The sequence below is a fragment of the Exiguobacterium acetylicum DSM 20416 genome (assembly GCF_000702605.1).
In the GTDB taxonomy this organism is placed as follows: domain Bacteria; phylum Bacillota; class Bacilli; order Exiguobacteriales; family Exiguobacteriaceae; genus Exiguobacterium_A; species Exiguobacterium_A acetylicum.
This window is the reverse complement of record NZ_JNIR01000001.1, coordinates 1,306,745-1,422,087: the sequence shown is the minus strand read 5'-3', so window position 1 is coordinate 1,422,087 and position 115,343 is coordinate 1,306,745. Positions and strand designations below refer to the sequence as shown.

Annotated in this window: 117 protein-coding genes, 2 tRNA genes and 2 pseudogenes (2 of these 121 running past the window's edge); 78 read left to right on the top strand and 43 right to left on the bottom strand. The window is 45.5% G+C overall.

Going from position 1 to position 115,343, the window contains the following annotated elements; genetic code table 11:
* The 4 genes from P401_RS0107785 to P401_RS0107770 form a co-directional block, all read left to right on the top strand.
* A protein-coding gene (locus P401_RS0107785) for a ribonuclease H-like domain-containing protein (protein ID WP_029341985.1) crosses the window boundary here: on the top strand, positions 1 to 534 show its 3' end. Its footprint begins 672 nt before the window's first position; the window shows 534 of its 1,206 coding nt (coding positions 673–1,206); its start codon lies off the left edge, out of view; the stop codon is at positions 532 to 534.
* Entirely contained in the window at positions 531 to 1,091 is a 561-nt protein-coding gene (locus P401_RS0107780; RefSeq protein WP_029341984.1) for an SLOG family protein, read from the top strand. Before P401_RS0107785 ends, P401_RS0107780 begins: the two co-directional genes overlap by 4 nt.
* Positions 1,092 to 1,096: 5 nt before the next feature.
* Positions 1,097 to 1,411: a cell division regulator GpsB gene (gene gpsB / locus P401_RS0107775; protein ID WP_023468607.1), complete on the top strand. Its 315-nt coding sequence runs from the start codon at positions 1,097 to 1,099 to the stop codon at positions 1,409 to 1,411.
* Positions 1,412 to 1,540: 129 nt separating this feature from the next.
* A complete protein-coding gene (locus P401_RS0107770; RefSeq protein WP_029341983.1) occupies positions 1,541 to 2,095 on the top strand; it encodes a nuclease-related domain-containing protein in 555 nt (184 codons plus the stop codon).
* Between the two features lie 44 nt (positions 2,096 to 2,139).
* Here the strand turns inward: P401_RS0107770 and P401_RS0107765 are convergent, their stop codons facing one another.
* Both P401_RS0107765 and P401_RS0107760 read right to left on the bottom strand, forming a co-directional pair.
* The gene (locus tag P401_RS0107765; RefSeq protein ID WP_029341982.1) at positions 2,140 to 2,457 is read right to left on the bottom strand and encodes a hypothetical protein; all 318 of its coding nucleotides are present in this window, start codon (positions 2,455 to 2,457) and stop codon (positions 2,140 to 2,142) included.
* 33 nt (positions 2,458 to 2,490) lie between these two features.
* Positions 2,491 to 4,065, bottom strand: coding sequence for an FAD-dependent monooxygenase (locus P401_RS0107760; protein ID WP_029341981.1), 1,575 nt, complete (start codon positions 4,063 to 4,065; stop codon positions 2,491 to 2,493).
* Between the two features lie 88 nt (positions 4,066 to 4,153).
* On the opposite strand from P401_RS0107760, the gene yvfG reads away from it, so the two are divergent.
* The 11 genes from yvfG (at position 4,154) to P401_RS0107700 (ending at position 14,180) form a co-directional block, all read left to right on the top strand.
* The gene (gene yvfG / locus P401_RS0107755) at positions 4,154 to 4,375 is read left to right on the top strand and encodes a protein YvfG (RefSeq protein WP_029341980.1); all 222 of its coding nucleotides are present in this window, start codon (positions 4,154 to 4,156) and stop codon (positions 4,373 to 4,375) included.
* Positions 4,372 to 4,983: an NUDIX hydrolase gene (locus P401_RS0107750; protein WP_029341979.1), complete on the top strand. Its 612-nt coding sequence runs from the start codon at positions 4,372 to 4,374 to the stop codon at positions 4,981 to 4,983. Before yvfG ends, P401_RS0107750 begins: the two co-directional genes overlap by 4 nt.
* Before the next feature lie 60 nt (positions 4,984 to 5,043).
* The gene (locus P401_RS0107745) at positions 5,044 to 5,253 is read left to right on the top strand and encodes a hypothetical protein (RefSeq protein WP_029341978.1); all 210 of its coding nucleotides are present in this window, start codon (positions 5,044 to 5,046) and stop codon (positions 5,251 to 5,253) included.
* Positions 5,254 to 5,914: 661 nt separating this feature from the next.
* Complete coding sequence (locus P401_RS18300) at positions 5,915 to 6,550, top strand: 3D domain-containing protein (protein ID WP_029341976.1); 636 nt, start codon at positions 5,915 to 5,917, stop codon at positions 6,548 to 6,550.
* Between the two features lie 184 nt (positions 6,551 to 6,734).
* A complete protein-coding gene (locus tag P401_RS0107730; protein WP_029341975.1) occupies positions 6,735 to 7,466 on the top strand; it encodes an ABC transporter ATP-binding protein in 732 nt (243 codons plus the stop codon).
* On the top strand, positions 7,463 to 8,980 hold the full coding sequence (locus tag P401_RS0107725) for an ABC transporter permease/substrate-binding protein (RefSeq protein ID WP_029341974.1): 1,518 nt from the start codon (positions 7,463 to 7,465) through the stop codon (positions 8,978 to 8,980). The genes P401_RS0107730 and P401_RS0107725 overlap by 4 nt, the downstream gene beginning before the upstream one ends.
* Positions 8,977 to 9,849, top strand: coding sequence for a diacylglycerol/lipid kinase family protein (locus P401_RS0107720; protein ID WP_029341973.1), 873 nt, complete (start codon positions 8,977 to 8,979; stop codon positions 9,847 to 9,849). The genes P401_RS0107725 and P401_RS0107720 overlap by 4 nt, the downstream gene beginning before the upstream one ends.
* Before the next feature lie 176 nt (positions 9,850 to 10,025).
* Positions 10,026 to 11,369 (top strand): sodium-dependent transporter, encoded by a 1,344-nt coding sequence (locus P401_RS0107715; protein WP_029341972.1) that lies wholly within the window; start codon positions 10,026 to 10,028, stop codon positions 11,367 to 11,369.
* Between the two features lie 256 nt (positions 11,370 to 11,625).
* Positions 11,626 to 12,369, top strand: a complete 744-nt coding sequence (locus tag P401_RS0107710) for a 5-bromo-4-chloroindolyl phosphate hydrolysis family protein (protein ID WP_029341971.1) — start codon at positions 11,626 to 11,628, stop codon at positions 12,367 to 12,369.
* Positions 12,356 to 13,564 carry a toxic anion resistance protein gene (locus P401_RS0107705; protein ID WP_029341970.1) on the top strand — a complete coding sequence of 403 codons (1,209 nt, stop codon included), beginning with the start codon at positions 12,356 to 12,358 and terminating at the stop codon, positions 13,562 to 13,564. Before P401_RS0107710 ends, P401_RS0107705 begins: the two co-directional genes overlap by 14 nt.
* A gap of 49 nt (positions 13,565 to 13,613) precedes the next feature.
* Positions 13,614 to 14,180 carry a deoxycytidylate deaminase gene (locus tag P401_RS0107700; protein ID WP_029341969.1) on the top strand — a complete coding sequence of 189 codons (567 nt, stop codon included), beginning with the start codon at positions 13,614 to 13,616 and terminating at the stop codon, positions 14,178 to 14,180.
* 268 nt (positions 14,181 to 14,448) lie between these two features.
* On the opposite strand, the gene P401_RS0107695 is transcribed toward P401_RS0107700, so the two are convergent.
* Positions 14,449 to 14,934 (bottom strand): hypothetical protein, encoded by a 486-nt coding sequence (locus P401_RS0107695; RefSeq protein WP_029341968.1) that lies wholly within the window; start codon positions 14,932 to 14,934, stop codon positions 14,449 to 14,451.
* Between the two features lie 140 nt (positions 14,935 to 15,074).
* Here P401_RS0107695 and P401_RS0107690 point away from each other — a divergent pair, with 140 nt between their 5' ends.
* From P401_RS0107690 to P401_RS0107680, 3 genes are read left to right on the top strand one after another with little or no spacing between them, the layout of a single operon-like run.
* Complete coding sequence (locus P401_RS0107690; protein ID WP_051656283.1) at positions 15,075 to 16,265, top strand: HD domain-containing protein; 1,191 nt, start codon at positions 15,075 to 15,077, stop codon at positions 16,263 to 16,265.
* Positions 16,266 to 16,276: 11 nt separating this feature from the next.
* A complete protein-coding gene (locus tag P401_RS0107685; RefSeq protein ID WP_029341966.1) occupies positions 16,277 to 17,236 on the top strand; it encodes a CobW family GTP-binding protein in 960 nt (319 codons plus the stop codon).
* Entirely contained in the window at positions 17,229 to 17,630 is a 402-nt protein-coding gene (locus P401_RS0107680; protein WP_029341965.1) for a reverse transcriptase-like protein, read from the top strand. Before P401_RS0107685 ends, P401_RS0107680 begins: the two co-directional genes overlap by 8 nt.
* A gap of 22 nt (positions 17,631 to 17,652) precedes the next feature.
* On the opposite strand, the gene P401_RS0107675 is transcribed toward P401_RS0107680, so the two are convergent.
* A complete protein-coding gene (locus tag P401_RS0107675) occupies positions 17,653 to 18,957 on the bottom strand; it encodes a hemolysin family protein (protein ID WP_029341964.1) in 1,305 nt (434 codons plus the stop codon).
* Between the two features lie 116 nt (positions 18,958 to 19,073).
* Here P401_RS0107675 and fumC point away from each other — a divergent pair, with 116 nt between their 5' ends.
* On the top strand, positions 19,074 to 20,468 hold the full coding sequence (gene fumC, locus P401_RS0107670; protein WP_029341963.1) for a class II fumarate hydratase: 1,395 nt from the start codon (positions 19,074 to 19,076) through the stop codon (positions 20,466 to 20,468).
* 81 nt (positions 20,469 to 20,549) lie between these two features.
* Positions 20,550 to 22,067, top strand: a complete 1,518-nt coding sequence (locus P401_RS0107665) for a GGDEF domain-containing response regulator (RefSeq protein WP_029341962.1) — start codon at positions 20,550 to 20,552, stop codon at positions 22,065 to 22,067.
* A gap of 50 nt (positions 22,068 to 22,117) precedes the next feature.
* Here P401_RS0107665 and P401_RS0107660 read toward each other — a convergent pair whose 3' ends face one another.
* Genes P401_RS0107660 through P401_RS0107650 form a run of 3 tightly spaced genes read right to left on the bottom strand, consistent with a single transcriptional unit; the run spans position 22,118 to position 24,051 of the window.
* On the bottom strand, positions 22,118 to 22,594 hold the full coding sequence (locus P401_RS0107660) for a dihydrofolate reductase (RefSeq protein WP_029341961.1): 477 nt from the start codon (positions 22,592 to 22,594) through the stop codon (positions 22,118 to 22,120).
* Complete coding sequence (locus P401_RS0107655) at positions 22,591 to 23,385, bottom strand: thymidylate synthase (RefSeq protein ID WP_029341960.1); 795 nt, start codon at positions 23,383 to 23,385, stop codon at positions 22,591 to 22,593. The genes P401_RS0107660 and P401_RS0107655 overlap by 4 nt, the downstream gene beginning before the upstream one ends.
* Before the next feature lie 48 nt (positions 23,386 to 23,433).
* The gene (locus P401_RS0107650; protein WP_029341959.1) at positions 23,434 to 24,051 is read right to left on the bottom strand and encodes a hypothetical protein; all 618 of its coding nucleotides are present in this window, start codon (positions 24,049 to 24,051) and stop codon (positions 23,434 to 23,436) included.
* 225 nt (positions 24,052 to 24,276) lie between these two features.
* On the opposite strand from P401_RS0107650, the gene P401_RS0107645 reads away from it, so the two are divergent.
* Positions 24,277 to 25,947 carry a glycoside hydrolase family 13 protein gene (locus P401_RS0107645; protein WP_029341958.1) on the top strand — a complete coding sequence of 557 codons (1,671 nt, stop codon included), beginning with the start codon at positions 24,277 to 24,279 and terminating at the stop codon, positions 25,945 to 25,947.
* 263 nt (positions 25,948 to 26,210) lie between these two features.
* Here the strand turns inward: P401_RS0107645 and P401_RS0107640 are convergent, their stop codons facing one another.
* The 3 genes from P401_RS0107640 to P401_RS0107630 all read right to left on the bottom strand — a co-directional run bounded on the left by P401_RS0107640 (position 26,211) and on the right by P401_RS0107630 (position 27,933).
* On the bottom strand, positions 26,211 to 26,567 hold the full coding sequence (locus P401_RS0107640; RefSeq protein ID WP_029341957.1) for a PilZ domain-containing protein: 357 nt from the start codon (positions 26,565 to 26,567) through the stop codon (positions 26,211 to 26,213).
* A 59-nt stretch (positions 26,568 to 26,626) separates the two neighbouring features.
* Complete coding sequence (locus tag P401_RS0107635; protein WP_029341956.1) at positions 26,627 to 27,325, bottom strand: queuosine precursor transporter; 699 nt, start codon at positions 27,323 to 27,325, stop codon at positions 26,627 to 26,629.
* Between the two features lie 125 nt (positions 27,326 to 27,450).
* A complete protein-coding gene (locus P401_RS0107630; protein WP_029341955.1) occupies positions 27,451 to 27,933 on the bottom strand; it encodes a GNAT family N-acetyltransferase in 483 nt (160 codons plus the stop codon).
* A gap of 204 nt (positions 27,934 to 28,137) precedes the next feature.
* Between P401_RS0107630 and P401_RS0107625 the strand changes: the two genes are divergently transcribed.
* Positions 28,138 to 28,452 carry a hypothetical protein gene (locus tag P401_RS0107625; protein WP_023468579.1) on the top strand — a complete coding sequence of 105 codons (315 nt, stop codon included), beginning with the start codon at positions 28,138 to 28,140 and terminating at the stop codon, positions 28,450 to 28,452.
* Positions 28,453 to 28,493: 41 nt separating this feature from the next.
* A complete protein-coding gene (locus P401_RS0107620; protein ID WP_231925629.1) occupies positions 28,494 to 29,285 on the top strand; it encodes a class I SAM-dependent methyltransferase in 792 nt (263 codons plus the stop codon).
* Between the two features lie 55 nt (positions 29,286 to 29,340).
* Here the strand turns inward: P401_RS0107620 and putP are convergent, their stop codons facing one another.
* Entirely contained in the window at positions 29,341 to 30,813 is a 1,473-nt protein-coding gene (gene putP / locus P401_RS0107615; protein WP_029341953.1) for a sodium/proline symporter PutP, read from the bottom strand.
* Positions 30,814 to 31,075: 262 nt separating this feature from the next.
* On the bottom strand, positions 31,076 to 32,251 hold the full coding sequence (locus P401_RS0107610) for a MalY/PatB family protein (RefSeq protein ID WP_029341952.1): 1,176 nt from the start codon (positions 32,249 to 32,251) through the stop codon (positions 31,076 to 31,078).
* Between the two features lie 438 nt (positions 32,252 to 32,689).
* Between P401_RS0107610 and P401_RS0107600 the strand changes: the two genes are divergently transcribed.
* From P401_RS0107600 to P401_RS17650, 8 genes and pseudogenes are all read left to right on the top strand, one after another.
* Positions 32,690 to 32,760 (top strand) — tRNA-Thr (locus P401_RS0107600).
* Between the two features lie 89 nt (positions 32,761 to 32,849).
* The gene (locus tag P401_RS0107595; RefSeq protein WP_029341950.1) at positions 32,850 to 33,737 is read left to right on the top strand and encodes a helix-turn-helix domain-containing protein; all 888 of its coding nucleotides are present in this window, start codon (positions 32,850 to 32,852) and stop codon (positions 33,735 to 33,737) included.
* A gap of 94 nt (positions 33,738 to 33,831) precedes the next feature.
* Positions 33,832 to 33,930: pseudogene (locus P401_RS19155) on the top strand (helix-turn-helix domain-containing protein); the annotation flags it as partial.
* Positions 33,910 to 34,647, top strand: coding sequence for a hypothetical protein (locus P401_RS0107590; protein WP_331456331.1), 738 nt, complete (start codon positions 33,910 to 33,912; stop codon positions 34,645 to 34,647). The pseudogene P401_RS19155 and the gene P401_RS0107590, both read left to right, overlap by 21 nt.
* 47 nt (positions 34,648 to 34,694) lie before the next feature.
* Positions 34,695 to 35,576: a helix-turn-helix domain-containing protein gene (locus P401_RS0107585; protein WP_029341948.1), complete on the top strand. Its 882-nt coding sequence runs from the start codon at positions 34,695 to 34,697 to the stop codon at positions 35,574 to 35,576.
* 83 nt (positions 35,577 to 35,659) lie between these two features.
* The gene (locus tag P401_RS0107580) at positions 35,660 to 36,541 is read left to right on the top strand and encodes a helix-turn-helix domain-containing protein (protein ID WP_029341947.1); all 882 of its coding nucleotides are present in this window, start codon (positions 35,660 to 35,662) and stop codon (positions 36,539 to 36,541) included.
* A 145-nt stretch (positions 36,542 to 36,686) separates the two neighbouring features.
* Entirely contained in the window at positions 36,687 to 37,445 is a 759-nt protein-coding gene (locus P401_RS0107575; RefSeq protein WP_029341946.1) for a hypothetical protein, read from the top strand.
* Between the two features lie 28 nt (positions 37,446 to 37,473).
* Entirely contained in the window at positions 37,474 to 38,349 is an 876-nt protein-coding gene (locus P401_RS17650; protein ID WP_034786016.1) for a helix-turn-helix domain-containing protein, read from the top strand.
* Here P401_RS17650 and P401_RS17645 read toward each other — a convergent pair.
* Entirely contained in the window at positions 38,346 to 38,909 is a 564-nt protein-coding gene (locus P401_RS17645; protein ID WP_051656281.1) for an FMN-dependent NADH-azoreductase, read from the bottom strand. The two genes, P401_RS17650 and P401_RS17645, sit on opposite strands and share 4 nt — an antisense overlap.
* Before the next feature lie 210 nt (positions 38,910 to 39,119).
* Here P401_RS17645 and P401_RS0107560 point away from each other — a divergent pair, with 210 nt between their 5' ends.
* On the top strand, positions 39,120 to 40,961 hold the full coding sequence (locus P401_RS0107560) for a putative bifunctional diguanylate cyclase/phosphodiesterase (RefSeq protein ID WP_412767681.1): 1,842 nt from the start codon (positions 39,120 to 39,122) through the stop codon (positions 40,959 to 40,961).
* An 80-nt stretch (positions 40,962 to 41,041) separates the two neighbouring features.
* Here P401_RS0107560 and P401_RS0107555 read toward each other — a convergent pair whose 3' ends face one another.
* Together P401_RS0107555 and P401_RS0107550 are read right to left on the bottom strand one after the other, a co-directional pair.
* Positions 41,042 to 41,719: an amino acid ABC transporter permease gene (locus P401_RS0107555; RefSeq protein WP_029341944.1), complete on the bottom strand. Its 678-nt coding sequence runs from the start codon at positions 41,717 to 41,719 to the stop codon at positions 41,042 to 41,044.
* A 2-nt stretch (positions 41,720 to 41,721) separates the two neighbouring features.
* Positions 41,722 to 42,564: a transporter substrate-binding domain-containing protein gene (locus P401_RS0107550; RefSeq protein WP_029341943.1), complete on the bottom strand. Its 843-nt coding sequence runs from the start codon at positions 42,562 to 42,564 to the stop codon at positions 41,722 to 41,724.
* A gap of 295 nt (positions 42,565 to 42,859) precedes the next feature.
* Between P401_RS0107550 and gltB the strand changes: the two genes are divergently transcribed.
* The 23 genes from gltB (at position 42,860) to P401_RS0107430 (ending at position 70,670) form a co-directional block, all read left to right on the top strand.
* Complete coding sequence (gene gltB / locus P401_RS0107545; protein WP_029341942.1) at positions 42,860 to 47,332, top strand: glutamate synthase large subunit; 4,473 nt, start codon at positions 42,860 to 42,862, stop codon at positions 47,330 to 47,332.
* Complete coding sequence (locus tag P401_RS0107540) at positions 47,329 to 48,795, top strand: glutamate synthase subunit beta (protein ID WP_029341941.1); 1,467 nt, start codon at positions 47,329 to 47,331, stop codon at positions 48,793 to 48,795. Before gltB ends, P401_RS0107540 begins: the two co-directional genes overlap by 4 nt.
* 158 nt (positions 48,796 to 48,953) lie before the next feature.
* Positions 48,954 to 49,247, top strand: a complete 294-nt coding sequence (locus P401_RS0107535) for a PTS sugar transporter subunit IIB (protein ID WP_029341940.1) — start codon at positions 48,954 to 48,956, stop codon at positions 49,245 to 49,247.
* Positions 49,240 to 51,252, top strand: a complete 2,013-nt coding sequence (locus tag P401_RS0107530; RefSeq protein WP_029341939.1) for a BglG family transcription antiterminator — start codon at positions 49,240 to 49,242, stop codon at positions 51,250 to 51,252. The genes P401_RS0107535 and P401_RS0107530 overlap by 8 nt, the downstream gene beginning before the upstream one ends.
* A gap of 192 nt (positions 51,253 to 51,444) precedes the next feature.
* Positions 51,445 to 52,875: a PTS mannitol transporter subunit IICB gene (locus P401_RS0107525; RefSeq protein ID WP_029341938.1), complete on the top strand. Its 1,431-nt coding sequence runs from the start codon at positions 51,445 to 51,447 to the stop codon at positions 52,873 to 52,875.
* A gap of 34 nt (positions 52,876 to 52,909) precedes the next feature.
* The gene (locus P401_RS0107520) at positions 52,910 to 53,347 is read left to right on the top strand and encodes a PTS sugar transporter subunit IIA (RefSeq protein WP_236627092.1); all 438 of its coding nucleotides are present in this window, start codon (positions 52,910 to 52,912) and stop codon (positions 53,345 to 53,347) included.
* 2 nt (positions 53,348 to 53,349) lie between these two features.
* Positions 53,350 to 54,492, top strand: coding sequence for a mannitol-1-phosphate 5-dehydrogenase (locus tag P401_RS0107515; protein ID WP_029341936.1), 1,143 nt, complete (start codon positions 53,350 to 53,352; stop codon positions 54,490 to 54,492).
* 243 nt (positions 54,493 to 54,735) lie between these two features.
* The gene (locus P401_RS0107510; RefSeq protein ID WP_029341935.1) at positions 54,736 to 55,533 is read left to right on the top strand and encodes a hypothetical protein; all 798 of its coding nucleotides are present in this window, start codon (positions 54,736 to 54,738) and stop codon (positions 55,531 to 55,533) included.
* A 68-nt stretch (positions 55,534 to 55,601) separates the two neighbouring features.
* Positions 55,602 to 56,126 (top strand): TraR/DksA C4-type zinc finger protein, encoded by a 525-nt coding sequence (locus tag P401_RS0107505; protein WP_029341934.1) that lies wholly within the window; start codon positions 55,602 to 55,604, stop codon positions 56,124 to 56,126.
* Positions 56,127 to 56,319: 193 nt separating this feature from the next.
* Positions 56,320 to 57,840, top strand: coding sequence for an aldehyde dehydrogenase (gene adh, locus P401_RS0107500; protein WP_029341933.1), 1,521 nt, complete (start codon positions 56,320 to 56,322; stop codon positions 57,838 to 57,840).
* Between the two features lie 22 nt (positions 57,841 to 57,862).
* On the top strand, positions 57,863 to 58,225 hold the full coding sequence (locus P401_RS0107495; RefSeq protein WP_029341932.1) for a DUF779 domain-containing protein: 363 nt from the start codon (positions 57,863 to 57,865) through the stop codon (positions 58,223 to 58,225).
* Between the two features lie 187 nt (positions 58,226 to 58,412).
* On the top strand, positions 58,413 to 59,423 hold the full coding sequence (locus P401_RS0107490) for a S66 family peptidase (RefSeq protein ID WP_029341931.1): 1,011 nt from the start codon (positions 58,413 to 58,415) through the stop codon (positions 59,421 to 59,423).
* Positions 59,424 to 59,438: 15 nt separating this feature from the next.
* On the top strand, positions 59,439 to 59,780 hold the full coding sequence (locus P401_RS0107485; RefSeq protein WP_023468553.1) for a hypothetical protein: 342 nt from the start codon (positions 59,439 to 59,441) through the stop codon (positions 59,778 to 59,780).
* Between the two features lie 21 nt (positions 59,781 to 59,801).
* On the top strand, positions 59,802 to 60,734 hold the full coding sequence (locus P401_RS0107480) for an alpha/beta hydrolase (protein WP_029341930.1): 933 nt from the start codon (positions 59,802 to 59,804) through the stop codon (positions 60,732 to 60,734).
* Positions 60,735 to 60,776: 42 nt separating this feature from the next.
* A tRNA-Leu gene (locus P401_RS0107475) sits at positions 60,777 to 60,860 on the top strand.
* A 202-nt stretch (positions 60,861 to 61,062) separates the two neighbouring features.
* Positions 61,063 to 61,830 carry a transporter substrate-binding domain-containing protein gene (locus tag P401_RS0107470; protein WP_023468551.1) on the top strand — a complete coding sequence of 256 codons (768 nt, stop codon included), beginning with the start codon at positions 61,063 to 61,065 and terminating at the stop codon, positions 61,828 to 61,830.
* A 31-nt stretch (positions 61,831 to 61,861) separates the two neighbouring features.
* The gene (locus P401_RS0107465) at positions 61,862 to 62,506 is read left to right on the top strand and encodes an amino acid ABC transporter permease (RefSeq protein WP_023468550.1); all 645 of its coding nucleotides are present in this window, start codon (positions 61,862 to 61,864) and stop codon (positions 62,504 to 62,506) included.
* Positions 62,503 to 63,231 carry an amino acid ABC transporter ATP-binding protein gene (locus P401_RS0107460; protein ID WP_023468549.1) on the top strand — a complete coding sequence of 243 codons (729 nt, stop codon included), beginning with the start codon at positions 62,503 to 62,505 and terminating at the stop codon, positions 63,229 to 63,231. Before P401_RS0107465 ends, P401_RS0107460 begins: the two co-directional genes overlap by 4 nt.
* Positions 63,232 to 63,543: 312 nt before the next feature.
* Positions 63,544 to 66,384, top strand: coding sequence for a 2-oxoglutarate dehydrogenase E1 component (locus P401_RS0107455; protein ID WP_029341929.1), 2,841 nt, complete (start codon positions 63,544 to 63,546; stop codon positions 66,382 to 66,384).
* 35 nt (positions 66,385 to 66,419) lie between these two features.
* Positions 66,420 to 67,682, top strand: a complete 1,263-nt coding sequence (odhB, locus tag P401_RS0107450; RefSeq protein WP_029341928.1) for a 2-oxoglutarate dehydrogenase complex dihydrolipoyllysine-residue succinyltransferase — start codon at positions 66,420 to 66,422, stop codon at positions 67,680 to 67,682.
* Between the two features lie 151 nt (positions 67,683 to 67,833).
* Positions 67,834 to 68,730, top strand: a complete 897-nt coding sequence (locus P401_RS0107445; RefSeq protein WP_029341927.1) for a glycerophosphodiester phosphodiesterase — start codon at positions 67,834 to 67,836, stop codon at positions 68,728 to 68,730.
* Between the two features lie 217 nt (positions 68,731 to 68,947).
* Positions 68,948 to 69,391 (top strand): Rrf2 family transcriptional regulator, encoded by a 444-nt coding sequence (locus tag P401_RS0107440; RefSeq protein WP_029341926.1) that lies wholly within the window; start codon positions 68,948 to 68,950, stop codon positions 69,389 to 69,391.
* A 116-nt stretch (positions 69,392 to 69,507) separates the two neighbouring features.
* A protein-coding gene (locus P401_RS0107430; protein WP_152548187.1) for an IS3 family transposase occupies positions 69,508 to 70,670 on the top strand; the annotation gives its coding sequence in 2 pieces (ribosomal slippage) (positions 69,508 to 69,784 and positions 69,784 to 70,670; 1,164 coding nt in all).
* Positions 70,671 to 70,738: 68 nt separating this feature from the next.
* Here P401_RS0107430 and mnhG read toward each other — a convergent pair.
* The 7 genes from mnhG to P401_RS0107395 are packed head-to-tail and all read right to left on the bottom strand — an operon-like array spanning position 70,739 to position 76,526.
* Complete coding sequence (gene mnhG, locus P401_RS0107425) at positions 70,739 to 71,113, bottom strand: monovalent cation/H(+) antiporter subunit G (protein WP_023468544.1); 375 nt, start codon at positions 71,111 to 71,113, stop codon at positions 70,739 to 70,741.
* Positions 71,097 to 71,333 carry a Na(+)/H(+) antiporter subunit F1 gene (locus P401_RS0107420; protein WP_369792030.1) on the bottom strand — a complete coding sequence of 79 codons (237 nt, stop codon included), beginning with the start codon at positions 71,331 to 71,333 and terminating at the stop codon, positions 71,097 to 71,099. The genes mnhG and P401_RS0107420 overlap by 17 nt, the downstream gene beginning before the upstream one ends.
* Before the next feature lie 47 nt (positions 71,334 to 71,380).
* Complete coding sequence (locus P401_RS0107415) at positions 71,381 to 71,857, bottom strand: Na+/H+ antiporter subunit E (protein ID WP_023468542.1); 477 nt, start codon at positions 71,855 to 71,857, stop codon at positions 71,381 to 71,383.
* Between the two features lie 3 nt (positions 71,858 to 71,860).
* Positions 71,861 to 73,348, bottom strand: a complete 1,488-nt coding sequence (locus P401_RS0107410; protein ID WP_029341923.1) for a Na+/H+ antiporter subunit D — start codon at positions 73,346 to 73,348, stop codon at positions 71,861 to 71,863.
* Entirely contained in the window at positions 73,341 to 73,682 is a 342-nt protein-coding gene (locus P401_RS0107405) for a Na(+)/H(+) antiporter subunit C (RefSeq protein WP_029341922.1), read from the bottom strand. The genes P401_RS0107410 and P401_RS0107405 overlap by 8 nt, the downstream gene beginning before the upstream one ends.
* 1 nt (position 73,683) lies before the next feature.
* The gene (locus tag P401_RS0107400) at positions 73,684 to 74,124 is read right to left on the bottom strand and encodes a Na(+)/H(+) antiporter subunit B (protein ID WP_029341921.1); all 441 of its coding nucleotides are present in this window, start codon (positions 74,122 to 74,124) and stop codon (positions 73,684 to 73,686) included.
* Positions 74,121 to 76,526 (bottom strand): Na+/H+ antiporter subunit A, encoded by a 2,406-nt coding sequence (locus P401_RS0107395; protein ID WP_029341920.1) that lies wholly within the window; start codon positions 76,524 to 76,526, stop codon positions 74,121 to 74,123. The genes P401_RS0107400 and P401_RS0107395 overlap by 4 nt, the downstream gene beginning before the upstream one ends.
* Before the next feature lie 357 nt (positions 76,527 to 76,883).
* On the opposite strand from P401_RS0107395, the gene P401_RS0107390 reads away from it, so the two are divergent.
* Entirely contained in the window at positions 76,884 to 77,135 is a 252-nt protein-coding gene (locus P401_RS0107390) for a hypothetical protein (RefSeq protein ID WP_029341919.1), read from the top strand.
* Positions 77,136 to 77,175: 40 nt separating this feature from the next.
* Here the strand turns inward: P401_RS0107390 and P401_RS0107385 are convergent, their stop codons facing one another.
* Positions 77,176 to 77,469 (bottom strand): hypothetical protein, encoded by a 294-nt coding sequence (locus tag P401_RS0107385; protein WP_023468536.1) that lies wholly within the window; start codon positions 77,467 to 77,469, stop codon positions 77,176 to 77,178.
* Positions 77,470 to 77,713: 244 nt separating this feature from the next.
* A complete protein-coding gene (locus tag P401_RS0107380) occupies positions 77,714 to 78,427 on the bottom strand; it encodes a YebC/PmpR family DNA-binding transcriptional regulator (protein ID WP_023468535.1) in 714 nt (237 codons plus the stop codon).
* Positions 78,428 to 78,621: 194 nt separating this feature from the next.
* On the opposite strand from P401_RS0107380, the gene P401_RS0107375 reads away from it, so the two are divergent.
* Entirely contained in the window at positions 78,622 to 80,394 is a 1,773-nt protein-coding gene (locus P401_RS0107375) for a glycoside hydrolase family 13 protein (RefSeq protein ID WP_029341918.1), read from the top strand.
* Positions 80,395 to 80,445: 51 nt separating this feature from the next.
* Here the strand turns inward: P401_RS0107375 and P401_RS0107370 are convergent, their stop codons facing one another.
* From P401_RS0107370 to P401_RS0107345, 6 genes are all read right to left on the bottom strand, one after another.
* Positions 80,446 to 81,648: a DUF1015 domain-containing protein gene (locus P401_RS0107370; protein WP_029341917.1), complete on the bottom strand. Its 1,203-nt coding sequence runs from the start codon at positions 81,646 to 81,648 to the stop codon at positions 80,446 to 80,448.
* 14 nt (positions 81,649 to 81,662) lie between these two features.
* Positions 81,663 to 82,820 (bottom strand): phosphoglycerate dehydrogenase, encoded by a 1,158-nt coding sequence (locus P401_RS0107365; protein WP_029341916.1) that lies wholly within the window; start codon positions 82,818 to 82,820, stop codon positions 81,663 to 81,665.
* Complete coding sequence (serC, locus tag P401_RS0107360) at positions 82,821 to 83,885, bottom strand: 3-phosphoserine/phosphohydroxythreonine transaminase (protein ID WP_029341915.1); 1,065 nt, start codon at positions 83,883 to 83,885, stop codon at positions 82,821 to 82,823.
* Between the two features lie 124 nt (positions 83,886 to 84,009).
* Positions 84,010 to 84,375 (bottom strand): nuclear transport factor 2 family protein, encoded by a 366-nt coding sequence (locus P401_RS0107355; protein ID WP_023468530.1) that lies wholly within the window; start codon positions 84,373 to 84,375, stop codon positions 84,010 to 84,012.
* An 84-nt stretch (positions 84,376 to 84,459) separates the two neighbouring features.
* Positions 84,460 to 84,660 carry a cold-shock protein gene (locus tag P401_RS0107350; protein WP_023468529.1) on the bottom strand — a complete coding sequence of 67 codons (201 nt, stop codon included), beginning with the start codon at positions 84,658 to 84,660 and terminating at the stop codon, positions 84,460 to 84,462.
* Between the two features lie 243 nt (positions 84,661 to 84,903).
* Positions 84,904 to 85,164, bottom strand: coding sequence for a hypothetical protein (locus P401_RS0107345; RefSeq protein WP_029341914.1), 261 nt, complete (start codon positions 85,162 to 85,164; stop codon positions 84,904 to 84,906).
* A gap of 143 nt (positions 85,165 to 85,307) precedes the next feature.
* Here P401_RS0107345 and P401_RS0107340 point away from each other — a divergent pair, with 143 nt between their 5' ends.
* The 7 genes and pseudogenes from P401_RS0107340 to P401_RS19145 all read left to right on the top strand — a co-directional run bounded on the left by P401_RS0107340 (position 85,308) and on the right by P401_RS19145 (position 91,287).
* The gene (locus P401_RS0107340; RefSeq protein WP_029341913.1) at positions 85,308 to 85,865 is read left to right on the top strand and encodes a GNAT family N-acetyltransferase; all 558 of its coding nucleotides are present in this window, start codon (positions 85,308 to 85,310) and stop codon (positions 85,863 to 85,865) included.
* A complete protein-coding gene (locus tag P401_RS0107335) occupies positions 85,852 to 86,358 on the top strand; it encodes an NUDIX domain-containing protein (protein WP_051656280.1) in 507 nt (168 codons plus the stop codon). Before P401_RS0107340 ends, P401_RS0107335 begins: the two co-directional genes overlap by 14 nt.
* Positions 86,359 to 86,518: 160 nt before the next feature.
* Positions 86,519 to 87,502, top strand: a complete 984-nt coding sequence (gene guaC, locus P401_RS0107330) for a GMP reductase (RefSeq protein WP_029341911.1) — start codon at positions 86,519 to 86,521, stop codon at positions 87,500 to 87,502.
* Positions 87,503 to 87,625: 123 nt separating this feature from the next.
* Positions 87,626 to 88,906 (top strand): ergothioneine biosynthesis protein EgtB, encoded by a 1,281-nt coding sequence (gene egtB / locus P401_RS0107325; protein WP_029341910.1) that lies wholly within the window; start codon positions 87,626 to 87,628, stop codon positions 88,904 to 88,906.
* Positions 88,906 to 89,862: an L-histidine N(alpha)-methyltransferase gene (egtD, locus tag P401_RS0107320; protein WP_029341909.1), complete on the top strand. Its 957-nt coding sequence runs from the start codon at positions 88,906 to 88,908 to the stop codon at positions 89,860 to 89,862. Before egtB ends, egtD begins: the two co-directional genes overlap by 1 nt.
* 87 nt (positions 89,863 to 89,949) lie before the next feature.
* A complete protein-coding gene (locus P401_RS19150) occupies positions 89,950 to 90,459 on the top strand; it encodes a helix-turn-helix domain-containing protein (protein ID WP_029341908.1) in 510 nt (169 codons plus the stop codon).
* A pseudogene (locus P401_RS19145) lies at positions 90,402 to 91,287 on the top strand (IS3 family transposase). The gene P401_RS19150 and the pseudogene P401_RS19145 overlap by 58 nt, the downstream one beginning before the upstream one ends.
* 90 nt (positions 91,288 to 91,377) lie before the next feature.
* Here the strand turns inward: P401_RS19145 and P401_RS0107305 are convergent.
* Together P401_RS0107305 and P401_RS0107300 are read right to left on the bottom strand one after the other, a co-directional pair.
* On the bottom strand, positions 91,378 to 91,707 hold the full coding sequence (locus tag P401_RS0107305) for a hypothetical protein (protein WP_160171461.1): 330 nt from the start codon (positions 91,705 to 91,707) through the stop codon (positions 91,378 to 91,380).
* A gap of 36 nt (positions 91,708 to 91,743) precedes the next feature.
* Positions 91,744 to 92,862, bottom strand: coding sequence for an NAD(P)/FAD-dependent oxidoreductase (locus P401_RS0107300; protein ID WP_029341906.1), 1,119 nt, complete (start codon positions 92,860 to 92,862; stop codon positions 91,744 to 91,746).
* A gap of 284 nt (positions 92,863 to 93,146) precedes the next feature.
* On the opposite strand from P401_RS0107300, the gene P401_RS0107295 reads away from it, so the two are divergent.
* From P401_RS0107295 to P401_RS0107285, 3 genes are all read left to right on the top strand, one after another.
* Positions 93,147 to 93,695: a hypothetical protein gene (locus P401_RS0107295; protein WP_023468520.1), complete on the top strand. Its 549-nt coding sequence runs from the start codon at positions 93,147 to 93,149 to the stop codon at positions 93,693 to 93,695.
* A gap of 486 nt (positions 93,696 to 94,181) precedes the next feature.
* On the top strand, positions 94,182 to 95,132 hold the full coding sequence (corA, locus tag P401_RS0107290; protein ID WP_029341905.1) for a magnesium/cobalt transporter CorA: 951 nt from the start codon (positions 94,182 to 94,184) through the stop codon (positions 95,130 to 95,132).
* Positions 95,133 to 95,144: 12 nt separating this feature from the next.
* On the top strand, positions 95,145 to 96,053 hold the full coding sequence (locus tag P401_RS0107285; protein WP_029341904.1) for a LysR family transcriptional regulator: 909 nt from the start codon (positions 95,145 to 95,147) through the stop codon (positions 96,051 to 96,053).
* Positions 96,054 to 96,335: 282 nt separating this feature from the next.
* Here P401_RS0107285 and P401_RS0107280 read toward each other — a convergent pair whose 3' ends face one another.
* Positions 96,336 to 99,923 (bottom strand): dynamin family protein, encoded by a 3,588-nt coding sequence (locus P401_RS0107280; RefSeq protein WP_029341903.1) that lies wholly within the window; start codon positions 99,921 to 99,923, stop codon positions 96,336 to 96,338.
* A 120-nt stretch (positions 99,924 to 100,043) separates the two neighbouring features.
* A complete protein-coding gene (locus P401_RS0107275; protein WP_034786012.1) occupies positions 100,044 to 101,468 on the bottom strand; it encodes an NAD(P)H-binding protein in 1,425 nt (474 codons plus the stop codon).
* A 156-nt stretch (positions 101,469 to 101,624) separates the two neighbouring features.
* On the opposite strand from P401_RS0107275, the gene P401_RS0107270 reads away from it, so the two are divergent.
* Complete coding sequence (locus P401_RS0107270; protein WP_029341901.1) at positions 101,625 to 102,014, top strand: hypothetical protein; 390 nt, start codon at positions 101,625 to 101,627, stop codon at positions 102,012 to 102,014.
* Positions 102,015 to 102,259: 245 nt separating this feature from the next.
* Positions 102,260 to 103,609, top strand: a complete 1,350-nt coding sequence (locus tag P401_RS0107265; protein WP_029341900.1) for a phenylacetate--CoA ligase family protein — start codon at positions 102,260 to 102,262, stop codon at positions 103,607 to 103,609.
* A 59-nt stretch (positions 103,610 to 103,668) separates the two neighbouring features.
* Here the strand turns inward: P401_RS0107265 and P401_RS0107260 are convergent, their stop codons facing one another.
* On the bottom strand, positions 103,669 to 104,523 hold the full coding sequence (locus tag P401_RS0107260) for an AraC family transcriptional regulator (RefSeq protein ID WP_029341899.1): 855 nt from the start codon (positions 104,521 to 104,523) through the stop codon (positions 103,669 to 103,671).
* Between the two features lie 172 nt (positions 104,524 to 104,695).
* Here P401_RS0107260 and P401_RS18850 point away from each other — a divergent pair, with 172 nt between their 5' ends.
* Complete coding sequence (locus tag P401_RS18850; protein ID WP_236627091.1) at positions 104,696 to 105,397, top strand: phenylacetate--CoA ligase family protein; 702 nt, start codon at positions 104,696 to 104,698, stop codon at positions 105,395 to 105,397.
* 12 nt (positions 105,398 to 105,409) lie between these two features.
* Positions 105,410 to 106,048, top strand: a complete 639-nt coding sequence (locus tag P401_RS18845) for a phenylacetate--CoA ligase family protein (protein WP_236627090.1) — start codon at positions 105,410 to 105,412, stop codon at positions 106,046 to 106,048.
* 131 nt (positions 106,049 to 106,179) lie between these two features.
* Here P401_RS18845 and P401_RS0107250 read toward each other — a convergent pair whose 3' ends face one another.
* On the bottom strand, positions 106,180 to 106,530 hold the full coding sequence (locus P401_RS0107250) for a hypothetical protein (RefSeq protein ID WP_029341898.1): 351 nt from the start codon (positions 106,528 to 106,530) through the stop codon (positions 106,180 to 106,182).
* Between the two features lie 109 nt (positions 106,531 to 106,639).
* Between P401_RS0107250 and P401_RS0107245 the strand changes: the two genes are divergently transcribed.
* The gene (locus tag P401_RS0107245) at positions 106,640 to 107,371 is read left to right on the top strand and encodes a DUF5694 domain-containing protein (protein WP_029341897.1); all 732 of its coding nucleotides are present in this window, start codon (positions 106,640 to 106,642) and stop codon (positions 107,369 to 107,371) included.
* Positions 107,372 to 107,968 carry a glyoxalase/bleomycin resistance/dioxygenase family protein gene (locus P401_RS0107240; protein ID WP_029341896.1) on the top strand — a complete coding sequence of 199 codons (597 nt, stop codon included), beginning with the start codon at positions 107,372 to 107,374 and terminating at the stop codon, positions 107,966 to 107,968. It abuts the gene before it with no gap.
* Here P401_RS0107240 and P401_RS0107235 read toward each other — a convergent pair.
* On the bottom strand, positions 107,950 to 108,873 hold the full coding sequence (locus P401_RS0107235; RefSeq protein WP_152548186.1) for a zinc-dependent alcohol dehydrogenase: 924 nt from the start codon (positions 108,871 to 108,873) through the stop codon (positions 107,950 to 107,952). The genes P401_RS0107240 and P401_RS0107235 overlap by 19 nt on opposite strands.
* A 125-nt stretch (positions 108,874 to 108,998) precedes the next feature.
* On the opposite strand from P401_RS0107235, the gene P401_RS18580 reads away from it, so the two are divergent.
* The 4 genes from P401_RS18580 to P401_RS0107215 are packed head-to-tail and all read left to right on the top strand — an operon-like array spanning position 108,999 to position 110,737.
* Positions 108,999 to 109,166 (top strand): hypothetical protein, encoded by a 168-nt coding sequence (locus tag P401_RS18580; RefSeq protein ID WP_156323149.1) that lies wholly within the window; start codon positions 108,999 to 109,001, stop codon positions 109,164 to 109,166.
* A 12-nt stretch (positions 109,167 to 109,178) separates the two neighbouring features.
* Positions 109,179 to 109,592 carry an RDD family protein gene (locus tag P401_RS0107225; RefSeq protein ID WP_029341894.1) on the top strand — a complete coding sequence of 138 codons (414 nt, stop codon included), beginning with the start codon at positions 109,179 to 109,181 and terminating at the stop codon, positions 109,590 to 109,592.
* Complete coding sequence (locus P401_RS0107220; protein WP_051656278.1) at positions 109,582 to 110,307, top strand: alpha/beta fold hydrolase; 726 nt, start codon at positions 109,582 to 109,584, stop codon at positions 110,305 to 110,307. The genes P401_RS0107225 and P401_RS0107220 overlap by 11 nt, the downstream gene beginning before the upstream one ends.
* Positions 110,279 to 110,737: an NUDIX hydrolase gene (locus P401_RS0107215; RefSeq protein ID WP_029341892.1), complete on the top strand. Its 459-nt coding sequence runs from the start codon at positions 110,279 to 110,281 to the stop codon at positions 110,735 to 110,737. The genes P401_RS0107220 and P401_RS0107215 overlap by 29 nt, the downstream gene beginning before the upstream one ends.
* Before the next feature lie 53 nt (positions 110,738 to 110,790).
* Here P401_RS0107215 and P401_RS0107210 read toward each other — a convergent pair whose 3' ends face one another.
* Positions 110,791 to 111,534 (bottom strand): SDR family oxidoreductase, encoded by a 744-nt coding sequence (locus P401_RS0107210; protein ID WP_029341891.1) that lies wholly within the window; start codon positions 111,532 to 111,534, stop codon positions 110,791 to 110,793.
* 202 nt (positions 111,535 to 111,736) lie between these two features.
* On the opposite strand from P401_RS0107210, the gene P401_RS0107205 reads away from it, so the two are divergent.
* Complete coding sequence (locus P401_RS0107205) at positions 111,737 to 112,126, top strand: thiol-disulfide oxidoreductase DCC family protein (protein WP_029341890.1); 390 nt, start codon at positions 111,737 to 111,739, stop codon at positions 112,124 to 112,126.
* 42 nt (positions 112,127 to 112,168) lie between these two features.
* On the opposite strand, the gene P401_RS0107200 is transcribed toward P401_RS0107205, so the two are convergent.
* The 5 genes from P401_RS0107200 to P401_RS0107180 form a co-directional block, all read right to left on the bottom strand.
* Positions 112,169 to 113,284, bottom strand: a complete 1,116-nt coding sequence (locus tag P401_RS0107200; protein WP_029341889.1) for a hypothetical protein — start codon at positions 113,282 to 113,284, stop codon at positions 112,169 to 112,171.
* Between the two features lie 74 nt (positions 113,285 to 113,358).
* Positions 113,359 to 113,652 (bottom strand): spore coat protein, encoded by a 294-nt coding sequence (locus tag P401_RS0107195; protein ID WP_029341888.1) that lies wholly within the window; start codon positions 113,650 to 113,652, stop codon positions 113,359 to 113,361.
* Entirely contained in the window at positions 113,645 to 113,863 is a 219-nt protein-coding gene (locus tag P401_RS0107190) for a hypothetical protein (protein ID WP_029341887.1), read from the bottom strand. The genes P401_RS0107195 and P401_RS0107190 overlap by 8 nt, the downstream gene beginning before the upstream one ends.
* A gap of 5 nt (positions 113,864 to 113,868) precedes the next feature.
* Complete coding sequence (locus P401_RS0107185) at positions 113,869 to 114,750, bottom strand: manganese catalase (protein ID WP_029341886.1); 882 nt, start codon at positions 114,748 to 114,750, stop codon at positions 113,869 to 113,871.
* Positions 114,751 to 114,834: 84 nt separating this feature from the next.
* On the bottom strand, positions 114,835 to 115,343 hold the 3' end of the coding sequence (locus tag P401_RS0107180) for a M14 family metallopeptidase (RefSeq protein WP_029341885.1). Its footprint extends 631 nt past the window's final position; 509 of the gene's 1,140 nt are visible here — the last part of the coding sequence; its start codon lies off the right edge, out of view; it ends in the stop codon at positions 114,835 to 114,837.

Sequence of the window (115,343 nt, the reverse complement as noted above, 5' to 3'; positions counted from 1 at the left end):
GATTTACCTGGATTTTTGGCACCCATGCATTACTTCCAGTACGTCGAACACCAGCATCCGGATATCATGACAGGGGTCTTGCAACATCATCTGGATGATTGTTTGACGCTTGTCGGACTCTATGATGCATGCAACCGACTCGTCACACATCGAGCGGAGGCACCTTCTCCGATTCAAGAAAACATCGCGATTTGGCTGGCAGATCTCGGAATTCATGAAGGATCACACGCTCATTTTCAACAAGTCAAAGAACTATCCGCAGAAGGATGGTTGCGCCAAGGTTATTTGCATAAAAAAATGAAGAACTATGAACTAGCTCGAGATTGTTTCTTGAAGAGCAACAGTTATTTAGGGTATGTCGAACTTGCGAAGTGGGCAGAGCACATTGCAAAAGATCCAGTGCTTGCTTATGATTATACGGAACGAGCACGACAACACGTCGAGCGACATCATTGGTTGATTACTAAAAAAGAACGAATCTTGGCAGAGCTAGATCATCGAGGACGTCGGTTAAAAAGGAAGTGTGACGCGTGAAAGTTATCGCCATCACAGGTTACAAACCCAATGAACTAGGTATCTTTGATCAAAAACATCCTGGTATCCGGGTCTTAAAGGCAGCATATCGAGAGCGGATGATTCGCTTGATTGAGGATCGAGGTACAGAGTGGTTTATCACGAATGCCTCACCGGGTTGCGAAATCTGGGCATGCGAGGTCGTGCTTGAATTAAAGGAAGAGTATCCACATATTCGTCTCGGTATTCTTTTGCCGTTCTTGGAACAGGAAGCACGCTGGAAAGAGCCAGTTCAAGCGCAGTACCTCTCCATTCTTGAACAAGCGGACTTCGTCGAAGCAATCAGTCAGAAACCGTATACGGATCCATCGCAGTTACGCAATAAAACCGAGTTCATGATTCAAAAAAGCCAAGGATTATTGTCGGTTTTTGATGAAGAACATGGAGGATCGGCGAAATTTTTAGTAGAGCGTGCTAGAATAGAAATGGAACAATCCGATTATCAGTTGTTTTTAATTACACAAGATGATTTATCTTGGCTCGAACAAGAATTACAATACAATGATCAGTGGGAGTGAAGAGGATGTATAAGCCATTGTTGACAGCGGACGATATTTACAAAAAGGAATTCAAAACCGGCCTCCGTGGCTATGTCATCGAGGATGTCGATGGATACTTGGATCAAATCATTAAAGATTATGAAGGATTCGAACGTGAGATCGAACGTCTGAAGAAAGAGAACGAGGCGTTAAAACAAGCACCAGCACAACCGGTAAAACGTGAAGAACGCCGCGTCGAACAAGCGGAGCCACAAGTATCAAGTTCATCGAACTATGACATGTTACGTCGTATTTCGAATCTAGAGAAGGCCGTTTTCGGACGTCCGCACCAAGATTGACGCATCAAAAAAGACATTTCTGTCAAATCAGAAGTGTCTTTTTTATTTCCTTCTTTTTGAAAGAATCGTCATCTGAACGAAAACGGTGTTAAGATAACTAATAATACATACTACAAAGGATGATGAACCATGTTACAAGTCATGACTGCTTCTGTTCCTGAACCACCGCGCCGTCGTTTTTTTGCAAATAAACAAGTGAGTACGACGACGAGTGAAACGGATGCACTCTGTAATGAAATCCGTCATGTTTGTCGTTTTGATTGGATGTTGTTTGATCGGATTCGTCTTTCTGACACGATTGTCATTCCTTTTGCACTGATTGGTCCAAAAGGATTGTTCCTCGTGTTACAAAACGATGCGGTCGTAGAATGGATGACGGAGGAATCTTGTCATATCATGGATTCTGAGCATGGAAGAAAAGTGTTTGAACCTCATCCAATCAATCAGTCGAAAAAAATCGTTCAAGCGGTTCGAAAAACGCTAAAAGAACAAGGGATCATCATTCCGATTCATGGCATCACACTTTTTCCGAATGCACCACAGATGCGAACAGAACGAATTAAATTCCCGACGGGGCATAGCTTCAAGGATGTGCGGGCGTTCATCGTCTCAAAAAAATCCTCCCCTGTTCTAGAGCAAGAACGAAAACAAGTTGCATTTTATCTTGCACAGCAGCAGGAATGAACAAAGGCAGTGAAGCGCTCGCTTCACTGCCTTTTCGTTTGAATTCATCGTCTTGGTCGAGAAGCAAGAATGTCTTCAGCTTGATCCAAGTCTTCTTTCAAGACATACACCGCTACGCGATCATCCAAGTCTTTACTGAAACGCCGGAATAAAAACGAAGTCTTGACGCCGCGTTCGACTCGAATGTCTAAGTCAGCTGCTTCAAGTCGAGCAGCATCCTTTAATAAATCTTCTCCTTTTTCACCAAATGCTTCCCCGATCAGTGACCATCGAAGATTTTCCTTAGTTCGTCTGCTGACGATGACGAGAAATGCAATGACTAAAAGAATGATTAAAACCGTTCGAACTAGCTGTATATCCATCTTTACCTTCACCTCACCTACTATCATACCGAGTTAACGCGCATAAAGTAAACGTTCAACATACCGGGCGAATGATTTACTTTTCAAACCTTGTTGGCGATACGCGATATAACCGTCAGGGCGAATCAAATATAATCCGGATTGCTTGATGCCAAAGCGTCGTGCAAGTTCACCGCCTTGATCGACGACACCATCCTCTTTAAGGGATTGATGGATCGGTACCGTCTCAAATAGATCGGGATAGGTATAGGCGAGTTCCTTGAATGGCTCAAGAAGATCATCGGTTGCGTTTTTTGGTAAGAACAGCAGCAATAAGAAATTCCGATCGGCACGACGTAACAATAGTTCGTTCTTTTTCGTCCGCGGGTGGACGACTTCACTGTAAGGCATCGGTTCACCTGGTTTTGGTGTCAATGGACTAAAGTGTCCTTGTGTGACGAAGGTCGAACTCGCTGGGTAGTGGCTGTTGAGCTGAGCAATCCGGTTTGTCACGAAATGATGTAAGGGTGCGATTTTGAGACTATTCCGAATTACTTTTTCCTGCAAGGGTAATAAAAAGGGAATGTTGATTTGCAAGAGTTCCGTCGCAAGGTTTGTTGATCGTAAGATACCTTGTGCCGCTTCTCGACGTTCGACGCTGTAAGAATCAAGTAACGGAAAACTCGCCTTGAACTGATGGACACACCATAGTTTCCAAGCGAGGTTCATCGCATCAGCAATTCCGGTGTTCATTCCTTGACCACCGACGGGTGAATTGATGTGTGCGGCATCCCCAATCAAATAAATCCGATGGTGACCAAATTTCTCGATAATCCGGTTATGGACACGGAACATCGAATACCAATGGACTTTTTTTAGCTCAAACGGTACTTTGGCTCGATTTTGTAAAAAATCATCAATCGCTTTATGGTCGGTCGGAACAGGTCCGCTCGTTAGATTACCAGTAATACGGAACAAGTTCGACTGGAGAGGAAACGACTCGATGACGCCATGATCAGAGAAGAAGATATGAACCTCTTCTGAAGAGAGCGGCCAGTCGACCTCGATGTCAGCCAGCGCCCACGATTCTTTAAACGACTTCCCGCTGAATGGAAGCCCGAGCTCACGACGAACGAAACTGTTCGCACCATCTGCTCCGATGATGAAGGAAGCATCGACCGTCTCTGTTTCCCCTTTATGTTGTAAGGAAGCAGTAACAAAAGTCGGGAATTGAGCAAACCCCGTCAATTCCGTCTCTCGTTCCACTGCATGACCGTAAGTGGCGAGTTGCGCTTCAAGAATCCGTTCTGTCTCACTTTGAGGTAACAGCGTGACGAACGGAAAGGGTGTATTCAAATCAGTAAAATCAAGTTTTGCCTGCCATGCACCATTGACATAGAGGTTTCCTTGATTGATTTTAATCGCATTCTCCATCAAGTCTTCTGCGACACCAAGCCTTGCGAACAACTCTAGAGAACGCGCTTGAATCCCGATTGCTTTTGAGACGACGGATGGTCCGCTTGCACGTTCGACGATGCGAAAGGATAATCCATAGCGCGAGAGTGCGAGTGCGAGTGTTAAACCGGTTGGTCCGGCACCGATAATGAGGACATCTAATTTTTTATTCACGGATAACCCCCCTTAATTTACATCTTAGCCAAAACTCGGTACCATTAAACTATTGATGACACGCTGGACGTGTGAAAGGATGAAACTTGTGAACGAACAACTTTTTACGACAGAACGATTGATTGCGAATTTTAAGGAATATATCCGGCAGAATGAAGCGCATTTAACAAAAAGACATGCGTTAAACGCCTATTACAAGACGGTAGCAGGATCGATTTTATCGGACCGGATTGCTAAGAATGCGGATCTCATCGTCCGTATGCGCCATCTGGAAGAGGCGTACCATCACGTTGCACAAGAAGGGCGATGAAACAGGTGAACTTAGCCGATATCCGAAAGCAATACGTAGATTCTGAAGAACGTTTACCTCGTCATGCGGCAGCCGTACTCGTTCCGTTAGTCGAGCAGAATGGCGAAGTGTACCTGTTATTTCAAGTGAGAGCCAAAACACTACGTTCGCAACCAGGTGAAATCGCTTTTCCGGGTGGTCGGATCGATGCGGGTGAATTACCGAAAGCAGCAGCTGTTCGCGAAACGGTCGAAGAATTAAATGTCAATGCTTCTGAGATCGAAGTGATTGGAACACTTGAACCACTCGTGACACCGAACCGGTCGATCATTTACCCGTATCTTGGCATTCTCCATGCGACGGACTTTAATCCTTCACCAGCAGAAGTCGATCATGTGTTTCTCGTGTCATTAACGGAATTGATGACTTCGAAGCCGATTAAAGGAGATATGGAGTGGCGGATTCGCCCTGGCAAGGAAGTGCCGACCGAACGAATGGCGAATCGAGAAGCATATCTGGATCGTACGTATACGGTCACGGAGCATTTTTATGAGCACGGGGATTATCTGATTTGGGGATTAACCGCTAAAATCTTGCGCCAGTTCTTAGCTCAATTGACGCGTGACTAGCTTTTTCGGTCGTTATTTTATATGATTAACTGTAATTGAACGTGTCAGGAGATGAGTCAAATGGAAGAAACAGAAGAGTTATTCGATTATATCGTTGGCGATATGGTGAAAACAAAAGAAGGTTGGGTTGCGGAAGTAACGGCTGTATTGACAAATACGGTCGTCGGTGATGTATCCCACACGAAAAACTTTGAGTCACTCGGCTTAGAGTTTGAAAAACAAGTCTTATTAAAGTCAGAGATCGAATTGTTAGAACGTAAAACAAAATAATACATGAAAGCACACCAAATAATTGGTTTGCTCAGACTTAAGACAAAGCGTAATTTTTCTCTTAACGAGAAAGATTGCGTTTTTTTGTTCATCTCGAATCGTTTTCCTGGGACAAGCATCGCGCCGCTTCACTTCGTTGCAGGGTCGCTCCTGCTTGTTTTTCCCTAGGAAGCGATTTCGATTGAACAAAACGCTTCTCGCCTCTTTCTTTCGGTATAAAAAAGTAGAAACGAAGAAGGAGGAAGACTTTCAATGATAGGTAAGAGAGATCACCATCATATTGGAACAACTGGTTCCGCAGGACCATCTTGTTTGCAAACTCAGCACACCACATAATTGGTGTGTTTTTTATGTTCATTCAGCGATCTGAATAATAATAAAATCCTATATTCTTATATTCTTTGAAGAATTGGATAAAATAACTGAAAACATCGAAAAGATACATTTATTACAAAAGAGTAACAAGAACTAATTCGTAACAGAACGGTTACAAAATATAAAAACGTTGATACACAACAATTGAGAGCGTTTTTTGTAAGCGTGTAACCATTTCGTTACTTTTTGACAGATATATTTCAATTCATAGTGTTCGCTTTTCAAACTATTTGTCACCGTGATACGTTGTGCGGGTCGTAAAACGGCGAGAAAGGTTGGCATCAACATGAAACGAACATCATTCCTTTTATCCCTATGTTTAGCGGGATTCATATTTATTCTTTTGCCGCATCATGAAGCGTCGGCAGCACAAATCGGGATCGGTACGGAGAAAACAATCGTACAAAATCCATTAGAGATGAAACGTCAAGCTGCTCAAGAGAAGCGTGAACAAGCAGAGGCGAAAAAGCAAGCGCGTCTAAAAGCCTTGGCTAAGCAAAAAGCAGAAGCAGAGCAAAAAGCAAAAGCAGCGCAAGAAGCCAAAAAGGAAGCACAACAGGTAAAGAAACAAAGTCGAACACAAGCAAACGCTGACCGTTCCACAAAGCGTACGGAAACATTTGAGACGACAGCGTATACGACGAATCCAGAAAACAATGGAAGCCGCTTGTATAATGGTCGTGCCTTAACGGCATCAGGTTATGACGTCACAAACACGATTACATACGAAGGACGTCGCATTGTTGCTGTCGATCCATCGGTCGTACCGCTTGGAACTAAGGTACATGTAGAAGGTTTCGGCGATGCGATTGCGCTCGATACAGGTGGTGCGATTCGCGGAAAAATCATGGATCTTCTTGTCGGTTCAAAACAAGAAGCCTTAGAATGGGGTCGCCGTCAAGTCACGGTGACGTTCGAATAAGAGAAGTATACGATTAGGCGGTGGATAGTTTCCATCGTCTTTTTTGTTTTGATAAAGAATTAAAAACTTGCCTGTTCGATAATGGATTCAGAAAACAGGGAAAAGAGTGGATGGAATAGGTTTTGGAATGTCCAAGAAAGGGAAATTTTACAAAGATAATAAACCGGGAAACGAGGGATGGTTCGTGATTGAATTCAAGGATGTCGGCAAAACGTATGCAGACGGAACAAAGGCAGTGCAACATGTGAATTTTACAGTTGAACAAGGCGAGATTTTTTGTTTGATTGGTCCTTCAGGATGCGGTAAAACTACAACGATGAAAATGGTCAATCGATTGATTGATCATACGGAAGGGCAAATTTGGATTGATGGTGAACCGATCATGTCGATCAATGAACATGAACTGCGTCGGCGAATTGGCTATGTCTTACAACAGATTGCCCTTTTTCCACACATGACGATTGAGGAAAATGTTAGCGTCGTACCTGAGTTATTAAAGTGGGATAAAGAGAAAGTAGTACAACGAGTCGATGAATTATTTCGGTTAACTGGGTTGAACACCTCACTTAAGAAAAAATATCCAAGCGAACTCTCTGGGGGACAACAACAACGGGTCGGGGTTATGCGGGCACTCGCAGCAGAACAAGACGTCATCTTGATGGATGAACCATTTTCTGCTCTTGATCCCATTTCACGTGAACAATTACAAAATGATTTGTTGCATCTAAACGAAGAGCTTGGTAAAACAATTTTGTTCGTCACGCACGATATGAACGAAGCGTTGAAACTAGGCAGTCGCATCTGTCTGATGAACGCTGGAGAGATCGCTTTCATCGGTACGAAGGAAGAGGTACTAGCAAGTAACGACCCGTTCGTTCAAGAATTCATGCGTCAAGTCAGGGGGAATATCGAATGAACGGATTGCTTGAGACGTATCAGGACCGAAAAAGCGAACTGCTTCAAGCGTTGATCGAACATATCCAATTATCTGTCATCTCCTTGCTCATTGCATGTGTTATCGCTATTCCGCTTGGGATTTACTTATCACGTAACAAACGTCTGAGTGAGTGGTCGATTGGTGTGACCTCAGTCATCCAAACGATTCCATCACTCGCATTACTTGGTTTGATGATACCGCTTGTCGGGATTGGTACAGTACCGTCGATCATTGCACTTGTCTTGTATTCTTTATTACCAATCGTTCGAAACACTTATACAGGGCTTGCCGAAGTCGATCCCTCGATTAAGGAAGCGGCACGCGCATGTGGGATGACTCCGATGCAAAGCCTTTGGAAAGTCGAACTCCCGCTAGCCTTACCTGTCATGATGGCAGGGATTCGGACCGCGATGGTACTGATCATTGGTACAGCAACGATTGCGGCCTTGATTGGTGCTGGAGGATTAGGCTCCATCATTCTCCTTGGAATCGACCGTAACGATAACTATCTACTGTTGCTTGGTGCGATTCCAGCAGCACTACTCGCCCTTCTATTTGATGGCTTATTACGTCAAACGGAAGTCGCGACTCGTAAACGACAAACAGCCCGTCTCGTAACAGCAGTCGTATTGATGGTCGCAATTGTCGCCGCACCTTTTGCCTTTGGTCGCAGTGAACGACCGGATCTCGTCGTTGCTGGAAAATTAGGTGTAGAACCTGAAATCCTGATGAATATGTATAAAATCGTCATTGAAGATGAAACAGATTTGACAGTTCAAGTTAAACCAAACTTTGGTAAGACGACATTCGTCTACAAGGCACTCGAGTCAGGTGATATCGACGCGTATCCTGAATTTACGGGAACGGTACTTGCTAGTTTGACGAATGAAAAACCGAAGTCAAACGATGCAAAAGAAGTGTATGAACAAGCGAAAGCCGGTCTTGAAAAACAAGAATTAGCCTTGCTACCACCTATGAACTATAACAACACTTATGCTGTAGCCGTTCCGAAGAAATTAGCTGAACGATATGATCTGAAGACGATTTCTGACTTGAAACAGGTCGCGAATCAGTTAACAGCCGGCTTCACGTTAGAATTCAAGGATCGCCAAGATGGGTATAAAGGCATTCAAGAAAAATATGACGTCAATTTCAAAGAAGTCGTTACGATGGAACCGAAGTTGCGCTATAAAGCAATCGAATCAGGTGAAATCGATGTCATTGATGCTTACTCAACGGATCCAGAAATCGCGAAATACGACATGGTGGTCCTAAAAGACGACCAGCAATTATTCCCGCCGTACGAAGGGGCTCCTCTTCTGCGTCAAGAGACGATTGAAGAATATCCAGAAGTAAAACAGGCACTCGAACAATTATCAGGTAAAATTTCTGATGAAGAGATGTCCAAAATGAATGAAGCGGTCGCATATGGTGGGAAAACAGCGAATGAAGTCGCTCGTGATTATCTGAAGAAAGAAGGCATCATTCAATGAAGCTATTACTGATCAGTAATCCAACAGCGGGCACGAATGGTATGGGATTACTTGGAGAAGTCATCGAACCGTTAAGTACATTGTTCGATGAAATCGTCATTAAAAATACGAAACAAGCCGGCGATGCGATGCATTTTGCGGAAGAATCATCTTCGTTTGATGCCGTCGTCGTCATTGGTGGAGATGGAACGGTCTTTGAAACAATCAACGGCGTCGCAAAACTAGACGAGCGACCAATTCTTGGGATCATTCCTGGAGGTACTTGTAATGATTTCGCACGAACACTCGGGTTGCCGATGGCGCCGCGCCTTGCCGCGGAAGCGATTGCGATGCAACATGTCGTTCAAGTTGATCTCGGACAAGTCGAAGATAGCTATTTCTTGAATTTCCTTGGCGTTGGTCTTGTCGCAGAAGCATCAATTGGAATCGATACGGAAGAAAAAGCACGTCTTGGTAAGATGGGTTATTATCTATCGACGATTCGTTCGAGTCTAGAAGCAAAACCATTTGAATATGAATTAATCTTAGACGAAGGTCGTCATATGACAGGCGAAGCGGTACTAATCCTTGCGGCAAATGGAGAATCGCTCGGTGGAATCGAAACAAACTTGTCAGATGGAGCATATAACGATGGGAAACTTGATTTAGTCATCGTCGATGAAGTAAACTTGACGACTATTCGTGATGTGATCCTTCAAAAAATCGGTCTTGCCAATGATCCTTCCTTTACGCATATCCTGACAAGCGGTTTTCAGTTGAAAACGAAAGATGCAAAAGTCATTGATACAGATGGTGAAAAAGCGATTCATACACCAGTGACAGTCAAAGTATTACCAGAGTTTCTCCGAATGTATGGAGGCACTCTATAATAAAATTGGAAGGAAGAGAAGGTCGTAAAAGTATACGATCTTCTCTTTTTTGATGCTTATTCAACACGCGTATGCGGTTATGCTTTGACGCTTTAAAGAAAATATTTGATAAAGGATGACTTTCACGGATTCTTTCTGTACAATGAAAAAGTATTTTGAAAAGGAGGTGGAGCACCATGAAAGGAAACGCATGGGCTTCAAAAGTTGGATTTATTTTAGCAGCAGCGGGATCCGCCATTGGTCTGGGGGCCATTTGGAAATTTCCGTACACGACTGGAACGAACGGAGGAGGCGCGTTTTTACTCTTATTCCTCGTGTTTACCTTACTGCTGGGACTGCCTGTCTTGATTGCCGAATTTTTAATCGGTCGAACGAGCGGGAAAACAGCACTTCGAGCATTCTCGGAGCTTGGCCATAAGAAGTTCACGTTCATTGGTGTCCTTGGTGTCATCGCATGTTTCTTGTTGCTCTCTTTCTACAGCGTCATTGGTGGATGGGTATTGATTTATACCATTCTAGGGTTTACTGGTCGTTTAACGACGATGGACAGTGGTGCGCTTGGTGAACTGTTCGGCACGATTTCTGCCTCACCGCTCTATGTCATTTCAGGACAATTGATTTTCCTCGCATTGACGTGTTGGATCGTCTTACGTGGAGTTCAATCTGGTATTGAAAAAATGAGTAAAATCATGATGCCTTTATTATTTGTTTGTTTCATTGTTCTTGTTGTCCGTTCTTTGACACTCGATGGTGCAATGGAAGGTGTTAAATTCTTCATACAGCCTGATTTCTCGGTCCTGAATCGAACATCAGTGCTCAGTGCACTCGGTCAAGCGTTCTTCTCACTATCGCTCGGTGTATCAGCGATGCTGACATACGCTTCCTATATGAAGGAACGTGGAGAGATTAATCGTTCTGCAGCTTGGATCGTTACAATGAATGTCGCTGTCTCGTTACTCGCAGGATTTGCGATTTTCCCAGCAGTATTTGCTTCAGGTCTTGATCCAGCAGAAGGACCAGCGTTACTCTTTATCGTCTTACCAACAGTCTTCAGCCAAATTCAGTTTGGTTCAGTCTTCTTGACGTTGTTTTTCCTTTTATTCGCTTTCGCATCGATCACGTCATCGATCGCGATGCTTGAAGTCGTTGTTGCTTCCTTAACGGATCGTAAAGAAAACGCGACGATGCGTGATAAAAAACGGACGACATGGCTTGCGACACTAGCGATTGCAATCGTCGGGATTCCGTCCGCGCTTTCGTTCGGAATCTTAGGTGATGCACAGCTCATGGGAAAAACGTTCTTTGATAGCGTTGATTTCCTAGTCTCGAATATTTTAATGCCAATCGGTGCATTATTAATTTCGATTTTTGCTGGCTTTAAGTTAGACCGTGCACTTGTCGAACAAGAATTGGTGACTAGCCCAATGATGAAAAAAATGGTTCCAATCTGGCGACTGAGTGTATGTTACCTAAGTCCAATCGCGATTCTCATTATTCTTGTCTGGCCGTTGTTCGGATAATAAATGAAGTATTCTCCATAAGGTAGTCGACTAAAATTGTCGACTACCTTATTTGTCATGAAAGGATATCAAACAGAAAAGCCTGAACAGTTCATTCTTCAGCCTGATGTCATTCGTTAAAAAGTATGGTGAAATATGAATACATGAGGCGTAACATTTCGCAAAAACGGGAAACTTTTTGTTAGACCATACGTAATGTTAAAATAAAGACACGTAAACCTGATAGAAGAATCAGCACGAAGGAAGAGGGGATGACATGAAGTCTTCATGGTGGATATTTGGTTCCATCGGTATGATGTTCGTATTTCTACAATTAGCCGATACGTTCAACTTCTCGGGAATCTTCATCGCTCTTGGTTTGTGGTTCATTTGGAGCGGTTACCGGACAAAACCAGGTCGACGATATCGGACAGAACGGAAGTCGACTGAAATCAAGCGGAAAAATGTGAAAAAGAAATTACTTCTTGACGATGAAGAGGAATTCGTCGGAAGTGTCATTTTAAAACCAGAACGGGCGACACGCCGTTTTGAAGAGACGGATGATTTGGAGCTTCAAGTATTGCAGCGGACAATCGAAGAAGGATTTGCGAAAATCCAGACGTACGATCAAATCGTTCCGTCCATTCGAGATAGCGAAATTAGAAGCGAGATGCGAATCGTCTCTCGTGAAGCGCATGTATTGTTCGAGGAATTATATGAAAGTCCACGCGACGTCAAAAAAGTTCGGGACTTCTTTACATTCTACTTGGATTCCTTATTGTCGATTTCAGAAAAATATGCCGATTTGGAACGCCGTGGTGCCCAAGTTCAATTGGATACGAAAAATCAATTGATTTCGAACTTAAAGATGATCGGTCAAAAGCTGAAACAGCAACAAACCTTGTTGCTTGAAGGAGACACCGTTGATTTAGAACGGGAACTTTTGACGATTGAAAAGGTACTGGCGCAAGAGACTGAACAACGAAAACAGGAGGAGAGTTACCGACATGACCCATTCTGATAAAGATACATGGCAACAATGGCCTGATGAGCAAGAGCAACCGACGATTTCTGATCCATCGGTCGATCTGAATGTAGCAGAGACACCACCTAAAATGCCGGCACGTCCGGTCGAAGAGATGATTCCTTCAGATGTTCCGTCAGAACAACGACAAAAGATCGAACGTCTACTACAGGTGATTGATCTTCAGAAAACAGATGCTGTCATGCAGTTTGGCGCGCCTGTTCAACGTGAGTTATCCCAATTCTCTGATCAAGTCTTAAGTGAAGTGAAAATGAAGGATGGCGGCGAAGCGGGAAAATTGTTGAGTGATTTAATGCAACGTGTCCGCCAAATGGATCCAGACACGCTCCAAGAAAAAAAGAGTTTCTGGTCGAACGTACCGGTCATTGGTCGGGCGAAGAAAAAAGCGGAAACGTACTTCTTGCAATACGAGAAAATGAGTGCGTATTTGGAAGAAGTCGTACACAATCTTGATCGATCGAAATTTGGTTTAATGAAGGATATTACGCTACTTGATCAAATGTATCAAAAGAACAAGCGTTATTTCGAAGAATTGAACGTCTATATTGCAGCCGGCGAAACGAAAATTGCTCACGTTCGTCAACATGAAATCGAACCGTTACGAACAGAAGTCGAGGTATCGCGGGATCAAACGAAGTTACAGGAATTAAATGACTTGATTCAATTGACGGATCGTTTTGAAAAGAAAATCCATGATTTAAAATTATCTCGAACGATTAGCTTGCAGATGGCACCGCAAATTCGTGTCATTCAACAAAACAACCAAATTCTAGCGGAAAAAATTGAATCAGCCGTCGTCAATACGATTCCACTTTGGAAGAACCAAGTTGTCCTATCTTTGAGTCTGTCGCGTCAAAAGGCAGCGCTTGAAATGCAGAAGGATGTCACCAATACGACGAACCAGTTACTTGAGCAAAATTCGAAGCTGTTGAAGGAATCGTCAATTGAAATTGCGGAAGAAAACGAAAAAGGTATCGTATCTGTTGAATCGTTAAAGGTTGCACATCAAAACTTGATTGAGACACTCGATGAAACATTACGCATCCAACAAGAAGGAAAACAAAAGCGTCGTGATGCGGAGCATGAGTTAGAACGAATGGAAAACGAACTGAAACAAAAAGTCATCGAAGTCGCTTCAAAAAGCAGAGAATTACCGAATCGACCATACTAAGGAACACGATTTTTCGTGTTCCTTTCCTTCATGAAAGGAAGGATTAGGAATGAAAAGTGAAGAGAAACAGCTGCAATGGGATACGACATGGTTATTATTCGCACGGATGATGGCAGATCGTCATTCTAAATGTGCCTCGAAATCTGTTGCCTGTGTCATCGTCAAAGATGAAAAGCCGATTTCGATCGGAATAAACGGAACACCTAGTCAGCATGTGAATTGCAACGAAATTTACTTAAAGCAAGAGGGTATTCTCTATACATCACGACCTGACCACCCGGTGGTTGAAGAATCGATTGAACGAAACGGGATTCTTTTTTATCGGTGCGAAAATCAAGAAGAACACCATGAATGGTCGAAACAACACGAGATTCATGCTGAAATCAACGCGCTCGGTAAGCTGGCAGCCGATTCGACGAGTGCGCGTCATGCGACCGCTTATGTCACCCATAGTCCGTGTCATGCATGTAGTTTGGCGCTGATTGCCTCTAAAATCGATCGGGTCGTCTATTCGACAGGTTATGAATACGGGGACGGGTTGAACCTGATGAGGCAGAGTGGGATCGAAGTCATTCACTTGCCACTCGCAAACGAATATTTTCTTGAAAAAATTTAACGGAAAAGGGTTGTAAACGCTTCCATTGCATTGTATGATGAAATCAAGCATTGCCATGGTAATTATTCACTCTTCCATTCGGACTGATTTTCAATCGAAAATCGGTCCACTTTTTTTAGAAAAGAATTGACAAGAATTGAATAGTTTGTCATGATGACTATAGAATATGACGAAGCGGAACGCCGCATTTTCATACAAAACCAATCAAGGAGCTGGAATGCCAGGTCGTTGAATGAAAAAATCCTGACTCACATGAGTCAGGATTTTTTTATGGATGGACAAGTGTCGCTTCCTTGAAGCGTTTAGCACGGATTGCGCATTTCGTGGCGACCGCACCTGAAAGAATCGTCATGAATCGCTGACAAAGGATGTCTGGTTGCGATTGATGTAAAAACAGTTGATGCAATAGTCGATTAAAGGCAGCGTCTAGCGAGGACAAGTGTCGTTTGATTGCAGTGGGAGACATATCTTGAATTTCTTCTGCTTGGTAGCCCGCATCACTTTGGAAGGCAGAGAGAATGAGAAGCTCTGTTTGCGCATCAGCCAACGTTAGCCCTTGTTCTTGGACATGCTGACAAGCCTCACGCAATTCATGAATCAACAATTGTTCCAAAGCATACGACGTATGCATTTGATATGGATCGTACAACTGAACAGCTTGCCGAATTTGATCGCGTGTCACGATTTCGGATACCGTCCATTGATCGAGTGTGCCAACAGCTTCACTGTATAGTTGAGTAAGTGGTCGAATCATCGTTTCTCCTCCTTAAGCATAAAATGGACTTCCAATTTCATCATAATTCATTTAGAAAACGCTTACAATATCTGCTTAATAGTAGTCGTGATGAAATCGTGTCTGCTATGATATGAATGAAGAAAAAGGAGTGAGATGACGTGATTCAATTATTTAAGGCACTTCCAGAAGTGACGATGCCTCCTTATGAAAATGTTGATTTTTCCATTAATCAGTCGAATCAACCGATTGGATTTTCGATTGATACATGTGCTCCCGGTGAACGAGTGGAAGAGGTCCTACTTGTTGCCTCTGGTGAAATCCGTACTGGTCAAACCGGACGAGAATGGTTACAATTCACGTTCAATTCGCCCGCTGGATCTTGTAAGGGAAAACAATGGATCAATCAAGGAACGGCAGAAGAAGCACTTCGTCCCTATCTCGAAACACGAATCGTTCGGGTCGAGGCAAAGGTAGAGGAATATCCGCCGCAATCCGGAAACAAATCATTGACCGTTCAGCGTGTCACTCCGATTCATGATGCCTCACCGACGCAGTTCTTGCCACAGTTACCTGCAGGTGAATCGCTTGAAACATACCGTGATCAGTTGCTTGGATTAGTCGGTCAGCTTGATTCTCCTCATCAAGAAATCGCGCTCTCGATTTTGCGACAGTACTGGGCAGATTTTTCGACACGACCGGCTGCTCTTTTTCATCACCATGCCTATATCGGTGGGTTGCTGAAACACACTGCTTGTATGATGACGATTGGTCGAGGAATTTGTGATAGTGAACAACCATACTTGACGCTACTCAAATGTATTCAAGAAGCAGAAGCCGATCATAAAAATGAACTATTCCAAGCAGCTGAACGAGAGATACGTCAATTTTCTTGGGATGATAGTTTTGATGCTCTCTATCAAGCGGCAAAAGGGATTGCACTGTTAGATCAACGTCCAAATCCGAACGAATTGTTACTCGGCATTTTATTGCATGACATCGGAAAGCTATGGGAGTATACACATGCAGGGGCTTCGGCAGATCGTTTTTCAAGACTGCTGCACGTAACAGAGGAAGAGGAAGAACTGGCGGGCATTGCGCTTGATCTGGACGGCGTGTTGATGGGGCATATGCCATATGGATGTTTTGTTCTCGAACAAACACTTCGAGAAGAAGATATCCGATTACCGCGTGCTGTTTATCACCGTCTCATGCATATGGTATTATCACACCATGGTAAACGCGAGTGGGGATCAAGTGTTACGCCGCAAACGACAGATGCTTGGTATCTCCATGCGATCGATCTACTCGATGCACGAAAAGAAAAATGGCGTCAGCAACAAGGACGCTAAGGAGTGAAATCATGCAAGACAAAATACGTACGACTGTCATTACTGGTTTTTTAGGTGCCGGTAAAACTACGCTACTCAATCATCTCGTTTCTCAACCGACAGAAAAGTTTGCGTTGCTCGTCAATGAAGTAGGTTCTGTTCATATTGATGAAGCATTGATTGAACGAAGTGACGAAGAGATGATCGAATTGACGAATGGCTGCATTTGTTGTTCGATTCGCGGTGATTTACGGGATGCGTTGCTACGGATCGCAAAACGCCGTCGAGATGGGGAGCTATCGTTTGATCGATTATTGATTGAGACGACAGGCGTCGCTGATCCAGGACCGATTCTACAGACATTCTATTTTGAGCCGGCTGTTGAACAGTCCTATCAGATTTCCAGTGTCGTCACAGTCATCGATGCATATCATTTAGAACGTCAACTGACGTTCCAAGAAAATGTGAAACAAATCGGTTTTGCTGATGTCCTTATCTTAAATAAGATGGATTTAGTTGATGTAGCAGAGCGCGAAACGTTGACCGCTTTACTGCGCGAACGAAATCCTTCTGCAGCCATCATTGAAACGGAACAAGGTCAACTCGAATCAGATCGACTGTTTGAAACGTTCCATTTTCCAAAAGAAGAGCAAGTACGACTTAGTCAACAAACGGATCAGATTCATCAATCGGTTGAGGATTTCACGGCATTGACGATTGTCGAGGAACGACCGTTGAACCGGAATCGATTCGGAATGGTCCTACGTGAGGTGTTAGAGGCGTATGCGGAAGACCTCTATCGCTATAAAGGGATCATTCATTTTGCAGATACGGATCGAAAGGTCATTTTACAAGGTACTGGCATGATTTACGGAACAGCGATTAGAGAACCATTTAGCGAACAACCAAAGACGACGCTCGTCTTCATTGGGAAAGGGCTAGATGAACAAGCGATACGAAAAGGAATCGAGGCGGCAATTGAACATGGTTGAACTTTATTTTGACGGTACGGTCCGTCCTTCGAATGATGAAGCGGCGGTTGGAGTTTTTAGTAAAAATTCCGAGGGCGAAGTCACGGAAAAAATGTATCAAATTCAAGCAATCAATAATCATGAGGCAGAATTTATTGCTTTTTCGAAAGCTGTCGAGTGGGCGCACGAACTCATCGCACAAGGCGAGAGTGTCATTTCGTTTCGGACGGATTCAGAAGCAGTTGCACTCGCGGTCGAACGCGAATTCGTCAAGAATAAACGAACGCAGACGATCTTTGATCCTGCCTTTGCGCGTTATCAACTCTTACCACTCGCTTTTGTGAAGTGGATTCCACGGTCGGAGAATAAAGCAGATCGTGTCGCACGAGAGGCGTTACGATTATACGAAGCATGATTGACGACAAACACCCCTATCCTCACGGTAGGGGTGTTTGTTTATGTTCGATGCGCTCAATCAAAATTTGGTCGACGCGTCGTCCGTCTAAATCGACGACTTCAAACCGATACGGTCCAATTTCGACAGTACTCCCACGGGAGGGTACATCACCTAACGTATATAAAATTAAACCAGCAACCGTATGATAGGCGTTCAACTGTTCTCCAGGTAAGTCATCTGTATAACCGAGCGTTCGTTTCAAATCATCGATGTGCAATAATCCATCAGCGAGGAACGACCCATCTTTCCGCATGACGAGTTCCGGTTCTTCCTCGACGCTTGAAATCTCACCGACAAATGCTTCGAGAATATCAAATAAAGTAATCATACCGAGGAACCCCCCGTACTCGTCTAAAACGAAAGCAATTGATACAGTTTCCTTCCGCATCCGTTCGAGTAAAACGGTTGCTTTTAATTGACGGGGAACAATCAGCGGTGACTGAATCAGTCGTTCCAGTTCCTGGACAGGTCGTTCCGTTGATAGCACTTCTTTCGCATCAATGAAACCGACGAAGTGATCCAAGTCACCATGACCAACCGGTAAGTTTCGATGTCGCGCTTGCCGAAGCTCTTGTAAGATCGTGTCGGAGTCATCCGCTAAGTCAATCCATTCGGTAACGGTACGCGGCTCCATCAGTTCGTAAGAGTACAAATCATGAAAATCAAACACACGAGAGACTTGCTCCGCTTCAGACCGGTTGAAGGTTCCCTCTTGCGTACCACGAATCAGTAATTGCCGGACTTCGTCTTCCGTCTCGTCTTCTGTCTGTAGGCGATCCAAACCAATCAAACGGAAGATGGAACTCGTCGACTTACTTAGAACCCAAATGAATGGTCGAAGCACGATTGAGAAAAAACGCATCGGTGGGGCAAGCCACATCGTAACCCGTTCTGGACTGACAAGGGCGATACGCTTAGGAACAAGTTCACCGATGACAAGCGAAATATAGGTAATGATCGTTACGACGAGAATATAGCCAATTGTACTGGCATAAGGAGCCATCCATTCAAATTGAGCGAGCCAGTTGATGACAGGACCAGATAATGCGGCACCACCAAATGCACCATTGACGATTCCGATCAACGTGATGCCGACTTGTACGGTCGATAACAGATCGGTCGGACGATCGAGTAACTCTAACGCGACATGGGCTGACTTCTTACCATTATTCGCTGCTTTTTCCAATTTCGAACGTTTTGAGGAAAGCAAAGCGAGTTCGGTCATCGCAAAAATGCCGTTTGCCAGAATCAATAACAAAACAATCATTAAATTTATCAACCACATAAAATCTTCACTCCTTTTTCGATAATAAACTATTCCCCAAAACTGTCTCCCTCATTCCCATTCCGCAAGCTTTCCGGTAAACTAGAAGAGAAGTAATCAAAAGGGGGAATTTGTTTATGGAATACCGTGTAGAACGTGACACGATGGGGGAAATTCGTGTACCAGAAGCGCAGGAATGGGGCGCACAAACACAACGTAGTCTAGAAAACTTTAAGATCGGAACGGAAAAAATGCCGATTGAAGTCATTCGTGCCTTTGCAGTCCTGAAAAAAGGAGCAGCACTTGCGAACCGTGACTTAGGCGTGCTTGAGGCAGAAAAAGCGGGTGTCATCGCTGAAGTATGTGACGAAATCATCGCGGGGAAATTCGATGATGAGTTTCCGCTTGTCGTTTGGCAAACGGGTTCAGGTACACAATCCAATATGAACGTCAACGAAGTGATCGCTCGGGTCGCGACACGCAAGTTAAAAGAACAAGGTAGTGAGACGACAATTCATCCGAATGATGACGTCAACAAATCACAAAGTTCAAATGATACATATCCGACAGCAATGCATTTAGCGGCAAAAACAGTCTTGCTGGAATCACTATTCCCAGCGATTGATGCTCTGCATGCGACACTTGACGAAAAAGCGAACGCGTTTGCGGATATCGTCAAAATTGGACGGACACACTTGCAAGATGCTACACCGATCACACTCGGTCAAGAAATCAGTGGTTGGGTCCGGATGCTTGCACTTTCGAAGCAAATGATCGAACGGACGCTTGATCCGTTAACGGAATTAGCAATCGGCGGTACGGCAGTCGGAACCGGCATCAACGCTCATCCTGAGTTCGGTGATTTGGCTGCGAAAAAGATGAGTGAAGAAACGGGATATGAATTCACAAGCGCGGAAAACAAATTCCATGCCTTAACGAGCCACGATCAACTCGTCTTCACACATGGAGCGGTCAAAGCGCTAGCGATGGACGCGATGAAGATCGCGAACGATGTCCGCTGGCTCGCATCAGGTCCACGAGCAGGAATCGGTGAAATCACGATTCCAGAAAATGAGCCGGGAAGCTCAATCATGCCGGGGAAAGTCAATCCGACTCAAAGTGAAGCGTTGACGATGGTCGCAGCGCAAGTTCTTGGAAACGATGCAACGATTGGTTTTGCTGCAAGTCAAGGGAATTTCGAACTAAACGTCTTTAAACCGGTCATCATGTATAACTTCATTCAATCCGTTCGTTTATTGACAGACGCCTTGCATTCGTTCAATGACCATTGTGCGATCGGAATCGAACCAGAACAGTCCGTCATCGCTGAAAACGTCGAACGTTCGTTGATGCTCGTCACTGCACTCAACCCGCACATCGGATATGAGAATGCGGCGAAAATTGCGAAAGCGGCGCATCAGTCAGGATCCACTCTAAAAGAAGCAGCACTTGCGACAGGTTTATTAACAGAAGAACAATATGATCAATGGATCGTACCAGCAGATATGGTCCGTCCGAACTTAAAAGCGTGAGTTGAAAAAGCGGGGGGAATTCCCTCGCTTTCTCTTTATCCGAGGACGGTTCTTCGGATCTATAGAAAGAGAGGGGATTGGATGGAACGGAGTCGAAAACGGGCAGAAAAACAACTGCAACAAACGATTGTCATGGTAGAGACATTACTTCGAATGCCGAACGTACCACGGACAGAATTGCTAGCTTTAGCCAGCTGGCTCGAAGGACTCGGGAGAGAAGAGCTCTTTAAGGGACTCGCTGATCAAGTCAGCCGTGAAAAAGTGACGTGGGAACAAATGGACGCTGTCATTTCGCAGTCAAGCGTCAAAGAATTGCTGCAACCCATCGTCGATCAGTTGTCGGAACGCTCACGCGCCAATCGAATTCGAAAAGAATTGGTGGTCACTGTGACAAGACGTTTTCTTGAAAATATCAAATGGAAGAAATCGCTCGAACAGGAGCGCTATATGTCACGATTCTTCAGTTCGGTGGAAGACACGTTGTCGATATCACATGATATTGCGATGGATGCCGTCATCATCGACCATGCATCTATCGTGGATTCATTAGAGTTGTTTAAAAAACTGATCAAACAAATGGAGTCGGCATTCGTTCCCGTCATCATCGTAGGTCCGAACCGGTCTGAAATTCGTCAAGTCAGCTATGAGATGGGAGCCGATGACTACTGGGATGAAACAGTGCCGAATGAAGAACGGCATGTTCGTCTAGCGAGACTCTTACGAAAATTAAGGGTCGTATCTTCGACGATCTTGGTCGATGAATTGACGGGAGCTTATAATCGGAAATATCTCCAAAATGCTTTTGATCGTCGCGTAGCACGTCTCGAACGTGAACAGCGGACATTTGGGCTAGCGATTTTTGATATCGATCATTTTAAGCGGATCAATGATTTACATGGACATCCAACAGGGGATTTGGTCCTTTCCGAATTAGCTACCGTCGTTCAACAAGCTGCTCGTCTCGACGATGAATTCATTCGTTTTGGTGGTGAGGAATTCATCTTATTGTTTTCAGCAGAAACATTACCGCAAGCAGTTGCGAGTATGAATAAAATTCGCGAGCGCGTCGAGCGCCATATTTTTGCGAACGGATTAAAAGTAACGATTTCGATTGGTCTATCCTTTTCTTTTGATCTCCACACATCCCTGGCGCAAGCAACAGCGGAGGCAGACGAAGCTTTGTATCAAGCGAAACGTAACGGCCGTAATCAAGTGGTGTCCTATTCGACAGCGATATCCATCGAAAAAATACCGGTCTATATCCGTGTCGAGCAAGGATTGCTCAAACAGGTACATACTCTTGATATGCCGGATCATCCGAAATACCATATTGAGGTGATTCCGCTAGACGATCGACGGACGACGCAATTACAATTGGCGATTCTTTCACTTGATCAAGTAGTAAGAGAGAACTTTGTACGATTAGAAGAGTGGAGACAACAACGGGAATCGATCATTGATATTTTGGTCGTGACGGATCAAGAAGACGATCGTTTAGCCAATGCGCTATCATGCGGTGCGACAGACTATATCATGACCTCACAGATCGATTCTGATATGGAGGAATGGATTACTGAATGGATCATGCAAATTCCATAGAAAACCAGCCACATTCGTCCGTTACACGGAGCAATGTGGCTGGTTTTTGGTTACTGATCATATCGACGAATGATGAACGGATAATCGTTTCCCTCGACCGCATCATAATGTATTTCGGAAGTAATCTGAAATGAAGACGGGATTTCGGGATAATGTACATCTCCAGAAAGAACCGCATCAATTTCGGTGACATACAAGCGGCGAGCAAGAGGAAGCGTTTGAGCAAACAACTCTCCACCACCAATTAAAAAGACTTCTTCTTCTGAATCGACGTATGGTTGTAAAGCAGATAGATCATGCCATACCGTTACACCTTCGGCTGCAAACGTCTGATCGCGCGTAATGACGATGTTCTCTCGACCGGGCAACGGTCTTCCGATGGATTCGAACGTCTTTCGTCCCATGATGATCGGTTTGCCAATCGTCGTACGTTTGAAGTGAGCCAAATCAGCTGGAAGATGCCAAGGCATCGCATTGTCACGACCGATGACATGATTTTTTGTATACGCTACGATATGTGTGATCATACGGCTACCACACCTTTAATGTGAGGATCAGGATCATAGCCTTCAATGATGATGTCTTCGAAGCGGAAGTCTTCGATACGATCGACTGTTCGAGCGAAGCGCAGCGTCGGTAATTTTTTAGGGGTACGTGTCAACTGAAGATTGACTTGTTCCACATGGTTCGAATAGATATGAGCGTCACCGAGCGTATGAACGAAGTCTCCGACTTCAAGTCCACACACATGAGCAATCATATGTGTCAGTAACGCATAAGATGCAATATTGAATGGTACGCCTAAGAAAACATCAGCTGAACGTTGATACAATTGGCATGATAGTTTTCCGTCAGCGACATAAAATTGGAACAAGAGATGACAGGGCGGTAAAGCCATCTCATCGACTTGTCCAGGATTCCAAGCACTGACGATCAAACGACGAGAATCCGGATTCGTCTTGATCTGTTCAATGACTTGTGCCAGCTGATCAACCGTCGTGCCATCTGGACGTGGAAAAGAGCGCCATTGTGCTCCGTAAACAGGACCTAGATCTCCGTTCTCATCTGCCCATTCGTTCCAAATCCGCACACCATTTTCCTGTAGATAACGAATATTCGTATCACCCGAGATGAACCAAATCAACTCATGGATGATCGACTTCATATGTAACTTTTTCGTCGTAATGAGAGGAAAGCCATCTTGAAGGGAGAAGCGCATTTGGTGACCAAACACGCTGAGCGTTCCCGTTCCCGTCCGGTCTTCCTTTTTTGTTCCGTGTTCCAAAATGTGTTCGCAAAGTGCATGATATTGTTCCATCGGATGACAGCTCCTTTTCAAAAAATCCAAATTTCATTGTACCATAAATTAAGATTTTGAGGATGTCGGTAAATGTCTTGCGAATAGATAGCGGAATAAACCAAAGAGCGGAATCACGTCTTGCCACTTTAATGACTGTGCATTCCGAAGACGAATGCGCCGGAGCAAATAGACTTGTAGAATGTAGAATAATAACAAATCGACGGTCATCGTTCGAACGAATTGATTGGTCTCAAAGTAGATGCGGAATATACTCCAATCAGACCGAGCAAGAGCAATCCACAGCAATAATGTCGTCACGACGCTAAGTAAGGCGACGACGGTCGGAATCCATCCTCGACGACGAAAAGGAAGAAAAGTTTTCCTAGGAATAGCGAGAGCGACATAAGGCATCAACACGAAGGCACCTAAGAAGAAGGATCCAATACTTGCGACGAGCGGTCCGGGTCGCATGAATCGTTTCTCATCTAGAAATAGTAAAAAGAAAGCGAACGGATAAATACCGAGTAAGGCAAATAAACTTAAAGCAGAAGTATCAAATTGACTTTGGTCGAAACGTAAAAACGAAATCAAGAAACCTTCCGGAAAGACACGATTATTTCCAAATAATAAGATGAAGACAATAGCAATCGTCCAGACAAGGAAGAGCAAATATCGACGATACATTTATCCACACTCCTTTCTCATACCTTTCTTTCCCATCATCTTGGATGTAGTAAACACCTGTATTTCATATTTCATGATATCAAATATGTAGAGGTTCTTGCTTGAGCACCTCTCATGGACATGTTAAGATGACGTTGTGAGAATTGAAAGCGCTTTTACGAATTGATGCAATCGTTTGCTCAATATTGTAGCACGTTACGTACATAAAAGAGGAGAGTGTTGAGGATGGAACGTAAATGGTGGCATGATAGTGTCGTTTATCAAATTTACCCACGTAGTTACAATGATTCAAATGGGGATGGAATCGGTGACTTGAATGGGATCATCGAAAAGTTGGATTATTTGAAGACGCTTGGTATCGACGTCATCTGGCTAAGTCCTGTCTACGATTCACCGAACGACGATAATGGCTATGACATCCGTGATTATGAAGCCATCATGAAGGAATTCGGAACGATGGATGATTTTGATCGTCTTCTAGATGAGGCACATGCACGAGATATCAAAATCGTCATGGACCTCGTCATCAATCATTCGTCAGATGAACATCAGTGGTTCGCGGAATCGCGTCAAAGCAAGGACAATCCGTATCGGGATTATTACATGTGGCGCCCAGCAAATCCAGACGGTTCGCTACCAAACAACTGGGGATCGATTTTCTCTGGACCTGCCTGGGAATATGATGAAACAACGAATGAATACTATCTTCACTTATTCTCGAAGAAACAGCCTGACTTGAACTGGGAAAATGAACAGATGCGTCACGATGTGTACGGGATGATTCGTCGGTGGTTGGATCGAGGGATTGACGGTTTCCGAATGGACGTCATCAACTTGATTTCGAAGACACCGGGACTACCAAATGCGACGGTCCATCCAGGAGCATTGTATGGAGATGGTGGAGAACATTATATCAATGGACCACGTGTTCATGAATTTTTACACGAAATGAATGAAGCCTCTTTCGGTAAATACGATGTCCTGACAGTCGGTGAGATGCCAGGAGCGACGACGGATGATGCCATTCTATATACAGATCCGGCACGTAAAGAGGTCAACATGGTCTTTACGTTCGAACATATGGATCTCGATTCAGGTCCGAATGGGAAGTGGGACGTCATTCCGTTTGATTTACTTAAACTCAAGCAAAATTTCACCAAGTGGCAGACGGCGTTACATGAGACGGGCTGGAACTCGCTCTATTGGAACAACCACGATCAACCCCGTGTCGTCAGTCGATTCGGTAATGACACGACGTACCGCGTCGAGTCAGCTAAGATGCTTGCTACATTGTTGCATTTGTTAAAAGGGACGCCATATATCTATCAAGGCGAGGAAATCGGCATGACGAACGTCGCTTTTGAAGACATCGCGGACTATGAAGATATCGAAATTCGGAACATGTGGAAAGAACGTACGGAACAAGGGGCATCACCGGCTGAACTACTACGTTCTATCCATATCAAAGGACGCGACAATGCGCGGACACCGATGCAGTGGGATGCGTCGGAGAACGCTGGTTTCTCGACGGGAACACCATGGTTGAAGGTCAATCCAAACTATCCGGAAATCAACGTCGAACAGGCGCTTGCAGATGAGCAGTCCATCTTTTATTACTATCAACAGTTGATTCGTCTACGACATGATCATGAACTCGTTGTGTATGGTCGCTATCAACTCTTACTCGAAGATCATCCGGAAGTATACGCCTACTCACGGACGCTTGAAGGGGAGACATGGTATGTTTACTGTTCGTTTGCGGATCATGATGTGAACATTCCGTCTACGCATGATACGTCAGACCGGGTCATCGGAAACTATGATGGGTCCGCTGTTACCGACGAACTCACGCTTCGACCTTACGAAGCCGTCGTCTTCCGTACGTTTGAAGGATGATTCATCTAGGCACAAAACAGAGGGCTGACTCAAAAAAAGAATGACGCGTCTTTTCACGCCCTTTCCTCAGGCGAGACACAAGCCGGTTTTCCTGCTTCATTCAAGCAGGAAAGCGGGTCTTGTTTGTCTTTGAAGCGCATAAATGCGCTTATTCCTGTAAGAGTTGCGTGTGACGCGTCATTTTTTTACGAGAAAAGGGTGGCAGATCATCATTCTGCCACCCTTTCCTTTGTAGAGACTGACTTTTGAGTCAGCTAAATAAATTATCGTTCCAATTGAGCAACTTGTTTAACCTGAGCGATGATCGTATCGCGATCAGTCGTTGACGGATTGAGGCGGATGCCATACAGTCTCTCGGGACCCACTGGCTTCTCATGCAATAACTGACCTTCGATGCATAAAGGTTCTTGACCCTCGATCAATGAGAACTCAACAACGATTTTCATTGATTTGTGAAGTGGAAGTTTTAGTTCTGTGCTGATTGCTAGTCCGTTCGGTGAGATATTATGAATTTTCATCAGTCCATTGGGAGTACGCTGGTTATTTTTCAATAAATGAAATTCACCTGTTATTGGTTTTTTCAGCGTATATCGAAATGGTTCATTCCGTTTGATTTTCATGTAGGCACCTCCACTCCCATTATCCGACAATTTCGTCAAGTCTTCTAGTTTTTTTTAGGTCATGCAGCAGCGTCTGTCGATTGTTTCGTTGGGTGGATACGTTTTGCTAAATACATGAATGGTGTCGCGAACCAAGCGACGACGAATTTCGCAAGATACGTCGTAATGAAGATTTGCCACCAGATGGAGAAGGGCATATCGTGAAAGGCAATCGCACAAAACGTCAACGTATCAAGCAATTGACTTAATACGGTTGACCCTGTCGTCCGTAACCAAAGCTTACGTTCGCCTGTCTTCTGACGGATCTTTGAATAGATAAAGACATCGAATAGTTGCGAGACGAGATAAGCGGCAAGACTACCAACAGCAATCCATGGTAAGAGTCCAAACAATAAATGCAAGGAATCGGATGTTTCGAGTGCAGCCTTATCAGCAAGTGGTGTATACAAGAGACTGAACTGCATGAGGACGGTCGTCGTGATCAGGGAGAAGAACCCCATATAGACGCCTTTACGAGCGACCTGTTTTCCGTATTTTTCATTGAGGATATCTGTCGCTAGATAACAACTGCCATACACGACGTTTCCTAACGTGAAGACGAAACCAAAAATATCGACGGTTTGTGTAACTTGGATGTTTGCAATGATTGTTGCGATGGCAATCCACATCAACAATCCTGTCTTACCAAATAAATAATAACTGAAAATCAATAATCCCATCGTTAAAAAAATGGAAGGGATCCATAACCATTCGTTCATGAGATGTACTCCTTTCTGTTCATACAGATGAAAATTGTACGCTGAAATTCATCAACTGTCAAAGGTGACGAAGAGATGAGGGCATTAAAAAAAGACCATGAGTTTCATGGTCTTTCGGACGGTCTTTAGCCCATTCGTTGCAGAGAGTACCGACGACGTCTTCCTTTGACGTAATAGTTCTCTGTCGACGTAAAATCATTCGCTTCCAAAATGCGTTTTGCAAACGAAGCGTGTGATGATTGTTCAAGGACACGCGCGCGTACTTCGTGACGATCTAGTACCCCAGAATACGTCAATGCTTCAGCAACTGCTTGAGTAGCTAGACCCCGACGCGTATAGGGATCAAACACCATGAAGTCGAGTTGGAAGTAGTGACCCATTTTTAAGAGCAGAACCCGCCCCACGATCGTATCCGCTTCAACGATATCAAAGTAATAATCTTCAGGATAGCTGTGCTCGACGGAATCAAAAGCCCGCTCTTCTCCAAGCTCATGGTCATACCCTTTGATTTCTTGCGGAGTCAGTCCATATGCTTGCTCGCCATACTTCAAGAAATGATCGTACTCAGCTTGATCGACATGACGTAATGTTCGACGTCTTAATTCCATCACAAAATCCTCCCTCATCCCAATTGATGCTTCGTTTACATTATAGCGATACCCTTCGTGCAATTGCAAAAATTAACTGGAATCGATCCGCAGGAAGAAATCTGAAAAAAGTCATTCTGTAATCATCTTGTGATTGTTTTAATTACCTCGGAATATGGTAAAGTAATGATGTAGACAACTGCATACTGGAAGGGGCTGGAAAACGTGTTCACAGAACGTGACGGAATCAAATTGCGTCTAGAGCAAATCGAACGATTGTATTCGGACTTGAATCGTGAAGCGAAACAATTGACGGAACGCTTACGCCAATTAGATGAACAAGGGGATGAAGTTCAACATGATCTTTCCCTTAATAAAGAAGACCGCGATCATTTGAAGTCAAGCATCGATGAGACGCTACAAGCACTCATGAAGCGGACGACGGTCGATGCAAAAGTCGAACAGGAAAAGCAAGAAGATCTGATTTCGAAAAAAGCATTGATTGAAGACATCGAAGGATTATTGAAGAAAAAGAAATGAGCTAGCTCCGGCTAGCTTATTTTTTTATGGAGGAACACATTATGAAACCAACCATTGGACTGACGACATGTCTTCGTCCGACTGACGACGTACATCATCGCGTGAAGCAGTTGTTAGCGGATGAAACGATACATTTTATCTACGTCGTGCGTCAGAAAAAAAGCATAGAACACTTGCAACAGGAGACAGGGTTACCGGTGCTTGTCGTCGATAAACAGCGGCTTGATTTATATCCACTAGGCGAGACGACATCGTTCTTTTTCCATCCTTCAAGTGCGGTGTTTCGCATCAAACAAATTGATGCAGGTGGAGGAGATCCACTAGTTTCAATCGGACGCTTATCGGAAGGGATGCATGTGTTAGATTGTACGCTTGGACTCGGGGCAGATGCGATCGTCATGAGTCATGCCATCGGAGAGCGGGGGCGGATCATCGGTTTAGAGAGCCGGATTGAGACAGCATTTGTCGTCAAGAACGGATTAAAACGGTGGGAAGAATCCTACGAACCGATCAATCAAGCAATGCGACGAATTGAAGTGAAAGTCAAACACCATCTTGCCTATTTGAAAGAATGTCCGGATCATTCTTTTGATGTCATCTACTTTGACCCCATGTTCGAACAGACCGTCGAAGAATCGACGCATCTCGACGCTTTACGAACGCTTGCGAATTATGAAGCCTTATCCGAAGAAGCGATGATGGAGGCGAAGCGTGTGGCACGTCAGCGCATCGTTTTAAAAGCACATTATGAGAGCCCATTATTTGAACGGTTTGGGTTCGAACGAACAAAGCGGAAGTCGTCGAAGTTGCATTATGGTGTGATTGAACTGTAAGTCAAAAAAGACCTCTGCCGGAAAATCGGCAGAGGTCTTACTCGTTATTCGCTGATTATTGAACAGCGTCTTTTAATTCGTCTTCCATCTCTTCAAACGTTTCCTGAACGGCATTGACCGGTTGTTTCGTCATCAAGCTGACAACGACCGTAAAGATCAAGCTTGTGAAGAATCCAGGTACCATTTCGTAAAGCGTCGTACTAAGTCCGAGTTGAACCCAGATGATGACAGTCAAGGCACCTGAGATGATACCAGCCAGTGCACCTTGTTTCGTCATCCGTTTCCAGTAGAGAGAAAGCAAGATGATCGGACCAAAGGCAGAACCGAATCCAGCCCATGCATAACCGACAAGTGCAAGAATCGTCGCTGACGGATTCCACGCGAGCACACTTGCGATGATCGCAACGACAAGAACGGCAATTCGACCTGTTAAGACGAGTTCTTTATCTGATGCATCTTTTTTCAAGAACGTCTTATAAAAATCTTCTGTCAACGCACTTGAAGTAACAAGCAATTGTGATGAAATCGTCGACATGATTGCTGCAAGAATCGCAGCCATTAAGAATCCTGTGATATACGGGTGGAATAGTACATCCGAGAAACGAATAAAGACCGTTTCCGGGTCGCCAAGTCCATTGCCTTGTCCTTCGAAATAGGCAATCCCGACAAGACCAGTCATCATCGCACCGATGATTGAGACGAACATCCAACCGATCCCGATACGACGGGCACTTTTTAAATCTTTAACGGAACGAATCGCCATAAAGCGGACGATGATGTGTGGTTGACCGAAGTAACCAAGTCCCCAGGCAAGGAATCCGATGATTCCAAGTGCAGTTGTTCCTTTGAGTGGATCAAACAACGAAGGGTCTAATTTTTCAGCATAGTTGTATGCACCATCGATTCCACCGACGTCCGTTAATGCGACAATCGGTACAAGAACGAGTGCGATGAACATGATACAGCCCTGGACGAAGTCGGTCCAACTAACTGCGAGAAAACCGCCGAAAAGTGTGTAGGCGATTACGACCGCAATCGTCAAGAGCATACCATAGTGGTAATCAAATCCGAATGAGCTGACGAACAATTTTCCGCCAGATACGATTCCAGCTGATGTGTAGAATGTGAAGAAGATGATGATGACGAGTGCTGATACAGTACGAAGCACGCGTGATTTGTCTTCAAAACGATTCTCTAAGAAATCAGGGATTGTAATCGAGTCGTTCGCCATTTCCGTATAAAGCCGAAAGCGTGGTGCGAGTACTAAATAGTTTACGTAACATCCAATCAATAATCCGAGTGCGAGCCAGAGTGCTGATACACCTGTCGCGTACATGGCGCCGGGAAGTCCCATGAGCATCCATCCACTCATATCCGATGCACCAGCAGAGAGTGCTGTGACACCTGGACCGAGATCGCGTCCGCCTAACATGTAATCTTCTGTATTCGTCGTTCGCTTGTAGGCAAAATAACCGATTGCCAACATGAGAACAAGATACAGGATGATCGAAATCCATTCTTGCGTCATAAAGTTAAATCCTCCAAATGCAATAGTTTTTTTTCAGCGATCAAGCATGTATTGACTCATTCGCCAAATGATATGTTCCCCACCTTACAGGGGATAAAACGACTTTGCAAGTCACGTCAAATTCATGAAAAGTACCGCTACGCCTAGTGCCTTAAGGGGTTGGGACGGTTTTAGTCCCTGTTGAAGTTCACCAATTTGAAATATTCAGAATAATAAAACGAAAAATAAATGACCCTAATAAATTAGGATCATTCGTGTCATGTTAATGGGTCCAAAACTGTTGGTATGCGGTGCTTAAACGGTCTAATGCCTGATCTAATTGTGCACGAGGACATCCGATATTTAACCGTTCAAATGTTTCTCCGCCAGATCCGAACGAAGAACCATGTGTTAGAGCGAGTTTTGCCTCCTTGACGAGCCAATCTGCTCGTGTTTTACTGTCTAGTTTGAGTGCTTTGAAGTCGATCCACAACAGGAAAGTTGATTCTGGAATGACAACGTCTAGTTTTGGCATCTCTTGGCGAATCCGACGAATAGCATGGTCACGATTTCCTTCTAAATACACAAGTAATTGTGAAAGCCATTGTTCACTCGCAACATCACCATACGCTGCTGTAATAGCAGTTGAAGCTAATGCATTCGGGTGAACGAAATGACGCTGCTGGATACGCTCGATCTGTTGACGAATCGAGTTGTCAGGTACGATCAGATAAGACGCATAGAGACCCGGAATATTGAACGTTTTGGATGGTGCACTTACTAAAATGAGTTTTTCATAATCCAAACCAAGAATAGGCGTGTGCACGGAACCTGTATAGACGAGGTCCGCATGAATCTCATCGGATACAAGGTAAACATCATGTTGCTTCGCGAGTTCGACGATTTGTTGTAATTCTTCTCTCGGATAGACTTTACCGCTTGGATTATGCGGGCTACAGAGAATCATCATACGTGCTGTTCGCATTTGTCGTTCGAGAAGTGGAAAGTCGGTCTGGTACGTCTCACCGTCTAAAAGAAGCGGACTTTCAATGAGTTGTCGTTGATTAGACTGAATGATTTGATGAAATGGAGGATAGACCGGTGTTTGGATGATGATTTCATCACTTGGTTCAGTCAATGCTAGGACAGTATGCGCAAGTCCAGGAACGACACCGCTTGAATAAAGAATGGAATCAGTAGTGATTGATACGTCATACCGCTTTTGAAACCAATGCTGAATCGCTCGTTTTGCTTCGTCTTCAAACATCGAGTAACCGAAATGACCTGTAGCAGCACGTCTTGTCAATCGTTCTGTCAAATGGTGTGGTGGACGGACGTCCATGTCGGCAACCCACATCGGAATCAGCTCATCTGATCCATACAGCGAAGGGAGCCCGTCCCACTTGACGGATCCTGTATTTCGTTTCTCGATCGTTTCATCGAAATTGATTTGTTCCATCAGACTTCACTCCTGTTCTTCAATAATTGAATGACTCCATTTCACCATAGCGGATAGGGAGAGAGTGGGGCAAGTCGAAAAAATAAAGGTTTAACTTTTATTCGATAAGGAAATTACTAAACTCGAACCTACCATAACGGAACGGAGTGATGATCATGTTGCATTCTAAAGTAGTCGTCGGGCGATCGCCTGAAGAATTAGAGGAAAGACTAAATGACTTTTTTGAAAATAATGGGGTCGGATCGAACGCCATCATTACATTAAAATTTTCAACATTCGTTGCGTCTAAAGCGGATGAACATTATTCAGTTTTAGTCGTTTATGATAACTCGCTAACGAAAACTACATTGTAAATTAGTGACAAGAAGTTGAGCTGAAAAAGCATCGACTTCTTGTTTTGTCTTTTTCTATAAGTTATACTAGAATCAGGTTTTGCAAGCTTCCGTAGGTTAATGGCAGACCTCAGCAATGGTAATGCTGCAGTGCGAGTTCGATTCTCGCCGGAAGCATAGTCACGTCTTCCGTCTCAAGTGATATATACTTGAAACGGAAGACTTTTTTCATGAGTTCGATATTTTTGATTTGAGGAGTGACCTCCATGCATCCAGTCATTCAATCTGTTGGTGATAAGATCAAGCAAGAACGAAAAAAACAAGGAATGACACAAAAAGCACTTTGTGAGGGAATTTGTAGTCAGGCTGAAATCAGTAAAATCGAAAATGGTCGAAATTCACCGACGATTGATCTGTTGCAGCAGATTTGTCGAAGACTACGCATCCCGATTTCATTGTTTTTTGAAGATGAGATCGTCTCACAAAAATTAAATGAAATTGATCAAAGAATGTTGCGCCATATGAGAGAGAAAACTTACTCAGCTATGGAGAAGGATTTAGAAGAATATGCGAAATCAAATACTGTGTTTGAAATTCAAGTGTTAACTCAGTATCATCAAAAGCTATTATTGCATGAAAAAGGAAACATCGATTTTAGAACATGTATCTCTGCTTTATTAAAATTAGTTATCGAAGAAAGTTTAGTTGAAAAGTCATTTCTTCTCTATACAAGAATTCAGATGGCAATCGCTGTTTTATATACGAATCATGAGGATTACATGCATTCTCACCAAATTTACAAAGAGTTATTAAAACTACCTTATCGAACACGCGAGTATAAAAAAATTAAAATGAAAATCATATATAACTACTTACGTAACTTATATCGATTAAAGAGATTTGAGGAAGGGTTAAAAGAAGTTGAACACGCAATAAAAGAAACAAAAGAGCTAGAAGATTTAACATACATTGGTCACTTTTATTATCAAAAGGGCTTCTTTTTAGAAGCGTTAAACGCTTCCGAGAAAAGTATTAAAGAAGCGTATACGATTGCTTATTCATTTTTCACAGCGACGAATAATCACGCATACCGAAAAATTCTTGAGACACATTTATCAGAGCTATTGCTATTTCCTGTAGATGGAAGTGAGTGAGGAATGATGAAGATGGATGATTTAACTTCATCAATCGGTGCAAAAATTAAACAATTACGTATCGAAAATCAAATGACCCAAAAAAGAACTATGTGACGGTATTTGTAGCCAAGCTGAGATTAGTAAAATCGAGAACGGCTTAAATTCACCAACCGTAGAATTATTACAAAAAATTGCCGCTCGTTTAAATAGTCCGATTGCACTTTTATTCGAGAATCCTCAAGCTAATGAAGAAATAGATTTTTTTGATAAATTTATTTCAGATCAACTTCGAGAAGAGAATTTTGATCAAATCATACAATTCATTTCAAAGTATGATTACAAAGATAATATGAATTTAATCATATTAAGTGCTTACTTTCGGATCATCGTGGATATGAAACAAAATCGGTTTGATTTTAGAACAGCCACTTCCTTATTAAGTAACCTTTTAAACGAGTATGATGTTTGGAACGAATCCATTTCTTTATTCATTCGGATTAAAACGGCAATTGCCAATATATATGCTGAACATGAGTTATATCATTTAACTACAGGTACTTATTCCGACATTGAAACGCTATTAGAACGACTCAAAAGTTCCTTATATATTACTTCTTTGATAAAAATCTATTTTAATCATGCTCAAATTCTTTTGTATCAAGATTTATTTGAAGAAGCGAATGTGTTTATTCAAAAAGGAATTAATTTATGCTTAGAATCTCAACAGACTTTTCTGTTAGGGCATTTTTATTTTCAATTAGGAAATTATCAAGAAGCTGTCGGTACCGCTTTATTTCAAAAGACATATACGATAGCTTATACATTGTTACACGCATTTGAATTTCAAACGACGAAACAATTAGTCGTTGACTTAAAGAAAGATTATTTATTGTTTACTTTTGAGTCTACCGTTAAACACGAAGCATGATTCAAAACACAGTGTGACGTTTTAAGATATTTGGAGGATTTGATAAAATGGTTAATGCTAATCCAATTGGAGAAAACTTAAAACGATTTCGTGTTCAAAAGGGGTACTCTCAAAAAGAACTATGTGCTGATTTATGTAGTCAAGCTGAAATTAGTAAAATTGAAAACGGCTTAAATTCTCCGACTGTTGATTTATTACAACAACTTGCTGTAAGGTTGCAAGTTCCCATCTCTTTGTTGTTTCAAGAACATACCGATGAGGAAAAGTTCTTTCAACTAGATCGATTCTTGTCCGATTTGCTTCGAGAAGAGAAATACAAAGAGGCGTTAGAGCGAATTCACCAGCAAGAAAAGGATAGCATCGTCGAAATCGACATTTTAAAAAGCTACATCAAGACGATCATTGACCTAAAGCAAAATCGAATCGATTTTCGGGCAGCGGCAAGCCTACTCAGCAACTTGTTGATTGAAAAAGAAGTCTGGTCTCAGTCCATTCAATTGTTCATTCGAATCAAAATGGCAATTGCGAATATGTATTCAGAGCAGGACTTATTTTATTTAACGGAATCCGTGTATCAGGAATTAGAAAATGAAATCGAAGTTCTTCAATCCACTACCCATCTAAATGCGCTATTGAAAATTTACTTCAATCATTGTCAGATTCTTGAGTACCAAGGGAAGTCTGAGGAAAGTATCGTCATCGCCAAAAAAGGATATGAGTTATGCTTGATGCATAATCATACATTTCTATTCGGTCATTTTTATTATCAACTCGCTCACTATGATGAATACTCAGGTGAGGATGAGAAGTCACTCCAAAAACAGTATTCAGTCGCCTATGCACTATTTCATGCATTTGAACACGACGTTCGGAAAAAGATGATTCTTCGTATGAAGGAACCGTATATGTTGTTTACCTTTGAGAATTAATAAAAAGGATACGTAACCTTCTTGGTAAACAAGAAGGTTTTTTCATGAAAAGTGCAACTCGTTTATTTCAAAGAGGTGATTAGATGAAGGACGAACATCCAATTGGTAAAAAACTAAAATTTTTTCGACAGTTGAATGGTTTATCGCAAAAAGATCTGAGTGCAGGGATTTGTAGTCAAGCTGAAATTAGTAAGATTGAGAACGGGAAGACGATGCCGACTGTGGAATTATTACGACAAATCGCAACAGTACTTCGTGTTCCTATATCAGACTTATTAAAGAGCGATTCTGAACATCAATTGGAGCAGGCAAATATCATTGATCAAAAACTTAGTACCTTACTACGCGAGAATGCTTTTGATGAATGTTCTCATGAAATGAAACAAATCTCAGTAGAGGATTCTGCTGATGAAATAAGACGATTAATAACCTACTATGAAATTGTGATTGATTATCGAAAAAAACAAGTTGATTATCGAACGACCTCCGTTTTATTTACGCGATGGATGGATCAAGAGGATTTATGGGTGAAAGATCCGATGCTTTACTTTCGAATCAAGATGGCATTATCCATTTTATATGCAGAGTGCGGACAGTATCAACAAGCAGAAAAAATTTATGATGAAGTATTACGCATCACTACAGAAATCAGTGGTCTGAAGAGTGAGCGACTAAAGATCCTTTATAACTATGCAAAATTATTATATAAAATGGATCAGTCTCAAAAGGGTCTTCGTATCATCGAGGAAGGCATACAGCTCAGTCGACAATTGAGACAGACTTCCTACTTAGCGCACTTGTATTATCAACGTGGCGAGTTTCATGAACGGATGGATACGAATTTTATGCAGATGAAACATGATTATACGATGGCGTATGAATTATTCTCTGCTTTTCAGATGAAACAATACGCTACCATCGTTCTAAAGACGAAACGTTCTTTTCTACAATCTGTACTGGACTAAGATTACTACAAAAAAATACAAGAAAGGGGAAGGAAGTTTGCGTATCGAGTCATTTGGTAAACAAATAAAAAACTACGAATCGAGAAAAATTTAACATAAAAAGAATTGGCAAAAGATGTATGTAGTCAAGCAGAATTAAGTAAAATTGAAAAAATGGAAAATAATTCCAATCATCGATCTTGTTCCACGTTTGTCCCAAAAATTACATATTTCAATGGAGCAAATCTTCATCGATTCAAATGAAGTAAAGCTATTTCAACATTATGATTTACAACTATCCGACTTTTCTAGGCAACATCGTTATGATGAAATGCTAGAATTTATGAAACGTTTACCACCTAATCTTCCTCCTTCCGTTCAATTATTGATTCATTATTTTGAATGGGTTGCTCGCGAAGGTAAAAAAGATATCGATTACCGGACATGTATCTCCCAATTGCTTCGCTTATCGGAAGAAAATCAAATGGAAATAGAGTATCCTGTTCTTTATTTACGTATTCGAATGTCGGTCGCGAACTATTATTACTTGAACGGTCAATATCCATATGCGCGAAAAATATATGAAGGGTTATTATCGTATGATTATTCGACACATGCACTTAAAAAATTACAGTGTAAAATCATATATAATCATGCGCAACAGTTGTATTTTCAAAATGACTTTAAAACAGGACTACAGGTTGCTGAACAAGGGATTTGTTTATCCATCGAACGAAAAGATACAGCGATGTTAGGACATTTCTTTTATCAAAGAGGATGTTTCTATGAAGAATTGAATTATCGAAAGTGTGATATCCGTGATGCGTTTACTCATGCCTATTTTCTTTTTACTGCCTTTGGCAATGAGAATCATGCCGCGTTAGTCTTGAAAGGTAAAAAACAATTTCTCCACTTTCAAATGTGATGATGGAAGTGAAAGAAAGGAAGATATAATGGATCACTTACCCGTCTCGATTGGTTATGAAATCAAGAGAATTCGAAAAGAAAAAAAGATTACACAATCAGAATTGTGTGAAGGTATTTGTAGCCAAGCTGAAATTAGTAAAATCGAAAATGGTAAAAACTCACCCACCATCGATTTGCTACAACAAGTCGCAAAACGATTAAAGGTACCATTGTCGATGTTGTTTCAAGATCATTTACGAAGTGATGTTTTTCAATCGTATGACAAGCAATTAGGAGAACTATTGCGCACTATTCAATACGTCGATTCTTTAAAGATGATCGAACATATTCTTTCAACAGTAGATTTTGAGGAAGTTCGTGACTTAGCAGCATATTATCAAGTCATCGTTCAAGAAAAAAGTGGCCAACTTCACTACCAAAAAGCCATTCAATCGCTCGAACGATTACTCAATAAAGAACACCTTTGGTTTGAATCAGCTACTCTGTATTTAAGAATTCAGATGGCGATAGCAAATTTGTATGTTGAACATGGTGACTTCGATTTAGCGGAGGCTATCTTTCAAACATTGATTCAATCGCATTACCCATCCATCGAATTGAAAAAAGTTCGAATCAAGATTTTATATAATTATGGACAACAACTATTAATGCAAAAAAAATACCTTGCCGGTCTAAAAATCACCGAACAAGGTATTCAAGAGAGTCTTCAAATAGAAGATGGTCATTTTTTAGGTCACTTTTATTATCAGCGAGGATATTTCACTCAACAACTGAATGGCGATCTTTCAGCTATCCAACGCGATTTTACGATGGCCTATTCCGTCTTTCGAGCATTTAATATGCCACTTCATGAAAAAATACTTCTGGAAGAACATGCAGAGTACGTTCTCTTCCCCACTTAAAACTCACGACCGAATTGTCGGCACTCTTGAAGCGCTTGATTGATTAATTCAGAGGCACGTTCCGGGTATTGCTGATGTCCTTCGAGAATGACAGTCGATACATCTTCAATGCCAAAGAATGCTAATAAATCTAGCATGTAGCGAACAGCATGCTCACTCGATGCTTTCTCTTTCGTCGAATAATCACCACCACGTGAATGAATCAACAGCACTTGTTTGTCTTCAACAAGCCCAATCGAACCTTCTGCCGTATAACGAAACGTTTGACCAGCTTGGGCAAGGTAATCCATATAATTGTGCAGTGGTGCCGGAACCGTCAAGTTCCACATCGGAAATGAGAAGACGACCTTGTCGGCGTCTAAAAACCCGTTTAAATACTCTTGAAGTCGCTGAGCATGAGTCGCGTCATCTCCAGTTAATTCTTCGCCTTTAAAGAGACGACCTGCTGCGCTCGCAAGTTTCAAATCGAAAAAGGGAAGACGTTCTTCAAATAAATTCAAAACCGTAACTGCATCATCCGGATGTGATTCGCGATACGCGTTCAAAAAGGCATCGTTCAATTCAGAGCTAATGCCTTTTTTTGATGTGTGCTATCGTTCGCTTCAATGAATAGTAAGTGTGACATAAACATTACTCCTTTCTATACTTATCTATTCCCATTCCGCTCAAAATCATGACTTCCCATTATTTTATTATTTTTAGAAAATTCAGGTTTTATTTTGGTTCTGATAAGGAAAATAAACGACAGGAACTAGAAAGAGGGGATGGCGGTGAATACACAGCGACGTTCTTCCAATAGTCTGCAATATCATCGAGAAATTCGGGCAAATTATCAGTTGTTCGGGATGATCATTTTTGTGTTGACGAGTTGTGGTGCCGTTTTATACATCGTGGCGAATACATTTAGTCGCTCCGGTTTAGATGGTGACGATTGGGTGCGAGCGACCGTCATTGCAAGTGCTGGAATCGCGCAGTATTTCATCGGTAAAAGCTCGTTGTCAGATCGTTTAAAACCCCATATGATGTCGAGTATTTTTTTATTGATTCCTTATATTTATTATCCATTCATTGATCGAGGTGTTCAGTCCGTTTGGGCATGCGCATTACTGTTTATTTTAGCGTCTCTCGTCGTTATTAACCGAACGATGTTGTTATACGCGACGAGCATCACGACGCTCTCTCTCCTCTATATTTGGTATCGGACTCCCTCACTAGAGGGTGTTACGCTGTTTGCATCCGATCATATTGCGCGAATTGGACTTATCTTGATTGCGACGATCATAAGTTTATTGATCCATAATCAATACGTCACTCGTCTTGAGCGTAATATTGACTACTTAGCCCGTTTACAAGAACAAGCATTTACGGATTCTGTGACAGGTTTGTCAAACCGTTCTTCTTTTGTCATAGAAGTGGACAAGAAGAAGCGAGAAGGCGACATGATTTGTCTGGTTGATCTGGATGATTTTAAAACCGTCAATGATGCTTTTGGTTACCGGACAGGTGACCGCACTTTGCATATCATTGGTCGTCGGTTGATGAATCGCTTTCCGGATTGTACGATTGCGAAAGCGAGTGGAAGTGCTTTTTTACTACATGCACCAAACCATTACGATGCGCGAACTCTTTGTGACGATATATTATCGAGTGTATCAGAGCGCGTCCAAATTGATTTTAAACAGATTAACGTCACTGCAAGTATCGGTGTTTCCTATGTGAATGACGAAACGACGGACCATGTCATTAATGATGCGGAGATTGCCTTGTTCACTGCTAAATCTAATCGGAAAAATACGTATGCGATTACAGATTTAGCGACACAAAATGAACGAAAGCGGGCGCTTCAGTTAACACGCGACTTGTACGATGCAGAACTGGATCGCGACTTTTTTATTTTATTTCAACCTCAGGTCAATGCGCGAACTCGTCAAATTACAGGAGTCGAAGCATTAATTCGATGGAATCATCCGGAATATGGTCTTGTTCCACCAAACGAGTTCATTCCACTCGCGGAGCGGACACGTTTCATTGAGACATTAGGAGTTTGGGTCATGCGTCAAGCTTGTTTCCAAGGAAAAGCATGGTTGGAAGAAGGCAAGGAGCCGTTAACAATTTCTGTGAATGTCTCGCCGTGGGAATTACGCCAATCTGATTTTACGGATCGCGTATTGGCGATCTTAAAACAGTCTGGCTTTCCTCCGTCATTACTCGAAATCGAAATGACAGAACACATCTTCATTGAAGGAACAGAGCAAATCATCGAGACATTAAACGCACTCCATTTGTATGGGATCCGGATTGCGCTCGATGACTTCGGAACGGGCTTTTCATCGATGCAATCCTTAGTGGAGTTACCGTTCGATCAATTGAAGATTCCAAAAGAAATCGTTCAAGAAGCCATTCATTCTGAGAAGAAACGAGCGATGATCGAAACGATCATTCAGTTAGGGAAGCGATTAGATATGACAATCGTAGCTGAAGGGATTGAATTAGAAGAAGAGGCGGCATTGCTCGAGAGATTAGGGTGTCATACATTGCAAGGATATCTCTTCCATCGCCCGTTACAACCAAGACAATTAGAACACTTTTTAACGATGTATCGAGAAGGCTGACGATATGATATATCAAAAAAGAAAGTAAACAGGCGGTGGACTATGTCCATCGCCTGTTCGTATAACTGTTTATTAATGAATCACAGATACCGCGCAAAACGTCGTTCGAGAATCTCTTGAATGACTGCGATACAAGAACAGATACCCCAGTAAATGAACGCAACAACAAAATAGACGGTCATATAATCGAATTCGCGCCCACCAACAATTTTTGCTTTTTGAAAAATCTCAGGAACTGTAATCATGGCAGCAAGCGATGAAGCTTTAACCAGATCAAGCAAGACGTTTGAAAGCGGTGGGATAGCAATTCGAATCGCTTGTGGCAAAATGATGCCAACAAATGTCCGGTATCTGGATAAACCGAGTGACGCCGCCGCCTCTTCCTGACCACGATCAATCGATAGCAAGGAAGAACGAATGATCTCCGCCATGTACGCAGCACTGTTCAAACTAAAACCGGTAATTGCTGCGGTTAACGCGTTCAGTTGAATATTGATGACCGGCAGCCCAAAATACAACATGAACAGCAATACGAGAATCGGGACACCTCGCATGAACGAGATGTAGGCGCTAGCTCCGATACGTAAAAGTCGAAGGCGAGACAGACGACAAAGGGCAAGGATTAACCCGATTCCGAGACCGATGGCCATGCTAAGCAAGGAAATCCATAACGTCTGCCCTAGTCCACTCAAAATATAAGGAAACGATTCGACCGCCAATTCCGGATTGAAGACGGACCGCCAATCAATCGAAGACATCGTTACTTCACATCGACGATCGTCGTTTTGACGTCAGGCATTTGGGAGACATCTTTTCCGGCATAGAATTGCTTGGAAATTTCCTTTAACGTGCCGTCTTCCTTCATCTTATCGAGTTGTTCGTTAATATTGGATTGAAGTTCCTTGTTATCTAAATCCATGATTAAACCAACCTGACTTGGATTATAAGCGATATCAGGATGAATCGTAATATCAAAGTCCTTGAAGAAATCGACAGCGAGTGTTTGCAAGTAATAATCATTCAAGATGACGTCTGTGCGACCATTTGAGACATCTCGAAGATATTGATCGTTCGTCGCGTTATCGTAAGTGACTTCTTTTGCACCGTATTTTTTAGCAATCTGCATATACGTCGTTGTTGCTTCTCCGGCAGCTTTTTTTCCTTTTAGATCTTCGAGAGATTTGATGCCTGACAAATCACTTTTACGGACGATTGCCGTACCATACGTATATTTATATGGTTTTGAGAACGCAAATTTTTCTTTACGATCATCGGTGATCGTAATGTCGTTAGCGGCAAGATCGACTTGACCTGTATTGACGCTTGTCAACATACCGTCGAATGACATCTCTTTGAATTTCACTTTCAAATCAAGGCGTTTTGCTACTTCTTTAACGACTTCGACGTCAAATCCAGTCAACTTATTGTTCTTCTCTTCATGATAAGATGTCGGATAAAGTGTACCAGCTGTAGCGACGACGATCGTTCCTTCTTTTTGAATCTTGTCATATGCGGTTGCTTTTTCCTCTTGCTGACCACATGCGCTTAATAAGATCGAGCTTCCTGCGATCAAGAGACCCGTAAATTGCATTGTTTTTTTCATCGTATTATTCCTCTCTTTATTTCCATGATCAAATAACTCTATTCATAGTTAAAAATACCACGGAATCATATGTTCGGGCAAAGTAATACGCGCACAAAGTGTAGAAATCAGCCAAAAAAAATATTGAATGAATATCCAAGTTTATGTAAGCGTTATCAATGTTGATATATGGTAATTATGGCTTCAGAGGTTGCGCGAAATGGTGATTATGCATAGTAGCGAATAAACATAAAAGGGTGTAAAGTATAATTTAACTGAATATACAGAAAATTAAGAAGGCAAGGAGAGTGCTACTATGACATTTCATCAATACCCTGAACAGCAGGGATTATACGACCCTCGTATGGAACATGATGCGTGCGGGATCGGGGTTTACGCACATCAAACAGGACGAGCGAGTCATGAAATCGTTGAACATGCATTGGCCATGCTTTGTCAAATGGAACACCGTGGTGGACAAGGAAGCGATGCGAAGACGGGAGACGGAGCGGGTATTTTAACGCAATTACCAGATCGGTTGTTTCGTGAAACAGTTCGTCACATTTCCTTCCCTAAAAAAGGGGATTATGGCGTTTTCATGATGTTCTTACCACGTGAGGAACGGGAACGGATGCGACTCGAGCGAACGTTAGAGTCAATCATTTTGACGGAAGGACAAGACGTATTGGGATGGCGAACCGTACCTGTTCAGTCCGAAGTGCTTGGATCGGGTGCACGCAGCACGGAGCCAGTCATTCGTCAATGCTTCATTGGTGCACAGGCGATGGAAGGATTGACATTCGAACGAACGCTCTTTTTGATTCGACGAGCGTTTGAGCGTGAATCAGAACAACTCGGTCTTGAACAATACGTCCTCAGTAGCTCAAGTGAAACAATCGTTTACAAAGGACTTGTGACGACGGATCAATTGCGCGCGTATTTCGATGACTTACGAGACGAGCGCTATCAATCAGGATTTGGTATCGTGCATTCGCGTTTTAGTACGAATACGTTCCCAAGCTGGAAACGTGCCCATCCGAACCGTTATTTGATTCACAATGGCGAAATCAATACATTACAAGGGAACATCCGGGCAATGCGCGGTCGCGAAAGTCGACTGGCTGAGACGACATACGGCAATCGGGCAGAAGAAGTGTTACCGATTCTAGATGAGACGGGTAGCGACTCATCTATGCTTGATAATGCGTTTGAGTTTCTTCATCTGTCAGGTCTATCGCTTGCTGAGACAGCACTGATGCTCGTACCGGAACCATTCGAACATGCCGAAATCAGACCGGCGAAGCGCGCGTATTATGAGTACCACAGCAGCATGATGGAACCATGGGATGGTCCGTCTGCCATCGTCTTTACGAACGGGAAACAGATTGGTGCGACGCTTGACCGAAATGGTCTACGCCCGGCGCGATATGTTCTATTACGCGATGGTCACTTCATGTTGTCGTCAGAAGCAGGAGTACTCCCTCTTCGTGAACAAGACATTCTGTACAAAAAACGATTAGCACCGGGTGAACTGCTTTTACTCGATTTTGCGTCCGGTCAGTTGATTGCAGATGAAGAAATCAAGCGGGAGCTAGCGACACGGCACCCCTACGCGGAGTGGCTCGCTCAAGAAGTCGTGTCCCTCTCAAGTAACGACTTTAAGGAAACGCTCGTCGATCTTGGTACGAAACAACGACACTTCGGGTATACCCGTGAAGATATCGATCAATACCTGATACCGCTCGTCGAAGAACAAAAGGATCCGTTAGGCGCGATGGGGACGGATATACCGCTAGCGGTCTTAAGTGAACGCCCTCAATCCTTGTTCCGTTATTTCAAACAGCTGTTCGCTCAAGTCACGAATCCACCGATCGACGCGTTACGCGAAGAGATCGTCACCTCGACGCTAACATGGTTAGGTCGACAAGGGGAGCTGCTGACGCCGAACCGTGCGAACTGTCGTCGTGTTCGCTTAGAGACGCCGATTCTAAGACCAGACGAAGCCCATGCGCTCAAACATTGTGGGCTCAAGCAAAAAACGATTTCGGCGACGTTCACCGATTCACTTGAAGAAGCGCTCGGCATGATCGTTGATGAGGCTGTAACCGCTGCACGAAACGGATATGAATTATTGACGTTATCGGATCGCCTCGTACGCCCCGGCACATTGCCGATGCCAATCCTCTTAGTGACGAGTGCGATTCATCATGCTCTGATCCGTAAGGGATTACGTACAAATCTCAGCTTAATCGTTGAAGGTGGAGAAATTCGTGAAGTCCACCATGTCGCGACGTTGATCGGATACGGAGCGGATGCGATTTATCCGTACCTGGCGTATGCGACGCTTGAAGAAGCGGTAGGGGATCGTTTTATGGATGTAGACAAACGTTACCAAAAAGCAGTTACGGAAGGCGTCGTCAAAGTCATGTCGAAGATGGGCATTTCGACGGTCTTCAGCTACCGGGGGGCGCAAATCTTTGAAGCAGTCGGAATCGACCGCGCCGTCATCGAGCAGCATTTCACTGGTACGGTCTCTCAATTGAGCGGGATGACGCTTGAACTGATGGAAGAAGAAGTCCGACGAGCACAACTGATTGCTGGCGATCGAATTCATCTGGAGTCCGGCAGTGTCTTCCGGTATCGTCAAGCAGGAGAACATCATGCCTTTAACCCAGCAACGATTCATTTGTTGCAACACGCATGCCGGACGAATGATTACCGACTCTATCAAAAGTATGCACAACGCATTCAGGAGGAACCGGCAACGGTGCTACGACATCTGTTGACATTCAAGGAGACGACGGCAATCCCAATCGAAGAAGTCGAGCCTGTCAGCGAAATCGTCAAGTACTTTAAGACGGGTGCGATGTCATACGGCTCTTTATCAAAAGAAGCGCACGAGACGCTTGCGATCGCGATGAACCGCTTAGGTGGCAAAAGTAATAGTGGTGAAGGCGGTGAAGAGGAGGAACGATACGAGCGCGATGAAAATGGTGACTTCCGGATGAGTCGGATCAAACAGATCGCTTCTGGTCGTTTTGGGGTGACGAGTCATTACCTCGTTCACGCGGACGAATTACAAATCAAGGTGGCACAAGGTGCGAAACCTGGTGAAGGCGGTCAATTACCTGGTGAAAAGGTCTATCCGTGGATCGCGCGAGTGCGTGCATCGACACCGGGTGTTGGATTGATTTCCCCACCTCCACATCACGATATCTATTCGATTGAAGATTTGGCACAGTTGATTCATGACTTAAAACGTGCGAACGATCAAGCTCGGATTAGCGTCAAACTTGTCGCAAAAGGTGGCGTTGGAACGATTGCGGCTGGAGTTGCGAAGGGGCTTGCAGATGTCATCGTCATCAGTGGACATGACGGAGGTACAGGCGCCTCGCCGAAGACGAGTATTCAACATGCCGGACTACCATGGGAACTTGGTCTAGCTGAGACCCATCAAACCTTGACATTAAACGGGTTACGCGAGCGTGTCGTTCTTGAAACCGATGGAAAGCTATTGACCGGTCGCGACGTCATCCTCGCTGCGATGTTAGGAGCGAATGAGTATGGTTTTGCGACAGCACCGCTCATTGCCGTCGGATGTATCATGATGCGTGCGTGTCATCTCGATACGTGTCCTGTTGGTGTTGCGACACAGGATCCAGAGCTCCGTAAGAAATTCATAGGATCTGCCGATGACGTCGTCCATTTCATGACGTTCATCGCTGAGGAAGTACGAGAACATTTAGCGAAACTCGGTGTAAGACGACTGCAAGATCTTGTAGGTCGGACGGATTTACTCGAACCATCGGAGCGACAACGGACGCATTGGAAAGCGAAGAGTCTTGATTTTTCGCGTCTCCTCGTCCATGTGACACACGGTCCGGCTGAACAACAACAGCATCATGTCGAGCGTTCCTTTGACGCTCGTGAAATCTCGCCGTATTTAGAGGCGGCAGATTTCAGTCAGCCTCAGACGCTACGGTTAACGATTCAAAATACAGACCGGGCGATCGGAACGCAGACAGGTGCTATGCTGACCAGACGGTTTGGGGCACTGGGTCTCCCGACGGATCGATTGAAACTCGAACTAAATGGATCTGCCGGACAAAGTTTAGGCGCTTATTTACCACGTGGCATAACGCTTGATGTCACGGGAGAAGCGAATGATTACGTTGGGAAAGGATTGTCCGGAGGTATCATCGCCGTTCATCCGCCACGTTCGATTTCGTTCGTTTCGTCCGATCAAGCGATCATCGGTAACGTTGCGCTTTACGGAGCGACGAGTGGAGAACTCTATGTTAACGGTCAAGCAGGTGAGCGATTTGCCGTTCGAAATAGTGGAGCCGTCGCCGTCGTTGAAGGAATCGGCAACCATGGACTCGAGTATATGACCGGTGGATCCGTCGTCGTCCTTGGAGATGTCGGGAAAAACTTTGCTGCTGGTATGTCAGGTGGTGTCGCCTATGTCTTGCCGCGTAATCCTGAACAATTTTTACAGCGCGTCAACCGCGAACTCGTTTCGACGGGACCTGTCACGCATGTCGAAGAGATTGCGCGACTCAAGACGTTCATCGAACGTCACGTCGCACGGACGGGAAGTGAACAGGGCGATGCGATTCTGGCGAACTGGGATCATGTCATTCATTCGTTCATCCGCGTCATTCCTTCGACGTATGAGAAAGTGACGACGTTGATGGCTGATTTCGCAAAACAAGGACACAACACCGAAGAAGCGATGTTGCTCGCATTCGAGACACATCTAGGGCGCAGAACAGGAGGGGTACGATGAAACGACGCGATCAATTCATGACAGTTGCTCGTTCGGGTGGGACGGAACGACATCCAAGCGAACGGGTGGGTGATTATAAAGAATATAAGACGGCTTTGACGGAAGCAGAAGCGAGTCAACAAGCAAGTCGATGTATGGATTGTGGCACCCCGTTTTGCCATGTAGGGGAAGTATTTGATCAAGTGAAGATTGGTTGTCCAGTCTATAACTTGATTCCAGAATGGAACTTGCTCGTAGAAGAAGGACGTTTTCAAGAGGCACTGGATCGCCTTCTTGAGACGAACAATTTCCCGGAATTCACGGGTCGCGTCTGCCCAGCGCCATGTGAAGGATCGTGTACGTTGTCGATTCATGAACCCGCGGTCGCGATCAAAGATATCGAACGGACGATCATCGACATCGGCTTTGAAAAAGGATGGGTCGTGCCCCGAATTCCAGCAAGACGATCGACACGCTCGATTGCCATCGTTGGATCTGGTCCTGCCGGTCTTGCGGCTGCCGATCAGCTGAATCAAGCCGGTCACCAAGTGACGGTCTTTGAGCGGGAAGATCGGATTGGCGGTCTATTGACGTACGGTATACCAGCGATGAAACTCGATAAAGAGGTCGTACAGCGCCGTGTTGATTTGCTTGAAGCGGAAGGGATCCACTTCCGGACGAATGTCACGATCGGCGCAGACGTCACACTAGAGACACTTGAAGCAGAATACGACGCGGTGATCCTGTGTGTCGGCGCGACGGAACCGCGCAAATTGACGGATGCACCAACTCGTGGTGTCGGTTATGCGATGGATTATCTGACCGGAGTGACGCGTCACGTGCTCTCGCAAGAACCGTTGTCTCCTGAACATGACGCGAAAGATAAAGATATTCTCGTCATCGGTGGAGGCGATACAGGAGCGGACTGTGTAGCGACGGCGCTTCGTCAACGTTGCCGCTCCGTCGTCCAATTCGGTAAACATGAACAACCAGGTACGACACGCGCAACAGGAAACATGTGGCCGGATACACCGTTGCTTTACTCTATTGATTACGGCTATGCGGAAGCATTGCAACAGTTCGGTCGGGATCCCCGTGAATATTTGATCGCCATCAAGCGGTTTACGACAAGTGAATTGGGGCAAGTCACCGGTGTCTGGACGATTCAGACAACGAAAACAAAAAATGAATCGGGAGCAGTGATCTTCGAGGAAATTGAAGGGAGCGATCGTTACTTCCCGGTCGATCAAGTCTGGATCGCCATCGGATTCAGTGGCGTCGAAGAGAATGTACTCGAACATTTAGCGGTCGCCTCGGAACGAGGAAAAATCAAGACGACGCGTTACGCGACGAACCGACCAGGCGTATTTGCCGCAGGTGACGCAAGACGGGGTCAATCACTGATCGTCTGGGCGATTCGCGAGGGTCGTGAAGTGGCGGAAGCTGTTGGACAATATTTAAAAGCAATGCAACAAACCGGCTAAATCACATGGTCTGGATTTTCTGGCATCATCAGAAATCCAGGCTTTTTTGTGTTTGGCAAAGAAATCTGCCAGTTCGAAAATAACTATTGATTTTGTTTCAAGGTGAAACACCGAAAATATTTCTGCTATTCTTATAAAATGAAGAGGAGGTATGACGGATGAATCCAGAAATCATCTATTTCGTATGCGAGAGTGGAATGGCGAGTAGTATTATGGGGGCTATAATTTTAAGAAGGCGCTTACTTGAATGCGATATTACAACGGACGTCAAGACATGTCGGATCGCAGAACTACCTGATCAGGCATCTTTTATCGTCGGAGAAGCACAACTCGTCCATCGACATGTATGGAAAGCACATTGTTCTGTTCATCCCGTCGATCGGATTCTTGATCCGACTGCATATGACGTCGTCCTCGAATCTTGGCAGAAAAGAGTGAGGCTGCATGACTGAATTTACACCACGGGAACATGATATCTTATTTTTCCTCTTATCACGCGAAGAACCTGTTCAAATACAAGAGATCGCGGAAACGCTCGAGACATCGGAACGAACGATTCAACGTGAACGCGATCGTCTTGCCCAATCTTTAGAAGATCATGACTTGCGTTTGACATATGTCCGCGGCAGAGGCCTCTTAATTGAAGGAACAGACGAAGCCAAACATGTATTACGGGACCAACTCTTGTTGTCACATAAACAATTACCGAACGCTGAAGATCGCCAAGTCGAGTTAGCGTATCGGCTACTGCAAGAAAACGGGATGGTCAAATTACAGGCAATCGCCCATGCGATGTATGTGGCACCGAGCACGGTCAGCCAGGATTTAGAGCGAATCGATGAGTGGTTTCTGCAATATGACCTTGAAATCAAACGCAAAAAAGGCATTGGTGCCGAAATAATCGGTGAAGAGATCAACAAACGACGCTTATTGATCTCATTGATCTTTACGCAATGGGATGTTCTCGCTTTCTATCGATTGTTACAAGGAGACGCCGATCAGTTACCCCATCTGTTACGCATGAACCGAACATCCTGGCTTGAGATGATCAATCAAGCGTACGCGGTCATTGCGCCATTGACGAAAGAAGGGCGTCTCAATGATCGACAAATCATGCGCGCGACACTCAGCTTAGCTTTACAAGCGTTGCGCAAAGATCCGTTTCCAATGCGATATGAGTTAAAAGCGTATCCGGTCGAAATCCTCAAATGGGTGGAACGCGTCGAAGAGCGATTACCTGAAACATTGTCGATTTCCGAACGTCAATGGTTATCAGAAGAGTTGCGCGCGTTCTTTCAATCGGACGCAGGAGATACGGAGGAACTCGTCACACGCCTTCGTGTAAAACGATTGATTGAACATGTCTCCTTATTATACGGAACGAACTTTACGAAGGACCTTGCGCTAGAACGCGGACTCGTCTCGCATATTCAATCGTATACGCGTCAAAATAGCGTCAATCCGTCCTATGTCATCAAACAAATTGAACGAGAATATCCACGTTTGTTTGATGCGGTCAAACAAGCAGCGCTATCGATCTTCACCGATGCGACATTTGAAGACGTGGATTTAGCATTTTGGGTCATGCATTTCGGGGCCGTTCTCAGCAAACCGACACCGAAACTACCTTATCGCGTATTAGTCGTCTGCTCTGCTGGACTTGGTTCCTCAAAGTTACTGATGAATCGGTTGCGTCAAGAATTCGCTGAACTCGAGCATATCGATAACTCGTCGCTGTTTGGTATCGAACGATTACCGATCGACTCGTACGACTTCGTTTTGTCGACTGTACCGTTACCTGACATCCGCCCACCACATCTTCTTGTCAACCCGTTGCTTCCTCAGGATGAGGTCGAACGGATCCGGAAATTAATTCTCGCCTTGCCTAAATCCTTTCAGCCGGCACCGCGAAAGACGAAAACGGAATGGCTTGATCTTGAGCAATTGCATCGGCTCGTTGCGTCGTCCATTCAAGTATCGGACGGATTCCGAATGGGACGGTTAGAGCGAGTAGGCGATGGGATTGAATCGCTATTGTTTGAGATCAGTACGCGCATGGTCGACCAAGGATTAGCGAAATCAGCAGTATCACTCTCGACACAATTGTTGCGTCGTCATGAGATGTCAGGTCTCGGTATTCCGGGAACACGGCTTGCGCTGTTTCACGGACGCGATGCGACGATCCAACGAGGGGGATTCCTCATCTTTGAATTGCCTGAACCGATCGACTTACTCGGAATGGATCAACAGTCACAATCCGTCGAACGGCTCCTCGTCTTGGTCGCACCGGAAGAGACCTCGAATGAACTGCTTGAATTACTCAGTTCGATCAGTGCCGCAATCATCGAGAGCCCTGAACAAATGGATCAATTCGAGTTCGGGGAGGAACAGACGATTCGTCTGCTTATAAATCGGACGTTTCGAACGGTCATTGATCAATTCCTTGGTCACACTTGAAAAATCCCTGTCACTCCATTCCTGAAGTGACAGGGATTTTTTCACGTCAGGCAGGCTTCTTTCCGGTCTGTCCAACTTCTTGGACAAAGACTGAACTAGGAAAGATTGAGTAAGCGCTTGCAGTGCTCTTACAATAAGGGCATAGCAACGCAATCATCATATCAACTCATACACGAAATGGAGGCTAACGCAATGGCGACAGCTCAAAATGGAGCACGGGGCATCCGTGTTCAAGTTCAACGGTTCGGAAGCTTTTTAAGCGGTATGGTCATGCCGAACATCGGTGCATTCATCGCATGGGGGATCATCACGGCACTGTTCATCCCGACTGGGTGGGCACCGAACAAGGAACTCGGTGAACTCGTCGGTCCGACGATCACCTATCTCTTACCATTGCTGATCGGATACACAGGCGGAAAGTTAATGCATGACGTCAGAGGGGGCGTCGTCGGGACGCTCGCGACGATGGGGGTCATCGTCGGAACAGAGATTCCGATGTTCCTTGGTGCCATGATCATGGGACCACTTGGCGGATACGTCATCAAAAAGTTTGATCATCTCATCGAAGGAAAAGTCAAACCAGGTCTCGAGATGCTCGTCAATAACTTCTCGGTCGGAATCATCGGTGGCTTGTTGATGCTCGGTGGATTCAAAGTATTCGGACCACTCATGACAGGTCTCGACGACATCATGGCGGCAGCAGTTGGTGCAATCGTCAGTGCACATTTGCTACCACTAGCCAGTTTGTTCATTGAACCAGCAAAAATCTTGTTCTTAAACAATGCAATCAACCACGGTATCTTAAGTCCGCTTGGTCTCGACCAAGTGAATGAAGCAGGGAAATCGGTACTGTTCTTACTCGAAGCCAACCCGGGTCCGGGTCTCGGATTGTTACTCGCTTACTCGTTCTTCGGTTCTGGTGCAGCGAAGAAAACAGCACCGGGCGCTGCGTTCATTCAATTCATTGGTGGGATTCACGAAATCTACTTCCCGTATGTCTTGATGAAGCCGGTCTTGTTGCTTGCGATGATCGCAGGTGGTATGAGTGGAATCCTCACATTCGTCTTATTTGATGTTGGTTTAGTCGCACCTGCTTCACCAGGTAGTATCATCGCTGTCCTTGCGATGGCATCCCGCGGCTCTTACATCGGATTGATCGCCGGTGTCCTTGTGTCAGCGTCCGTGACATTCGTTGTATCGACTGTCCTGCTGAAGACAAGCAAAGCAAAAGAGACATCACTCGAAGAAGCAAGCGCGAACGTCAGTGCGATGAAAGGAAAACAATCGATTGCTTCGACACTCGTTTCAGCTGATGCCAAACCACTTGCGGAAGTCGAACATATCATTTTCGCTTGTGACGCTGGTATGGGATCGAGTGCGATGGGAGCATCCGTCCTTCGCAATAAAATCAATAAGGCGGGGTTACCGATCAAGGTAACGAATACGTCGATCAGCCAACTGCCGCAAAACGCTGAACTGATCATTACGCATCGTGATTTGACGGAGCGGGCGATGGAACAGGTACCAACGGCAGAACATCGGTCAGTCGATAACTTCCTGAATGCCGGTTATTATGACCAACTCGTCCATGAGATCGAAACAGCACGGAATAAAATTTCTTAAAGATAAAGATAGAGACACTCAAGGAGGAATAAACATGACAACGACAATGAACCTTTCACCGGAACTCGTATTACTTGACCAACAATTCGCAGACGAGACGGCAGCCATTACGGCTGCCGGTCAACTCCTCGTCGATCACGGATATGTCGAAGCCGGTTACATCGACTCAATGCAGGAGCGTCATGCTTTATCGACGGTCTATATTGGCAACCATGTCGCGATTCCCCACGGAACAGAGTCAGCTAAATCGCAGGTCAAGAAGACAGGACTTTCGATTCTACAAGTACCGCAAGGCGTAGCGTTCGGAACGGAACAAGCACGACTCGTCATCGGCATCGCTGGTGTCGGTGACGAACACCTCGAGTTGCTATCGAATATCGCGGTCATTTGCTCTGATGAGGAGAACGTCGAGCGTATTGTGAAAGCGACATCCAAAGAAGAAATCATCGCCTTATTGACAGCGGAGGTGTAAGCATGAAAGCCATTCATTTTGGTGCCGGTAACATCGGACGTGGGTTCATCGGCTTACAACTCGTTAAGACGGGTTACGAAGTCTGTTTCGTAGATGTCAATACGACGGTCGTCGATGCATTAAAAGCACGACATACCTATGAAGTCGGTTATGCCTCTGAACAGGGAGGGCGTGAGCGCGTCGACGGCGTGACGGCGCTCAACAGTATATCTGAAGCAGAACAAGTCATCGACGTGATTCGGGAAGCGGATGTCATTACGACGGCCGTCGGACCTACCTTGTTGTCGAAAGTCGCTCCATTGATTGCGGAAGGGTTACGTCAACGTGATCAACAGGCACCTGTCTACGTCATTGCATGTGAAAACATGATTGGTGGGTCAAAACACTTGCAAGCAGAGGTGGCGAAACATCAGCCGTTAGAGGAGAACTGGTATTTCCCAAATGCGGCGGTTGACCGGATCGTGCCGCTTCAACATCATGAAGACCCGTTATACGTCGAAGTGGAAGAATTCTTCGAATGGGTGATCGAGACGACTGGATTACCGGAAGCCTATCCACGGATCGAAGGCGTCACCTATGTCGAGAACATTGAACCGTTCATCGAGCGGAAACTGTTCACCGTCAACACAGGACATGCGATCGCATCGTACCTCGGAGCATTGTTCCAAAAAGAGACGATCGCTGAAAGTTTAACAGATCCACGCATCCGTCGTGGTGTCCAGACAGCACTTTACGAAACAGGGTGGTTGTTACTTGAAAAGTACGGCTTTAACCCAGTCGACCATAGTGCGTATATCCAAAAGAATATGAAACGATTTGAAAACCCGCGGATTCATGATGAAATCATTCGGGTTGCTCGTTCACCGATTCGTAAACTGAGTCCAAGCGACCGACTCGTTAAACCAGCGAAAGAATTGATGGAACGCGGCATCGAAGCAGATGGATTAGCACGCGGCATCGCAGCAGCCCTAACCTATTTCGACCCGGATGATTCAGAATCTTCAGAATTAAATGCGTATATTATAAAACATGGAATCGAAGATGCGCTGAACGCATATCTACAACTGTCAGCAACGGATCCACTTGGATCTCGAATCATCGAACATTATGAAGCAATGCAACAACAAGTCAATTCGATTGCTTAAGAAAGAATACTCTTGTGTGTCAAACACCTTTCACATCTTGTGGAAGGTGTTTTTTTTTGACTTTAATGCGAAATGGTATCATAGAAAAGATCTGTTTTTAAGAATCTTCTATCACAATTTGATTACAATTTGTATATTAAATTTGGAATATTCGAAAACGAATATTTAGTGATTAAAATACATTGTACGCTATATGAACGGAACATCTCTATTCCGATTTTTCAGGTAAGAGAAGGTGATCATATGTTGAATTATAAAGTAAACGTATATAGATTAAACGGAGCACGACCAAAAGCAACAAAAGGAACCGGACCGAAGCATTTGATTTATTCGAGTCAATTTTCTTCACGCACACCAGTCCATTTATTGCATCAACTTATCTTGAATCGATTGTTGGTTGAACAAGAAAAAAACCTTGATTTAACATACACGATCGAAGTAAATGCGGTACTCGATCAATTCGTGATCGACGTCCGTGTCTTTTCAACAGATACGGTCAGTGTCCAAGTCGAGCGTGACTTGATTGAAATCATTGAACGTGAAGAAGTCCGTCATATCCCGGCGCTTGAAATTGGAAAACCAGATTTCGCAGAATTCGCTCACATCGTTCTAAAGGTCAAAGATGGTGGACCACGTCTTTCACAAGAGGATACGCAACGGATTTTCAATGAATCTGGTGTTCGAGGACGAATCATCCTCCATAAGGAGCGAATCGATAGTCATGAACCCTCCCATTCGATTCAGTTGTTGATTGGTGGGGCGGAGAAGTGTTTGTATAGTCTCTCGCAATATCAGCTTGATCCACTTTTCCGGAAGCACGGTTTAACGATTCAATCCTTGAATCTGTTACCGTTTGATTTATTCATGATTCGCGACAAAATCGCCATGTTGTCTTCGGCAGATGCTTCGCAACTGTGGATTGACGATATCACGACATCCAAAAACGGACGGTCGCATCAGATTTGCTTTAATGATGGAAATGAATGTATGACGGTCATCTGCGATCTTCACGGATCGATTCGTTCTTACAAATGTTCCTGATGGTTTAACTCTTCTCCGAATAGGCTACATTCTTAACAGAGGTACTAACGAAGGGGAGTCGAACAATCATGTTATCTAAACAACAGACGGAAGAATTCAAGCAACGGTTATTAAAGGAAAAAGAGAAGACGACATCAAACATCGAACAACGCGATACCGATTACGATGAAGGTGAATTGTCGAGTTACGATAATCATCCTGCCGATTCCGGCGATGAACTGTTCTTGCGGGAACGCGATCAAGCGATCACGGATATGCAAGAAGACATGCTGTCGGATGTGGATCGTGCTCTTAAAGCGATTGAAGACGGAACGTACGGGATTTGTGAAGTATGCGGAAAAGAGATTGAGATTGAACGTCTTGATATCATTCCGGAGACGTTATTATGTATCGAGCATGCTAAAGAAGAAGCTGCACAAAATGAGAACGATCCGAATTCACGACCAAGCGAAGAAGATGTACTTGATCCATCGGTCACAGCCCGCGGAAAAGACATCGACGGTGATACGGACGGTTTCTCGAAAGTGAGTGACTTTGGTAGTTCCGATACACCGTCTGACCAAGAAGACGGGATTGACCCGACACGGTCTTGATCGTAAAACATCTCCTGAAAACGGAGATGTTTTTTTCGAAAAAAATCACAGATATTTACCGGAATTTTTTGACTTTTCATATAATTTTGGTACGATGGTATCGAGAGGGCTGTTTTAGCCTATATTAAAATGTAAGCGCATACAAGCATCCGTCTCACTGCTTGACCATTTTAGTTGAGGGAGGAAGTAACGCATGATTTATGACATTCCGAACAAGCAAGGGTCAAAAGTACAGTACAAGGAACGGTATGAAAATTACATCAATGGAAAGTGGACGGCACCTGTCGGGGGAGAATATTTTGATAATGTAACACCTGTCACCGGTAAAGTATTGTGCCAAGTCGCTCGTTCCGGTAAGGAAGACATCGAACTGGCTCTTGACGCAGCGCATGCCGCAAAAGAAGCATGGGGGAAGACCTCTGTAACGGAACGTTCAAACATTTTAAATAAAATCGCGAATCGGATGGAAGAAAACCTTGAGATGCTCGCTTATGCAGAGACACTTGAGAACGGGAAAGCGGTCCGTGAGACACTCAACGCGGATTTACCGCTTGCAATTGATCACTTCCGCTATTTCGCCGGCGTCATCCGTGCCCAAGAAGGTTCGGTCGGTGAACTTGACCAAGATACGGTCGCGTATCACTTCCATGAGCCACTTGGCGTCGTCGGTCAAATCATTCCGTGGAACTTCCCGCTTTTAATGGCTGTCTGGAAATTAGCACCAGCTCTCGCGGCAGGAAACTGTGTGGTCTTAAAACCAGCAGAACAAACACCAGCGAGCATCATGGTACTCGTTGAACTCATCGAAGACTTACTTCCACCAGGTGTTCTTAACATCGTCAATGGATTTGGTCTTGAGGCAGGGAAACCACTCGCTTCAAGCAAACGAATCGCCAAAATCGCCTTTACGGGTGAGACGACGACAGGACGTTTGATCATGCAGTACGCATCACAGAACCTGATTCCGGTCACACTCGAGCTTGGTGGGAAATCACCGAACATCTTCTTCGAAGATATCATGCAGGCAGATGATGCCTTCTTCGATAAAGCAATCGAAGGATTACTGATGTTTGCATTGAACCAAGGAGAAGTCTGTACGTGTCCGTCGCGTGCCTTGATTCAAGAATCAATTTACGAGCCGTTCATGGAACGTGTTCTTGAGCGCGTCAAAGCCATCAAGATCGGAAATCCTCTTGATTCGGACGTCATGATGGGGGCTCAAGCTTCGAACGAACAGATGGAGAAAATCCTTTCATATCTTGAAATCGGGAAATCTGAAGGCGCAGAGTGTCTCGTCGGTGGAGAGCGTAACATGCTCGAAGGGGATCTCGCAGAAGGATATTACATCCAACCAACGATCTTTAAAGGGCATAACAAGATGCGAATCTTCCAAGAAGAAATTTTCGGACCGGTCTTGTCGGTCACGACCTTCAAGACGGAAGAAGAAGCGCTCGAAATTGCGAATGATACGTTGTACGGTCTTGGTGCCGGTGTTTGGACGCGCGATATGAACCGTGCGTACCGGTTTGGTCGTGCGATCGAAGCAGGACGCGTCTGGACGAACTGTTATCACCAATATCCAGCTCACGCGGCATTTGGTGGTTACAAAATGTCGGGTATCGGACGCGAAAACCATAAGATGATGCTTAACCATTACCAACGGACGAAAAACCTACTCGTTAGCTATAACCCGAATAAACTCGGTTTCTTCTAAGTCGGAAAGGACGTGGATGCAAATGGTGGAACGTGTTCAGGCGACAGCAGCTTGTTTAGAGTTAATCGACCAGTTGAGAGAAAAGCACGGTCCGTTGATGTTTCATCAATCTGGTGGTTGTTGCGATGGCAGTTCCCCGATGTGTTTTGCGCAGGGTGATCTATTTCTAGGGGATCAGGATAAAAAACTAGGAGAGATCGGTGGTTGTCCGTTTTATATTCATGAAGATCAATATGAGTACTGGAAACATACGCAACTCATCATTGATGTCGTGAATGGTCGAGGCGGAATGTTCTCTCTTGAGGGTATCGAAGGGAAACGTTTTTTGACACGCTCCCGTGCGTTCACGCAAGAGGAATATGCTGAACTATCAGCATCAAGTTAAAAAAGATTCAAACACGATTTCGTCGAGGTGACTTGTTCATTCAGGTCGCTTGTGCGGAATCGTGTTTTTTGTTCGTATCACGACGTTCTAACAGGATAAAAGTTGGTAATGCGGCATAAGAACGGTATAATGAACTCATATTTTGACGAGAAGATAGTTTCACACTATGGCATTATAGGGGGTCACCATGAAATATCCATTTTTAGGTTGGACAGGTCAAACGATCGGAGTGACGGCGCCCTCCTCCGGATTACGTGAACAGCAACAGGAATGGGTCGAACGAGCAGTTGAACAAGTACAAGCACGGCAAATGAACGTCCGTTTGGGCGAAACGATTTGGTCGCATCAACTTGCTGCGAGTGCGCCGGTTAAACAACGCGCCGAAGAATTGAATCAGATGATGACGGATGAGACGATTGATGCCGTTATCCCGCCATTTGGTGGGGAACGCGCCATTGATCTTTTACCCGAGTTGGCGCTAGCTACGTACCGACCGAAATGGTTGCTTGGCTATTCCGATATCAGTACGTTATTGCTCAGTCTGACGCTTCAGACGGGGATGGCGACAGCACATGGTCCGAATTTCGTTGAGCTTCGAAGTGAAGAATGGGACGAGACGACAAGTGCCTGGCGACGGGTGCTCGCAACGCCAACTGGAGGAACCGTCACACAGTGGGCTTCCGATCGTTATCAATCCGAGTGGACAGACCAAGAACGTCCAGCAGGTTCGTTATTTCAACTGACGGAAGCGACCGAATGGAAAGCACTTGATGAGCGAAAAGAAGTGACCGGACGGATACTTGGTGGGTGTCTTGAGACGATTCGCCATCTGATTGGGACACCGTACGGAGATGTACAGCGTTTCCAGCGTGAAGAAATCAACGGAGAACCGATACTCTGGTACTTCGAGGTGTCTGAAGCGAGTTCAGCAGAGGTGCACCGGACACTTCGACAAATGGCGTATGCAGGATGGTTTGACCATGCGGCTGGCTTTTTATTCGGTCGTACGTCTGCAAGGATCACAGAAGATCTGACATGGCTAGACGTGTATCAGTATCTAGCAGATGAAACGGGCTTACCAGTCTTATATGATCTTGACATCGGTCATCAGCCGCCACAGTTGACGTTAATCAATGGAGCGACGGGTACGGTTCGTATTCAAGGAAAAGATTCACGAATCGATCTGACGTTCAACTAAAAAGGAGAGCACGCAATGGCACGTCGTAAGTTTCAAGCATTAGGCGTTTATAAACGCGTCCATATCAATCCGGAGACACGTCGAATGACGTTACCGGAACCATTTTACGATGCACTTCGTCTAGAAGATGAATTGCTGATTGCACAAGTCGGAGATGTTCTCGTCATGCGACGTCCGGGCGAGGTCGTCGAGACAGAAACGGATTTATTGAGCGAACTCGTAGAAGATGGGTTCACGGGTACAGAGCTTGTCCAAGAGTTTGCCTACCGGCGTCAGCAACAAGAACAACGATTACGTCAACAAGTCTTGCAGGATGAAGAGGATGACCATGCTGCTCAACTGAAGATCGAGCTATAACTGAAAGAAGGAGTGGGGCAGATGCGTCGCAGAACAAAAATTGGAATCGGAGTCATCGGATCCGGATTAGTAGCAGCGAGTTATTATTTTTATGAGATGGCAATCGCCACGAATCCGAAGCCTTTCTTATCGAATAATCGGGATTTGAGTGATGAGATGGTCCGATTGATGCAACCTGGACAGACCTGGATCAAGGAGCAGCCGCTCGAGCGGATCGAGATTGAAGCGAAAGATGGTTTGACGTTACGCGGGCACTTCCTTCCGTCTCCTGTTCCATCAGATCGGATTGTCATTCTCGTGCACGGATACGGAGGCGTCGGAACGGATTTAGCCGGATTCGCCTATCTGTACCATCAGGCCGGTTTTCATGTCATGATGCCGGATAATCGAGGACACGGAATGAGTGACGGTCACTATATCGGATTCGGATGGCATGATCGGGAAGATTGTCTCAGTTGGTCGAACTATCTGATTGAACGGATTGGACAGGATGCGAAACTGTTCTTGCATGGGGTGTCGATGGGAGGGGCGACCGTATTGATGACGAGTGGCGAGCAACTCCCACCACAGATCAAAGGAATCATTTCTGATTGTGCCTATACGTCCGTCAATGCTGTACTTGCGTATCAGATGAAGCGGATGTATCGACTACCACATTTCCCGTTTTTAGGTATGACGAGCGTATTGACGAAGCTAAAGGCAGGTTATACGTTCCGTGAAGCATCAGCGCTGAAACAAGTCAAAAAAGCACAGGTACCAATTTTGTTCATCCATGGTGGGGCAGATACGTTTGTACCGACAGATATGGTATATGAGCTGTATGAAGCTTGTCCAACAGAAAAAGAGCTCGTCGTCATTCCGAATGCCGCTCACGCGATGGCCTATTTTGAGGATCCGGCATTGTATGATGATGTCGTCGAGAAGTTCGTTCGCAACATCTTGCGAAATGATTGACAACTCAGTTCGTTACCCGCTATATTAATATCATAAATCAACGTCGTCGTGGCGGAACTGGTAGACGCGCTAGACTCAGAATCTAGTGGTGGCAACACCGTGGAGGTTCAAGTCCTCTCGGCGGCATAAATGATTGAAGGAGGCAATCCCAGCAAGGGGTTGCCTTCTTTTTTGATGATGAATAGAAAACGGTTTCAACGAATAAAAATTCAGAAAAGTTTATCTTTTTAGAATTTTTCTGGTAAAATACGTTTTAAAGAGGGTACTCTTCAGGGAAAGTACTAAGTAGAGTAAACAATCTTTAACACATAGGAGAGGGGAAACAAACATGAAAAAAGGGAGTATCTTGCTAGCGCTCTTGATGAGCTGTGTTCTCGTGCTTGGTGCATGTAGCATCGGTTCGAAAGAAGAAGAGTCGTCAGAAGGAAAGACGTATAAGGTCGGCATTGACGTCACGTACCCACCATTTGAATATAAAGATGGGGATACGTACAAGGGAATCGACATTGATCTCATGAAAGCAATCGCGAAGGATCAGAACTTCAAGATTCAATTTGAAGCAATGGACTTTAGCGGTATCATTCCGGCACTTCAAGCCAATCAATTGGACGTTGCCATTGCCGGTATGAGTATTACGCCAGAACGGAAGAAAGTCGTCACATTCTCAGATCCATACTTCAAAGCTGGTCTTATTTTAGTCGTCAAAGAAGATGAGAATGGTATTAAATCCGTCAACGATTTAAAAGGGAAAAAAGTAGCCGTCAAAAAGGGAACGACGGGTGCGAAATATGCAACGGATAACGCAGATAAGCTTGGCTTCACAGTCACACAGTTCAATGACAGCCCAGCGATGTTCCAAGAAGTGAAGAACGGTAACGCAGCAGCCTTGATTGAAGATTATCCTGTCATCTCATATGCAAACAAACAACAAAACCTTGGATTAAAACTTGTCGGAGACCGTCTCAACGGGGACAATTACGGAATCGCTGTCTTAAAAGGTGAGAACGAGGATCTGATGAAGAAAATCAACAAAGGACTTGCGAATCTAAAAGAAAACGGTGAATACGATAAAATCGTTGATACGTATCTGAAATAAGTCGCAAGGCAATAAGGGAGTGGGATAGCCAATGGAAGTGGTCAAAACCGCATTTCCATTTTTCTTGGAAGGGCTTCAAGTCACATTGTATATTTTCATCATCGCGGTCATCGTCGGCTTTCTGATTGGCTTAGTCGTCGCATTGATGCGCTTATCACCATCAAAAATCTTAAACGGGATCGCGATTGTCTATATTGATGTCATTCGCGGAACGCCGTTCATCGTTCAGTTATTCTTCATCTATTTTGGACTTAACTCGCTCGAATGGTTATCGATGGACCGGATGTATGCAGGGATACTGACGGTCGCAATCAATGCCGGTGCTTATTTTGCAGAGATCATTCGAGCTGGTATCCAATCGATTGATAAAGGACAAACAGAAGCTGCACGTTCACTCGGGATGACAGGGCGTCAAACGATGGTGCAGATCATCTTACCGCAAGCATTCCGGCGGATGTTACCAACGATTACGAACCAATCGATCATTAGCTTAAAAGATACATCGTTGTTGTCGATTATCGGCATCGCTGACTTGACGCAACAAGGTCAAGTACAGCAGTCAACGACGTTTGAACCATTCATCGTCTGGTCCGTCGTCGGATTGATGTACTTCGTCATCATTTATCTCTTGTCCTTAGTGGCGAAGTTCTTGGAACGGAGGTTTACATTACGATGAGTATCATTGAAGTAAAGAATCTAAAGAAATCCTTCGGTTCGAATGAAGTCTTAAAAGACATCAACGTCTCGATTGCCGAAAAAGAAGTCGTCTGTGTCATCGGTCCGTCGGGATCTGGGAAAAGTACGTTTTTACGCTGTTTGAATCGATTGGAAGAGATTACAGGTGGCACGGTCATTGTCGATGATTTCGACATTACGAGTCCAAAGGTCGATATTAACAAGGTCCGGGAAGAAGTAGGGATGGTCTTTCAACATTTTAATCTCTTCCCGCATAAAACTGTGTTAGAAAACGTCACGCTCGCACCGATCAAAGTACGTAAATCGGATAAAGAACAGGCGAAACAGCGGGCACTTGAACTCCTTGATAAAGTCGGATTACGTGAAAAAGCGGATAATTATCCAGGTGAATTATCTGGTGGTCAAAAACAACGGGTCGCGATTGCCCGCGCGCTTGCAATGAATCCGAAAATCATGTTGTTTGATGAGCCAACGTCAGCACTTGACCCGGAAATGGTAGGTGACGTGCTTGCCGTCATGAAACAACTTGCTCTTGAAGGCATGACGATGGTCGTCGTGACCCATGAGATGGGATTTGCTCGAGAGGTTGGAGATCGCGTCTTATTCATGGATGGTGGTTATATCGTCGAAGAGAACGTACCACAAGCATTATTTGATTCTCCACAACACGAACGGACGCAATCGTTCCTTAGTAAAGTCTTATGATGAGACCGGCGTATCTAAATGCGGATACGCCGGTTTTTTGACGAATCATAAATAACTAGGCAAGTGGTCATAAGAAAAACTTATACATTTAAGCGTGAGAATTTGGGAATTCGAAATGCACACATAGGAAAAGAGTAGTAATATAGTAACGAAGGCACTTTCATGGAAGAATGACACGGTCATTCCTTCTCATGACGTTCAGCGTTTTATTCATGCAATTCCTTTTGAAAGCGCTAACAGGTAGAGGGCTGGAAACACATCGAGTATCCACTGGATGTGTGGGGAGAAATATAGAAACGGGGGGAACCGTACATGGCAGGCCACGAGCAAGATCAACAAGCATTTTATGGACCAAACCTTGGCTACATTATTGAATTGTACGAGCGTTTTTTAGAAGACAAGACATCCGTTGATGAGGAGACACGTGCGTATTTCGAAGAGCATGGTGCACCCGTGACGGAACCAGTCGTACCGATGCAAGTCGAGACAGGAGATTTCGAAAAATATCTTGCGGCGAATCGTTTAGCGGAACAAATTCGTGCAAAAGGACATCTTGCGGCGGATATCTATCCGCTGAAGGACCATCCGCGAGAAACAGGATTATTCGAATTGAGTCAGTACGGATTGACAGAGGCAGATCTTCGGAAAATGCCAGTCTCACTCGTCTGCCCTGAACCACCAACTGGTATACAGGACGCGTATGAAGGCATCGAACATTTAAAGGCACAGTACACGGGAGCAGCCGCTGTTGAGTTCCAGCATGTCGACGATCTCGATGAAAAGAAATGGCTCCGTCAAAAAATCGAGCAAGGTGCTTTGACAGCGACGCTAGATGCTGAACAAAAGAAACAGTTATTCAAACGCTTGGCTGAAACGGACCTTTTCGAAAAATACTTGCACAAAACATATGTCGGTCAAAAGCGGTTCTCGATTGAGGGACTTGACGCAATGGTGCCATTGCTCGACACGATCGTCGGACACCTCATCTCGAACGGGTCGGAGACGATCAATATCGGAATGGCACACCGTGGACGGTTGAACGTTTTGGCGCACGTACTCGGGAAGCCATATGAAATGATCTTTGCTGAGTTCCAACATGCACCGAACCATGATCTCGTTCCATCTGAAGGCTCGATTGGGATCACGTACGGTTTGGCAGGCGACGTGAAGTATCACCTCGGTTTAAACCGAAAACTCGAGCAAGAGACACGTAACGTCCGGATGACGCTTGCAAACAATCCGTCGCACCTTGAGTTCGTCGACCCAGTCGTTGAAGGCTTCACACGTGCGGCACAAGATGATCGCTCACAAAAAGGGGCACCACGCCAAGAGCAAGCAGCTGCTGCTGCGATCCTCATTCACGGGGATGCAGCGTTCCCAGGTCAAGGAATCGTGGCTGAAACGTTGAATTTAGCGAATCTCAAAGGATATAACACCGGCGGAACGATTCATATCATCGCGAATAACACGATCGGCTTCACAACGGAGCCGACGGACTCCCGTTCGACGCGTTACTCGAGTGATCTTACCAAAGGGTATGAGATCCCAGTCTTCCACGTCAACGCAGATGAGCCGGAAAGCTGTCTCGCTGTCGCGTTACTCGCGAGCGAGTACCGGGCAACGTTTAAGAAGGATGTCATGATTGATTTAATCGGATACCGTCGTTTTGGTCATAACGAAATGGATGAACCGATGAATACGAACCCGGTCTTATATGATTTGATTCATAAACATGATCCAATTCGTGTCTTGTACGGGAAAACGCTTGTCGCGAATGGGGATGCGACAGCTGACGAAATTCAATCGATTGAAACATCGATCAATGATCAGATGAAAGCGGCTCGAGAGAAAGTACCGAACGTCGAGAAAGAGTATGGTGGGGTCATGCCGGATGTCGTCTTTAAAGGCGTACCGACAATCGAGACAGGGGTCTCGATCGAAACACTAACAGCGTACAACGAAGAATTATTACAGTGGCCGGATGGCTTCCAGGTGTTCCATAAACTTGAGAAGGTCCTGAAGCGCCGGACGGATGCGTTCTCGACAAAGAACGGAATTGACTGGGGACATGCCGAAACATTGGCGTTCGCTTCGATTCTCTCAGATGGAATACCCATCCGCTTGAGCGGTCAAGATTCTGAACGAGGAACGTTCGCACAACGGAACATTAATCTTCATGATGTGAAAACAGGAGAAGGCTTCTCGCCACTCCATGCCTTATCAACGGCAACTGCATCATTCTCGGTCTACAACAGTCCGTTGTCTGAAGCAGGTGTACTTGGTTTTGAATACGGTTATAACGTCTTCGCTCCGGAAACGCTCGTATTATGGGAAGCGCAATATGGGGACTTTGCGAACTCAGGTCAAGTCATCTTCGACCAGTTCATCTCAGCTAGCCGCGCGAAATGGGGACAAACGTCAGGTCTCGTCATGTTGCTCCCACATGGTTATGAGGGGCAAGGACCAGAACACTCGAGTGGTCGTTTAGAACGCTTCTTGACGTTATCGGGTGAGAAAAACTGGACGGTCGCGAACGTATCGAGTGCTGCCCAGTACTTCCACTTATTGCGCCGACAAGCAGCGATTCTCGGGAAAGAGGAAGTCCGACCGCTCGTCGTCATGACACCGAAGAGTCTCTTACGTCATCCGCTTGCAACATCCGATGTCTCTGAGTTGACGGAAGGTAGTTTCCGCCGTGTCATCGAACAAGCTGGACTTGGCGAAGCACCAGATCGTGTTAAACGTCTTGTGTTCTGTTCTGGTAAGATGGCAATCGATCTAGCTGAAGCCGTTTCAAAATCAGATGAGAATCTCGATTGGCTACAAATCGTTCGTGTCGAGGAGTTGTATCCATTCCCGGCGAAAGCCTTACAAGAAGTCATCGCGCGCTATGAATCCGTCGAAGAGATGGTCTGGGTGCAAGAAGAACCGAAAAACATGGGGGCGTGGTCCTTCATGGAACCGCGGCTTGAGACAGTTGCGCCGAACGGTATTCAAACCGTCCGTTACATCGGTCGTCGTCGCCGTTCAAGTACAGCAGAAGGTGACCCGTCAGGTCATAAAGTAGAGCAGGCACGTATCATCAATGATGCACTCACAGCGACTGCTTCTACTCCAACAGCACCATCACACGTATCAAATCACACATCATAACTTAAGATAGAATCGAGTCATAGGGGGAGAATACGATGGAAATCAAAGTACCAGAACTTGCCGAATCAATCACAGAAGGAACGGTGGCGTCTTGGTTGAAACAACCAGGTGATCACGTTGAAAAAGGAGAAGCCATCGTTGAGCTCGAGACAGATAAAGTCAATATCGAAGTACCGTCAGATGAAGCAGGTACGTTGACGGAAGTGATGGCTGCTGAAGGAGATACAGTTCGCGTCGGGGAAACGATTGCTGTCATCTCTGCTGGTGGCGAGGCTCCAAAACCGGCTGTGGCAGAACCAGTACAAGAAACTCCAAAAGAGACACCAAAAGCAGAAGAAAAAGCGGAACAACCGGTGGCTGTGGCAGCGACTGAAAGTACATCTGTTGCGGATCGTCCGATTGCTTCACCTGCTGCCCGTAAACTGGCTCGTGAAAAAGGAATTGATTTAGCACAAGTGGCGACGCAAGATCCACTTGGTCGTATCCGTGTGCAAGACGTCGCGACGTTTGAAGTAGCACCACGTGAGCAAGCAAAACCGGCTCCTACGAAACCCGCTACACCGGCACCAGCACCAGCATCTGCAGCCGCTCCTGGGAAACCGGAAGAGCGAATCAAGATGTCACGCCGTCGCAAGACGATTGCGAACCGACTCGTTGAAGTTCAGCAAACGGCAGCAATGTTGACAACATTTAATGAGATCGATATGTCAGCGGTCATGGCACTGCGTAAACGTCGCCAAGAGAAATTCGTGAAAGAAAACGAAGTCAAACTTGGCTTCATGTCATTCTTTACGAAAGCAGCAGTCGCAGCACTTAAAAAGATGCCATACTTGAATGCTGAGATTCAAGGCGACGAAATCGTCCTGAAGAAATTCTACGATATCGGTATTGCCGTTTCAGCACCAGATGGTCTCGTCGTTCCAGTCGTGCGTGATGCGGACAAAAAGAACTTTGCTGAGATTGAAAAAGACATCATTCAATTAGCGGTCAAGGCGCGCGATAACAAACTCGGTCTATCTGATTTGACGGGTGGTACGTTCACGATCACGAATGGTGGTACGTTCGGTTCACTCATGTCGACACCGATTTTAAACGGTCCACAAGTCGCGATTCTCGGAATGCACGCAATCAACTTACGTCCTGTAGCGATTGATGCTGAACGCATGGAAAACCGTCCGATGATGTATGTCGCACTCTCATACGATCACCGAATCGTTGATGGAAAAGAAGCTGTTACGTTCTTGAAGCACATTAAAGATCTCCTTGAAGATCCAGAGTCATTGATTTTCGAAGCGTAATCATTAAAAGACCCGTTTTAGATGCGGGTCTTTTTTTGTTGATATCACTTTGTCATCAAAACACGAAACGACATTTACATCATCTCTATATCAGCTTCATACATACGATTTAGGATAAGTGTTGTAAGAATATTTCAAGGGGGAATTGATTATGTTGAAACAATTTGGATTGACGATGGTAGCAGGAGCCGTATTAAGCACAGGTCTTCCGACAGAAGATGTCAGCGCACATTCAAAAGGAACATCGTTACTCGATCCAAATCGAATCATCAATGTTGCTCACCGCGGAGCTTCGGGATACGCGCCAGAGCATACGATGCCAGCTTATGAAATGGGACATAAGACATTCAAAGCAGATTACATCGAAATTGATTTACAGATGACAAAAGACGGTCAATTGATTGCGATGCACGATGAAACGGTTGATCGGACGACGAACGGAACGGGTGCCGTCAAAGATAAAACGCTTGCTGAAATCAAGAAACTTGATGCCGGTAGCTGGTTCAATGAAGCGAACCCGACCCTTGCGAAAAAATCGTATGTCGGTTTGAAAGTTCCGACGCTTCAAGAAGTCTTGAGTAAGTATGGGAAGCATGCGAATTACTACATCGAGACGAAATCACCGGAAGTGTACCCGGGAATGGAACAGAAATTGCTCGACGTACTAAAGCAGAACGGATTGTCGAGTAACAAGGTCAAATCAGGACAAGTCTTGATTCAGTCGTTTAGTGAAGCGAGTCTTCAAAAAGTCAGAGCCATCGACCCGAACGTTCCCTTGGTTCAGTTGATGGAAGCAAATGAAGTCAAGGCAATGACGGATGATCGATTAACAGCAATCCGCCAGTATGCGGTCAGTGTCGGTCCTTCCTTCAAAGCATTGACACGTGAGAACGTCGCAGCAATTCGGGCGCATGATTTGTTACTTCACCCGTACACAGTGAATGAAAAAGCGGATATGGTTCGTATGCTTGATTATGGTGTCACGGGAGTCTTTACGAACTATGCCGACCGTTTTAATGATGTCGTGAAAGGACTGTACAAAAAATAAGGTAAAAAGGAAATAGTACTATTTCTTCTTTCGAACAGGAAAGGAGGAATAGTTTTTTTGTTTTTAAAACTCGTATTTTAAATCCAATATTTCATTCCATACGTAAACCCTATAGAGGTTTATCAGAATTTCGAATCATGAGACAAAACAATGTAGTCAGTTTCGTATTTCATGGTACGATAACAGTGCAGTTTTGGGAAGGAATGGAGTGAGGATCGTGAGAATTACACAGTATACGGATTATGGATTACGTGTGTTGATGTACCTCGGGGTGCACCGGGATGTCATCACACCAATGCCGCAGATTGCAAATCATTATGGCATCTCATCCAACCATTTAATGAAGGTGACACAACAGTTAGCGAAACTTGGCTATGTCGAATCAACAAGAGGTCGGTCAGGCGGACTCCGTTTGATTCGTGATCCAAAAGACATCAACATCGGTAAAGTCGTTCGGGAGATGGAACCGATGGATATCGTTGAGTGTTTTGGAAGCAACGGTCATTGTGTCATCGAACCAGGATGTCGTCTAAAAGGTGTGCTCGGACGAGCGCTTCGAGCTTTTATCCGGGAACTGGAACAGCATACATTAGAAGAATTGCTGGGTAATCGTGATGAGTTGGCACTCTTGTTTGCTGCCTCACCTTTACAGCGTTCTTAATCAAAAAACCCTCGCTTCCGTGAATGGAAGTGGGCTAACCTAAAATTTTGAGACAATATAAAACACCTTCGGAGTGGTACACTTTTAAAAAGTACTAACATCGGAGGTGTTTTTGCATAGGCAAAAACGTATATTCAAGTGAAGTGAAATGGGCAGTAGTCAAAGATAAGCTGAGTGGTAAGTTAACGACGAGAGAAATCATGGAGAAGTACGGAATCAAAAATGAATCTCAAATCAAAACATGGATGAGATGGTATCGCTCTAACGAACATTATCGATTTGATCAGCCAATCGGTAAACAATATACCTATGGACATGGTCCAGATTCTGCGAGTGAGGATGACAAGAGAGAACGACAAATGTCACATCTGAAGATGGAAAATGAGATCTTAAAAAAGTACATGGAAATCGAAAGAGAGTTGAGAAAGAAGTAGTCATAAAAATTGTAGAGTTTCTTCGGAGAAAGTATACAATCACCGCCATTCTTAGCGCTTTGAATGTACCAAGAGCAAGCTATTACCGTTGGATTAAGGAATCTGTTAAAGCACCTTCGGTGCTCGAAAAAACCGTCATTAAACTAAGTACACAGACGAAGTATCGGAATGGACATCGAAAAATAAAGGCATTATTACAGCAAATCTATCAGTTAAAAGCCAATCGGAATACCGTACAGAAAATCATGCAAAAACACCATCTCCAATGTCGGATCAAGCCGAAGCGAAGATGGAAGTCTCAAGGTGAGCGCATCATAACGGCACCGGATCTCATCAAGCGCGATTTCACAGCAAGTAAACCGAATCAAAAGTGGGTGACGGATATCACCTATATCCAATACGGCAGCACGACGAAATATCTTTCCACCATTATGGATCTTTTTAATAACGAAATCGTCGCATACAAGTTATACGAGCATCAACAAACGTCTCTTGTGATTGATACGTTGAAGATAGCGCTTGAGAATCGAAACTATCCCGAAGGGGTCATCCTTCATTCGGACCAAGGAAGTGTCTATACGTCATACGCCTTTCAAGAATTCGTTAAAAGGAATCACCTAACAAGCAGCATGTCTCGTAGAGGAAACTGTTGGGACAACGCAGTTATCGAATCGTTCCACTCTAATTTAAAGTCCGAGGAATTCCAGTACGTCAAATTTAATTCACTAAGAGACCATGAGGTCTCTGAACGCGTTACTAATTACTTAAATTACTATAACGAAGAACGAATCCAAGAAAAATTAGGCTACCTGACACCGAAAAAATACGGTGTACAGGCAGCCTAATCAAGGTGTTTTATATGTGTCTCATATTGCTAGGTCAGTCTAAAGCGAGGGTTTTGTCATAGCGATACTTATACGTCATCTTGGCGTTTCTTTGGTTCCACATGTTCTTTATTCTGAGACAAGTCGTCACGAACAGACGATTTCCACAACGGAACATTGCTGTAATATGCAGCACGAGCGATCAGATGTCCTCCAATCGGTGCTGTGATGAGCACGAACAGGATGCCGAGAACGACACGAGAGGAGAAGAATCCATCTTCAGTGACGAAATAGATGATGACGCCGATTAAAATCGACATGACACCTAATGTCGCGCTTTTAGATGCAGCGTGAGCACGCGTATAGACATCCGGTAAGCGGATCAGACCAAGCGCGGTGACGAGACTAAATCCCATACCGAGCAAGGCGAAGACCGCGACGATCAATTCATTGGTTGCGATCACGTTCGATGATCTCTCCTTTCTCGATATATTTTGAAAAGGCAACTGTACCGATGAAGGCGAGTATACCAATCAACAGGATGACTTCGAGGTAGTCGCTCGTCCGTAAGATGATCGAGACAAGGCCAACGATTGAAATCAAGCTGATACCAATTGAATCAAGCGCGATGACACGATCCGCAACACTTGGTCCTTTGATGACCCGGTAAAACAGACCGAGCATCGAGAGAAAGACACCCCCGAGTGCGATATAGATTAAAATATCGAACATCACCGACTCACCTCCAGAATGGCTTTCTCAAAACTATCACGAATCGAAGCGACCGCTTCATCGACCTCTGGCATGTGGAGTGCATGAATGTAGAGTGTCTTATTATCATCCGAGATATCAACGACGAGCGTTCCCGGTGTCAGCGTGATCAGCATTGACAGCAACGTGATTTGCCACGGTTGATCGAGTTCGGTCTCATAGGCGAAAATACCAGGTTGAATATCTAACTTCGGCTTTAAGATGATTTTCAAGACATCGATGTTCGCGACGACAAGCTCGTAGAGAAAGCGGAAAAACAATAGGACGAGTGCGACGACAGGTCCGAGATAAAAGCGACCTTTGAAGCCGCGACGGAAAGCGAACATCGCAATCAACCCTAGCGCGTAACCAATGACGAAACCGGAGGCCGAGAAATTGTTTGAGAGAAACATCCACAAGAATGCAAGAAATAAGTTGAGCAAGACTTGAAATGCCATGAATTAACGACCTCCTTTTAGTACGGCATCGATATAGAGCGTTGGATTCGTCAACGGTTCGACGGCCTGTTGAATCAGTGGACGCATCGCCTCAGCACCTACTCCATAGAGAACGCTGAGCGCAACTAAGACAATCGTAGGAACAAGCAGCTTGGGAACAAGCGCTTGTTTATCACCCGAGTAAGTCTTCGGTGTTCCCCAAAAGGCACGCATGAACAATTGAACGACCGAATACAAGACGAGCAGACTGGATAGTAAGACGATGATTGGTCCAATCAACTCACCAGCTTCAATACCACCACGAACGATCAGGAATTTCCCAATGAACCCGCTGAGCGGTGGAATCCCGGCAAGTGATAACGCCGCGATGAAGAACGTCCAACCTAGTACAGGATAGGTTTTGATCATCCCGCCCATATCTTTCAGTTTACTCGAGCCGGCAATTCCGACCATGATCCCTACGAGAAGGAATAAAGCGGCTTTGATCAACATATCATGAAGAAGGTAGAAAATCGCACCTTCTAGTGCTTGCGGTGTCATGAGGGAAACCCCGTACAAGATGACCCCGACTGCGACGATGATGTTGTAGATGATGATTTGCTTCGCATCCCGTGTCGCAAGCGCACCGATCACCCCGATGACGATCGTACTGAGAGCAAGTATACTTAAGATTTGATGAATCGTTCCAATCTCATTTGAGAAGAACAAACTATACGTCCGTAAAATCCCGTAGACCCCGACCTTCGTCAGCAAGGCACCGAACAGAGCAAGAACAGGCGTCGGCGGTACTTGATAAGAACCAGGTAACCAGAAGTAGAGCGGGAAGATCGCACCTTTTAATCCGAAGACGATCAGGAATAACAAGGCGATGACGTTTAGGATTGCCGGCTGTCCGACCTCTGAAATCTTTTGACTGATATCCGCCATGCTGAGTGATCCGATGATTCCGTACAAGAAGGCGACGGTCATGACGAATAATGCAGACGAGATGACATTAATCAAAAGATACTTCAGCGATTCTCGTAATTGTGCCGGTTTCCCGCCGAGAACGATCAAAACATAAGACGAAATCAGGAAGACTTCGAAGAAGACGAACATGTTAAAGATATCACCTGTCGTAAAGGCACCATTGACACCAACGAGCAGGAATTGGACGGCGATGAAATAGTAGTACCGTTGATAGGAAACGCTCAAGTAGACAATGGCATACCAGATGATACAAAGAACAAGAATGCTTGTCGTCGTGACGAGTAAAGCGGATAGCATGTCAGAGACGAGCGTGATACCAAAAGGTGCTGGCCAGCTACCGAGTGTGACTGTTAAGATGCCGTTTGACCGGACAGTCAGCACGAGATAGATGGAGGCACAGACAGTCAAAATCGTCGAAAAGAAAGAAACGATTCGTTGTCCTTTGAGGTGTCGCGGGAAAAACATTAAGAGGACACCCGTCAACAAAGGGATGATGATTGGTAGTAGCGGTAAGTTAATCATTCGAATCGGTTCCTTTCATCTCTTCGATATTATCGGTTCCGAGTTCTTGATAGGCACGATAAGCAAGTACCAAGAAAAAGGCAGTGACACCAAAGCTGATGACGATGGCGGTCAAGACGAGTGCTTGCGGTAGTGGATCCGTATAGGAAGTCACGCTGTCCTTTAAGACCGGAGCCGCGCCTCGTTTTAATCCCCCCATCGTCATGACGAGCAGATGGGCAGCGTGGCTGAGCAACCCTGTTCCGATGATAATGCGAAGAATACTTTTCGAAAGAATGAGATAAATGGCACACATCGTCAGGATGCCTGCGGCGATCGCCATGATGATTTCCATATTAATCACTCTCCCCAATCGTTTGAATAATCGTCATCGTCACACCGACGACGACAAGATAAACACCAAGATCAAACAACATCGCTGTATGAAGTGATGTCTTACCGAATAACGGTAGGTTGAAATAGTCATGTGCATGTGTGAAGAACGGTACGTTAAAGACAAGCGCTCCTGAAGCCGTCAGTACGGCAATCAACATGCCAAGAGCCGTGATCCATTTGTAGTCGAATGGCAAAATCCGGCGTAACGTCTTGATGTCATAAGCAAGTAAGATCAATACAAGAGCAGACGCCGTCACAAGACCGCCAATGAAACCGCCACCCGGTGTATAGTGTCCAGCAAAGAACAAGTAGACAGCAAACAGGAAGATGACGAACGTGATAAAGGAAGTCGCGGACTCTAAGATGACGTCATTCGTATGCTTTTTCGCCTGCTTTTTCATTTATCGATCCCTCCTGTTCGTCTGAATTTAATCATCGTGTAAATACCGATTCCGGCAAGTGCGAGAACGGCAATCTCAAACAACGTATCGAAGCCACGGAAGTCGACGAGAATAACGTTGACCATATTACCGCCAGCGGCAAGATCAGCGACATTATCGATGTAATACTTGGCGATTGAAGTAAACGATCGTTGGCTGAGAGAAGCAAGGGCGACGAGTGTCACCGTCAATCCGACGAGTGCTGAAATCAAGGCGTTGCCGAGCTTGAACGGAATGCGTTCTTCTTTCCGACTGATTTCCGGTAAACGATAGAAAACGAGCAGGAATAGAGCGACCGATACGGTCTCGATGACGAGTTGTGTCAAGGCGAGATCTGGCGCTCGGAACAAGACGAAGAATAGAGCGACCGTATAACCTGTCACACCGAGCAAGATGATCGATGTCAGTCGTGAACGCGCAAAGGTGATCGAAAGGGCACTCGAAACGAGAACGAGTGCAAGGATGATCTCATACGCGTCAATCGAGCTGATTGGATCAACTGCGAAGCGGAAGGCATCAAACCCGTATAATGCCGTCAAGATCAAGATGACGATGAATCCGAAGATGTAGACGAGATATGACCGCATGTATCCGGTCATGACCGTATCGTGAATCTTTGTCGAGGTCTGTTCACCACGACGTAATAAAGCGTCATATTGATGATTCAAGGAGACGGCACGAGGCATCCGGTTATAGAGCGATTGCCAGCGTGGGAGTGTTTTATACAAGATGACGCCAGCACTGATGATCACGAGTGTCAGGAATAATTCAGTATTGAATCCATGCCACATTGAAATATGCACATCAATCTTCCCACCCGCATCAACGACTTGCGGTAAGATCGCTTCGACTGCCGGTCGGATCAACGTATCCGATAATAGATTCGGGAAGAGTCCGATGATGACGACGAGCGAGACGAGGACGAGAGGTGGAATCAACATGCCAATCGGTGCCTCGTGTGGTGTTTTCGGTAACTTGTCGTCTTGACGCTTACCGAAGAATGTTCTGCGGACGATCAAGATGCTATAGACGAATGTAAAGATACTTCCGACGACGGCGAGTACAGGAATGATCCAACCGTAAGACGGTAAGTGGAACAAGTCAGATCCTGAAACTTCAAGTACACCTGTCAAGAACATCTCTTTACTCAAGAACCCGTTGAATGGTGGAATCCCCGCCATCGAAAGCGTCCCGATCATCGCAATCGTCATCGAAATCGGCATGAGTTGCGCAAGACCACCGAGCTTCCGAATATCGCGAGTACCAGTCTCGTGATCGACGATTCCCGCCATCATGAAGAGACTGCCTTTAAACGTCGCGTGGTTGATCAGATGGAAGATCGCAGCAACTGTCGCGATTGTATATAATCCGTCATCTAACGCATCGACGTGTAAGGCGGCAGCTCCAAGTCCAAGTAAGGACATGATCAATCCAAGCTGAGAAATCGTCGAGTAAGCAAGGATTCCTTTCAGATCATGTTGTTTCACCGCATTGAGTGAACCCCAGAATAAGGTGAATATTCCGACAGATGAGACGAGATAGAACCAAAGCGACTCATCCGCAAAAATCGGACTAAAACGAGCGACAAGATACAACCCTGCCTTGACCATCGTTGCCGAGTGCAAGTAGGCACTGACAGGGGTCGGTGCTTCCATCGCATCCGGTAACCAGATGTGGAACGGAAACTGAGCCGATTTCGTGAAGGCGGCTAGCAAGAATAAAACAAGGGCGACCGTAAAGAAAGGTTCACCTTGAATCGATTCAAGCGACGCATAGGTCTCACGAATACTTAACGATCCACTGAGTGTAGAGAGAATCGCAATTCCCCCAAGCATCGCTAGTCCACCGAAGACGGTGATCAACATCGATTTTTGAGCGCCGTAACGAGAACGTTCCCGCTCGTACCAGTAGGCAATCAATAAGAACGACGAAATCGACGTTAATTCCCAGAACAGATAGAGGACGATCATGTTATCTGACAGTACGACCCCAAGCATGGCGGTCATGAACATCAACAGATAGACATAAAATGTTCCGAGTGATTCTTTTTTCGCATCTAGATAAAAAATCGAATAAAGAACGACGAGTGAGCCGATTCCTGTGATCAATAGTGCGAACAATAAGCCGAGTCCGTCAAGATACGTGACGAAATCGATACCGAGTGATGGTATCCACGGCATGCGTGCCGTAAAGGTCTCACCTGACATCGTACCAGGGAGAAAGCGGCTGAAATACGAAACGAGCAGTACAGGTACGACAAGTACAAACCAACCGGTATGAATGTTCGGAAGGCGTTTCGCTAGAAGCGGAATGAAAAGACTGATCAATATGGGCAGTAAAATAGCCCCGTGCATCACGGACACGAAATTCCCTCCTTTGTGACATCGACGACCAAAAATGAAAAAGGGACGCGAACGCAAGCTGTTGAAGCTCGGAACTGTCCAGTAGAAGACACGATTCATTTTGTTCGTCGAAGATGTTTCTGAATCAAGTATAGCGTACTTTTTTCCTTCTTGCATGACGTGAAGCGTTGAAGCATAAAGGATAGAGCCATTTTTTCTCTTGATTATTAAATATGTAGGAACACGGCAGAAATAGGCTGAAAATTTTTTTGATTTTTTTCAAAAAACACGTGGATCCATGAGAAGAATGATTCAAATTCAAGTAACTCGGGTACATCTACCTAGAGCACAACTAATGACCATAGAGGGGGAACTTTCATGCGAGCAACATTCAAGACAGGTGTCATTTTAGGTGGTCTAGCGGCGATTGCGACAATCGCCTATCAACAATACCAACAACGAAAATCGACTTCAGATGATATTGACCATCGTCCAAGTGTCGACGCGAAACGCGATCCGGCTGAAGTCGGACTGACACAACTGGATTCCATTCATCGGGCAGATTGGCAAGCGAATGGATTCCCACAAACACACGCAGAACTCGAGCGCCTCGAGCGAGAAGAAAATTAAAAAAGCACGTCTCTCGAATGAGAGGCGTGTTTTATGGTCATTAAGCACTTGTTGTGACTAGGGCACGTGTCCGTTCACTGTGTGCAGTATAAGAAGAGAGATGTTCGAATTGATAAAGCGTTAAGGTCGCTGTGCGACGTTGACCGGTACTCGATTCAAGCATTAAATAAGCTTCATTGAAGTCCGTACCACCACCATCATAGCGGATGTGTGCCGTAATCGTTCGTCCATCTGTTGTCTGCATATAAATATCGTAACCTCCGAAATCAACGCGCTTAAAGCTAGTTGCCTCGCTTACGATGTGTTTGAATGTTTCAATTAAAGAATATGTCATCGTTCGTTCCTCCTTTTATTTCTTCAAAGCAAAATAAGTTATAATCAACTCCGAATATTACTATTCCCATTAAATACAAGAAATAAACATCACAAATGAATCTTTTTATGTTCTTGTTATGAAACGCGTTTCATACTTTATGATAAAAACAGACGGTGCGTGACCGATTTCGGGCGTTAACCGATACAGAAACTATAATTAAAAAGACAAGGGGATGGTCGTGACCATCCCCTTGTCTTTTTAATTATAGTTCTACGTTATGGTAGACCTGTTGCACATCCTCAAGATCTTCCAGTGCATCGATCATTTTCTCGAATTGTGCGACGTCGTCTTCAGACAACGCGACTTCGTTTTGGGCGAGCATGACCAGTTCGGCAAGTGAGAACTCAGTAATGCCTGCAGCTTTCAACGCTTCTTGTACAGCATGGAATTGTTCCGGCTCAGCGTAGATGATGACAGATTCGTCTTCTTCGAGGATATCGCGCACATCAATATCCGCTTCCATCATCAATTCGAGAACGTCATCTGCAGTTTTACCTTCAAACGCAAAGATTGCCGTCGCATCGAACATATAAGCGACGGATCCGCTCACGCCCATGTTTCCGCCATTTTTTCCGAATGCAGCACGAACGTCAGAAGCCGTCCGGTTAACGTTGTTCGTCAAAGTTTCGACGATGACCATTGAACCGCTTGGACCGAATCCTTCATAACGCAAGACGTCGTAGTTTTCTTCCGCTCCACCTTTTGCTTTTTCAATCGCCCGATCGACGATGGCACGTGGCACGTTGTATGTTTTCGCTCGTTCGAGAACGACCTTTAATGCTTGGTTTGATTCTGGATCGGGTTCACCTTGTTTAGCCGCTACATAAATCTCACGACCGAACTTTGCGTAAATCCGACTCGTATTTTTGTCTTTTGATGCTTTTTTTTCCTTGATGTTATTCCATTTACGACCCATTTCGTATCCACTCTCTTTCCGTAATGTCAGAAATCCGTGATTTCCTATGCGTTATCAGTATACCTTAAACTACCTGACAGACTGAACTAAAATGTCGGTGGAACCGTTGAATTTCTATTAAATACGTTTAAGCGATGTGGAAGAAAGGAACTTTACCGATAGAGAAATATCAATTTAAGGGAGAGTGGTAGAATTTGAACCAGGCTGGGGTAGTTCATCGCGCATTATCACCGTTCGTTTATGCTTACGATCAAGAGACGGTCCATGTCCGACTCATGACGGCTAAAGACGATATTGAAAAAGTTGAATTGATATATGGTGATCCGTACGAATGGGAAGCGGAAAAAGAAGAAGACCGAGATTGGAATTTTGATCCGGAGAAAGAAAAATCATGGAAAGTAGAGCGGACGCCGATGCAACACAATGGAAGTGATGCAACGTATGACTATTGGTTCGTTGCAATCCGTCCAGAACGGAAGCGGGTACGATATGGGTTTGAGGTTCATGGCGATACGACAGCCGTTTTAACCGAGCGTGGCTGGTATGACGAAGCGCCACTCGATCATCCGGGCTATTATTTTTCTGTGCCATATGTTCATGCAACGGATGTCTTTGATACACCGGAGTGGGTGAAGGATACGGTCTGGTATCAAATTTTCCCGGAACGATTCGCGAATGGTGACCCGGCGAATGATCCAGCGGGAACGAAGGAGTGGGGAAGTGAAGCACCTGCTTTTCAGAATTTCTTTGGTGGAGATTTTCAAGGGGTCATCGATCACGTCGATCATTTACAACGTCTTGGCGTCACGGGTGTCTACTTCTGCCCAGTCTTTGAGGCACCATCGAATCATAAATACGATACGCTTGATTATCTGAAGCTTGATCCTGCATTTGGTGATGAGAAAACGTTCCGCAAGATGATCGATGTGCTACATGAGAACGGTATCCGCGTATTACTCGATGCCGTCTTCAACCATATTAGTGAAGAGCACCCCGCCTTTCAGGATGTCTTAGAAAAGGGGAAAGATTCAAAATACGCCAATTGGTTTACGATTGGTTCCTTCCCAGTCGATCCATCGATTCCGAACTATGAAGTGTTTGCCTTTGAACGAAACATGCCGAAGTTAAATACTGCCCATCCGGACGTCAAAGACTATTTGCTTCACGTCGGACGTTACTGGGTCGAGGAATTCGGAATCGACGGCTGGCGTCTGGATGTCGCAAGTGAAGTCGATCATGCATTTTGGCGTGAGTTTCGCAAGGAAGTCCGGGCTGCGAACGGAACATGTTATATCGTCGGTGAGTGCTGGACGGATTCGCAACCATGGCTCCTCGGCGATCAATTTGATGCCGTCATGAATTATGGTTTGACCGAGAGCTTTTTGACTTGTTTTGCGACGGGCGAGACGCGCGTTCGTGATTTCTCACATGCAGTCAGCCGGAATTTGAACTGGCATTCCCAAAATGTCAACGAGGTCATGTTCAATTTGATTGACTCGCATGACACGCCGCGTGCTCTAACGCGTGCGAAAGGGAATATCGATCGAATGAAATTGCTGTTCACTACACTGTTGACATTTCCAGGTTCACCCGTCATCTATTATGGTGATGAGATTGGAATGAAGGGTGGGCAAGATCCGGCCAACCGTGCGTGTATGGAATGGGACGAGACGAAGCAGAACCTCGAGTTGTTCGATCACGTTGCGCAGTTGATCGCCCTTCGAAAACAGCATCCGGTTTTAGCAAATGCCGGAACGTATCATTTCCAAAGGATCGATGATACAAGACAGACATTTATTGTCGAGCGACGTCAGGGCGAACAGGTTTACTTGCTCGTCGTCAACGTCAGTGAAGAGGTACAATCTCTTTCGCTTGAAGGAACGTATGAAAGTCTGTTAGATGGAACGACGTTATCGGAAACTATTCAAGTAGAAGCTGTGTCAGCTCTTCTTTTGCGACACGTATAAGAAAAAGCAAGTCGTGGATATCGCATCCGCGACTTGCTTTTTTAGTGTGCATTACGAATCAAACGGATGGATCAGTAAACCGCTCCGAAGTTTCGGTTCGAACCAAGTCGATTTCGGTGGCATCACTTCTCCGGCATCAGCCACAGCCATTAAATCTTCGATCGAAGTCGGATGCAAGTGAAAAGCAACAGCGGCATGCCCAGAGTCCACGATCTGCTCAAGACCAGCATATCCCTTATGACCACCGACGAACTGGATCCGTGCGTCCGTCCGTGGATCTTCGATACCGAGTAACGGTGTCAACAACTCTTCTTGTAAAATCGAGACGTCGAGATTCGCTTTCGTCCCGATTCGTTCAGATTTGTACGAAAGGGTATACCATTGCCGGTTGAGATACATCTCAATTTGGTGAGACTTCGTTTGTTCAGCGCGTCCTTTTGTAATCGTAAAGCGATGGGCTAATCGCTCGAGGAAGTCAACGACCGATTGACCGTATAAATCTTCGACGACACGGTGGTAGCCAAGGATTCGTAATTGATCTTGCGGGAAGGAAACACCAAGAAAACGTTGGGCTTCCTCCTGGTCCGTCCGACTGGCAGCGATGGCGGCCGCCGCCGCACGATGATGACCATCAGCGATATAGAGAGCATCGTGACGGGCGAACTGGCTTCCGATCGTCAACAGGTGATTACGATCGGCGATTTTAAAAATTCGGTGCGTCACTCCATCGACGGTGAAATCATATAGAGGGTCGCCGGCAGTGACCGTTGTGACGATTGCTTCGAGTTGTGGATCGGTCTGATGCGCCAGTAAAATCGGTCCCGTATGAGCTTGTAACTGTTCGACGTGCCGAACACGGTCACGTTCTTTTTCAGGACGTGTGAATTCATGTTTACGAATTTGATTCGTCTCGTAATCGCTGACGGCAACACATCCGACGAAACCGGATTGCGTATGTGTCCCGTCTGACAACTGATAAATGTAATATGTCTCGTCCGGATCGAGTTGCAAGATACCGTTTGTTTGACTCTCTTCGAAGGCAAGCGCCGCTTGCTGATAAACGCGTGGGTCATCTTCAGCGATCAATGACGGAAGGGTGGCTTCTGCTTTATCGATCCGTAAAAAAGACAGCGGATGACGTCGAATCTCAGAACGTGCTTCTTCGCGCGAATAAACATCATACGGTAAGGCGGCAAATTCTGCCGCATATTTTGAGTCCGGTCGTAACGCCGCAAAAGGTTCGAAAGTTGGCATGGGGTTCACTCCTTTTAAAGTAGACGTGTTTTCAAGACGCCAGGAATCTGATTCAGTCGGTCGAGCGAGATCGATTCGTCCGCATGGTTATCGATATCGATGATTGTATAGGCAATCGAATCTTTACTACCATTGATCATATTCGCGATATTGATCGACTCTTGCGCTAACACGGAGGCGATTTGACCGACCATGTTCGGAATGTTGTGGTGAGCAATCGTAATTCGTCGTTTTCCAGTGAACGGTAACTCGACGGCTGGGAAATTGACCGCATTGCGGATGTTTCCTGCCTCAAGGAACAGACGCAGTTGATCGACCGCCATGATGGCACAGTTTTCCTCCGCTTCACTTGTTGATGCCCCGATATGTGGTAAAGCAATGACCCGGGGGAGGGACAAGATGAAGGCGTTCGGGAAATCCGTCACATAATTCGCCAGGCGACCGGACCTGAGCACTTCGGCTAGCGCTTGTTCATCGACGAGTTCACCACGCGAGAAGTTGAGTAGGGTCGCGCCGTGTTTCATTTTTGAAAAGAGTGACGCATCGAGTAAACCCGTCGTCGCATCAACGAGCGGGAGATGCAACGTGATGTAGTCGCTTGTCGCGAGGAGATCCTCGAGCTGTGTTGCCCGCTGAATCTGATTCGAGACGCGCCAAGCGGACTCAACGGACATATGTGGATCATAGCCTGTGACGGTCATGCCGAGCTCGTGAAGGGTGTTGGCTAAGTTTGCCCCGATCGCCCCAAGTCCAACGATCCCGATTCGTTTCCCGAGTAACTCCGTTCCGACGAATTGTTTTTTGTTCGCTTCGATCCGCTCCGGAATATCCGGTCCGCGCAAGTTGTTCGTCCAAAGCAGACTCGGGACGAGTTTTCGCGCCGTCAGGAACAAACTACCGATGACAAGTTCCTTGACGGCATTCGCATTGGCACCTGGTGTCGAAAAGACGGGAATCCCGCGGTTCGCGAGTTGATCGAGTGGAATCGTATTGACACCGACGCCAGCTCGGGCGACGGCTTTGAGACTATCCGGAAAGCGCATGTCATGTAAATCCTTGCTGCGGACGAGAAAGGCGTCTGGTTGCTCCGTTTCCCGCTGGACGTGATAGTCGTCTGTAAATCGTTTTAATCCTTTGTCTGATAGATCATTCCATAGTTGGACTTGATACATTTAACGTTCCCCCTGTTCAAAACGGTGCATGATATGAAGCAGTGCTGTAACCCCTTCGGTCGGCATCGCATTGTAAAGACTCGCGCGCATTCCACCAATCGAGCGGTGACCGGCAAGATTGATCAAATCGTGACGCGCAGCGAAGTTCAAGAAAGCAGCGTCTTCCGATTCGCTTCCAGTCGAGAATGGAATGTTCATCCGGCTTCGATCCTTGACGGCTACATGGTTATGAAATAGATCGGATTGATCAATTGCTTCATATAACATGCGCGCTTGTGAGACGTTTCGTGCCGCGATCGTCTCGAGTCCCGTCTCTTCAATCCAATCGAGCACTAATTTCGTCATATAAAGACTAAACGTCGGTGGCGTGTTATAAAGAGATCGCTGTTTTGCATGGATGTCATACCGTAAGTAGGCACCGATCGTGTCAGGAACACGATCAAGCAACTCGTTCTTCACGATGACGACCGTTAAACCGGCGACACCAAGGTTTTTTTGAGCACCAGCATACAACACATCGAATGACTCGATTGGCAATGGTTCAGACAAAATCGATGACGAGACATCAGCGACGAGTGGCACATCGACATGAGGCGGTGTCTGATACGTCGTCCCTTCGAGGGTATTGTTCCAAGTGATGTGCAAATAGTCGGCTGTTGACGTGAACGGACCTTCTGGAATGAAGCGATACCCGTGATCAGCGGAAGAGGCGAGCACGTTGACCGTGGCGTACCGTTTTGCATCTGCAATCGCCTTCGTCGACCAGCCGCCGGTATCGATGAAATCAATCCGTCCGGTCTTCGTTGCCAGATTTTGCGGTAACATCGCGAACTGAAGTGTAGCTCCTCCTTGAAGAAACAATACGGAGTACGAATCGGGAATCGACATCAGTCTCCGTAAGGATTGTTCAGCTGCCTCCCGAATCGATTCGAAGATTGGCGAACGATGACTCATTTCAAGAACGGATTGTCCTGAATTTTCATAATCGAGTAGCTCGGATTGAGCCTTCAATAGGACCGGGGCAGGAAGGACTGCTGGACCGGCAGAGAAGTTATAAACCGTCATGAGGAACACTCCTTCTTGAATTTTCAGAAAATATGTACCACTCAAGTGTAACGGAATGAAAAATGAGAAGCAATTCCAACTGACGATGAATGGAAAATGAAAACAAAAACATCCCTTGAATCCGTTACGACGGATCAAGAGATGTCAATTGACCAAAGTGCCATTTCCAACCATCTGACGTAGCACGATAGATTGATACGATCCGGAAACGACCAACGTATTGAGTTGTCCCGTATTCAAATCGGTCTTCTGTCAAACTATACTGGATTGCCGTATCTTCGAAATGATCAATGTATGAAAAATCATCGGTCCGGGATAACCAGCGGATGTTTGCAGGATCCACGTAATGATCGAGGTAGGTCTCGGCATCAAATGACCGCCCTAATGCATCGATGAACGTAAATTCGGGAGATAATAGATGCGAGACTTGTGATAAATCTCCTTTTAGCATAGCATCTTGAAGGTGTTGCATCGTTTGTTCAAGTGTCATATTACATCTCCTTTCTTCCTGAATCGCTAGTGTAGCATATATAAATACAAAAAAAGACCCTGCGTGAGCAGGGTCTAAAAGAAATTAAAGTTTTACAACGTTAGTTGCTTGTGGTCCACGTTGACCTTCTTCAACTTCGAAAGAAACCTCTTGACCTTCGTCAAGTGATTTGAAACCTTCAGATTGGATTGCTGAGAAGTGTACGAATACGTCGTCTCCGCTTTCGCGCTCGATGAAGCCGAATCCTTTTTCTGCGTTAAACCATTTTACTTTACCTTGTTCCATGTGTATTGCCTCCTGCGTGTGACTGGCACACTGATTATTACTACCGTGATCAATTTCATCGAATATAAAGTGAAACACTTCGTATCTCCACCGAACAACAATAATTACTTAATAATATAGCATGCCTCAAACAAAAAAGAAAGGACAAAACAAAAAAAGAACAAACGAAGCTGTTCTTCTCTGAATAAATCATGCAATTAAAGGGTTCATTCTACTCATGTCGAAAGAATATAACTGATTCTTTCAGCGAGTCGGGATATGTTCTCTTTTGCTACTGAGTTGTCGTAATGTATGCAGAATGAATCCTTGAAAGTTCGGATAACGTGTCGGTTGCTCCCAAACAGTGCGGAATAACTGAGTCATCGCGGAATGAATGAGTGCTTCCTCGACTTGCGTGCGACGGAATAGAAGAAAGAGTGTTTTTTCGTAACGATCGTATAATCGTTCTAACGCGACGGAATCGCGTTGTTTGATTTGATTGAGCAAATCAGTGTCTGAATACATAAGTCACTCCTTCTTCGACAGTTTTCTCTATAGTATGCTGTCACAGTAATGTAATGAAACTATTATGTAGATTCCCGCTGGATGAATTATGAAACACTCAAACTTCTTGAACTAAAGATATTGATGGAAGAGGAGGAATAATTATGTTACCTGTTTACATTCGTCCTTATACATTAGAGGATGCAGCGGAGGTCCTTGAGGTGAATTTGCGAAACCGTGATCACTTTGAGTACTGGATGCCAATCAAACCGTCTCCTGAACAATACACGATCGAAGGACAACGAGAACGAATTTACCGCCACCAAGAGTTGATGCGCCAAGATGCTTATTATGCGTATGGCGTCTTTTTAAATGAGACAGACCAATTGATTGGGGATGTCTCGGCGATGTTCGTTCAGCGTGGACCAGCCGAGACATGCATGATCGGTTATCAACTGGATGCCACCTTTTCTGGTCGAGGATATATGGCTCAAGCAGTCGGATTATTCGTAGATCATTTATTTGATGTCCACCAGTTCCACCGGATCCGTGCTGAAGTCATGCCAGAGAATATCGGCTCGATCCGTGTCCTTGAGAAAGTTGGGTTTCGCCAAGAAGGAATCGCGAAACAAAATCTCTTCATCAACGATGCCTGGGAAGACTTTATTTTGTTTGCTCTATTAAAAGAAGACCGAGAGGAGTCAAAACATGCCAATCTCTGATTACTATGCTAATCTGCGCCAACTTGTCGGAACGCAACGTCTTTTTACACCATGCGTCGCAGCGATCATTCGAAACGAAGCAGGTCATATCCTCTTTCAGGATCCAGGAGGTCCGTTTTGGAGTTTGCCTGCTGGAGCGATCGAACTGGGAGAATCTCCTGCGCAAGCAGTCATTCGTGAAGTCTATGAAGAAACGGGTCTATTCGTCCGACCGGTCCGACTGATTGCGACATTCGGTGGAGAGGCGTTTCGTTTGACGTACCCGGACGGAAACGAAGTTGAATACGTAGCGACAGTATTCGAGTGTAAGGTAGTCGGGGGAACGCTCGAAGCCGTCGATGGGGAATCCAAACAACTGGCATATTTCCCAAAACAGGAGCGTCCACCTCTAGCACTTCCTTATCCTGATCATGTGTTTGAAGCATCCGAAGCGACGAGCTATTTTGACTGGGAAGAGCACTGGTTGACAGATTTACAACGGAAGAACCGTTAAAAACCGAACATTAAATTGCTGATAGCGGAATAAAGTTCTTGAAAAACCTTAAAAACGCGAAAATTTCTTTGACACTATGAGGACAGTTCGTTATAGTAGTCAAGGGGCGAATGATTATCGCCAATATATTTAAAAATATTCGTAATTAGAGGTGTTATTCATGGATGTAGTATTCGATTATGAAGATATTCAATTAATTCCAGCAAAATCAATCGTTGGTAGTCGTTCGGAATGTGATACGTCAGTCGAGTTCGGTGGTCGTCGTTTCAAGCTTCCAGTCGTACCGGCAAACATGCAAACGATCATTGATGAATCGATCGCTTTGTTCTTAGCGGAAGGCGATTATTTCTATATCATGCATCGATTCGAACCGGCTCGTCGTTTGGCATTCGTTCGTATGATGCAAGAACGCCAACTGTTCGCTTCAATTAGCGTCGGTGTCAAGGAAGAGGAATATCAGCTGATCGAACAGCTCGCAGCAGAAGGGCTGACTCCGGAATACATCACGATTGATATCGCGCACGGTCATTCGGAAGCCGTCATTCAGATGATTCGCCACATCAAGTCGCTTCTACCAGAAAGTTTCGTCATCGCTGGTAACGTCGGAACACCGGAAGCGGTGCGTGAACTTGAGAATGCGGGAGCCGATGCAACAAAAGTCGGGATCGGACCAGGTAAAGTGTGTATCACGAAGATTAAGACAGGATTCGGTACAGGTGGTTGGCAACTCGCGGCACTTCGTTGGTGTGCAAAAGCAGCAAGTAAACCGATTATTGCTGATGGTGGGATTCGGACGCATGGCGATATCGCGAAGTCAGTCCGGTTCGGTGCGTCGATGGTCATGATCGGTTCACTCTTCGCAGGGCATGAAGAATCGCCTGGTGAGACACATGAAGTGGACGGAGTGCTCGTCAAGGAATACTTCGGTTCTGCTTCTGAGTTCCAAAAAGGGGAACGCAAGAACGTCGAAGGAAAGAAAATGTTCGTCGAGCATAAAGGAAGTCTAGCGGATACATTGATCGAGATGGAGCAAGATTTACAATCGGCAATCTCGTACGCTGGTGGGAACAAATTGCAGGCGATTCGGACGGTCGACTACGTTGTCGTCAAGAACTCGATCTTCAACGGCGATAAAGTATATTAAAGTGATCAGTTCGCTCTTAACGGAGCGGACTTTTTTTGTTTCTTTAGCATAACTCTTCCATAGGAGGGGTATACATCAAATGGACCAAAAGATTCGGAATATTTTGGATAGGGAGTGATTGACATGCTATTTGAAACGACATCTTACTTAATTGAAAAATTTTCCACTGTTCGTAATCAAACAATCGCCTTGATCGAACCACTCGAAGCGGAGGATTTCGTCATCCAGGCAAGTTCCGACGTGAGTCCACCGAAATGGCATATCGCCCATACGACCTGGTTTTTTGAACGAATGATACTACAGGAATATAGTGAAGACTATCGCGTCTTCCATCCGAAGTACAATTATCTATTCAACTCGTACTATAACTCGATCGGTCCTTACCAACCTCGTCAACAACGAGGAATGCTGTCACGTCCGACCGTCGAAGACATCATTGCTTACCGGTCATATGTCGATGGACAAATGATCGAGTTCTTGAAGGAAGATCGAACTCCAGAAGACCAACGAAAAATCGAAGCATTAGTCGAGATGGGATTACAACACGAACAACAACATCAGGAATTGATCTTGATGGACGTGAAGAATAACTTTTTTACGAATCCGTTGTTACTTGCCTATCAGTCAAAGTCGCGGGCAACAGATGTGCCTGAAAATGCAGTCAAGGAAACATCTTTTATCCAATTCGAGGAAGGACTCGTCGAGATCGGTCATACAGGAGACGGTTTTGCGTTTGACAACGAGAGTCCACGTCATAAAACGTGGCTGTATCCGTTTAAACTCGCGACGCGTCCTGTCACGAATGGAGAGTATTTGGCGTTCATTGAAGCAGAGGGCTATGAAAAATCAGAATACTGGTTGTCCGACGGCTTTTCGACGGTTCAAAAAGAAGGCTGGAAAGCACCGTTATATTGGATGAAGGATGAAGCAGGGGAGTGGACGATCTTTACGATGAATGGTGTCGAACCTCTTCGTCTCGATGAACCGGTCTGTCACGTCAGTTTTTATGAGGCGGATGCTTATAGTCGTTATATAGGGAAACGGTTGCCGACAGAAGCAGAGTGGGAATGGGCTTCTCGCCAAGTCGATTCTGTCACGAAGCGTAATATGATGGGAAGCGGGACCTTCCATCCGGTAGCCGTCGAAGAGTCAGAGACGACGCTTGCGAGCATGTTCGGAAACGTCTGGGAGTGGACGTCGAGCGCTTATAGTTCATATCCAGGCAGTAAACCGCTTGAAGGAGCACTCGGGGAATACAATGCGAAGTTCATGTGTAATCAAATGGTACTGCGTGGAGGAGCGTGCGTGACGCCTGACGATCACATTCGCGAGACATACCGTAACTTCTTCCCGCCTGATAAACGTTGGTTATTTGGCGGCTTCCGATTGGCAGGTGACATGTGATGCGGGAAACAGTAATAGGTTACGATTTATATACGCCGCAACAAAACATGCGTTTAGAAGTCATCGAAGGTCTGTTGCAAGAACAAAAGGTCTTACCGGCAAAATATTTTTATGATCACATCGGATCCCAGCTGTTCGAACAGATTACGCAACAACCGGAATATTATCCGACACGAACAGAACTCGCCATCTTGGAGCAACATCGAGCGGAAATCGCACGAAGTATCGGGGATGTGCATACACTGATTGAATATGGAAGTGGAAGCAGTCGTAAAATCCAAATGTTACTGGAGACATTTACACATTTAGACACGTATATGCCCATCGATATTTCAAAAGATTTCTTAATGGAATCTGCACGCCAATTGTCGGAACGGTATCCTGCGCTGCATATTAAAGCGGTCTGTGGGGATTACTCACAATCGATTTCTTTACCGGTCGAGGAGTCTCAAAAACGAGTCATTTTTTTCCCGGGATCGACGATCGGAAACTTTGAACCTGAGGAAGCGATGCGCTTCTTACGTCATTCCTCACGAATTCTTGAAACAGGAGATGGATTCTTGATCGGGGTCGATTTGAAAAAGTCTGTTGACGTTCTTGAACGAGCTTATAATGATGCAGCCGGCGTCACAGCAGCATTCAATTTGAATATGTTGACGCATTTGAATCAGATGCTTGAGGGAACATTTGATGTGACGCGATTCGAACATCATGCTTTTTATAATGAGGAAAAAGGACGAATCGAAATGCATCTTCGGAGTCAACTCGATCAACTCGTACAAGTTGGAGATGTGACGGTTCCGTTTAAACAAGGAGAAACGATTCATACGGAAAACTCCTATAAATACAGTAAAGAAGAGTTTGAGACACTTGCCCTTAAAAGTGGTTTTCATCCGGTCAATTGCTGGATCGATGACGATGAACGATTTAGCGTACATTATTTAGAAAAAATGTAATGGCATATCTAAAAACACTCCCGCTTGAATGATGAACTGCCCCATAAAAGTTGGACATAAAAATCCAACTTTTATGGGGTGTTTTTTATGGTCAAATATACAAAGGCGTTTAAAGTCCAAGTCGCTGAGCGTTATCTGACAGGACGAGACGGATACCGAGGTGTAGCGATAGAATTCGGGATAGCACGTGAACTGATCCGCGAGTGGTCGCGTCTCTATGAGCGTTGGGGGGAAACGATCTTCGATCCTTCCTATACAAGCCACTCGCTGGCATTTAAACTGGAGGTATTAAACGACATGGTGACCAACAGGCTGTCCAATATAGAGGCGGCCGTAAAGTACCGAATTTCTTCCCCAGGAACGATCTCGAGGTGGCGATCGACGTATGAACGGGAAGGGACCGCAGGTCTGGTCGCCAGACCGAAAGGACGTGCCCCGATGGCGAGACGCAAGAAGAAGGAATTTGAAGAGATGACAGAAGTCGAGAAGCTCAAAGAGCGGATTGAGTATCTCGAGATGGAGAACGCTGCGTTAAAAAAATTGAAAGCCTTGGTTCAAGAAGAGAATGCGCGACGAACCGGATCAAGGCACAAGTAATCGACGAATTGCGGTCAGTCTATCCCGTTCCGGGACTCCTTCGCGTGCTCGGTATGGCACGAAGCGTCTATTACTATTGGCGGACGCGCCTGACGGGCGAGGACAAGTATGCGGAGGTGAAGACAGCTATCCATACTCTCTTCCACGAACACGAGGGACGATGTGGCTATCGTCGCATCCACGCACTTCTCGAACGCCAAGGCTTCTGGCACGATCCGAAGACCGTACGCCGTCTCATGAATGAGCTCGGTCTAAAATGTCTTGTCCGTATGAAGCGATACCGCTCCTATAAAGGACGGGTCGGAAAGGTCGCACCGAATCTTCTCCAACGTGACTTCAAGGCCACCGGCCTGAACCAGAAATGGGTGACTGACGTCACTGAGTTTCACCTGTTCGGGGAGAAACTCTACCTCTCGCCGATGATGGACTTGGGAAATCGTGAGATCATTGCTTATACCCTATCGGACCGCCCTACCTATCAATTCGTTGGTGAAATGTTGGATCAGGCAATCGGGAAGCTCGACGGGAAAGCCCGACCGATTCTGCATTCCGACCAAGGGTGGCATTATCAATATCGAGCGTTCGTCGGTACGCTTCACGAGCACGGCATTACGCAAAGCATGTCCCGTAAGGGCAACTGCCTCGACAACAAGCTTCTTCGCTGTGCTCAAGTCAGAGCTCCTGTATCTCAAGGAGTTCGATGACATGGACCACTTCAAATGTGAGCTCGAGCTTTACATCGAGTACTATAACCATCGTCGTATCAAGAGACGACTAAAAAACCTGAGCCCGGTGGAATACCGGACTCAGGTCCTCAAGGTCGCCTGACAAATTATTTATTGTCTAACATTTTTGGTTCAGTTCAGTAAGCTTCCGTTACGAAGCGACACAGGGGAGTGTTTTTCTAAATGATATGCCTTATTCGACACGTGCTCCTTCCGGAATCGGATGTTCCGGTACGACGAGAATCGGCATCCATTGTTCCGAGCGACCGATCTCAAGCACCCGACCGGACTCTTCAGGCGTACGACCGGGTATATTGAGTACAGCAATCGCTTGTTTTCCAAGCAATTCATGGACATCGGGTCGCAGTGATTCCCACTCGAGTGAGAATAAACGCGTAAATCCGTCGAATTGTAGTTCAAGCTGAATTGAGCCATCGGTAAGATCCGAAAGCGACTGGATTGTACCAACACGTATATCTAAAGCATCGAATAATTCAAGAGGAACGATTGGTTTCATGGACAATGGTGTACTTCCTTTCAAAGTGAAGCATAGAGTTGGTCAGGAGTCGAGAGAGACATAGGTCGGCTCATAAGTCGTCCATTCGATATCAGGCGCTTGATGCCGTGCAAGCTTCGCTAATTGGCTACCGAGATACGGTCCGATCGTCAAACCGGATGCACCAAGTCCGTTCGCTAGGAACACGTTCGGATGATTTTGAAGCGGTCCAATCACCGGCAGGGAGTTTTTAGTATACGGGCGTAAGCCGATACGCAGTTCATCAATCGTCGTTTCTTCTAAACTTGGTAAGACAGGTAAGGCGCGATTCAATAAAGCATGCATCCCCTTGACGGTCGGTTTCAAGTCATAGTCGGTCTGCTTTTCGTGTGTCGAACCGACGATCAGTTTCTTTTCGTGGATTGAGACCAGATATAATCCGCGTTGTCCCATGATGACCGGCCACGTCGTTGATGTAGAATCCGTCAAGTCGAGTTGTAGGATTTGTCCCTTCTCCGGATGCAAATCAATTTTAAGCGCAAGCGGGCGGAGAAGATCATTCAACCAGACACCTGCCGTTAAAATGAATTGTTCTGCCGCATACTCCTCACGCCCCACTTTGATTCCCGTGACGCTCCCGTCCTCTACAATCAGAGAAGCGTCTCCTTCGATCACGTTGGCTCCATGTTCGACAGCACCACGGATCATAGCGGCACACAAGGCACGTCCGTCAACGCGGGCACCACCGGAAACGAATAAGGCATCTTCGATCTGTTCGACGAGTGGAAAGAGCGTTTTGACACGATCTTGGTCCAGTCGTTCGATACGTTCGATGGCAGGTGCTTCCGGAAAACGGTTTTGCGCAATCGTCTCCATCTTTTCGATTTTTGATGTTTCGTGTAAGGCGATCGTGCCAACTTGCTGATAACCCGTACTCGTCTCACCGAGTGCTTCGAGTTCAGGAATCAATGTCTTGTAAAAATGAGCCCCGTTATTCGCTAATTTGTACCATGCCTTATTTCGCCGTTGTGTCATCCACGGACAGATGATGCCGGCTGCCGCATGAGAGGCTCGACCGGGTTCCTTCCGATCGACGAGTAAGACGCGTTCACCAGCCTTCGATAAATGATAGGCAGTCGAGGCACCGAGAATTCCGGCGCCAATGATGATATGGGTGTACATGAAAGATTCAACTCGATTCTGTTCAATTGGAATATCTTTTATTGTAGCAGTAGAAGATCCGGACGACTAGCAAGAGCGGGTTTCCAATCTGTAGCACATCGAATGATGGGAAATGATGGGAAAAGTGAACCATTTGGCGCGTCATGACGTATACTAAATATACAGTTTCTAAAAACTGTGAATTAGACGATTAGAAACAGCTGAATTCGGAAACATACCCTTATAGGCATCATGTCCTGTCATCATCGACTTTGAAACGGTCCATCATGAAGGAGGGGAAGGCAATGAATATGAGTCAAGCCATCGTACGCAGACGCTACACGGATCATACTTTATTTTATTCCGCCATCCTAATCTGGAAATTGCTATTCTTCCTGCCACTGCTCATGTTCGTCAACAGCGGCACGGACCATGTGTTTCAAATGTACTTCGTACCGTACCTCACGGTCATCTTCCTATTTCGTGTGATGACCTACTTTGCGACCTATAAAGCATCTTTCATGGAGATGACGGAAATGGGTCTCTCGTTATCCTTGCTGATCGCAGATGTATATTTGATTGCGTTGTTCGATATTCCACTTCCGTTTGCTTTAATTATCCTTGCGCTTGCCTTACTCCACTTCAGTGCGGCATTCAGTCGTTTTCGTTGGTTCCGCCGTCGTCTTTGGTTGAATCGGCATCTTGAGATCCTCAATTATTTGACGGATCACGGTGAAGTACCCATTAAAATCGCCGTCATGGCAGAAGATGAGATGCTTGTGACGACGAAGAGTGGAAAAGAGTTTACGTATCGTCAGGTTTATTGGAGCGGATTTTATATTGAACATGGTTGATTGCTATATGAAACGGATTTCTCTTCGGGGAAATCTTTTGAGACTGAAGACAAGTGCAATTGTTCTCTAACGAGAAGGATTGCGCTTTTTTTGTTCGACTCGCATCGTTTTCCTGGGACAAGCATCGCGCCGCTTCGCTTCGCTGCAGGGTCGCTCTTGCTTGTTTTTCCCTAGGAAGCGATGTCGAGTGAACAAAATGCTTCTCGGTCCTTCTTCCGGATATAAAAAAATGACGCATTACACGCCACTCCTACAGGAAAAAGTGCGATTTTGCGCTGTCAGAGACAAACAAGACCCGTTTTCCTGCTCGAATGGAGCGGGAAAACTGGCTTGTGTCTCGCCTGAGGAAAGGGCGTGAAAAGGTGTGTCATTTTTTGAGTCAGTTCATTTATCTACAATCTGAAAGGATTTCTCTTCGAGGAAATCCTTTTTTTGTTGCATACGAAAAAATATAGTACGCTTACATAGGAAAAGGGGGAGAAAAAGTTGATTCGTTGTATACTGATCGATGCGAATGACACAATCATTTTGACCGATGATGTAAGTCGAATACAGGAGTCGGGCATCAAACGTTATTTCGTTGATTTCAATCAACCGAACGACGCAGAGAAGCAAAAATTGATTGAGGTTTTTGATTTTCATCCACTGGCGATTGAAGATTGTTTTCATTACTTGCAACGCCCAAAGCTTGAATATTATACAGAACATAGCTTTTTTGTCCTTCATGCGCTCGATGAAGGAACGTTGACGAGTCGTGAAATCAATTTGTTCGCAAGTGATCGGCATCTCGTTAGCTACCATGAGCAATCTTCACCAGAAATTGATATCGTGTTTGAACAGTGTAGCCAACGCCTCGACAAACAAGAAACAGTCGACCTCGTACATAAAATCATGGATAAGATCGTCGACGGGTATTTTCCGATCGTTCATGCGACGGAAGATGAATTGTTTGCGCTTGAAGAACGCTACCGAACGCGTGGCAATGATCGTCGGTTGATGGAGGAGATTTTCGAACTACGCGCGCGGTTACTTCGAATCTCGCGGACGGTCATGCCGATGCGGGACTTACTGTATCGTGTCGTCGAATCAAAGCGGTTATCGATTTATCCAAAGAAACAAGCATTCTTTCGCGATTTGTACGATCACTTACTGAAGTTATCGGAAATGATCGAATACAATCGATTAATGACCTCTGAGTTTCGGGATAATTTCATTTCCCTCAACTCGTACCGGATGAATAGCATCATGAAGACGTTGACAATCTTCACGACGATTTTCATGCCGTTGACGTTCATCGCCGGTATATACGGCATGAACTTCGAACATATGCCAGAACTGACCACTCGGTACGGTTATTTCGTGACATTAGGGGCAATGGGACTCCTCGCTTTAGGAATGATTCTGTTTTTCAAAAAAAATCGCTGGTTTGATGAATAAGGGGAGATGTAAGTGGATATTCGACAGTTACTTTTTTTTACGACAATCGTTGAGCAAGGCTATAACTTAACGCGTGCTTCGAAGCACTTGTCAATCTCGCAACCGGCGCTTAGTCAGATGATCCGCGACTTCGAGCAGCTGGAGCAAGTGGAACTGTTCATTCGAAAGCACGGACGGTTGACAGGGTTATCGGAAACGGGACGTCAATTGTATGAGGATGCGAAGATCGTTCTGACACGTCATCAAGCATTGATGGGGCATCTGCGTGAACGCTCGAACGTCGTCCGAGGAAAAGTCCGTCTCGGCATCCCACCCGTCATCCTCCCTGTCTTATTTTCGCAGTTGATTCCGAAGTTCATGGCGGAACACCCTGGCATCGAACTCGAAATCATCGAGGAGGGGGCGTTTGAACTCAAACGTCGACTGTTACTTGAAGAACTCGACTTGGCCATCTTGATCGAACCGGGCGAATCCTATGGCATCGAACGTTTTCGATTGATCGAAGATGAGGTCGTCGTCGCCGTTCGTCCGAATCACCCGTTTCAAGCAAAAGAAGCGCTATCCTATCGTGATATCGGAAATGAACCACTCGTCATCTTGAACGATCGATTCATGTTACATCATCAAATACTATCGGAGTTTCGTAAAGTGCAGCAAGAGCCGAATATCTTCTTCATGTCAGGGGCATGGGACTTGTTGATCGGGATGGTCCAAGAACTTGACGTCATCTCGATCCTACCGGAGCCGATACTACGGTTTCATCATGCGGATGACATTAAAATCATCCCGTTCGACCCACCGATGTTATGGGATGTCTCATTGAACCGACTCGTTGGGACGGAATTACGTCCTGTCGTCCAGCACGTCCACCAATACATCGTCCACTATTTTCAGTCGTACTGGCCAACGCCATCGCGTTGACGAGAAGGCAATCAAAAAGGGGACTGACTCAAAAAAGAATGACTCGTCTATTCACGCCCTTTCCTCAGGCGAGACACAAGCCCGTTTTCCTGCTTCATTCCAGCATGAAAACGGGTCTTGTTTGTCTCTGACAGCGCAAAAATGAGCTTTTCCTGTAGGAGTGGCGTGTGACGGGTCATTCTATTTTTACGAGATAAGGGTGGCAGAATTATGATCTGCCACCCTTATCTTTGTAGAGACTGACTGTTGGGTCAGCCTCTTTTACGTTGGAGCGATCGTATCTCATGAAGTGACGTGTTGCGTCAGACTGCGAATCTGCTTAGCTGCTTGTTTATAAGGGGTCAGCGTCTCTTGTGCCTGTAACGTCGCGCGTTCACTCTCAAGTTGCTCGAGTGTTTGACGTAACAGGTGCTCTGAAACGGCTGTCAAAGAAACATCTAGATGTGCCGCCGCGACTGCCAGCAAGCGTTTTTCTTGAGTGGCAGTATACGCGAGTGCTTCTTGTTTGGTTAATGTCGCAAGCTCCTCTTTCAGCTGCTCCTTCTCATTTTTCTCGAAGAAGGCTTTCGCATTCCGGAAGTGACGTTTGACGCCGACATAAGGCGTTGCATCTTCGAATGGACCATCGAACGTCATTTCGTTTAATCGAGAGACCGTGACAGGTGCGAGTTGGAAGGATTCGTTCCATTGCTCTAGCAACTGTTGCTCCTCTTGTTGACGCCGGATCAAGGCCGCTTCGAGCCATTGATCGACACGGAAATGCGTGACCCGGAGCTCTTGTTCAAAATCGAACCGAAGGAACGTCAACAGTTCCGTTAATGCATCCTGTAATGCCGCTCCTTTGCCAGTTTGAGCAAAACGAACAGGATTATAGGATTCCTTGAAAAAGTCGGGGAAACGGTAATAAATGCGTTGTACGACATGATGCAACAGCTCATGGATCTCTGCTTTGAGTGCAGGTTCGATCAAAGCGGCGCGATTGTCTTCGAAACGATCCGTGACCTGCTGTTCTAAAGCAGACAGCTCAGCCAACCGTTCTTCTTTTCGCAACAGATTCGCTTCAGTCGCAGCGATAAATCGTTCGAGTCGCTGGACGGTCTTTTCCGTCTGCTCAGACAACGATACTTTGGCGAGACCGGTCAGATCCTCCGCTAGGAAGTGATGGAATGCCTCCTCGAATTCAGGTAAACCGGAAGTTGAATCCGATCGCTCTTGTTGCTTTTCCGTGAGTCCTTGTAAGCTCGAGACGCCATACAGTCGGGGCGATCGAATCCCGAACCGTTGCAATTCCGTCGCGACATAGTTCAAGACATCTTGACGTTCGCTATCTGACGCAGCAAGATCAATCGCGTTGACGAGGAAGAACATCTTATCGAGTTCGAATGCGTCTTTGACACGACCGAGTTGAATCAAGAATTCACGGTCAGCGCGGGCGAAGGCATGATTGAAGTACGTGACGAATAAGATCGCATCCGCGTTCTTGATGTAATCAAAAGCGACATCAGTATGACGGGCATTGATTGAATCTGCTCCCGGTGTATCGACGAGCGTCACGCCAAGACGTGTTAACGGGCTATCGTAATAGAAATCGATGACATCTATGAAACAGCTTCGTTCTTCCTGCGCGACATACTGTTTAAAAGCTTCTTGATCGACCGTCTGGACGGTACCGATGAAGGATTGAACGGCAGGGAATCCTTTCAAGAAAGCACGCAAGAACGGATCCGTCAGTGACGCGGTACGTGGTAAGAGCGTATCGTATGCCTGTTTCGTTGACTCAAAAGTCATCGTCCCGACCATCGCTTCATTTAAGTCTTCAAGCATCGCTGCTTCCGACTTGAACGTGACTTCTGCCACGCCGTGCGGGTGTGCAGCGTCAACGGGATGAATCCGGTTGATCGACGCGGTCGTCGGGTTCGGAGAGACCGGTAGTACCTTATCTCCGAGCAAGGCATTGCAAAACGACGATTTCCCAGCACTGAAGGCACCGAATAAGGCGATCGTGAACGATTGGTGTGTCAGTCGGTCCAATTTGTCATTCAAATAAGCGACGGCATCTTCAAAACCTTGAAGACCATTCAGATGCTGACGGATTTGAGCGACGTCTTCCGGTGCATAACGGACGGCTTGTTGCTCACTGATCGTCGTCGCAACTTCAAACGCAGTAGTTTCTGTCACCGATTCATACCCGGTAAAGGAGACGATCGCCGCTTCTTGTTGGATCAATTGCTCCTCCCAGACCGAAACTTGCGTCCGAGCTCGTTCGAGTTGTTGATCAGATGGATCGGCAACACCATGCTCATAACGCTCAAGTGCTACGGTAGCCTGTTGCCATACTTGGACGCTGTTCCATTTGTGCTGTAGTGACGACTGTCGTTGCAATAGTTCAGCTTGTTCTTTCGGGAAAGTCACCGTTAACTCTTGGCGCACATGCTCCCGCCACGCGTTCGTTTCCTTGACGAACCACGCTTGTGTCTGCTCAGCGACACGATTCGTGAACTGGAGCACCGATTCACCGGTAATCGTAATACCGGTTGGCAAGGCACTTTCGAGTACGGAAAGCGGTGGGTCGAGTGAGAGCTGATCGATTGCGACGATATGCATATCCTGCAAGAGACCAAGGTCACGTAACGATTGTTTCATCAAGTTACGTAAATGTAGCGAAATTTCGGAAGCGGTCACCGTCTGATAGGCACGTAGCACGTCTTGCGCGATCTCTGCTTGAGCCGCTTCCGTCTTTTTCGTGCTACGGAATAGTCCAACCTTGAAGTCACGTTGGCGTGACTCAAGAAAACGGCGCATCTTCTCACGTAACTCAAACGGCATCAAGGTCGCATTTTTCAAGAGTTGATCCCGATGCAACGAAAACGTCTGTACCCAACGGTCCGGTTGGCGTGCTTCTAATTGCTGCGAGATGTGGACTAGTTCGGCTTCGATCGTCGCCGGATCGCGTCGTTCAGCGTCACTCAATTGTTCAGTCATCGTCTCGTGGGCTTCTGAAACGAGACGTGTGAGATACCGTGTATGCTCTTGGTGAAGACTTTCAAGTGTCAAAGCGGCAGACGTCAACAACTTCGGTTGAGCGTCGCGAATGCTTTGCTTAACGAGCTGTTCGACTTCCGTAAAATCGTTATGCAAATGATCTGGATTCCTTAGACTCGTAAAGAAGATTCCTTTTGGCACGACACCATGTTCGGCGAAGGATGCATGGACCGAGCGGCGGAATGCGTCGAATGATAATTCATCGTCACGATGTTTATCAATTTGATTGACGATTAAATATAACTCAGGTACGGCAGCTTGTAATTCATCCGTTACCATGAAGTTCAATTCGGATTGGACATGGTTGTAGTCCATGACGTAAAACAAGATGTCTGCTAAGTGAAGTGCGGATTCCGTTGATACACGGTGGGCATCATCGACCGAGTCAACGCCAGGTGTATCCATTAGGACAAGACCAGGTGGCAGCTTGGACGCGGCATGCGTCAAGTCGATTTGTCGGACATCGCCACTCTTCCCAAGCGTTTGAAGATGCTCCTCTTGCTCTTTCGCTGTCAGGCGAACAGACGGTTGTTCGTGAAAGTGAACGATCGCTGAATCCGTGTCACCTTGCTGAAGCGTCACGATGTTCGCACTCGTTGGAATCGGGCTCGTTGGTAAGACCGATTCTCCTGTCAAGGCGTTAATCATGCTCGACTTCCCAGCCGAGAAATGACCAGCAAACGCAATCGTGAACTCTCGTTTTAATAGTTTCATGGCGAATTTATCTAGTTTATCTAAACGAAGTTGATCCGTTGAAGGTTGAATCAATGTGACGAGTGAGGCCGTCGCCTCGAGTTGGTTCGATAATCGTTCCTCAAATGAGCGCATGCGATGAAACCCCTTTCTTTCAGTCACCGTTCAGTGTATCACGATTTTTTCAGTTTCGTCATCCTTCTAAAAGCGACAAAAAACGATCCGCCCGGGAAGAGGCGGATCGTGTGATCGTGATCAAGATGACGGAACGATTTCGTCTGCGCTTGTCGATTCTTGCTCCGTCGAATGAATCCGACGCAACAAGTGTAATTTAAAGAGGTACATCACAAGCAAGTGAACGTTCGCCTGCGTTGCTTTATAGAGTACCCAAGGCAACGCGGGCACGAATTCATGGATGGCGATGATACATTCCTGTGTACCAGGAATTTGCCGGAATTCAATCCGACCACGGCTATCTTGCTCGACTTTCGCGAACAGTCCACCAGTAATCCGGTACGTCGCCATTTGTCGGTCGTGGACCGGTTCCTTCGTCAATTCAAGTAGTGGTTGTTCGTAAAATGGAATGTGGATTCCGACGACTTGATCCTGCACAGTTGACGATAGGAAGGGACGGGCAAACGAAGACAACCAATTCATATAATCATCGGCTGCCCAATCGGCGTCACGATCCTTCGGTAGAAGGACACGTTGGACTGAACGAACGTCTAGGACGTCTGGTGTCGAAGACGACGAGGAGGAAGAGCCTTTTTGTTCTTCTTCCTCTTTTAACGCATCCCGAACCGATTGTTCGAAAGTGATTTTACCGTCACTGATGCCTGGAACCATTTTTTCTGGATCTGCGACCATCTCATGCACCATGCTTTCAACAAGTGGATAGACGGTTTCTTTTGGTTCCCCGGACACGAGCGTCACCCAGAGGCGGGATAATTTAACGGTCAGTAAAGGAATATCGATCGTCGGTTGTCGTTTTCCCATGATATCTGCCGTTTTAAGAATCATCTCTTTGTAAGTCATCGCTTCCGGACCACCGATATCGATTGCCCGGTCTTTCACGTCGTCACGATCAACACTTTCGCCAAGTGCATGAATGACGTCGGACAAGGCGACTGGGTGCGTTTTGTTGCGCGTCCAGCGGGGGAGTGCCATGACGGGAAGGCGTTTGACGAGCTTCGATAAGATCGGGAACGATGAGCCTTTTGGACCGACGATCAACGCGGCACGGATCGTCGTCACTGGAGTCCCGTATGCACCGAGGACACGTTCGACTTCCAGTCGGCTCTTTAAGTGACGTGATAGGTCTTCTGTTTCCTCAGGGATGATACCACTTAAGTAGATAATCTGGCGGATACCATTTTCTTTTGCGGCACGGGCGAAGTTATCAGCTAACAGCAAATCCATGTTCTCAAACGATCCTTGTGTCAATTTGGCAGAAGGCATCATCGAATGGACGAGATAGACAGCGATGTCCGCTCCTTTCATACCTTCGATCGTATCGTTTAAAGAAAAGAGATCGCACGATCGCCATTCGACGCGTTCCTCATTGTCCTTATCATCACCGTTTCGTGAAAGGGCGATGACGTCATATTTTTTCTTTAATTCATTCAGTAGGTTGTGACCAATGTATCCGGTGGCTCCGGCTAAAGCTAAACGCGTTGGCATGGATGTAAACTCCTCTCTTATATCTGTTGTAATGTACCCCCAATCGAGTCGGTTCAATCGCAAGAGATTATGCTAAGACGATTCAGGTGAACGGAATAGGGAATAGATGAATATAGAGAACCAACAGGAAGAATGAAAATAAAGGGGGCTTCAACCATGCAGACGATACAATTCATGCAAGAGGGACATGAACGACGATTCGATCTGTTGTGGAGACGCTTAAAGCCGAAACACCGGGAAGATGCAGCGATGGTCTCGATGCTGTACCTTGCGACAGGACAGCCACAAGTGCTCGAACGATTTTCGGATTACTTTTTCCCGGATAGTGGCGAGTTTTTTGACCGTGAATTTCTAGCTGAACCCTATCCGAATCCAGCGTTAGAAGCAATCATTCACTTGATCGTTCAACTGTATAATGGACGAACGACGATCACGATCATCGAGCTGATTGAACGATTGGATCAGCAACAGATGTCGCTCGTACTCGAAGCGATAAAATTGCGGGCTTACGGATGTCAAATGTTACAAAAAGTCGCAAAATCGTAAGGACCCTACTATGAATCCGATTGATGAAGGAACTTCTCTTCGTCGATCGGATTTTTTGTGAGGGAAGAAAAATTGTAAGTTCAAGAATCGGTAAGAAGATGTTCGTGAATTAGAGTTCATTAAAATAAATCGCCATGAAAATAAAAGCTAAGTTTATTCACGAAGAACTAATTGAGATGGGCAGCGACTGGAAATAAGATGAAAGTATCAGTAAAAGGTGGTCTAACTATGGAAGGAGTGACATCATGCAGCTTAAAGAATCGATCTACTTTCACTCACCAATCTTCATTCAAAACTTATTGACGACTTTACAAGGACGCCGTCTGTTCCACGAACGATACGGTGCAACTTACCAGCAACGCTTACAAGAACTGAAACAGAAGTTAGGACGACCGATTGACGTTCGAGCAGAACAGTTGCATCGATTAAACGACTTCCTTTCTTTTTGCCAAACGCATAGTCCATACTATCAGGAATTGTTTTCTTCTATCAGATTAGAGCTCCCTTTAAAATCGATTGACGAGCTAAAGCAGATTCCCCCTTTAACGAAAGAAATCTTACGGCAACAAAATGAAGACGTCCATGCGCACGTCCATGCCCCGATTCTCGGAAAAACGGGCGGGACGACTGGTAAATCGATTCAAGTGCATTATACAAAGGAAGATATGCAAATCCGGATGGCACACCTCGATTTCTTCAAGTGGACCCATGGAGTCGATCAAGGAATGCGCCGTGCAAGTTTTACCGGTCAAACGCTCGCTTCGCCGCAACAAAAGGCACCGGTCTACTGGCGGACGAACAAAGTCATCAATCAGATGCTGTTCTCGATCAAAAATATCAATCCGAAAACCGCTGCTGTATACATTGAACAACTGAATCGGTTTCAGCCGGAATCGATTGATGGTTTGCCTTCAGGAATGATTGAAGTCGCACGATATGCTAAAAAATATGGGATGACCTGTACGTTCCGACCGAAAGCGATTTTCCCGACGGCAGAGATGATGACAGCAGAAGAACGAGCACTCGTCGAAGACGTCTTCCATGCACCGATCTATGACCAGTATGCGTCTTCAGAAGGGGCACCGATCGTCGCCGAATGTCCGTATAGGAAAAAACATTTACATTATGAGATGGGAATCATTGAACGCGATGAGGATGGAGAAATTCTCGTGACGAGTTTTGATACACACGGGACACCACTCGTCCGTTACCGCGTCGGCGATCGGATGACGCTCAGTCAGGAAACGTGTCCGTGCGGTCATCAAGGTCCAATCATCGCTTCGATTGATGGTCGAGGGAGAAGCTTCATTCAACTCAGAAACGGACATCGTGTTTTTGAAGGGGAGCTCGCGGGAATCGTTCGAGCGTTCCCGAACTGTATCGAACGCGTGCAATACATTCAAGAGACGCGGGACGAGATTGTATTATTGTATGTTCCGGATGAACGATGTTTTGAGAAAGAACATGAGAAAAAACTCTTTTTCGTTCTTGACCGACTGTTTGACGGACAATTGAATGTCGTCATGCGCGCGGTACCCGAAATACCGAAAGAAATCAGTGGCAAAACGTTACTGATTAAACAACAGTATGCATGACGTACAACGTAAAAGGCGAGACCACCGATGATTTCGCCTTTTCGTATGTCCTGAAATTATCAGTCGCGCGGACGCACCGGAATCCAGATGGCAGATTGATAATCGGCGGCAGACGGGTCGCCTGCCGAATACACTTCGAGTTCAGCGTGAGGCAGAGGATCATATCCATGCGATGGGAGCCACTCTTGATAGATACGCTGCCAAATCTCTTGAATGGCATGCGGCATCGGACCAACGACCGGAAACGTCGCCCAAAGACTCGCCGGAATCGTCATCGTCTCTTGACCGGGCAGGACTTCCGTTGTCGTTGTCGCGATCCAATAATCCATTGATGCTTCGGTGAAATTGGAGCAGACACCAATCACACCTTCGATCTTTCCATCGTTTTGTTTGAACAAAATCGCGTCTTGACCAGAACGATTCACATCATTCCAAAACAACGGAATCAGTTGCTGTTGGGCGCCATCTTGCGTCGGGAAATGTTTTCGCCATCCTGAAATCTGTAAAGCCGGTCGTTCGATGAGTTGGTAATCCATTTGCTCCAGTCCTTTCAAAGTCACCTGAATACTCAGGCGGTTATAGGCGTGAATCGGACGTCGCTCGTTTCGCATCAACGTCGGCGAACAACCATGCTGACGTTTGAAAGCTTTTGTGAAAGCTTCCGGCGTCTCATAACCAAAACGTAAGGCGAGATCGATGATTTTTTCGTCCGTCTGTGTCAATTGTTGGGCAGCGAGCGTCAGACGTCGCCCGCGGATGTATTCCGGTAAGGTCATCATCGCAAGTAACGAAAACGTCCGTTGTAAAGGATACGTTTGCATCTGCGCCACCCTTGTCAAAACGTTGAGATCGAGCGAATCTTCTAAATGATCTTCGATATAGTCAATGACGCGTTGAATTGATTCGAGCCACATCTTGTCACCTCCTTGTTTTTAGTATAATAGAGCGATGATCGTCTGACCTGTCCAAGGCGATAGTAATTTGTCAGGATGCATGTTCCCTTATTTTTGTCATATTCTTGTCAGGTACATAGGCTATCGTAGAGACATCGAAACCGTTACTTCCCTTGCGAAAGGACGTGATGACATGGGTATCAAAGAGCAGATCTACAATCGCTCTCCTCTATTTCTCCAGCACCTCTTCACAACCCTCTATGGGTATCAATTGCATCGCGAACGTTATGGACCGGCCTATCAAGAACGGTTCCGGATGCTCCTCGAACGAGAACATACGACGATCGACGTCAAAGCGGAACAACTTGATCGTTTAAATGACTTCCTTCACTTCTGTACGGAACACAGTCCCTATTACCATCAGCTCTTCACTTCACATGGCATTCGCCTACCGTTCAAAGACTTATCAGAACTAAAAAACATCCCTGTATTATCAAAAGAAACATTACGAACGAAGATGGCGGAAATTCAAACGGACATTCCTGCACCAATCATAGGGAAAACGGGCGGAACGACAGGCATGTCACTGCAAGTACGATATACGATACCGGATATGCAAATTCGCATGGCCCATCTGGATTATTTCAAGGCGACCCACGGTGTCTACCGTGGCATGCGACGAATCAGCTTTACGGCACAGGATCTCGTACCCGAGCGTCAACAGGTGGACGTCTATTGGCGAATGAATCGAGCGGCGAATCAGCTCTTGTTCACGGTAAAACGATTGTCTCCACGGACGATGGCAGCGTATCTTGAAGCCATCGAACGTTTTCAACCAGAAACGATCGATGGTCTTCCGTCAGCGATGATTGAGCTCGCCCGGTTCGCGAAGTGAGAAGGGATCCGCTTGACGTGTCAACCGATTGCGATTTTTCCGACGGCTGAACGGATCGATGCGGAAGAGCGCCAAGTCATCGAAGAAGTGTTTCACGGACTAGTTTTTGATCAATATGCATCGTCTGAAGGGGCACCAATCGTTTCGGAATGTCGGTTTGGTCAAAAACATCTGCATCATGAGATGGGGATCATCGAACTCGATACAGACGGGGAGATTCTCGTGACGAGTTTTGATACACATGGGACGCCACTCATTCGCTACCGTGTCGGCGATCGGATGACGCTGAGTCAACGCACCTGTTCGTGCGGTCATCCAGGACCAATCATTGATTCAATTGACGGAAGAGGACGCGCCTTCATCCAAAAACCGGATGGGCAGAAGATTTTTGAAGCGCAACTGTCAAGTCTCGTCAAACACTTACCAAACAGTATCGAACGCATTCAATATGTTCAAATGACGCCGGATAGCGTATCGATTTACTACGTTCCGGACGCAGAGCGGTTCAGTCAATCAGACGAACGACTTCTGATGGAACGGCTATACCGTTTATTCGGTCGTGATATCCATCTCGATGTGCAAGCCGTTTCTTATATCGATGCTGAGGAAAGTGGTAAGATCTTGCTCGTCAAATCAAGCTTAACAGGATAAAAGAAAGGAGACAGATGGCGCCATCTGTCTCCTTTCTAAATTCTTCTCACCATACCTCGTGTAAAAGTACAAAACATCTCCGCTGTTAGTACTTCTAAAGAGGTACCACGTTAAAAGTGTTAAGTACCTCATTAATTCAAATGGTTTTTGATATCTCTTACCTTTTGTAAAAGCCATTTTTTATTTTCTTTGTCTTTTACGATGATAAAATCTTCTGTTCCTTTAACAGAATAGATGGTGGACCCGACTGAAAAAAGATTCGATTGACTGTTCGCTTGGGGCATTTCATATGCTTTTGTTTTCTTTAGTATCGTGCTAATTTTTTCTCCTTGTTGCTTAGATGCATCCAATTCTGCTTCTGTTCCGTTATACTCTTTGTTATTCACAATGACGATCATGGCATAACTAGCTTCGTCCTCTGTACCGGTTTGACTGCATCCGAATAAAAATCCAATGAACACAATGACAAATATCTTTTTCATCGGAACCTCCTTATATGAGTATTTGTTGAATAGGAACGTAAATTCATGATAGGTAAAAGTCGCTTCCCTTACCAAATATAAGGTAAAATCAGGAAAAGGAGGGGGGTAGATGAAACCTCAGATTTTACTGCTAGGCATGTTCCATCTCGATCGCCCGACCAATGGAGATCTGATTCGTCCGTCGATATTTGATGTCAGATCAGAACGACGGCAACGAGAAATCCAAGAAGTCGTTGCTCGATTGAACGCATTTCGACCGACAGGCGTTGCTCTTGAGACGGTAGCCGAACGCATGAATGATTTGCAACATACATATGAAACCTGTCAATCCGAGAGCGACTTAGCTGATAATGAACGGCAACAAATTGGTTTTCGCTTAGCCCGGATGGCAGGATTAGCACATCTCCATGGGGTCGATTGGAACGAAGTCGTACCTGGCGTACCGGATTTAGGAATCGTCCGTTCACATCATCCGGAAGCCTTTGAGACGATCGTCGCGGCTGAGATGAAGCGGACAGAACAGTTAGAGCACGCGATGGAGCAGTTATCCTTCTCCGAATGGCTCGACCGATTGCACGCTGAAGAAACGATTGCAGCGTCGGCTAGAATCTATGATCAAATCGAACGACTGGAAAGCGGGCGGATTTGGATCGAACGCTACTGGCAAGTCCGCAATCAAAAGATCACAAATCGTTTACTGCAACTCGCTCAGACGAACGAGCGAATCGTCTGTTTGTACGGTGCTGCGCACCTCCCGTTATTACGACAGTACTTGAATGAATCGAACCAAGTCGAAGTGATGACGTGGAACGATTGGAACAACGAAAAGGAGTGTATGTAAATGCTATTTCACTACCATATCTGGACACCACATTTGGAAGAAACAGAAGCCTGGTACACGGCACGCGGGTTTCACGTTTCCCAGCGCATCGGGAAGAAGGACGGAGAATTTTCTTCGTTTAATCCACCTCTGTCATGGAATGATTTTCGAGCGGATCAAATTTTATTCCGAATCATCGAAATGAAACGGGGGGCGGTCAACGTGACGATCGGATTCGGAAAAACGGTTCGCTTCGATCACATCGGATTTTTGATTCAGCCTGGTGACGTGCAAGCGATTCTCGACCGCGCAGAAACGTTATCGTTCACGGTCCAAGCGAACGAGCGTCGGACGTTCTTGCAGACACCATACGGATTACGGATTGAACTGCAAATCCATGAAGATGCGATTGCGGATACTGATGGAACGACACTTGAGCGTCTCGTTCTGGCGACGCCACGAGAAGGATTAGAGGCGGATTTAGCGAAACTGTTCGATCAACCGATGTCACAAATCCAAACCGTCCGCGGAGAGAAGACCGTCTTGCAAGAAGCAGTCTTTTCCGACGTATCGCTAGTAGGTACGGATCCGAACGGTGTTCAGCTCGTCTGCTCATAATCAACGAATACTTTAATCGGGAGATCTGGTGTTTCCATCAAGGCAGCGAAGCAACTGGCGAGCTCCGAAAACGAAGTCTCGTGTTCGAACAAAGCGGGCAATGTCGCGTGACGCTCGTCTGCAAAGAGCCAGTCTGCGTGCTTGCGGTAGTCCCAGCCGTCACTCGATGCAACGATCTGAAGTTCTTTCGCGTGAAAAGCGGGCGTCAACGCCAAGGCTTCCCGGTTGCCGTCCGATAAGACGCAGATTGAACCATGAGGACGGACAGCGGATTGAAGCTCGGCAAAGGCCGCTTGACGTCCGGAACATTCGATGGCGGCGTCATACATACTTGAACCCGGTGTGACAACACGTGCACCTAATTGACGCGCTAACTCCGCTCGGGACGTAAGCGGCTCGATGATATCAATCTGACAAACATCAAAGTAATGCCGTAAGTAATGTACCGTCAGCAAACCGAGCGTACCCATTCCAGAAACTAAGACGCTAGAATCGGGCGTCAATGTCAGCTTTCGGACGCCTTTTGCCGCGTCGCAAGACAGGATCAGAAGTAAAGCTTCACGCGGTGAAATGTGAGCAGGAACCGGGATGACCTTCGATTCAGGAACGATCGCTTGATCTTGATGTCCATAGAAGCTGACGATCCGATCACCCGGCTTGACGATTTGGACCGCGTCACCAACAGCAATCACTTCGCCGTAACTTTCATATCCGGTCTCGAGTGGATAATCATAAACGGTTTCGGTTATATCCTGTTCCAGCCATTGGGGAAGTTCGGCACCAATACTGATGGCACCGGCTAAGGTGCGGACGTGGACGTCATGGATGCCAAGCGGCGGCAGTTCCCGAACAAGATAACTAGGCGTCTTCGACTCAACAAGACAGCAAATTGTTGTAGTGTTCAACATGTAAACCTCATTTCATTGTTGGATTGATTACATATGGATCAAGCATATACCACTTTACTTGTAAAATATAACAATTCGAAACCAGAAATGATGTAGAATAAAAAAGAAGAGGGGGGAATCAAATGGCACCATTATTAATTTTGGCATTGCTCGTGTTCGCATTTTTGACGTTTCGGTATAGTAAGATCCTCGTCCGAAAGGATATCTCTGCCGCAAACAAGCGACTCGCGATCGTCTTTTACCTGATTGCGGTCAGTGGACTCGGCGCTGTCGTCTATTTTAACGTATAAGGAGGACCATTCATGCATTCAACGACCAAACGACGAATCGGTGCGTATATTATCAACCAAGCTGTTTATCTTGGACTTTCCGTCGTCATCGAAAAAACGGTATTACGGCGTGTGAAGTCAGAAGTCGTGCACGCCGTCGTCACACAACCGACGATCAGTTTTCTAGGAGAAGTCGCGCAATTAAAACTTTTGAACGGAAAATCGATTGGTGGTCAGATCTGTGGCATTCAGGTCGAAAGCGAGAACGGATTGCCGTTGACGACAAAACAAATCGTCCGCCGAACAGTCTATCGTGATACGGTCTCGCTATTTAAGATTCGACCGTACTGGAAACCGTTTCTTGAGAACGGACAACGATTACCGGAAGATGACTTCGCGAGAACGATCGTCCGCTTGAATCAGGAGAAGCTAAAAAATGAAGCTTGATTTTCATGTCCATATCGTCCGATCCTCTCAACCAACAGGAGCCATCCTGCTCTATCATGGTTGGGGTGGGACAGCTGTTTCTTATCTAGCGTTTGCTGAGCAACTCGCTGACGAAGGATACGATGTCTTCATTCCGGAACTCGTTCGACATGATCAACGAGAACCGTTTGATGACCCTTACGATAAAGAAGTAACGACGACCTATTTTTGGACGGTCGTCGAACAATCGATTACGGAAGTGACAGCTATCATCGAACAATCAGGCTGGCATGTTTCAGATGTGATGGCAATCGGCGTCTCGATGGGTGGGTTCATTGCCCATGGAATCATGGCACGTCAGCCGATTAAAGCGCTTGTTGCGATCAATGGGGGCGGTGCCTATCTTGAAGCGGAACGTCAATTCCGCGTTCGTGACGGGCGACCTGCCATCAAACAGGAGGATGTACCATGGAAGCTCGATCCGATCAGTGTGATGGATGAGCGTCCGCGATTGCTCCTGCACGGCGATGCCGATGACATCATTCCACTATCGATCCAGCAGTTTTATCACGGGACAGCTGTTCAAGCAGGTATGGCGCAAACGACCGTATTAGACGTTTTTCCAGGTGTCAACCATACCGTGACCGATGCCATGATCAAGCAACTGATTGCATGGCTGAAGCACGTCAAACTTCAAGGGGCGACAGATGGACTACATACGTTTTCTTCGCAGTAAGGTCGGTCAAGAAAAAGTGATGTTGAACTTTGCGGGTGGCATCGTCTTCGACGAGGAGGGGCGCATTCTTCTTCAAAAACGGCGAGAGCAACAAGCATGGGGCTTTCCCGGCGGCGCACTGGAACTGGGAGAGTCAATTGTCGAAGCCGCACAGCGTGAGATTTTTGAAGAGACCGGTTTTCATGTCACGATTGAACGTTTGAGTGGTGTCTATTCGAAGTACGAAGAGATGTATCCAAACGGGGATGTCGCCCAACCGATCGTCCATTTTTTCGTTTGCCGAATCAATGGGGGGCAATTGACGATTGATTCCGATGAATCACTCGATATTACTTTTTTTGAAAGAGACCAAATGCCAGAACTCTATAGCGAGTTGCATCAAACAGCCTGGAACGATTTTTTGACGGAACTGGGTCCGGTTTTTCGATAACGCAAAAATCCCCCCTGATGTAAAAATCAGGGGGGATTTTATGTTCTCCATGTTCAGCGTTCAAAGCCGCCTTCGGAATGAATGATCTGTCCGGTCACCCAGTCACCGTCAGGACTCACGAGGAATTGGATCAATCGTGCGACGTCTTCTGGCGCACCGATTCGCCCGAATGGAAAACTAGGTTTAAGCGCTGTCCGTGTTGCTTCATCCATCCAAGTCGAGTCTGTCGGACCCGGATTGACCGCATTAACGGTGATGCCAAGCGGTGCTACGGCTGCCGCGTAAGTCTTTGTAAATGTCGACAAGGCACCTTTTGTCGTAGCGTAAGCAATCTCGTCAGGCATCGGACCGAGATCTTGTCCCGATGTCAGTTGAATGATACGACCGGACGTTAGATGTGCTTCAGCGAATCGTTTCGTGAAACGTGTCGCAAGCAACAGCGGTGCCCGGAGATTGACGGCATAGTGTTGATCGAGACTTTTTGCATCAAGCGTTTTCCAATCCGTCATCGTCGAATGGGCAGCGTTGTTGATCAGGATGCTTGGTGTTCCAAAGTCTTCAATGCGTGCGAATAAATCGTCAGCAGCATCTGCTTGACCTAAATCTAGCTCGATCGCAAGGACGCGGGCACCTTGATTTTCGAGTTCGGTCGTAAAACTAGCCGCCCAATCCGCTGTTGCTTTAAAAGAAGTAAAGACCAAGTCATGTCCGGACGAGGCAAGCTGGCGGCAAATGGCAGCTCCGATGTCGCGTGTCTGACTGGCACCGGTCACGATGGCAATCGGTCGTTTCGTCATATGTACGCTCCTTTACATAGATACATTCAAATAAATGAACGGTTCCAAATGTTTACAAAACCAGTATAACGTAAGAAAGACAATGAACAAAAGCGTTATCATGATTTAACATACTGATTAAATGCATGTTTTGACCTAAAGTGTGGTAAAGAAAAAGTGTACGAAATTATTTGTTAAACAGATAGGGAAGGATGAATCAATCATGAAAGCAATCGTCTTATTTGACGGGGAATGTAATCTCTGTGACGCGAGTGTCCAGTTCATCTTAAAGCGAGATCAAGGGTACCATGACTTTGCTTCATTGCAAGGGGAGACGGGGCAAGAACTCGTAAGGCGCCATCATCTCCCGGAAACGATCGACAGTGTCGTTGTGATTGACCGAGGTGTACCGTATATTAAATCCGATGCTGCGTTACGGATTGCCGGTCATTTAAGAGGTGGGTGGCATCTGTTAAGTATACTTCGGATTGTTCCACGTCGACTTCGGGATCGTGTCTATGACTTCGTTGCAAATAATCGCCATCGTTGGTTCGGGCAAAAACAGCAGTGTGCACTGCCGTCTCCGGAGACACGTGCTCGATTTCACGACTAAATATGAAAAGCCGCGACGAATCGGTCGCGGCTTTCTCTCTGTTCATTGATTCATCACATGTAACCAGTGACAACTCGGCAGCGGATCGCCGAGAAAACTTAAACCTAAATCATGGGCTTGGTGAATCGTCTCGAAACAATCGTCCCCTTCATCTAAGTACACTTCATGATGCGGTGATTGGAGATGTGTTCCTGCGATACGCCAAAGATTTGAACGATGTGCCACCTTGATCTCGTAGTCGATGTTAGGTGAGACGACGAGCGGATTACCGACAGAATGGTGGAGTGTATACCGAGTTGGTGATTGATTTGATAAATAGACCCGCTGTGTCGAGGCAACATCTTCTCGATATAACTGATGGCGAGCATCAAAAGAGCGGGTAGGATTTGCTTGTTTTGATAGTTGATGAGTAGTTTCACCACTACATGTCAGGACTTCTGTAAAGGTGCGATACTCTTTAGAAAAAGGCGAATATTGTCGCGCATCGCCTTCAAAATATCGATGCGGAGAAAACGGATTCGGATTCACGAGAATCGGAGGAGCAATGAACGTCAGTACACGTAATCGGTATGAAGAAACCTTCATATGTGAAGCGGATAGTGGATACAAAGAAAAATAGAGCACGAACTGTTCAAATTCTCGTTCCCGGTCTTGTTCTTGTTTTATCTGATTCGTAACGCGGGCGAACTTCTCGATTGTCCGTGCGAACGGCATCGCTTTTCTAGAAATGGGACGTAACACCCGGATTTCGAAACGTGTAAACCGTTCAGGGTCAATCGTTCCTTGCCACTCGGGTATCATAGTTTGACCTAACCGATGTCCATCTTGAAATACCGTATAATGCGATACTTCTGGAATTTCACCCCATAACAGTCGTACAGCATGATCTTGTTGGATCAGGACAGTCATTTTTCGGTTCCAGAACAAATCATCTGTACTTGAAACAAGCGCGGTGACGATGCGTGTCTTCGAATCTGAATCGATCAGTTCGAATGACAAAGGCTCAAATAAAGGAAGTGTCTCCGTTTGATAGCTATTCGAGTTTTGAATGAAACAGGGTCTACCATTTAATAAGAGACGGACGTTACTTGTCCCTTCCCAGGTGAGACAAACGGTTTCTCCACTTTGTTTGATTTGAATGTGATTGATGTCAATCATGAGACTGATCGCTCCTTACACGAATTCTGAAAGAAAACCCCTTCCACTTCAGGATCAGAAGGGAAGGGGGAACGTCATAATAATCCTTTAGCGACTTCTAGTTTTTCTTGATCGTGTTTTAATTGTTTTTTCAAGTCATGCGCGTGATACATATCGTGATCGATCATGTATCCGGCGATCGCAGCGTGAGTCTGAATGGCTTTGTTCAGTTGTTCGGTCAAGACTTTCCGCACATCAGGAGAAGCCGTTTCCGTAATCGCGACAGCATAAGCACGGACAAGTGATTTACTGCTGATCAAGAAGTCTGTCGCAATCAACTCGTCTCGTTTTTTACTGGGACGATTAATGGATTGAAGAGCTTCATTCATGAGAACCGCCTCCTTCATGATCTGCCAATAGCCTTTGTAAATCGTTTAATGCTTGTTCGCTATCTTTGATGTCTTGAGCAATCAATTTTTCAAGCGTCTCATCTTTAACAAAAGAACGAACAGCAACAGCTTTAACGAGACAAGCTTGTTTCATCGTCATGATTTCATGGATTTCGAGTGTTTCATGGATTGCAAGTGGTGATTTAGCCATCGGTCTCACTCCTTATCATGTAACATCCGTTTGACAGTATCTTTAACGTTTTGCATTCCTGTTTTTTCTGCTAGGTCGTGATGAAGTTTGTGTGCTGGTACCTTCATGTTCGGAATGTTTCCTTGCGGTGCAGGATTTTCTAGATGAACGAATTCACCAGTTCCATCTTGTGCTTCCCCTTGAGCCCAGCGACCTTCTTTTGAAGCTGTTCCTTCCGATAGGTCCCAGAACTCATAAGCATGCGGTTGCGCTTCCATTTCGTCTTCTGGTGCAAAAGTAGCCGGCACGACGATTCCGTTTTTTGTCTCAAGTTCTTCGATCGCAGCCATCCATTGATACTGGTGATATCGGTCGCGAGCGAGCATTTTACGGAAGGTAGCACGAACGCCTTCATCTGTCGTCATATGATAGAGGCGGGCGACCTGAAGGCGACCTTGTGATTCAGCATGTAAGTTCGAGCGCATGTCTGCCAATAAGTTACCACTGGCGACGATATAGGATCCGTTCCATGGAATGCCGTTTGCGTTCGATGGCAATCCACCGAGACCGCTGACAAGTAGGTGCTGAGGATTCATTCCCCCGAGAATTGCTGCTGTCGCCGGATCTTTGGCAGCTTCTGCCTGATCATCCGGTGACGCCCCGTCGAGCAATTGAGAAATAAGGGAACACAGCATCTCAACGTGTCCGATTTCTTCCGTCCCGATATCCATCAGCATATCCTTGTACTTTTCTTCGCCTCGGCAATTGAAGCCTTGGAAGAGATATTGCATCATGACCGTCATTTCACCGAATTGTCCACCGAGTACCTCTTGCACGGCCCGAGCAAGTTTTGGATCGGGTCGATCTACCTTGACTTCGAATTGTAATTCCTTTTGATGACGAAACATGAAAAGACCCCCTTTAAGTTTTAAACATATAAAAGTTACACATGTTATATACCTTAATCAGTTTCTTTCAAACCTGTTTTCACCTTATTTTTCGTTATGCTGAAGTGATCGGTTAATTAAAGTGTTGTTTTTAGGTTCATTGACCCACTCGGTGATGTTATTGAAAATGAAGGATGTCTCATTCAAGATGGACTGTCGCCACTGTTTATTTTTAGGAATGTAAAGTGCATCGAACCGCTCTCTAATCCGTCGAGGGGCAACTGCTTGATTGAAAAAGAGACGATTTTCATCAATCGTTGCTTTCAATGTTCGGAGTAGGGCGAAAGGATGTTTTCCAAGCGTCCCACACTCTACGGTTAAACCTAAAAAACCGATATCGCGCTTTTTTGTTTCTTGATACAGATAGTTTAACCATTCCCCTTCAATCGCATAAAACTGTTGATCTCGTGGTTGATCGACAATCGGGTAATGTGTATATCCTTCTACTTCCTTTGCGTGTCTTGGATCATCCGATGACATGACGAGTTGGACTTGCCCCGCTGGTCCATAACCAGTATGACAGTCGAGCATCACGACGTGTCGGTAAGTAGATA

Bases quoted from the DNA above. Each gene is read 5' to 3' on its own strand.
- gpsB (WP_023468607.1), top strand. From the start codon at position 1,097: ATGTATAAGCCATTGTTGACAGCGGACGATATTTACAAAAAGGAATTC.
- P401_RS0107770 (WP_029341983.1), top strand. From the start codon at position 1,541: ATGTTACAAGTCATGACTGCTTCTGTTCCTGAACCACCGCGCCGTCGT.
- P401_RS0107765 (WP_029341982.1), bottom strand. From the start codon at position 2,457: ATGGATATACAGCTAGTTCGAACGGTTTTAATCATTCTTTTAGTCATT.
- P401_RS0107750 (WP_029341979.1), top strand. From the start codon at position 4,372: ATGAAACAGGTGAACTTAGCCGATATCCGAAAGCAATACGTAGATTCT.
- P401_RS0107745 (WP_029341978.1), top strand. From the start codon at position 5,044: ATGGAAGAAACAGAAGAGTTATTCGATTATATCGTTGGCGATATGGTG.
- P401_RS18300 (WP_029341976.1), top strand. From the start codon at position 5,915: ATGAAACGAACATCATTCCTTTTATCCCTATGTTTAGCGGGATTCATA.
- P401_RS0107725 (WP_029341974.1), top strand. From the start codon at position 7,463: ATGAACGGATTGCTTGAGACGTATCAGGACCGAAAAAGCGAACTGCTT.
- P401_RS0107720 (WP_029341973.1), top strand. From the start codon at position 8,977: ATGAAGCTATTACTGATCAGTAATCCAACAGCGGGCACGAATGGTATG.
- P401_RS0107715 (WP_029341972.1), top strand. From the start codon at position 10,026: ATGAAAGGAAACGCATGGGCTTCAAAAGTTGGATTTATTTTAGCAGCA.
- P401_RS0107710 (WP_029341971.1), top strand. From the start codon at position 11,626: ATGAAGTCTTCATGGTGGATATTTGGTTCCATCGGTATGATGTTCGTA.
- P401_RS0107705 (WP_029341970.1), top strand. From the start codon at position 12,356: ATGACCCATTCTGATAAAGATACATGGCAACAATGGCCTGATGAGCAA.
- P401_RS0107700 (WP_029341969.1), top strand. From the start codon at position 13,614: ATGAAAAGTGAAGAGAAACAGCTGCAATGGGATACGACATGGTTATTA.
- P401_RS0107695 (WP_029341968.1), bottom strand. From the start codon at position 14,934: ATGATTCGACCACTTACTCAACTATACAGTGAAGCTGTTGGCACACTC.
- P401_RS0107685 (WP_029341966.1), top strand. From the start codon at position 16,277: ATGCAAGACAAAATACGTACGACTGTCATTACTGGTTTTTTAGGTGCC.
- P401_RS0107680 (WP_029341965.1), top strand. From the start codon at position 17,229: ATGGTTGAACTTTATTTTGACGGTACGGTCCGTCCTTCGAATGATGAA.
- P401_RS0107675 (WP_029341964.1), bottom strand. From the start codon at position 18,957: ATGTGGTTGATAAATTTAATGATTGTTTTGTTATTGATTCTGGCAAAC.
- fumC (WP_029341963.1), top strand. From the start codon at position 19,074: ATGGAATACCGTGTAGAACGTGACACGATGGGGGAAATTCGTGTACCA.
- P401_RS0107665 (WP_029341962.1), top strand. From the start codon at position 20,550: ATGGAACGGAGTCGAAAACGGGCAGAAAAACAACTGCAACAAACGATT.
- P401_RS0107660 (WP_029341961.1), bottom strand. From the start codon at position 22,594: ATGATCACACATATCGTAGCGTATACAAAAAATCATGTCATCGGTCGT.
- P401_RS0107655 (WP_029341960.1), bottom strand. From the start codon at position 23,385: ATGGAACAATATCATGCACTTTGCGAACACATTTTGGAACACGGAACA.
- P401_RS0107650 (WP_029341959.1), bottom strand. From the start codon at position 24,051: ATGTATCGTCGATATTTGCTCTTCCTTGTCTGGACGATTGCTATTGTC.
- P401_RS0107645 (WP_029341958.1), top strand. From the start codon at position 24,277: ATGGAACGTAAATGGTGGCATGATAGTGTCGTTTATCAAATTTACCCA.
- P401_RS0107640 (WP_029341957.1), bottom strand. From the start codon at position 26,567: ATGAAAATCAAACGGAATGAACCATTTCGATATACGCTGAAAAAACCA.
- P401_RS0107635 (WP_029341956.1), bottom strand. From the start codon at position 27,325: ATGAACGAATGGTTATGGATCCCTTCCATTTTTTTAACGATGGGATTA.
- P401_RS0107630 (WP_029341955.1), bottom strand. From the start codon at position 27,933: ATGGAATTAAGACGTCGAACATTACGTCATGTCGATCAAGCTGAGTAC.
- P401_RS0107620 (WP_231925629.1), top strand. From the start codon at position 28,494: ATGAAACCAACCATTGGACTGACGACATGTCTTCGTCCGACTGACGAC.
- putP (WP_029341953.1), bottom strand. From the start codon at position 30,813: ATGACGCAAGAATGGATTTCGATCATCCTGTATCTTGTTCTCATGTTG.
- P401_RS0107610 (WP_029341952.1), bottom strand. From the start codon at position 32,251: ATGGAACAAATCAATTTCGATGAAACGATCGAGAAACGAAATACAGGA.
- P401_RS0107595 (WP_029341950.1), top strand. From the start codon at position 32,850: ATGCATCCAGTCATTCAATCTGTTGGTGATAAGATCAAGCAAGAACGA.
- P401_RS0107585 (WP_029341948.1), top strand. From the start codon at position 34,695: ATGGTTAATGCTAATCCAATTGGAGAAAACTTAAAACGATTTCGTGTT.
- P401_RS0107580 (WP_029341947.1), top strand. From the start codon at position 35,660: ATGAAGGACGAACATCCAATTGGTAAAAAACTAAAATTTTTTCGACAG.
- P401_RS17650 (WP_034786016.1), top strand. From the start codon at position 37,474: ATGGATCACTTACCCGTCTCGATTGGTTATGAAATCAAGAGAATTCGA.
- P401_RS0107555 (WP_029341944.1), bottom strand. From the start codon at position 41,719: ATGTCTTCGATTGATTGGCGGTCCGTCTTCAATCCGGAATTGGCGGTC.
- P401_RS0107550 (WP_029341943.1), bottom strand. From the start codon at position 42,564: ATGAAAAAAACAATGCAATTTACGGGTCTCTTGATCGCAGGAAGCTCG.
- gltB (WP_029341942.1), top strand. From the start codon at position 42,860: ATGACATTTCATCAATACCCTGAACAGCAGGGATTATACGACCCTCGT.
- P401_RS0107540 (WP_029341941.1), top strand. From the start codon at position 47,329: ATGAAACGACGCGATCAATTCATGACAGTTGCTCGTTCGGGTGGGACG.
- P401_RS0107535 (WP_029341940.1), top strand. From the start codon at position 48,954: ATGAATCCAGAAATCATCTATTTCGTATGCGAGAGTGGAATGGCGAGT.
- P401_RS0107530 (WP_029341939.1), top strand. From the start codon at position 49,240: ATGACTGAATTTACACCACGGGAACATGATATCTTATTTTTCCTCTTA.
- P401_RS0107525 (WP_029341938.1), top strand. From the start codon at position 51,445: ATGGCGACAGCTCAAAATGGAGCACGGGGCATCCGTGTTCAAGTTCAA.
- P401_RS0107520 (WP_236627092.1), top strand. From the start codon at position 52,910: ATGACAACGACAATGAACCTTTCACCGGAACTCGTATTACTTGACCAA.
- P401_RS0107515 (WP_029341936.1), top strand. From the start codon at position 53,350: ATGAAAGCCATTCATTTTGGTGCCGGTAACATCGGACGTGGGTTCATC.
- P401_RS0107510 (WP_029341935.1), top strand. From the start codon at position 54,736: ATGTTGAATTATAAAGTAAACGTATATAGATTAAACGGAGCACGACCA.
- P401_RS0107505 (WP_029341934.1), top strand. From the start codon at position 55,602: ATGTTATCTAAACAACAGACGGAAGAATTCAAGCAACGGTTATTAAAG.
- adh (WP_029341933.1), top strand. From the start codon at position 56,320: ATGATTTATGACATTCCGAACAAGCAAGGGTCAAAAGTACAGTACAAG.
- P401_RS0107495 (WP_029341932.1), top strand. From the start codon at position 57,863: ATGGTGGAACGTGTTCAGGCGACAGCAGCTTGTTTAGAGTTAATCGAC.
- P401_RS0107490 (WP_029341931.1), top strand. From the start codon at position 58,413: ATGAAATATCCATTTTTAGGTTGGACAGGTCAAACGATCGGAGTGACG.
- P401_RS0107485 (WP_023468553.1), top strand. From the start codon at position 59,439: ATGGCACGTCGTAAGTTTCAAGCATTAGGCGTTTATAAACGCGTCCAT.
- P401_RS0107480 (WP_029341930.1), top strand. From the start codon at position 59,802: ATGCGTCGCAGAACAAAAATTGGAATCGGAGTCATCGGATCCGGATTA.
- P401_RS0107470 (WP_023468551.1), top strand. From the start codon at position 61,063: ATGAAAAAAGGGAGTATCTTGCTAGCGCTCTTGATGAGCTGTGTTCTC.
- P401_RS0107465 (WP_023468550.1), top strand. From the start codon at position 61,862: ATGGAAGTGGTCAAAACCGCATTTCCATTTTTCTTGGAAGGGCTTCAA.
- P401_RS0107460 (WP_023468549.1), top strand. From the start codon at position 62,503: ATGAGTATCATTGAAGTAAAGAATCTAAAGAAATCCTTCGGTTCGAAT.
- P401_RS0107455 (WP_029341929.1), top strand. From the start codon at position 63,544: ATGGCAGGCCACGAGCAAGATCAACAAGCATTTTATGGACCAAACCTT.
- odhB (WP_029341928.1), top strand. From the start codon at position 66,420: ATGGAAATCAAAGTACCAGAACTTGCCGAATCAATCACAGAAGGAACG.
- P401_RS0107445 (WP_029341927.1), top strand. From the start codon at position 67,834: ATGTTGAAACAATTTGGATTGACGATGGTAGCAGGAGCCGTATTAAGC.
- P401_RS0107420 (WP_369792030.1), bottom strand. From the start codon at position 71,333: ATGCTCGGTCTGTTTTACCGGGTCATCAAAGGACCAAGTGTTGCGGAT.
- P401_RS0107415 (WP_023468542.1), bottom strand. From the start codon at position 71,857: ATGGCATTTCAAGTCTTGCTCAACTTATTTCTTGCATTCTTGTGGATG.
- P401_RS0107410 (WP_029341923.1), bottom strand. From the start codon at position 73,348: ATGATTAACTTACCGCTACTACCAATCATCATCCCTTTGTTGACGGGT.
- P401_RS0107405 (WP_029341922.1), bottom strand. From the start codon at position 73,682: ATGGAAATCATCATGGCGATCGCCGCAGGCATCCTGACGATGTGTGCC.
- P401_RS0107400 (WP_029341921.1), bottom strand. From the start codon at position 74,124: ATGAAAAAGCAGGCGAAAAAGCATACGAATGACGTCATCTTAGAGTCC.
- P401_RS0107390 (WP_029341919.1), top strand. From the start codon at position 76,884: ATGCGAGCAACATTCAAGACAGGTGTCATTTTAGGTGGTCTAGCGGCG.
- P401_RS0107385 (WP_023468536.1), bottom strand. From the start codon at position 77,469: ATGACATATTCTTTAATTGAAACATTCAAACACATCGTAAGCGAGGCA.
- P401_RS0107380 (WP_023468535.1), bottom strand. From the start codon at position 78,427: ATGGGTCGTAAATGGAATAACATCAAGGAAAAAAAAGCATCAAAAGAC.
- P401_RS0107370 (WP_029341917.1), bottom strand. From the start codon at position 81,648: ATGCCAACTTTCGAACCTTTTGCGGCGTTACGACCGGACTCAAAATAT.
- P401_RS0107365 (WP_029341916.1), bottom strand. From the start codon at position 82,820: ATGTATCAAGTCCAACTATGGAATGATCTATCAGACAAAGGATTAAAA.
- serC (WP_029341915.1), bottom strand. From the start codon at position 83,885: ATGACGGTTTATAACTTCTCTGCCGGTCCAGCAGTCCTTCCTGCCCCG.
- P401_RS0107355 (WP_023468530.1), bottom strand. From the start codon at position 84,375: ATGACACTTGAACAAACGATGCAACACCTTCAAGATGCTATGCTAAAA.
- P401_RS0107350 (WP_023468529.1), bottom strand. From the start codon at position 84,660: ATGGAACAAGGTAAAGTAAAATGGTTTAACGCAGAAAAAGGATTCGGC.
- P401_RS0107345 (WP_029341914.1), bottom strand. From the start codon at position 85,164: ATGTATTCAGACACTGATTTGCTCAATCAAATCAAACAACGCGATTCC.
- P401_RS0107340 (WP_029341913.1), top strand. From the start codon at position 85,308: ATGTTACCTGTTTACATTCGTCCTTATACATTAGAGGATGCAGCGGAG.
- P401_RS0107335 (WP_051656280.1), top strand. From the start codon at position 85,852: ATGCCAATCTCTGATTACTATGCTAATCTGCGCCAACTTGTCGGAACG.
- guaC (WP_029341911.1), top strand. From the start codon at position 86,519: ATGGATGTAGTATTCGATTATGAAGATATTCAATTAATTCCAGCAAAA.
- egtB (WP_029341910.1), top strand. From the start codon at position 87,626: ATGCTATTTGAAACGACATCTTACTTAATTGAAAAATTTTCCACTGTT.
- egtD (WP_029341909.1), top strand. From the start codon at position 88,906: ATGCGGGAAACAGTAATAGGTTACGATTTATATACGCCGCAACAAAAC.
- P401_RS19150 (WP_029341908.1), top strand. From the start codon at position 89,950: ATGGTCAAATATACAAAGGCGTTTAAAGTCCAAGTCGCTGAGCGTTAT.
- P401_RS0107300 (WP_029341906.1), bottom strand. From the start codon at position 92,862: ATGTACACCCATATCATCATTGGCGCCGGAATTCTCGGTGCCTCGACT.
- P401_RS0107295 (WP_023468520.1), top strand. From the start codon at position 93,147: ATGAATATGAGTCAAGCCATCGTACGCAGACGCTACACGGATCATACT.
- P401_RS0107280 (WP_029341903.1), bottom strand. From the start codon at position 99,923: ATGCGCTCATTTGAGGAACGATTATCGAACCAACTCGAGGCGACGGCC.
- P401_RS0107275 (WP_034786012.1), bottom strand. From the start codon at position 101,468: ATGCCAACGCGTTTAGCTTTAGCCGGAGCCACCGGATACATTGGTCAC.
- P401_RS0107270 (WP_029341901.1), top strand. From the start codon at position 101,625: ATGCAGACGATACAATTCATGCAAGAGGGACATGAACGACGATTCGAT.
- P401_RS0107265 (WP_029341900.1), top strand. From the start codon at position 102,260: ATGCAGCTTAAAGAATCGATCTACTTTCACTCACCAATCTTCATTCAA.
- P401_RS0107260 (WP_029341899.1), bottom strand. From the start codon at position 104,523: ATGTGGCTCGAATCAATTCAACGCGTCATTGACTATATCGAAGATCAT.
- P401_RS18850 (WP_236627091.1), top strand. From the start codon at position 104,696: ATGGGTATCAAAGAGCAGATCTACAATCGCTCTCCTCTATTTCTCCAG.
- P401_RS0107250 (WP_029341898.1), bottom strand. From the start codon at position 106,530: ATGAAAAAGATATTTGTCATTGTGTTCATTGGATTTTTATTCGGATGC.
- P401_RS0107245 (WP_029341897.1), top strand. From the start codon at position 106,640: ATGAAACCTCAGATTTTACTGCTAGGCATGTTCCATCTCGATCGCCCG.
- P401_RS0107240 (WP_029341896.1), top strand. From the start codon at position 107,372: ATGCTATTTCACTACCATATCTGGACACCACATTTGGAAGAAACAGAA.
- P401_RS18580 (WP_156323149.1), top strand. From the start codon at position 108,999: ATGGCACCATTATTAATTTTGGCATTGCTCGTGTTCGCATTTTTGACG.
- P401_RS0107225 (WP_029341894.1), top strand. From the start codon at position 109,179: ATGCATTCAACGACCAAACGACGAATCGGTGCGTATATTATCAACCAA.
- P401_RS0107220 (WP_051656278.1), top strand. From the start codon at position 109,582: ATGAAGCTTGATTTTCATGTCCATATCGTCCGATCCTCTCAACCAACA.
- P401_RS0107215 (WP_029341892.1), top strand. From the start codon at position 110,279: ATGGACTACATACGTTTTCTTCGCAGTAAGGTCGGTCAAGAAAAAGTG.
- P401_RS0107210 (WP_029341891.1), bottom strand. From the start codon at position 111,534: ATGACGAAACGACCGATTGCCATCGTGACCGGTGCCAGTCAGACACGC.
- P401_RS0107205 (WP_029341890.1), top strand. From the start codon at position 111,737: ATGAAAGCAATCGTCTTATTTGACGGGGAATGTAATCTCTGTGACGCG.
- P401_RS0107200 (WP_029341889.1), bottom strand. From the start codon at position 113,284: ATGATTGACATCAATCACATTCAAATCAAACAAAGTGGAGAAACCGTT.
- P401_RS0107195 (WP_029341888.1), bottom strand. From the start codon at position 113,652: ATGAATGAAGCTCTTCAATCCATTAATCGTCCCAGTAAAAAACGAGAC.
- P401_RS0107190 (WP_029341887.1), bottom strand. From the start codon at position 113,863: ATGGCTAAATCACCACTTGCAATCCATGAAACACTCGAAATCCATGAA.
- P401_RS0107185 (WP_029341886.1), bottom strand. From the start codon at position 114,750: ATGTTTCGTCATCAAAAGGAATTACAATTCGAAGTCAAGGTAGATCGA.